The organism is Gordonia hydrophobica NBRC 16057, assembly GCF_001592365.1.
Lineage (GTDB): Bacteria > Actinomycetota > Actinomycetes > Mycobacteriales > Mycobacteriaceae > Gordonia > Gordonia hydrophobica.
The window spans coordinates 455090-570432 of sequence record NZ_BCWU01000001.1 but is presented as its reverse complement, the minus strand read 5'-3'; the positions used below and the strand labels follow the sequence as shown (position 1 = coordinate 570432).

Below are 115343 nucleotides of genomic sequence, written 5' to 3'. Positions count from 1 at the left end.
TGGGTCGTCGTCGTGATCGGTGTCGTGTTCGGAGTGCTGTTCGCCTACCCGTGGATCGAGAAGGCGCTGACCGGCGACCGCGCTCACCACAACCTGCTGCAGCGCCCGCGCGATACCCCGGTTCGCACCGCTGTCGGCGCCATGGCCTTGACGTTCTACATCATCCTCACGGTGAGCTGTATGAACGACATCATCGCGCTGAAGTTCCACATCTCGCTGAATGCGACGACGTGGATGGGACGCATCGGCCTGCTGGTTCTGCCCCCGCTGGTGTACTTCATCACCTACCGCTGGGCGCTCTCGCTGCAGCGCAGTGACCGCGCGGTCCTGGAGCACGGCATCGAGACCGGCATCATCCGTCGCGAGCCGCTCGGCGAGTACGTCGAGATCCACCAGCCGCTCGGCCCGGTGGACGATCACGGCCACCCGATCCCGCTCCCCTACCAGGGCGCGGCGCTCCCGAAGCGGATGAACAAGCTCGGCTCTGCAGGTGCCCCCGGCACCGGCACCCTGACCCCGGACTCCCCGGAGGAGCAGGCGCTGAACGAGCGGATCGCTCACGAGCAGCATCTCGAAGAGAAGCAGGCTCTGATGGCGCTTCAGGAGAAGGGCGGAAACCCGCTCGACTGACGCTCGTCGGTTCGACCAACGATCGAGGCCGTCTCGCACTTGTGCGAGGCGGCCTCGATCGTTGTCTGCACTCTCACTCCCCTCCCCCATCTCCGCGCACCGAGCTGCCGCTCCCACGCTGATCGAGTGCCGCCCGCGAGCGCGGCGAGGTGCCGCTTCCACGCTGATCGAGTGCCGCCAGCAAGCGCGGCGAGGTGCCGCTTCCACGCTGATCGAGTGCCGCCAGCAAGCGCGGCGAGCTGCCCCTCCCACGCTGATCGAGTGCCGCCCGCGAGCGCAGCGAGCCGGCGGCGTATCGAGATCACCGCAACTAACGCTGATACCCACTCACCCGATTCAGCATCGTGCCGCACCACTTCGCGTCGAACCGCACCACTTGCGCTTGCCGCACTCAGTCGCGACCAAGTGCGGGAACCGAAAGTGGTGCGGCTCGACACGAACTGGTGCGCCAGCGCCTCCCTGGCCCCGTTGACCCTCGCCACGGAGACGCCTGCGACGTGCGGAGCCGTCGCAGACCTCCTGAAATCACCGCACGATCCCAGCGCGAAGCCTCGCGGTACCAGCCAAATCCCGCGACAGTCTCGATACACTGCGTGCTCGCTCCGCTCGCAGGCAGCACTCGACCAACGTGGAGAGTCGACGACGCGCGAATACTGACCCCGACAGGAGAAGGGCCGAAACCCGCTCGACTGACCCTCGTCAGTTCGGCCAACAATCGAGGTGCCGCTCCCACGGTGATCGAGTGCCGCCCGCGAGGGCAGCGAGGTGCCGCTTCCACGCTGATCGAGTGCCGCCCGCCAGCGCAGCGAGCCGGCGGCGTATCGAGAATCACCGCAACTAACGCTGGTACCCCACCCGATTCCGCCTCGTGCCGCACCACTTCGCGTCGAGCCGCACCACTTTCGCTTGCCGCACTCAGTCGCGACCAAGTGCGGGAACCGAAAGTGGTGCGGCTCGACACAAACTGGTGCGTCAGCGCCTCCCTGGCCCCGTTGACGGCGCCACCGTACGATCGCCGGCGCCAAGCCTCGCGGTACCAGCCAAATCCCGCGACAGTCTCGATACGCTGCTTGCTCGCTCCGCTCGCAGGCAGCACTCGACCACCGTAGGGGAGACGGCCGAGTCCGCTGGTGTCCCGCACTGGGAATTGCTTTCGTCACCGCGGGCGGGTCGGTGGCGGTCTCCGTCAGAACTGTCCCAGCGTGGTTCGTACAACGCCTCCCTGGCCCCGTTGACGGCGCCACCGCACGATCGCAGCGCGAAGCCTCGTGGTAGCGGCGGAACTCGCGACGGTCTCGCTTCGCTCGCAGACGGCACTCGACCAACGTAGTGGCATCACAATTTCGCCGTACGTACGACAAAGCCGCACCCGGAAATCCGGGTGCGGCCTCGTCGGAGCTGTTTGGGATCAGTGCTTCTCAGGTCCCACGTGGTACTCGAAGACCAAGCCTGCGGCGCAGGCGATGATCACCGGGATGACGCCGATGGCGAACCACCAGTTCGAGGTCGCGAAACCGATCGCGAACAGCGACGCGGCGCCTGCGATCATGATCGGCCAGTAGCTGTGCGGCGAGAAGAAACCGAGCTCGCCGGCTCCGTCCTCGATCTCAGCTTCTTCGAAGTCCTCGGGGCGGATCTCGACGCGTCGTGCAACGAACCGGAAGTAGGTGCCTGCGATCAGAGCCAGGCCACCGGAGAAGAACATCGCGGTGGCGCCTGCCCACTCCACACCGGTGCGGTAGTAGAACGTGGCGACGGCGTAGATGATTCCGACCACGAAGAAGAAGACAGCGATTGCCTCAAAGATCCGTGCTTCGACCTTCATAGCTGCTTAGACCTCCGGCTTGCAGTTGGGGATCGTGGTGTTGCTGGCGTCGCCGAGGTCCTTCGGCGTCGTTCCGTTCGAGACACGACGGGTGTCGAACGGGACGGTCGTCACCGACTGAGGTGTCTGGCAGACGGCCTGCAGCGCCTGGGCGTTGGTGGCGTCCGGGTTGCCCTGGCGGAACTTGATGTAGTTCGCGAAGGTCTCCGGGCTGACCGCACGGATCTCGAAGTTCATCATGGCGTGGAACGTGCCGCACATCTCCGCGCAGCGGCCGACGAAGGCGCCTTCACGGTCGATCTTCGAGACCTGGAAGGACGGGTCCTGATGGTTCTCCTTGGGGAACGGCATGACGTCGCGCTTGAACAGGAACTCCGGAACCCAGAACGAGTGGATGACGTCCGCAGCAGCCAGATCGAACTGGATGCGGGTGTCGGTCGGCAGCACCAGGATCGGAATCTCCGACGACGTGCCGAGCGTCTCGATCTTGTCGTACGAGAGGTAGTCGCGGATATCAGCCGAACGACCGCCGGCAGCGCCCAGGATGCGCTCCTGCTCGCCGTCTTCCTCGCGGTACTTCGGAATCTGCTCCTCGAAGGGCTCACCCTTCTTCGAGTCGGTCTTCGGGTTCACCAGCTGGTCGCCGTTGATCGTGACCGAGTTGTAGCCGAACTTCCAGTTCCACTGGAAGGCGGTGACGTCCACGACGACCGCCGGGTTGTCTTCCTTCGCCTCGACCTTGTTCTGGACCACAACGGTGAAGTAGAACATCACGGCGATCAGCACGAACGGGATCGCAGTGTAGGCGAGCTCCAGCGGGACGTTGTAGCCAGTCTGGCGCGGAATCTCGTCCTCGGGCGCAGTGTTCGGCCGACGACGATGGAACGTGATGGTCCAGAAGATCAGGCCCCACACGATGACGCCCATGGCCAAGGCAGCGATGACCGCCCAGGTCCAGAACGTACGCATATCCTGGCCCTCGGGTGTGATGCCTTCAGGCCAACCGAAACGCAACGCCTCTTCGGCACTGCAGCCCGACGTCATCAGCACACCGACGCCCAGGACCACGAGGCCGCTCAGTCTCTTGATCATGCGCGACGACGATCCCCTTCGTCGCGCAGACGGCCGTACACCGTTCGTCAATTTCACGCCTTCCTGCTGGCAGGGAGCTGTTCTTCAAGGCCTGCGTCGGGAGACCACACACTCTCGACGCAATTCTTGCACCTAGTACTACGCAGCGTAGACCAACCCGACGAACTGTTCGTGATTGGGGCCCGCTGTTACCCGGATCATTTTCCATGACCTGCGCAAAGGCGTCCAGAGCAACACGGCAGAGCGCCCTGTCCGGCGCGGCGCGGTCGCGGAATCGCAGGCATCTGCGGCATAGTGGAACGGCTTGTGCGTGCAGCTCCGCGCGCATCGGCCGCAGTTTCTCGACCCTGTCTACCCGACCCAGCGAAATGAGGCCCTGTCACCGTGTGCGGCTTGCTCGGAATGCTGACCAGCGACGGCACCGCGTCGTCGGCGACCCAACTCGTCGCATCGGCGGCCACGTGCATGCGGCACCGCGGCCCCGACGACCTCGGCACCTGGAACGACGACGACCTGATCTTCGGTTTCAACCGACTGTCGATCATCGACATCGAGCACTCGCACCAGCCGCTGCGCTGGGGCCCGCCCGAGGACCCGGAACGCTACGCACTGGTCTTCAACGGCGAGATCTACAACTACTTGGAGATCCGCGACGAACTGTCGCGCGAGTTCGACGCCGCGTTCCGGACCGAGGGCGACGGCGAGTCGATCGTCGCCGGGTACCACTACTGGGGCGCCGACGTCCTCACCAAGCTGCGCGGCATGTTCGGCTTCGCGATCTGGGACACGCAGCAGAAGGAATTGTTCCTCGCCCGCGACCAGTTCGGCATCAAACCGCTGTTCCTGGCGACCAGCGCCCGCGGCACCGCGTTCGGCAGCGAGAAGAAGAGCGTCCTGGAACTGCTCGATCGTCTCGGCCTCGACCGTGAACTCGACGACCGCGCGATCGAGCACTACACCGTGCTGCAGTACGTGCCTGAGCCCGAGACACTGCACAAGAACATCACGCGCCTGGAGTCCGGTTGCTACGCGACTCTCCGCCCCGGCGTCGCACCCGCGGTGACGCGCTACTTCAAGCCGCGTTTTCCGGTGCGCCCGTTCGCACCGAACGGCGAGCAGAAGCGGTACGACGAAATCGCCGACGTGTTGCGCGACTCGGTGGCCAAGCACATGCGGGCCGACGTCACCGTCGGCTCGTTCCTCTCCGGCGGCATCGACTCCACGGCGATCGCGGCGCTCGCCATCCAACACAATCCCGACCTGATCACCTTCACCACCGGGTTCGAGCGGGACGGATACTCCGAGGTCGACGTCGCCGCCGAGTCGGCCGAGGCGATCGGCGCACGCCACATCGTGAAGGTCGTGTCGCCACGCGAGTTCGTCGATGCCCTCCCCCAGATCATCTGGTACCTCGACGACCCGGTCGCCGACCCCGCGCTGGTCCCGCTCTACTTCGTGGCGGCCGAGGCCCGCAAGCACGTCAAGGTGGTCCTGTCCGGCGAAGGCGCGGACGAACTCTTCGGCGGTTACACGATCTACAAGGAGCCGCTGTCCCTCGCGACCTTCGACAAGCTGCCCGGCGGTGTGCGCCGACTGGCAGGCAAGATCTCCGACCGCATTCCCGAGGGCACGCGGGGCAAGAGTCTGCTGCACCGCGGTTCGCTGACCCTTGAGGATCGCTACTACGGGAATGCACGCAGCTTCGACGACGCCCGGCTGCGCACCGTCCTACGGACCTTCCGTGAGGACTGGATGCATCAGGACGTGACCGCGCCGATCTACCGGATGAGCGAGGGCATGGACCCGGTGACGCGCATGCAGCACCTGGATCTGTTCACCTGGCTGCGCGGCGACATCCTGGTGAAGGCCGACAAGATCAACATGGCGCACTCACTGGAGTTGCGCGTGCCGTTCCTCGACAAGGAAGTCTTCGCGGTGGCGGAGCAGTTGCCGTTCGAGGAGAAGATCAGCCACGGCACCACCAAGTACGCGCTCCGCAAGGCGCTCGAGCAGATCGTGCCGCCGCATGTGCTGCACCGCCGCAAGCTCGGATTCCCGGTGCCGTTGCGCCACTGGTTGGCCGGCACCGAGATGTACGACTGGGCGCGGGAACTCATCGCAACGTCCGACACTGATCACATCTTCAACAAGCAGTTCGTGATGCAGATGCTCGAGGAGCACCGGCGCGGCGAGGTCGACAACAGCCGTCGCATCTGGACCGTCATCTGCTTCATGCTCTGGTACGGCATCTTCGTCGACGGCACCGTCGTCCCCAAGATCGAGGACCGCGACTACCCGGTCCGGCTGTAGCCGGCCTCCGGCCCCCTACGCGACGGCGGGCGGGACGAAGAGATCTCTTCGTCCCGCCCGCCGTCGTCGTTGTTACAGGACCGACTTGATCTCTGCTGCGGCGTCGGCGCCGTACGCCGTCGTCAGGCGCTGCACGGCGGTCTCCACATCCCACGACCAGCCCTGCGTCGATTCCGACTCCAGGACCAGGGCGGCGACCAGGGAGCCGAGCTGCGCGGCCCGCTCGTACCCGAGCCCGCGGGAGAGTGCGGTGAGGAATCCCGCGCGGAAACCGTCGCCGACTCCAGTCGGATCCACCTGGGTCTCGACGGGCACCACGTCGACGTGGGTGACGGTGCCGTCGCGCTCGATCACATCGGCGCCGCCTGCACCGAGTGTCGTGACCCGGGTCCCGACCATCGCAGCGACCTGTTCGGCGTCCAACCCCGTCTTCTGCTGCAGCAGGCCCCACTCGTACTCGTTGGTGAACAGGTAGGTGGCGCCGTCGATGAGGTCGCGGGCGGCGTCGCCGTCGAGCCGCGCCAGCTGCTGTGACGGATCTGCGGCGAACGGAATGTCCTGCTCGCGGCAGAAACGGGTGTGCCGGACCATCGCGTCGGGGTCGTCGGCGCCGATCAAGACCAGGTCGGGGCGCCCGGTGTCGGCGAACAAGGCGGCGAGATCGAGGTCGCGCGCTTCGCTCATCGCGCCCGCGTAGAAGCTGGCGAGCTGCGCCATGGTCTCATCGGTGGTGCACATGAAGCGTGCGGTGTGCTGGGTGGTGGACCGGGACACGCCGCGGCAGTCGACGCCGTTGCCTGCGAGCCACCGCTCGTAGTCATCGAAGTCGGAGCCCGCGGCGCCGATCAGCAAGGGTTTCTCACCGAGGACACCGATCGCGTAGGCGATGTTTCCGCCGACACCGCCCCGGTGCACGACGAGGTCTTCCACGAGGAAGCTCAACGAGATGTGTTCCAACTGGTCGGCGACCAGCTGCTCGGAGAACTTGCCAGAGAACTTCATCAGATGATCGGTCGCGAGGGACCCGCACACGGCGATAAACATCTGTCCAACGGTACTGACCCGGAAAACCACGACGGCCGCGACCCCGTGCACCGACTCAGGGTCGGGCGGGATCGCGGCCGTCGAAGCAGTGGTCGACTGGCGCGCCAGGACTCAGTTGAACGAGTCGCCGCAGGCGCAGCTGCCGGTCGCGTTCGGGTTGTCGATCGTGAAGCCCTGCTTCTCGATGCTGTCGACGAAGTCGATGGTGGCGCCCTGCACGTAGGGTGCGCTCATCCGGTCGACGGCGAGCTTGACGCCGCCGAAGTCCGACATCACATCGCCGTCGAGGCTCCGGTCGTCAAAGAACAGCTGGTAGCGCAGACCAGCGCAGCCACCCGGCTGGACTGCGATGCGCAGGGCCAGGTCGTCGCGACCCTCCTGGTCGAGCAGCGCCTTCGCCTTGGAGGCGGCGGCGTCAGTCAGCAGGACACCGGTGTCGGTTTCGTTCTGAACGGTCATGAGCACTCCTCGTGTCGCCGGCCGCTTCGCTTTCCGGGCGACCAGATACGTTGTCGATGGCGCGCAGACCGGACTCGAGTTCCGTTTCTGGCGACCAACAGGCTCAACGGTACTCGCAAGGCCCCTATTCCCGCATCCCGCCCTCGACTTTGCCGCGTGTCGAATCCCACTCGCGCGCGACGGACTCCGCCACTTGTGTCAGCACGGACCGCGGTCGCTTCATCGCCTGCTGCACCGACCCCGCATAGGCAGTCATCGAGTGCACCGCGACCACTCCGGGGATATCAGCGTCGTCGGTGACCTGACCTGCAATGACCAGTACGTCGACACCGGCTGTCGCAGCATCGGCGGCGACCGCCGCGGCCACCTTGCCGAAGGCTGTCTGCGCGTCGTATCGGCCTTCGCCGGTCACCACCACATCCGCGGCCGCGATCTGCTCCGCGCGCCGGGTCGCCTCCGCGACGACGGCCGCACCGGCACGACGTCGACCGCCGAGCGCAAGAAGGAAAGCGCCGAGTCCGCCCGCCGCGCCCGCGCCCGCTTCATGAACGATCGGTGGGCCGTCGTGCGCCATTGTGGCGGCCCACGCTGCGAGTCGTTCCTCCAGACGGCGGACGGTCTGCGGATCCGCGCCCTTCTGCGGCCCGAAGACCGCAGCCGCCCCGGTTGGTCCGAGCAGCGGATTCGTCACGTCGGTCGCGGCGACCAGGTCGACGCCGCGCAGACGTTCGCGGGTTCGATCCCATCCGCCGAGCGCCTCGCACGCCCCACGACCGCCGTCGGTGGTCGCGCTGCCGCCCAGTCCGACGACGATCCGCCGCGCTCCGGCGGCGACCGCCGCGTCCAACGCCATGCCGAGCCCATCTGTGCTCGCCTCCCACGCGGTACGCGAGTCTGGTCCGGGCGCTGCGATGAGGTGCAGGCCGCAGAACTGAGCAGACTCCAGGTAGACGGTGTCCTCGTCGAGGAGCAGGTTCCCCGCCACTGGACCGCCGAGCGGGCCCACCGCGGCGACGGGAACCAGACGCCCGATCCCCGCAGCCGCCAGCACGTCGACGAATCCGGGCCCGCCGTCGGACTGCGGCAGCAGCCTCACCTCGGCGTCGGGACAGGCGCGCAGCCACCCGTCGGCGATCGCCTGAGCGGCCTCCGGCGCCGTCAGTGTTCCGCCGAACTCGTCCGGGGCGATCACTACCCGCTGTGCCACCTGTCTCACCACCGTTTGCATCATCAATGTCGAGGGTATCGGCGGGCCGTTGCCCGGTGCCGGGTCGCGCGGACAGATCGAATAGTCTTGAGGTGTGAAGTTGCCTTGGAAATCCGACGCCGACAAGAACGCTGACGACGCGCCGGAGGAGACGACTGCGGCCGAGACGACGGCCGCGGAGACTGCTGACAAGTCCCCGGGATCCGGAGCCACAACGCCCGGCAAGGGTCGTCCCACGCCGAAGCGGCGCGACGCCGAGCGCAAGCGCGCGCCGATGACCGCGCCGCCCGCCACCCGGGCAGAGGCACGGGCACGGAAGAAGTCGCTGCGTGCGTCGATGACCAAGGCCGAGCGCAAGGAGGTGTCGGCCGAGCGCAAGCGCGTCCGGCTCGACCAGCGCGAGAAGATGATGTCGGGCGACGAGAAGTACATGGTCGCCCGCGACCGCGGCCCGGTCCGTAAGATGGCGCGCGACATCGTCGACTCCCGCCGCAACTTCGCCGGCCTGTTCCTGCCGTTCGCGATCTTCCTGCTCGTGGTGCTGATGGTGCCGAACCTTGCAGTGATCGGAAACTTGGTCCTGTTGGTCTTCGTGCTGTTCGTCATCATCGACTCGCTCTACCTCGGGCGAATGGTGAACCGTCGGGTCCGCGAGCGTTACCCGGAGACCTCCGACACCGGGTTCCGCCTCGGCTGGTACTCCTTCACGCGTGCCATGCAGCTGCGCATGATGCGTGCGCCGCGGCCGCAGTACAAGCCCGGCGACAAGGTCTAGCGGGTGCGCGCACTGGTCCTCGGCGGGATCCGCTCAGGCAAGTCGGCGCACGCCGAAGGCCTCCTCGCCGCATCGACCGCGGTCCGCTACATCGCGACCGGTGACGCCGACGGCGACCCGTCGTGGAGGCGACGGATCGACGCCCATCGTGATCGGCGGGACGCGCGGTATCGCACCGTCGAGTCCCGTGATCTCGTCGGACAGCTGCGCGATGCGCCCGCCGCCGCGACGCTGATCGACGATCTCGGCATGTGGCTGACCGCCCGACTCGACGCTACCGGCGCCTGGAACGACGACACCGTCGATCTCGGCGATGAGATCGACGCCGTGTGCGCGGCGATCGCCGACTTCCGCGGCGACCTGGCGATCGTCAGTCCCGAGGTGGGTCTCACCGTGGTCCCGGAGACCGCGGCGGGTCGTCGGTTCGCCGATGAACTCGGGCGACTCAACACCGCGGTCGCGGCCGTCTGCGACACGGTGACCCTGGTGGTCGCCGGACGAGCACTGGACCTGCCCGCCGCCACGACCTCCGGCCCCGCAGCGCGGCCGACCCTCGAGACGCCCGCGCCTGCCGTCCACGCGCCCGTGGTCCCGGCGCCGGTGATCACCCCGTCGGTGACCACTCCGCCCGGGCCTCCGGCATCCGAGGTCCCTGCGTCGGCCGCCGCAGTCGATATTGCCGCCGCCGAACTTCCCGCCGTCGAACTGTCGGCCGTCGACGCCGAGGTGTTCCCCACGGTCGAACTCCCCGATCACCGGATCGTCGAGGAGGCCCGGCTCAGGCAGACACAGCTGACCAAGCCGCCCTTGTCGCTCGGACGGCTCGAGGACCTCGGCGTGTGGATGAGCTCGTGCCAGGGCGTGTGCCCTCCTCGCCGACTGACGGCGCCGGCCGTCGTCGTCTTCGCCGGTGACCACGCGGTCGCGACCGACGGGGTGTCCGCCTATCCGCCCGAGGTGACCGCGCAGATGGTCGCGAACATCGCCGCCGGCGGCGCAGCGATCAACGTCCTCGCACGCCGCGCAGGCGCCGCGGTGCACGTCCTCGACATGGCGGTCGCCGCCGACACCGACCCCCACGTATCGCGGTACAAGGTCCGCTCGGGCAGCGGTGACCTGCGTCGGGGCGAATCGTTGACCATCGCCGAGGCGCGCCAGGCGGTCGCCGCGGGCCGCGCGATGGCCGATCAACTCGTCGATACCGGCGCCGACCTGCTCATCGCCGGAGACATGGGCATCGGGAACACGACTCCCGCCTCGGTCCTCATCGGCACTCTCACCGATCGCGAACCGGTGGTCGTGGTGGGCCGCGGAACCGGGATCGACGACGCCCGATGGATCCGCAAGACCGCCGCCATCCGCGACGGCATGCGGCACGCCCGCCGCTACCGCAATGAGCCGCTCGCGCTGCTCGCTGCCGTCGCGGGCGCCGACATCGCAGCGATGGCCGGGTTCCTCGCCCAATCCGCGGTGCGCAAGACCCCCGCATTGATCGACGGCGTCATCACCGCGTCGGCCGCGCTCATCGCCCATCGAATGGCGCCGGGTGCGTCGTCGTGGTGGCAGGCCGGACATCTCTCGACCGAACCCGCGCACCGCTTCGCGCTCGACGACCTCGGCCTCACCCCGATTCTCGACCTGTCGATGAGGCTCGGCGAAGGCACCGGGGCCGCGGCTGCGCTGCCCCTGGTGGCGTCGTCGATCGACATCCTCACCGAGATGGCGACCTTCGGCGAAGCCGGCGTCAGCGACGGCCAGTAGTCGGCATGCGGGCGCTGCGCGGTCTGCACGACGCCTTCACCTGGCTGACGGTCGCGCCACTCCCCCAGCCTCGCGGCGAGTTCGACCGACGGCGGGCCGCCACTGTCGTCGCGGCGGTCCCGGTGGTCGGTCTGGTCCTCGGCGCACTGGCGGCGGCGGCCGCTGTCGGGCTCGCCCGCACCGGGCTGCCCACCGCACTCGACGGCGTCGTGGTGGTGGCATTGCTCGCTCTGGCGACACGGGGCATGCACGTGGACGGACTCGCCGACACCGTCGACGGACTGGGCAGTTACGGCGATCCGGATCGGGTCCGCGCGATCATGCGCAGCGGCGACGTCGGCCCCTTCGGCGCGGCGACGCTGGTACTGGTGCTTGTCGGGCAGGCACTCGCCATCGGCGCGTTGATCGGCGACGCCCGCTGGACCGCGATCGCGCTCGTCGTCTTCGTCAGCCGTGCCACCGTGCCGATCGTCTGTCGGCACGGACTGTCCGCGGCCAATGCGAACGGATTCGGGGCGCTCGTCGCCGGGACGCAGCAGTGGTCGATCGCGGTGTGGTCGACCGTCGCCGTGGGCGCAGCCGCGGCGCTGGGCCTCGTCGACTCCCCGGCCGCCGCGATCCGAGCGGCCGTCACCGTCGTCGTCGTGCTGGCGTTCGCGTGGGGGTTCAGTCGCCACTGCGCCCGCCGGACGGGCGGTGTGACCGGCGACGTGATCGGCGCGACGATCGAGCTGTCCGCGGTGCTCACCGCCCTCGGACTGCTGGTGTAGGGCACTGTCTTGCGCCGCGCACCAGAAGGAAGGCCGAGTTGGACCGCTCGGAGCGGCTCAACTCAGCCATTTCTGGCCTTCACGGCACGGAGCTACCGATATCGATCCCTAGGACGCGAGACGATGCCGCCCCGGCTTTCGGCTACGGCGCCGGGTACAGCGTGGTCATCCAACCGTGCTTGTCTTCGACCGTGCCGCGCTGCAGTCCGGTGAGGGTGTCACGAAGCGCCTGGGTCACCGGCCCGGTCTTCTCATCGTTCACCGTGTAGTCGTGCGTGTCGCTCTGGACGCGACCGACCGGGGTGATCACCGCGGCGGTACCGCACGCGAACACCTCGGTGACGTCGCCGTTCTCGACACCCTGTCGGAGTTCGTCGACCGAGATCCGACGCTCATCGGTCTTGTAACCCGCATCAGCGGCGAGGGTGAGCAGCGAGTCGCGGGTGATTCCGGGCAGCAGCGAACCGGTCAGTTCCGGCGTGACCAACAGTGCGTCGTCGCCCGACCCGAAGACGAAGAACAGGTTCATCCCGCCCATCTCCTCGATGTAGCGGTGCTCCAAGGCGTCGAGCCAGACCACCTGGTCGCAGCCCTTCTCCGCCGCCTGCGCCTGCGCGAGGAGCGATGCGGCGTAGTTGCCGCCGAACTTGGCATCGCCGGTCCCGCCGGGCGTCGCGCGCACGTACTCGGTGCACAGGTACACGCTGACGGGCTTGAGACCGCCCTTGAAGTACGCACCGGCGGGCGAGGCGATCAACGAGTACAGATACGTGTCCGACGGCCGGACGCCGAGGCTCGCCTCCGAGGCGAACATGAAGGGACGCAGGTAGAGCGACTCCTCGCCGCCCGCTGCGGGCACCCATTCGTTGTCAGCCTCCAGGAGGGCCCGCAATGAGCCCAGGAAGTCCTCTTCGGGGATCTCCGGCATCGCCAGTCGGCGTGCGGAGTTGTTGAAGCGCGCGGCGTTGGCCTCGGGGCGGAACGCGGCGATGGAGCCGTCCGGCTGACGGTAGGCCTTGAGCCCCTCGAAGATCTCCTGCGCGTAGTGCAGAACCATGGCCGCCGGGTCGAGCGCGATCGGACCGTACGGCGTCACACGGGGCCGGTGCCATCCGCGCTCACGGTCGAAATCTACCGACACCATGTAATCGGTGAAGTAGTTGCCGAAGCCCGGCGCGGCGAGGATCTCGGCGCGACGGTTCTCCGACACCGGATGCGGATGCTCGGTACGGGTGAACTCCAAGGTCATGCGAGTATGTTACCGCCGGAGCACAACCGGGTTTCCCGCCCCGGCGCCGAGTCGGAAATTACACGTTGGTCTTCACGAACGGCGGCAGCACGACAGTGCAGGTCAGCGCGCGCCCGCGGACGTCGACGATCACCTCGTCGCCCTTCTTGACGCCGGACGCAGCGTCGATGAACGCCAGCGCCACGCCCTGCTTCAGCGTCGGCGAGAACGTTCCCGAGGTGCAGACGCCGATGGCCGGTCCGTCGGCTTCGGCATGCACCGTGCAGTCGGCGCGCGGCACGCCACGGCCGGTCGCCGAGAGCCCGTACAGGCGCCGCGCCGGACCCGCCTCGCGCTCGGCGACGAGCGCGTCGCGGCCGAAGAACGCCGGCTTGTCCCAGCCGACGGCCCACGACGTCCGCGCCTGTACCGGCGTGATGTCGACGCTCAACTCGTGGCCGTGCAGCGCGTACCCCATCTCGGTGCGCAGCGTGTCGCGGGCGCCGAGTCCGGCAGGCTGGCCACCGCGTGCGGTGACCTCGGCCAGCAGGGCGTCGAAGACCGCGCCCGCGTCGTTCCATGCGGGCAGCACCTCGTAGCCGTGCTCACCGGTGTAACCGGTCCGGCAGACCCGCAGCTCGACGTCGGCGCCGCCGACGGTGATGGTCGCGTCGGCGAACGCCATGTACTCCATCTCGGTCGGCAGCCCGAGCGCGGTGAGGACCTCGGTCGACTTCGGTCCCTGTACCGCGAAGACCGCGTACTCGCGGTGCAGGTCGGTGATGGTGATGTCGTCCGGCGCCACGGCCTGCAGCGCCGCGATCACTGCGGGGGTGTTGGCCGCGTTCGGGATCAGGAACACCTCGTCGTCGCTGACCAGATAGGTGATCAGATCGTCGATGACGCCGCCGGTCTCGTTGCAGCACAGCGTGTACTGCGCTTTCCCCGGCGTGATCTTTCGGATGTCGTTGGTGAGGGTTCGGTTGACGAAGTCGGCGGCGCCCGGCCCCGTGACCAGGGCCTTGCCGAGATGGCTGACGTCGAAGAGTCCGACGGCCGCGCGGACCGCATTGTGCTCGGCGACGGTCCCCGCGTACGAGACGGGCATGTTCCATCCGCCGAACTCGGCGAAGGAGGCGCCCAGGGCGGCGTGACGGTCGGCGATCGGTCCGGCGAGCAGTTCAGTCATGCCCGATACGGTATCGCCCCTACGCCTCGAGTTCCCAGACCGCCCCAACCCCTCCTGTGGCAGAGTTGAAAGGCGTGAGTGCCAACGACTTCTCCGACCGCGTCCGCGGTCCCCGCATCGACCTGACCACCGGACTCTCCAGCGACGACGACGCCTTGGTCGTCGGACTGATCGCCGCCGACGGTGACGGCGACGATGCTCCGTCCCTCCTGCTGGTGAACGACTTCCTCGACGACGACGCCGCCGAGCAGATCTCCACGAACCTGAGTGCGCTCGGTGCGCGGGGTTCGGCGGGCGAGATCACGAAGATCCCGGCGCCCGCCGCACTGCCGGTTCAGATCGTCCTGGCCGTCGGCCTCGGCGAGGCGTCGAACCTCGACGACGCGGAGAAGGTCCGGCAGGCCGCCGGGTCCGCGATCCGAGCGCTCGAGGGTTCGGCCAGGGTGGTCACCACGCTGTCCGAGGCCGACCTCGGCGCCGCTGCCGAAGGCGCCTACCTCGGCGCCTACCGCTACGACGAGGTCCGCAGCGGCAAGTCGCGCCCGCAGAAGCTGCCGCCGACCACCGTGCTCCTCGCCGTCGACGCCAAGACCAAGCAGGCGAAGGCCGACCTCGACCACGCGCTGATCGTCGCCGACTCGGTCGCCATCGCTCGCGACTTCGTGAACACTCCGCCGAACATCCTGTTCCCCGCCGAGTTCGCCGACCGTGCGCGCGTCCTCGCCAGCAAGGCCGGGCTGCGCGTGGAGATCCTCGACGACGTGGAACTCGCGAAGGCGGGCTACGGCGGCATCGTGGGCGTCGGTCAGGGCTCGTCGCGCAAACCGCGCCTGGTCCGACTGACGCACGAGGTGAAGAACGCCGAGCGGACCGTCGCACTCGTCGGCAAGGGCATCACCTTCGACACCGGTGGCATCTCGATCAAGCCCGCCGCAGGCATGGACCACATGACCTCCGACATGGGCGGCGCCGCCGCGGTGATCGCCTCGACGATCGCGGCCGCCCGGCTCGATGTCCCTGTCACCGTCATCGCGACCGTTCCGATGGCCGAGAACATGCCGTCGGACACCGCACAGCGTCCGGGCGACGTCCTCACCCAGTACGGCGGCACCACCGTCGAGGTTCTCAACACCGACGCCGAAGGCCGCCTCATCCTCGCCGACGCGATCGTCCGCGCCTGCGAGGACGAGCCCGATTTCCTGATCGACACGGCCACCCTCACCGGCGCGCAGATGGTGGCCCTCGGCACCCGGACCCCCGGCGTCCTCGGCACCGACGACTTCCGCGACCGCGTCGCCGCGATCTCCCAGTCGGTCGGCGAGAACGGCTGGCCGATGCCGCTGCCCGCCGAACTCCGTAGCGATCTCGACTCCCGTGTCGCCGACCTTGCCAACGTCACCAATCATCGGTGGGGCGGCATGCTCTCGGCGGCGATGTTCCTCCGCGAGTTCGTGACCGAAGGCCTCGACTGGGCGCACATCGACGTGGCGGGCCCGGCGTTCAACACCGGCGGCCCGTGGGGCTACACCGGCAAGGGCGGAACCGGCGTCCCGGTCCGCACCATCGTCGCCGTCATCGAAGACATCGCCGGACAGAGCGAATGACCAGTGCTGCCGGGCACTTTATTCCGCTTGCTCACAGTGACCTTCACCGCATTCCAAGGTTCACCGGACTGCCACAGACGCCGCGGAGTTTGGGAGTAGGCTAACTCACGAGCGTCGGCTCACCCGGCCGAAATCACGGGCGCCGGCACACGCACGCCGGGGCACGACCACACACCGCACCGACCGATCGACCGAACAGCACAGTTCACGAATTTGTTAGGGAGTCACACACAAAATGGCCTTCTCTGTCGAGATGCCCGCATTGGGCGAGAGCGTCACCGAGGGAACCGTCACCCAATGGCTGAAGCAGGAAGGCGACACCGTTGCTGTCGACGAACCCCTGCTCGAGGTCTCCACAGACAAGGTCGACACGGAGATTCCGTCGCCCGTCGCGGGTGTGCTGGTCAAGATTGTCGCCGTCGAGGACGACGTCGTCGAGGTCGGCGGTCAGCTCGCTCTGATCGGCGAGGCGGGCGAAGCCGCACCTGCCGCAGATGAGCCCGCTACCGCTCCCGAGCCCGCAGCCGCACCCGAGCCCGCCGCTCCGGCACCGGCCGCCGCGGCCCCTGAGCCGGCAGCGCCTGCTGCTCCCGCACCGGCCGCCGCGGCCCCCGCCGCCAGCGGCGTCGACGTCGTGATGCCTGCGCTCGGCGAGTCCGTCACCGAAGGCACGGTGACCAACTGGCTCAAGGAGATCGGCGACACCGTCGCCGTCGACGAGCCGCTCGTCGAAGTCTCCACCGACAAGGTCGACACCGAGATCCCGTCACCCACCGCCGGTGTGCTTCTCGAGATCCTGGCCGCCACAGACGACGTCGTCGAGGTCGGCGGCCGTCTGGCCGTGATCGGCGACCCGAGCACCGCCGCCGCGGCCCCGGCAGCGCCCGCGACTCCCGAGCCCGCCGCTCCGGCACCCGCTCCCGAGCCGACTCCCGCACCCGCCGCCGCGGCGCCCGCACCGGCTCCGACGCCCGCACCCGCAGCACCGGCACCCGCCGCTCCTGCACCGGCCGCTCCCGCAGCCGACGCCGGTGAGCTTCAGTCGACCCCGTACGTGACCCCGCTCGTTCGCAAGCTCGCCGCCGAGAACGGCATCGATCTCGCGACCGTCAAGGGCACCGGCGTCGGCGGCCGCATCCGCAAGCAGGACGTGCTCGCCGCGGCCGAGGCCAAGTCCGCTCCGGCGGCTGCCGCACCGGCTCCCTCCGCACCGGCGCCTGCCGCGGCACCGGCGGCACCCGCCGCTGCCAGCCCGGAGCTGGACGCACTGCGCGGCACCACGCAGAAGATCAACCGCATCCGCCAGATCACCGCGGCCAAGACTCGCGAGTCGCTGCAGACGAGCGCTCAGCTCACGCAGGTCCACGAGGTCGACATGACCCGGATCGCGCAGCTCCGCACCGCGGCCAAGGCTTCGTTCCGCGCGGCCGAGGGCGTCAACCTGACGTTCCTTCCGTTCTTCGCCAAGGCCGTCGTCGAGGCGCTGAAGGTTCACCCGAACGTGAACGCGTCGATCAACGAGGAAGCCAAGGAGATCACCTACCACGCGGACGTGCACCTCGGCATCGCCGTCGACACCCCGCAGGGCCTCCTCTCGCCGGTGATCCACAATGCCGACAACCTGTCGCTGGCCGGTCTGGCCCGCGCCATCGCCGACATCGCCGACCGCGCTCGCTCCGGCAACCTCAAGCCCGACGAGCTCGCCGGCGGCACGTTCACCATCACGAACATCGGCAGCAACGGCGCCCTGTTCGACACCCCGATCCTGGTTCCGCCGCAGGCGGCCATGCTCGGCACGGGTGCGATCGTCAAGCGTCCGGTGGTTCTGACCGGCGACGACGGCACCGAATCGATCGCCGCGCGCTCGATGGCGTTCCTGCCGCTGACCTACGACCACCGACTCATCGACGGCGCCGACGCGGGCCGTTTCATGACCACGGTCCGTCATCGCCTGGAGAACGCCGAGTTCGCCGCCGACCTGGGGCTGTAAAGCACCGGACATGCGAATAGCGGTTGCGGGCAGCCACGGGCTGATCGGTTCGGCCCTGGTTCCCGCACTCACGGAGGCGGGGCACGACGTCCACACACTGGTGCGTCGTGCCCCGACCACCGGGCGCGAAATCGCCTGGTCACCCGCGGAGTCCGGCCTCGACCCCCGATCGCTCGACGGCTTCGACGCCGTGATCGCCCTCGGTGGCGAGAACATCGGGGCGCACCGCTGGAGCGGCCAGATGAAGCAGCGCCTGCGCAACTCCCGGATCATCCCGACCACTATCCTGGCCGACGCGGCCGCCGCGGCACGTGTCGGCACGTTCATCTCGGCCAGCGCCACCGGCTTCTACGGCGACACCGGCGAGACCGCCGTCGACGAGTCCGCACCGCACGGGAGCGGGTTCCTCGCCGACCTGGTCGTCGACTGGGAGGCCGCGACGGCGCCCGCGGGCAAGGAAGCCCGCGTCGTCACCCTCCGCACCGCGCCGGTTCTCTCCCGCAGCGGCGGGCTCCTGGCGCGGTTGCGTCCGCTCTATCGACTCGGACTGGGCGCCCGCTTAGGCAATGGCCGGCAGTGGTTCTCATGGATCAGCCTGCCCGACGAGATCCGCGCCATCACGCACGTGCTCACCGACACGACCGTCTCCGGCCCGGTGAACCTCACCGCGCCCGAACCCGTCCGATTCACCGAGTTCTCTGACACGCTGGCACGCGCCGTTCATCGGCCCGCGCTCATGCGGGTGCCCGCCGCGGTGGCCCGGAAGGTCGGCGGCGAGATGGTCGACGAGATGATCCTCGCGTCCTCCCGCGTGGTGCCCACCCGACTCGTTGAGCACGGATTCACCCACCTTCACCCGAATCTCTCATCTGCACTGGAGTACAGCTGTGCGTAACGCATCGTCGCGCGCCGACGGCGCACCGATCGAAGTCCGTCGACTGGGAACAGTCGACTACCTCGAGGCCTACGAGTTGCAGCATCGCCTGGCCGAAGAACGCGCGACCGGCGCGTTGGACCACGACGTGATGCTGCTGCTCGAGCACCCGTCCACCTACACCGCGGGCAAACGCACCGAGGACTCCGACCGCCCCGTCAACGGCGCCCCGGTCATCGACGTCGACCGCGGCGGACGGATCACCTGGCACGGGCCCGGCCAACTCGTCGGCTACCCGATCGTCAAACTCGCCGAACCGCTCGACGTCGTCGATTACGTTCGCCGCCTGGAAGAGGCCCTCATCCGTGTCTGCGCGCGCAAGGGCGTCGCCACCGGTCGCATCGACGGCCGGTCCGGCGTCTGGCTGCGCGACGCTGCAGGCGAACGGAAGCTCGGCCAGATCGGCATCCGTGTGGCCAAGGGCGTGACCCTCCACGGCTTCGCCCTCAACGTCGATCCCGACATGACCGTCTTCGACGCGATCGTGCCGTGCGGCATCGCAGACGCCGGCGTCACGTCCATCGCGAAGGAGTCCGCCGCCCCGATCGCCGTCGTCGACGTGATCGACGACGTGATCGAACTCGTTCAAACCTGCCTCGACGACGTCGCCGGCCCCGCGTCGCATTCCGCAGACGCTCTGACCTCGACCGATGAGGCCATCGAAACAACCAACGTAGGATCTGTGCAGTGACCACCACGCCCGCCCAACCCGCTCCCTCCAGCCCCGCCGACGCGCCGACAGGCCGCAAACTCCTCCGGCTCGAAGTCCGGAATGCGCAGACGCCGATCGAGCGCAAGCCGAAGTGGATCAAGACGCGCGCCACCATGGGCCCGGAGTACACCGAACTCAAGGGGCTCGTCCGCAGCGAAGGCCTGCACACGGTGTGCGAGGAAGCCGGCTGCCCCAATATCTATGAGTGCTGGGAAGACCGCGAGGCGACGTTCCTGATCGGCGGCGGACAGTGCACCCGCCGCTGCGACTTCTGCCAGATCGACACCGGTAAGCCCGATCCCCTGGATCGCGACGAGCCGCGTCGCGTCGCCGAGTCGGTGCAGTCCATGGGACTGCGCTATTCCACCATCACCGGCGTGGCCCGCGACGATCTCCCCGACGAGGGCGCGTGGCTGTACGCCGAGACGGTCCGGAAGATCCACGAGCTCAATCCCGGCACCGGCGTCGAGAACTTGATCCCCGACTTCCATGCGAAGCCCGACCTGCTCGACGAGGTCTTCGAGTCCCGTCCGGAAGTGCTGGCGCACAATCTCGAGACGGTGCCGCGGATCTTCAAGAGCATCCGTCCCGCGTTCCGCTACGAGCGGTCGCTGGAGGTCCTGACCCGGGCCCGCGACTTCGGTCTCGTCACCAAGTCGAACCTCATCCTCGGCATGGGCGAGACGCCCGAGGAGATCCGCTCGGCGTTGCGCGATCTGCACGACGCCGGCTGCGACATCGTCACCATCACCCAGTACCTGCGGCCGTCGGTCCGTCACCATCCGGTCGATCGTTGGGTGAAGCCGGAGGAGTTCGTCGAGCACTCGCAGTACGCCGAGGAGATCGGCTTCGCCGGCGTCATGGCCGGTCCGCTGGTGCGGTCGTCGTACCGCGCCGGTCGCCTCTACGCGCAGGCGATGGCACGTCACGGCCGCGAACTGGCGCCCGAGCTCGCGCACCTGGCGCAGGCAGGCACCGCCTCCCAGGAGGCCTCGTCCGTGCTCGCACGGATGGCCCGCTGACCGCACTACGCCACCTCGCGAACCGCCGTCGATCCGCTCGGATCGACGGCGGTTCGTCGTTCGGGTGAACGGTGCCGTTCCACCGCGGTGCACACCGCGCTGACGCCGTCCGCGAGCACCGTAGACTGGCACCCATGGCGAAGGCGCAAGACAAGTCGAGCAAAGAGGCGAAGGCCGCAGCGAAGGTGGCCCGCAAGGCAGCGAGCAAAGAACGCAGGCAACAGATCTGGCAGGCGTTCCAGATGCAGCGGAAGGAGGACAAGCTCCTCATTCCGCTGATGGTCGGCACCATCGTGGTTTCGACGCTCGTCTTCGCGCTGATCGGCATGGCCCTCGGGAGCATCTGGTTGATGATCCCGCTCGGCGTGGTCCTCGGTGTGCTGTTGTCGTTCGTCCTGTTCGGTCGCCGCGTGCAGAAGAGCGTGTTCAAGAAGGCTGAAGGGCAGCCGGGCGCCGCAGGCTGGGCCCTGAGCAACATTCGCGGCCAGTGGCGCGTCCAACAGGCCGTCACCGGCACCTCGCATCTCGACGCCGTGCACCGCGTCATCGGCAAGCCCGGCGTGATCCTCGTCGGCGAGGGCTCCCCGAGCCGGGTCAAGCCCCTCGTCGCGCAGGAGAAGAAGAAGGCGGCGCGTGTCGTCGGCGACACCCCCATCTACGAGATCATCGTCGGCGACGACGAGGGCCAGATCCCGCTCGCGAAGTTGGAGCGGCACATCCGCAAACTGCCGAGCAACATCGACCGCAAGCGCATGGACGCGCTGGAAGGCCGCCTGGCCGCGTTGAAGGCTCGCGGAGGCTCCGGACCGGCGATGCCGAAGGGCCCCATGCCGCAGGGTGCGAAGATGCGCAACGTCGGCCGGACCACGCGCCGTCGCGGGGCCTGACCGTCCGGCCGTCTACTCCCGACAGCGGGGCACGGTGCGCCCGGGTGACACGCGATCAGCGCCGCCTGCGCACCGTGCCCAGTGCGTTCGACGTGTTCAGCGAGTTCGAACGATCGCGGTTCCGGTGGCGCGGTCGTGCATGGCACGACCGTTGTAGTCGTTGATCAGCGCAGGGACCACGAACAGCAGGATCACCTGCCGCCCGAGCGCCCGCACCGGGCCCACCGCGGCGGCCTGTTCGCGGCCCTGCGCTTCTGCGGTGACGCGTTCGGCGCCCAGATCCACGCGGGCGACCCGCGTGCCTGCGATGAACTGACCCGGCGTGAACCCGAACAGGGCGACGGCGACGACCCCGATCGCCCACCACACGATCAGTTGCGGCGTTCCCGCCGCGCGCACCGTCATCTCCAGGCTCGACGCCATCTCATGGGCGGGCTGCACGCCGACGATGGCGATCGCGACACCACCGGCGATGAGCCAGTCCAGCAGCAGTCCTAATACTCGGTGCCAGCCACCGGCGAGGGCGCCCGGACCCGACTCCGGCAAGCCCAGATCCTGTCCGCGGTACTCGTTGTTCGCAGCCCCCGGGAACTGGGGACCCGACAGCCATGTACCCGTCGCGCGCGCCACTATCTGCCTCCTCGGGGAACAGTCATGCAGCCAATCCTAACGAGCCTCGACGCGGACCCCAATTGGTGACTGGCACCACATGCCAGGTGGGCGGACGTCGTCTTTCGTTACCTGGCAGGGTTCTCTGTAACAAAGGAGAAACATCGGATCAACGCATGAGCAACGTCATCTCCGTAATCTATTCAACGAACTCCGCACGACCAGCCGAGTCGTCGCGGCGTAGGGCCAGACACACTTCTGGCCCTATCTTCAGCAAGAAGGAGTCAGGCGAACCGTGTACAACACGAACGAGGAACTGCTCGAGGGAATCAAGGCCGAGGGCGTCAAGTACGTAGACATCCGCTTCTGTGACCTGCCGGGAACGATGCAGCACTTCTCCATTCCCGCAGAAGCATTCACCGAAGACGTCTTCGAAGACGGCCTGGCATTCGACGGTTCGTCGGTTCGTGGCTTCCAGTCGATCGACGAGTCGGACATGATGCTCCTGCCCGACCCGGCCACCGCGCGCATCGACCCGTTCCGCAAGGCCAAGACGATGAACGTCAGCTTCTTCGTCCACGACCCGTTCACCCGCGAGGCGTACAGCCGCGACCCGCGCAACGTCGCCCGCAAGGCTCAGGATTACCTGGCGTCGACCGGTATCGCCGACACCTGCTTCTTCGGCGCCGAGGCCGAGTTCTACATCTTCGACTCCGTCTCCTTCAGCTCGGACATCAACGGCACGCACTACGAGGTCGAGTCTGAGTCCGGCTGGTGGAACGCCGGTTCGCCGACCAACCCCGACGGCAGCCCCAACAAGGGCTACAAGGTCCGCAAGAAGGGCGGCTACTTCCCGGTCGCCCCGTACGACCACTACGTCGACCTGCGCGACGAGATGTCGAACAACCTCACCGATTCCGGATTCACCCTGGAGCGCGGTCACCACGAGGTCGGCACCGGCGGTCAGACCGAGATCAACTACAAGTTCAACACGCTGCTGCACGCCGCCGACGACGTCCAGCTGTTCAAGTACATCATCAAGAACACAGCGTGGCAGAACGACAAGAGCGTCACCTTCATGCCGAAGCCGCTCTTCGGTGACAACGGGTCGGGCATGCATGCCCACCAGTCGCTGTGGAAGGACGGCAAGCCGCTGTTCCACGACGAGTCCGGTTACGCGGGTCTCTCTGACGTTGCCCGCTACTACATCGGCGGCATCCTGCACCACGCGCCGTCGCTGTTGGCGTTCACCAACCCGACCATCAACTCGTACAAGCGGCTGGTTCCGGGCTACGAGGCGCCGATCAACCTGGTCTACAGCCAGCGCAACCGCAGCGCCTGTGTGCGTATCCCGATCACGGGCAACAACCCGAAGGCCAAGCGCATCGAGTTCCGCTGCCCCGACAGCTCGGGCAACCCGTACCTGGCGTTCGCGGCGATGATGATGGCCGGTCTGGACGGCATCAAGAACCGGATCGAGCCGCACGAGCCCGTCGACAAGGACCTCTACGAGCTCCCGCCGGAGGAAGCCAAGAGCATCCCCCAGGCCCCGACGCAGCTGGCCGAGGTCATCGACAACCTCGAGCGCGACCACGACTACCTGACGCAGGGCGGCGTGTTCACCGAGGATCTCATCGCGACCTGGATCGCGCTCAAGCGGGAGAACGAGATCGAGCCGATCCAGATCCGTCCGCACCCGTACGAGTTCGACCTCTACTACGACTGCTGATCTGAGGGATTTCACCCACGGACAGTTGTCGCCAAAAATGGCCTCCGACCTGCACAGACGACTTTCATCGTCGGTCAGCGTCGGGGGCCGTTTTTGGTTGTTCTTCGCCCCACCGCGGCCCGTACGACTGTCCAAGGCACTCGGGTGCACACCGTCAGCACGCCTGAGGAGCCGCTCAGCCTGGGCTGCTAACCTCGCGCCATGCTTCGCAAGTCCTCGATACTGTTGTCCGTCGCCGCCGCATCGGTGCTCCTGGTGACCGGATGTTCGTCAGACACAGGCACGGACGACGCGACGCCGAGCAGTCTCGAGATCACGCGCCCGTCGCCGACGATGGACGGCGGCGTGTGTCCCGACAACGATCCGCCCGCGGGCACGCAGCCGCAATGGCAGATCGACGGCGCCACCGGCAGTCTCGCCGTCGCAGGCTCCACCGCCACCGCCGGCCCGATGATCAAGGTCACGGCGCCGTTGACGGTCGACGAGACCACCGTGAAGACGCTCGCCCCGGGCACCGGTCAGGAGATCACCGACGATTCGGCGGTCAACGTCTGCTACGAAGGCGTCAACGGTCGCGACGGACAGGCGTTCGACAGCTCGTATCAGCGGGGCAAGCCGGTCCGACTCCGTCCCGACTCGGTGGTGCCCGGCTTCCGCAAGGCGCTCCTGGGGCAACGCGTCGGCGCGAGCGTCGCCGTCGTCATGACCCCGGCCGACGGCTATCCGCAGGGCACGCCGGACGGTTCCATCAAATCCGGCGACTCGATCGTCTTCGTCTTGAAGATCATGGCCGCGGAACGCGACGCCAGCGACGCCAGCTAGGCTGACCCACCATGAAGCTCAAGGCATTCGCCCTCGTTCCGCTCGCCGCAGGTGCACTCGTGTTGACCGGGTGCTCGTCGAACGACGACGCCCCGACGCTCGACACCAAGTCGTGCGCGGCCAGCCCCAAGGTCGCCGGAGACGAGAAGCCCGCATGGACCGTCAAGGGCGTGGAGGGCGAGGCCTCCTTCACCGTCACCGACGACGCGGGCAACGCCGCACCGCGCATCACACTGACCACCCCGTTCAAAGTCGATAAGACCGAGGTCAAGACCCTGATCCAGGGCGACGGCGAGCGCGTGACCGACAAGTCCACCGTGACCGTGTGCTACGAGGGCGTCAACGGCACCACCGGCAATGTCTTCGACAGCGCCTACCAGCGCGGCGAGGCCGCCCAGTTCCCGGCCAACGGCGTGGTTGCAGGCTTCAAGCAGGCGCTCGTCGGCCAGCAGGTGGGCTCCACCGTCGCCGTCGTGATCCCGTCTGCAGACGGCTACCCGACCGGCACGCCCGACGGCGGCATCAAGGCCGGCGACACGATCGTCTTCGGCTTGAAGATCCTGGCGATCTGACCGGACGCACCCTACAGCCGCGACGGGGTCAACGACTTGATGAACTCCGGCGCACCACCGGTGCGTCGGAGTATCGGCGAGCCGAAGAACGGCGCGACCACCTGGCACGGCACCACCCGGACGTCCTCACCCTCCAGGGCGTTGAGCACCATCGCGGCGGCGCGGGGCGATCCGCAGATTCCGAGGTGATCGGAGAAGTCCCGCGGGCAGCCGTCCTGCAGCACGATGTTGGTGACGTCGTCCCCTTCTCGGCCCGGCACCTGGCCCGACGTGTACGGCCGCACCAGCTCGTCGTGCACCGTCGAGATGTTGGTGTAGGCGATGCCCGGCACGTACGGGCTGCCACCGGAGTTCAACTCCTCGATGAAATGCGATCCCGCCATCATCTGCGGCAGCGCCTGGCACGGGATGACGGCACCGACGTCGATCCCGAATCGCTCTTGCAACTCCGCGGCCACCGGTTGGGCGCTGCGCAGGGCCGCGGTCCCCTCCCACAGCGGCGCGAGCGACACGTACCGGCGGATCATGCCCTCTCCCCCGAGGAACTTCGCCCAGTAGTTCGGCACGATGGTGCCTTGCGAGTGACCGACCACGTCGACCTGGTCGGCGCCGGTCGACGCCATCACCCGGTGCGCGAACTCACCGAACTCGGCGGCACTGTCCTCGATCCGCGCCATGCCGCCGAGCGCGGAGATCGGCCATTTGGCATCGGGCAGGGCGCCGTAGGTCATCGTGAAGACCGAGAATCCCGCACCCACCAGCAGCGGCACGTATGTGCCCCAGTTGGTCTGTGCGCCGCCCGCGGTGCCGTGCATCAGGATCACCGGCACCGGATGGTCGGGGTCGCACGGTTCGTCCCAGCGATTGGCCCCCGGCAGCGAGCCGCCCGGATCGGCCAGTTCCGGCCCGATTCCCGAGAAGAAGTCGTACACGACGCGATTGGACGCCTGCTGATCCTCGCCGCCGATCTCGACCAGGCGCTCCACGGGCAACAGCCTCGCGAGCGTCCGTCCAGCCTTGAGTGCAGGCGCCGTGATGCTCTGGCCTGCCCGGATGGCCGCGGTGATCGCATCCGAGACCGGACGGCCCCACCGCCGGTGAAGGATGTTCATGCCGTGCAGCGTACGTGAACCGACACGGCGCTCCCCGCAGGGGCTCTCAGCCGTCGAACACCTCACTGACGACCGCTTTCGCGCGACGCGTCACCCGCATGTAGTGCTCCAGGAACTCCTGCGCCTCCGCCTGCGGCCAGCCCGCCGCGTACGCCACCGAACGGAGCGCGCGTCCGGGACCGGGCAGTTGGTCGACCGGCTTGCCCCGCACCAGGACCAGCGCGTTGCGCGCCTTGGTGGCCGTCAGCCACGCGTCGCTGAGCTTCTCCACCTGGTCCTCGGTCAACAGTTCCAACTCGCGAATCGCGTCGAGTGTCTCCAGCGTCGACGTGTTGTGCAGCTCCTGGTGCTCGTGCGCATAACGCAACTGCGTCAACTGCACCGTCCACTCGACGTCCGCGAGACCACCGCGACCGAGCTTGGTGTGGGTGGCCGGGTCGGCGCCGCGCGGCAGTCGTTCGGAGTCGATCCGCGCCTTGATCCGGCGGATCTCGCGCACCGCCTCGGGCGAGACACCGCCCTCCGGATACCGCGTCACATCGATCATGTGGAGGAACTCCAGCCCGAGGTCCGGGTCGCCCGCGACGGTGTTGGCCCGCAGCAGCGCCTGCACCTCCCACGCCTGCGCCCACTGCCGGTAGTACGCCTCGTACGAGGCGAGCGTCCGGACGATGGGACCGTTCTTCCCTTCCGGCCGCAGGCCGACGTCCACTTCGAGCGGCGGGTCGGCACTCGGCGTGCCGAGCAGTCGCCGCACCTGGTCGGCCACCGTCTGCGCCCATTTCAGCGCTTCGGACTCGTCGACGCCCGGCCGCGGATCGCAGACGAACAAGACGTCGGCGTCGGATCCGTAACCGAGTTCGCTGCCGCCGAGCCGCCCCATGCCGATCACGGCCATCCGCGCCGGAGCGTCGCGACCGTCGGGCAGGCTCCACTCGATCACCTTGTCGAGCGCGGCTCCGAGCACCGCGGCCCACACCGTCGACAGCGCACGACACACCTCCTGCACCGTCATCAGGCCCAGGAGGTCGGCCGAGGCGATCCGTGCCAGTTCGGCGCGTCGATGCGAGCGGGCGACGGCGATCGCCCGGTCCAGATCAGCGGCCCGCATCGTCGATGCGACGAGACCCTTCACCACGTCGACGGAGTCGACTTCGATCAGTTTGGGACCGGTGGCGCCCGACGAGTACAGCTGGATCACATCCGGCGACCGCATCAGCAGGTCGGCGATGTACTCGCTCGTACCCAGCACATGCATCAGCCGTTCGGCGACGACCGCGTCGTCGCGCAGCAGGCGTAGGAACCACGGCACGCCGACCACCTCGTCGCACAGGCGGCGGTAGTTCAGCAGACCGGCGTCCGGGTCGGGTGTGTCGCTGATGTGCTCCAACAGACTCGGCAGGATCAGCATCTGAATCTGGCCGCTGCGGCCCGGCTCGGAGCCGAGGACGCGAATGTGCGCCAGGGCTCGATCCGGGAACGCCCAGCCGAGGACGCCGAGCTGCTTTTTGGCCGATTCGTCCGACAACCGCAGCGCACCCTTGTCCAGGCGCGCCGCCGACTCCAGCAGCGGCCGGTAGAACAGCTTCTCGTGCAGTTGCCGAACTCGGGTCCGTTGTTTGCGGAGCTCCCAGATCAGCACACCGGCGGCGTCCCGGTCCCGTTCGGGACGCACATGCGCGGCGCGCGCCAACCATCGCACGGCAGGCAGATTCGCCATGTCCGGCAGCAGGTGAGTGCGCTGCAGTCGCTGCAACTGGAGTCGGTGCTCCAGCAGGCGCAGGAACTGGTACGACGCCGACAGGTTGGCGCCGTCGTCGCGACCGATGTAGCCGCCGTCGGTCAGGGCGGCGAGTGCGTCGACCGTCGACTGAACGTGCAGCGCGGCATCCACCCGACCGTGCACCATCTGCAGCAGTTGGACGGCGAATTCGACGTCGCGCAGTCCGCCTCGCCCGAGTTTGATGTTGCGGGCCTTCTCCTCCTGCGGCACCAGCTCTTCCACCCGGCGACGCATCGCCTGCACCTCGACCACGAAGTCGTCACGCTCGGAGGCGTCCCACACCATCGACGACGTCGCCTCGATGTAGGCGGCGCCGAGTTTCATCGAGCCGGTCATGGCGCGGGCCTTCAGCAGCGCCTGGAACTCCCAGGTCTTGGCCCAGCGGCGGTAGTACGCGACATGCGACTCCAACGTCCGCGTCAGCGCGCCCCGCTTTCCTTCCGGACGCAGGGCGGCGTCGACGTCGAAGAAGGCGATCGAGCCGACACGCATCATCTCTCCCGCGATTCGCGCCGACGCCGAATCTGCGGGTTCGGCGACGAATACCACGTCCACATCGCTGACGTAATTCAGTTCGCGGGCACCGCATTTGCCCATCGCGATGACCGCGAGATCGAGCTCCAACGGTGTCGCCGCGTCGTCGCCCACCGGACCGAGGACGGTGGCGATGCCGACCGCGAGCGCAGCGGTGAGTGCGGCGTCGGCCAGGTCCGACAGCCTGCCGCCGACCTCCGGCAGGTACAGGACGCGTTCGTCTTCGACGGTCGAGGCGAGGTCGTGCGCCGCGAGGATCAGGACTTGATCGCGGTAGGCGCGCTGCAGGGCCACCACCGCATCCGGGCCGACGAGCTTCGATCGATACAGCAGGTCGCCGCGTTCGGAGCTTCCCGGCTCGGGCGTCGCTTCGACGGCGGCGAGGAGGGCATCACGCACCGCGACCGCATCGGGGATCTCGTCGGGAAGCAGCAGCCGCCATCGGTCGGGCTGCGCGATCAGATGGTCGCCGAGCGCGTCTGAGCCGCCGAGTACCGACAGCAGTCGTCCGCGAAACGGCTTGTCGGAACGCAACAGCCGGTCGAGTTCGGCCCACCCGTCCGGGTCGGCATCGTGCAGGCGGATCAATGCGCCGAGCGCCAGATCGGCGTCCGGAGCCCGCGAGAGCGCCCACAGCACGTCGATGCTGTCGGTGCCCGTCCAGGCGAGTGACATGAGTCGCTCACGCGCCTCCGGCTGCAGGAGGCCGAGCCTGCCGGGGCTGGGTACCGCGGAACGACCGCGTGAAACCGTCACGGCAGCCGCCTACAGCGGGAGGTAGTTCTCGAGCTCGTACGGTGTCACGCGACCTCGATACGCAGCCCACTCCGCCCGCTTGTTCCGCAGGAAGTAGTCGAAGACGTGCTCGCCCAGCGTCTCGGCGACGAGCTCGGACTTCTCCATCTCGACCAGCGCCTCCGACAGCGAACCGGGCAACTCGAGGTACCCCATCGCACGCCGCTCCGCCTCGGTCAGCGCCCAGACGTTGTCCTCGGCCTCGTCCGGGAGCTCGTACTCGTTCTCGATCCCCTTGAGGCCCGCCGCCAGCAGCACCGCGAACGTCAGGTACGGATTGCAAGCAGAGTCCGGAGTACGGATCTCCACGCGTCGCGACGACGCCTTGTTCGGCGTGTACAGCGGCAGCCGGATCATCGCCGAACGGTTGGCGCCGCCCCACGTCGCCGCGGTCGGCGCCTCGTCGCCGTAGATCAGCCGCTTGTAACTGTTCACCCACTGGTTGGTGACCGCGCTGATCTCGTTGGCGTGCCGCAAGATTCCGGCGATGAAGCGCTTACCGGTCATCGACAGCTGCATCGGATCGTCGGGGTTGTGGAAGGCGTTGGTATCGCCTTCGAACAGGCTCATGTGCGTGTGCATCGCCGAACCGGGGTACTCACTGAAGGGCTTCGGCATGAATGTCGCACGCACCCCGTCGCTGAACGCGACCTGCTTCACCAGGTAGCGGAAGGTCATCACGTTGTCGGCCATCGACAGCGCATCCGCGTAGCGCAGGTCGATCTCCTGCTGTCCCGGAGCGCCCTCGTGGTGGGAGAACTCGACAGAGATGCCCATCGCCTCGAGGGCGTCGATCGCATGCCTGCGGAAGTTCGGCGCGAGCGCATGGAACGCCTGATCGAAGTAGCCGCCGCGGTCGGCCGGCACCGGGACCGACCCGTCGATCGGCCGATCCTCCAGCAGGAAGAACTCGATCTCCGGATGCACGTAACAGGTGAAGCCGAGGTCGGCGGCCTTGTTCAGCTGGCGGCGTAGGACGTTGCGCGGGTCGGCCCACGACGGCGACCCGTCGGGCATGGTGATGTCGCAGAAGATGCGGGCCGAGTACAGCTCGCTCTCATCGCGCCACGGCAGGATTTGGAAGGTGGAGGGGTCGGGCTTGGCGACCATGTCGGCTTCGGAGACGCGGGAGAAGCCCTCGATCGCCGAGCCGTCGAAACCGATTCCCTCCGCGAACGCCCCTTCGAGCTCGGCGGGAGCGATGGCCACCGACTTCAGATATCCGAGGATGTCGGTGAACCACAGTCGGACGAAGCGGATGTCCCGCTCTTCGAGGGTGCGCAGCACGAATTCCTGTTGGCGGTCCATACCCGAACCTTAGAGTGCCGCGGTTACACGCGTGTTAACCCCGACACCGCGCGCCTGCAGTCGTCGCCATCGACTCGTCGGCACGACTGCTGGACGGCGCCCGGACCGCCGGGTCCCCGTCGTGCACATCCTGCACGACGCCGGGGTCGGCACTCCGTACGACGTGACGGCGAAGATCGGGCAGATCGTCGACCACGTCGCACCGATCGACGGCGAGGACGCCATCGGCGACTGATTCAGCGGCCACCGGGCCGGACTGTGAGCAATCCCACCGACATGCGGGTTCTCACCCTCTCGGCCCGGTGGAACAATCGACACTGTCCACACCAACCCGGGTACCCGCACAGGCGGGACTCGAGGCAGAAATGAGGCAGACATGTCGGATGCATCCGTCTACGGTTCCACCACGCCGACCAGCACGCAGGCGCCGCGCCGCGTGACTCGCGTTCACCATCTCGCGCAGTGGAAGTCCGAAGGCCACAAATGGCCGATGCTCACCGCGTACGACTTCTCCACCGCCCGCATCTTCGACGAGGCGGAGATCCCCGTCCTGCTCGTCGGCGACTCCGCCGCGAACGTCGTCTACGGGTACGACACCACCATCCCGGTCACGAACGACGAGTTGATCCCGCTGGTCCGCGCCGTGGTGCGGGGCGCACCGCACGCGCTCGTCGTCGCGGACCTGCCGTTCGGCACCTACGAGGCCGGCCCTCAGCAGGCCTTGGAGACCGCCGTCCGCTACTTCAAGGAGGGCGGCGCCCACGCCGTCAAGATCGAGGGCGGCGAGCGCGTGGCGCCGCAGATCGCCGCGCTGACCGCCGCGGGCATCCCGGTCATGGGCCACGTCGGATTCACCCCGCAGAGCGTCAACGGCCTCGGCGGGTTCCGCGTCCAGGGCCGCGGCGACGCCGCCGACCAGCTGGTCGCCGATTCGATCGCCGTTCAGGAGGCGGGCGCCTTCGCCGTGGTGATGGAGATGGTCCCCGCCGACATCGCCGGACAGATCGCCCGCAAACTCACCATCCCCACCGTCGGCATCGGTGCGGGCAACGAGACCGACGCGCAGGTGCTGGTCTGGCAGGACATGGCGGGCTACACCCACGGCAAGACCGCCAAGTTCGTCAAGCGCTACGCCGCGGTCGGCGACGAACTCCGCGACGCGGCTCGCACCTATCGCGAGGAGGTCGCGCGAGCGTCGTTCCCCGGCCCCGAACACTCCTACTGATGTGACGGCTCTCGCGAGAGTCCACCCACTCTCATCAGCGGCCCGCTCGGCTCCCGAGCGGGCCGCTGTTCGCTCCTCGCCGACCGGATCCCACGCAAGGGACGTGCCCGACACACCCTAGGCTGGACGGTATGCGCACCCTGTACCCGCCGATCGAGGCCCACGACTCCGGACACCTGAACGTCGGCGACGGACAGGAGATCTACTGGGAGACGTCGGGCAACCCGGACGGCAAGCCGGTCGTCTTCGTCCACGGCGGGCCCGGCGGCGGCACCGCGCCCAAACAACGTCAGTTCTTCGATCCTGCTCGCTACCGCATCGTCCTCTTCGATCAGCGCGGGTGCGGCCGGTCCCGTCCGCATATCGCCGACGGCGCCGACCTCTCGGTCAACACCACCGCGCACCTGATCGCCGACATGGAATCGCTTCGCGCGCATCTCGGCATCGACGCGTGGCAGGTGTTCGGCGGCTCGTGGGGCTCCACGCTCGGCCTCGCCTACGCCCAGACCCATCCCGACCGTGTCACCGAACTGGTGCTGCGCGGAATCTTCCTGCTGCGGCGCAGCGAGGTCGACTGGTACTACAACGGCGGCGCCGCCAACATCTACCCGGATCTGTGGGAGGGCTATCTCGACCCGATTCCCGAGGCCGAGCGCGACGGCGACCTGGTCGCCGCCTATCACCGGATCCTGACCGGGGACGACGCCGACCTCGCCCGTCGCGCCGCGGTCGCCTGGACCACCTGGGAGCGAAAGACCAGCTACCTGCTGCCGCACGACGAGCCGGACGATGGCGACCGATTCGCGGTCGCGTTCGCGACCATCGAGAACCATTACTTCGTGAATCACGGGTTCCTCGACGACGGCCAACTCCTGGCGAACATCGAGACCATCGCACACATTCCGGCGGTGATCGTGCAGGGCCGATATGATGTGGTCTGCCCGATGCGCAGTGCCTGGGATCTCCACCGCGCCTGGCCGTCCGCGCATCTGAACGTCGTCGACGACGCCGGTCACGCCTCGTTCGAGGCCGGCATCGTCCACCATCTCGTCGAAGCGACCGACCGCTTCGCCGCCACGAGGAGCGCGTAGAACATGAGTCCGTCCCATTCCATCGAGATCGAGTTGAAGTTCGACGTCGACGCCGGTCTGCCCGCACCGGACCTGACCGGGCTGCTCGACGGCACCACCGTCAGCGAACCCGCGACCTACCTGTTGGAGGCGACCTACTTCGACACTCCCGACACGCTGCTGGCCAAGAACCGGATGACATTGCGTCGCCGCACCGGCGGCACCGACGCTGGGTGGCACCTCAAGCGTCCGTCGTCGGTGCCGGGAGGCCGCAAGGAGACGACCGTTGAGTTCGACGACGCCGACTCCGGATCCACCGAGGCGACGACGGCGCAGGTTCCCGCCGAACTCCGCAGCCAGATTCTGACGGTCATCCGCTCGGCCGCCCTGATCCCGGTCGCGACGATCACCACCGATCGCACCGTCACCAACGTTCTCGACGCCGACGGCGTCGGGCTCGCCGAGTTCTGCGAGGACGTCGTTTCCGCCGAGTCCCTGCTGCCCGGCGGCGGCGTGAACCGGTGGGCCGAGTGGGAGTTCGAACTCACCGGCGGTGACACCAAGCTCCTCAAGAGCGCCAAGAGCGTCCTCCGCGCGGCCGGTGCTCGCGATGCGTCGAGCGTCTCGAAACTGGCGCGCGCCATCGGCAGCCAGCCGCACGACGATCTGATCCGGGCCCTCCCGAAGAAGGCCACGGCCCTCGGGCTGGTCCAGTACGACCTCGCGTCGCACCGCGACGCTCTGCACGCGTGGGACCCGCTGGCCCGCGAGGACGCGTACGACGCCGTGCACCAGATGCGCGTCGCCGCCCGCAAGATCCGCTCCATCCTGACCTCCTACCCCGGCGTCATCGCCCCGGAGATGGCGGGCCCCGTCGCCGACGAGCTCCGCCTGCTCGGCGAGGTCCTGGGCGACGCCCGCGATCGCGAGGTGCGCCTCGAGTCGAACCAATTGCTCCTCGCCCGCGAGGACGCACCGGACGATCTCGTCAAGGCGCTCATCGACGACGAGAAGGCGGCCCACCAACAGACCCTGAAGTCCCTGCGCTATGCGCTCTCGACGGCACGCTACATCCAGCTGCTCGACGACCTCGACGCCTTGATCAGCGCCCCCATTCCCGGCCCGATCGCCCACCGACCGGCCCGCGACATCGTCTCCGATGCGGTCGGCGGCGCCTACGACCGGATGACGAAGGCCGAGAAGAAGCTGCGCCGATACAGCCCGTGGTCGCCGGACTGGGTTGAGCAGTTGCACACCATCCGTAAGCGCGCCAAAGCGCTCCGCTACACAGCGGAGTCGGCGGCTCCCCTGCACCGCAAGGCGCTCGACCGGGCCGGCGCGGAGGCCAAGCGAGTGCAGACGCATCTCGGCGACTTCAACGACACCGTCGTCAACCGTGAGCACCTGGCCGCCGTCGCTGCGAACGAGTCCCTCTCCAGCGAAGCGGTCTTCGTGCTGGGACGCATGGACGCACACGAGGAGTCGCGAGGCCGTCGCGCAGTGAAGAAGTACCGCCGCACGCGCCAGAGTTAGTGTCCGGCGGCGTCACACCGCGCGGAAGGCGACCTCCGGAACACCCGGATCGGCCGTCACCACTTCGACGACGCACCGGGTCCCGGGTGCGGGCGCGTCTTCGCACGGCGCGACGATGGCCGGCTCGGCGATGAACACCTCGGCGTCGCGTTTTCCGTTGGGGCCCTTCAGGACCACGGCGTCGAACCGCGCGCCGATCTGGTCGGACAACACCACCGCTTCGGTCAGCGACACGCTGTCGCGCTCAGCCGTCGACGCGGCAGAGTCCGAGCTGCGCATGATCTTCGGCAGCGTCGGCAGCGCCTCGGTGACCCAGTCGGGCACCGGGCGGTCCGCTGTCACTGCCAGGGCGACCTCGGTTGCATAGCGATCGGACAGTCGCCGCAACGGTGCCGTGACGTGCGCGTACAGGCCGCCGACACCTGCGTGCTCCAATTTCTCGAGCGGCAGTCGTGCCGACTCCTCGTCCAGCGACAGGTATCCCGCCCCGCGCATCAACCGGGCGCCGACGCTCATCAGCGCCAGCGTTGTCGGGGCCTCGGGCTCCAGCCGTGCGAGGAACTCCCCCGGCGTGGCGCCGTCGGGCCATGGGACGTCGAGGTGCCTGGCGGCCCGATGCAGGTCGTCGACGGACTCGGCAGGCGCGGGCGGAAGCGTCCGCAGCAGCCCGACGCCCGCGTCACGCTGAATGGTCCCGGCGCTCATCCCGGTCAGCAACGACACCTGGGCGTTCCATTGATCGGCGGGGGTCCGCGGAGCCAGCCGCAGGGTCCAGGCGCGGCCGGGGCTGTGCGGGACGATCTCCTGGTCGGGCAGATCCAGTTGGACGGCGCCGCGTCGCAGCGCCCACGACAACCGGGTCCGGCCGAATCCGGGAAGGCCCGCGACCGCCGGGTGCAGGCGTTCGGCGTGCAGATCCGCCATGACGCCCGCGTAGTCGAGCCGTGCGCGCGATCGAACGGTCACCCGCTGCAGTTCCGCCGCCGTGCAGTCGCCGTCGGCGGACACCCGCATGGTCCAGAGCACGGCCGGCCGAACCTCGTCGGGCAGCAGCGACCCCAGCCCCTCCGACATCGCCCGCGGGTGCAGCGGCACGTTCCCGTCGGGGAAGTACATGGTCTGCCCGCGCTGGTGGCTCTCGACGTCGATCGGGCTTCCGGGCTCCACCAGCGCCGCGACGTCGGCGATCGCGTAGTGCACCAGGAAGCCCTCGTCGTCGGCCACCACCCGCACCGCCTGATCGAGGTCCTTGGATCCGGGTGGATCGATCGTCACCAGTTCCAGATCGGTGCGGTCCACGCGATCCGTCGCGAACCGATCGACGACGGACGCGGCCTGCCGTTCGGCCTCGGGCGAGAAGTCCGCCTTGATCCCCATCTCGCTCCGCAGACGCGCGAAGTCGATCGCGGGCGCGCTCATTCTCGGCTGCATACCAGCGACCCTATGCCCTGTCGGGCCCGTCTGTCCGGACGCGGCGCCCGTCGTGCGCCACGGCGTCGCCCGGCGTCGGAGGAGAGGCGAACGAGTCGGCGTGTAAGCCGGATCCTGTCCCGGACCGAAGTCCGGGGGCGACCATCCATCTGGACACACCGTCACCGGGTGCCTCAAGCGGCCGACCCGCGAGCTCGGACGAGCAGTCCTCGAACACTCGCGCACACGCACACGCCTTGCGACGGTGCGCGCTTCGGCCTTGCTCCGGGTGGGGTTTACCGAGCCGATGCGGTCACCCGCATCGCTGGTGCGCTCTTACCGCACCGTTTCACCCTTACCCGGACGTCTTCACGTCCGGGCGGTCTGTTCTCTGTGGCACTGTCCCGCGGGTCACCCCGGGTTGCCGTTAGCAACCACCCTGCTTCTGTGGAGTCCGGACTTTCCTCGACTCGGGCCCGTGCGATGCCTCGCCAGTTCCTCCGCCGCGGCCGCCCGGCCGACTCGTTCGCGACGTTCAGGATAGCCCTATCCGGACGCGCGGACCGAATGCCTACTGCAGATGAGCGGTGTCGTTCGCCAGGCGCACCACCGACCCGCCGTCGGGGAAGTATTCGACGACGCAGATCGACGCCAGATCCAGATGCAGGCGGAACAGGAGTTCCGGCCCCACCGACAGCGCGTCGCGCAGCAGCGTCTTGATCGGTGTCACGTGCGAGACCGCGAGCACGGTGCGGCCCGCGTAGTCGGCGACGAGGTCGGCGCGCGCCGCCGCGATCCGCTCGGCGACCTGCGCGAAGCTCTCCCCGCCCGGCGGTGCGATGTCCACGTCGCTGAGCCAGTTCCGATGCAATTCCCCATCGCGGTCGGCGGCCTCCCGAAAGGTCAGCCCCTCCCAGTCACCGAAGTCCGTCTCGATGAGTCCGTCGAACTCCTGCACCGGCAGCCCCAGCGCGTCGGCGGCGGCGTGCGCGGTCGCCATCGTGCGCGCCAGCGGCGACGACACGACCGCGTCGATGGTTCCGAGCGCGCCCGACGCGATCCGCCGTCCGGCGGCGGCGGCCTGCTGCTGCCCCAATTCGGTCAGCTCGGGGTTGCCTCGGCCCGAGTACCGGCGCTCCACCGACAATGCGGTCTGACCGTGCCGCAGCAGCACGATCCGGGTGGGGGCGGCCGTCTGGCCCTGCCAATTCGGCGTCGTGCCGGTCTCGCCGGCACCCGATGAGTTCACGTCCGCCCCACTCATTCGGCCGCAGCGGGCTTCGGCAGACCGGACTGGTCGGTGCGCACCATCACGGCGCCGCACTCGTCGCAGAACAGCACCTCGTCGTCGTCGGCGGCAGCGATCCGCGACAGGGTCCGCGGATCCATCTCCATCCGGCACGCGCCGCAGCGCCGCTGCCGGACCAGCCCCGCCCCCACCCGGCCCTGCCCGCGCAGCCGCTCGTACACGGCGGTCAGCGCCTCGTCCACATCGTCGACGGCCGCCGTGCGCTTACTGCTCAGATCCGTGATGCGTTCTTCGATCGCGACGACGGCCGCATCCCGCTTGGCCGTCCACTCCAGATCCTGTTCGGTGGCGTGCAGCAGCGCCGCCTCGGTGCGTTCCACCTCGGCGTCCGTCGCCTCCTGCTGCTCCATCACCTCCAGCAGCTCGGTCTCCAGGACCTCCGAGCGACGCTGCAGACCGGTGGCCTCGTGCTGCAGTTCGGTCAGCACCTTGTGACTGACCAGGCCGGCGTCGATCGCCTCCTGGTCGCTGCGCAACTGTTTGGTCGTCCCGGTCAACTCGGTGTCGACTCGGTCGTACTCGGCTTGCAGATTGTCAACTGCGACCTGGGCCTTCGCCCGGTCGTCGCGCAGCGTCTCCAACTGTTCGGCCAGCTTCGCCAACTCGGCGTCCTCGGGCAGATTCCGTCGCTCGTGGTTGGCCTTCGCGATCTCGGCGTCCAAGTCGGCGAGGTCGAGCAGTCGTCGCTGCTGCGCGTTCGGAACCTTCATTCGTGCTGCTCCTTGGGTCCGGCGACCACGGTGAACGGGTCGGTCGGGTGGTGGAAAATAGTTGCTCGGCAACCGATCTCAGTCAGGATATCGGCGACCGTCACACACCACGGAAACTCTGTGCCCCAGTGTCCCGCATCAACGAGGGCGGGAGCACCGTCGCGGAGGGCTTCGTCGACGACGTGGTGGCGCAGATCGCCGGTCACATACGCGTCGGCGCCGGATGCAGCGGCTGCACCGATCATGGAGTCGCCAGCACCGCCGCACACCGCGACCGTCTCGATCGAGCTCGCGGGATCGCCTGCCGCACGGACCGGCCACGACGCCTGCGGCAGAACGCGACCGGCGTGATCGACGAAGTCGGCGAGGCTCATCGGTGCCGGCAGACGACCCACGCGACCGAGTCCGACGTCGCCGTGCACCGCTGCCTGCTCGAAGACGTCGAACGCCGGCTCCTCATACGGGTGCGCCGCCCGGAGTGCGGCCAGGACCGGTTCGCGGATTCGACGAGGCGCGACCATCTCCACGCGCTGTTCGTCGACGCGGGTCAGGTCGCCCAGCACCCCGATCGCCGGCTGCGCGCCGTCGACCGGCAGGAACTGCCCGGTGCCGACGACACTCCATTGGCAGTCGCGGTAGTCGCCGAGGCTGCCCGCCCCCGCCTGGAACATCGCTTCGCTGACCTGGTCGGCGTTGCCCTCCGGGACCATGACCACCCATTTGTCGAGGGCGTCGACCGGTTCGGGCGCCAACGGCACCGTGTCGAGCAGGCCGAGGGCGTCGGCCAGGGCGTCGGAGACTCCGCGGCGGGCCTTGTCGGCGTTGGTGTGCGCGGCGAACAGGCCGCACTGTCCGCGGATCAGTCGATGCAGGATCCGGCCCTTGGGCGTGTTCGCGGCCACGGTGGTCGCACCGCGCATCAGGAGCGGGTGGTGCGCGACGATCAACTGCACGCCGTCGGCGAGGGCGGCGTCGACCACCGCATCGGTCACGTCGACGCAGACCAGCACCTTCTCTGCGGGTTCGTCCGGATCGCCGCACACCAGACCGACCGCGTCCCACGACTCGGCCAGACGCGGCGGGTAGATCGATTCCAGGTGATCGATCACTTCGCGCAAGCGCGGACTCATCGGACCTCACTCTCCTTGTCTAGCTGTCGGGCCCCCGTCATCACATCTTGCATCGCTTCGACGAGGGCGTCGGTGAGATCGGCCGAGCGCACCGCGATCCGCAGGTGATCGGCGCCCAAGCCGACGAAGTTCGCGCAACTCCGCACCCCGAAGCCTGCGTCGCGCAAGCGCGCCTTCGCTCCCAGCCCGTCCGGCACGTGCACCAGGACGAACGAGGCGTCGGGCTCCACCGCGGGCGCGACGCCGATGTCGGCGAGTCGGCGCAGCAGATGGTCCCGATCAGCGGCGACCTCGCGAGCCTGCTGTTCCGCATACGCCTGCCCCTCGTCGCTCAGACACACCGTCAGTGCGGCCAATGCCAGCGTCCCCAGCGGCCAGTGCCGTCGCCCCCGCGCCAGCCGATCGATCACGCCCGGATCGGCGAGCAGGTAGCCCACGCGCAGACCGGCGAGCGCGAAGGTCTTGGTCACCGACCGGACCACGATCACGTCGGCGGCACGCACGCCCGCCATCGACTGCGGCTCGTCCACCTCGCGTGGCGGGTCGAGCGTCATGTCGGCGAACGCCTCGTCGATCACGATCAGCCGCCCGGGCCGACGCAGCCGTTCGATCTGTGCACGCGTGTGCAGGACCGACGTCGGGTTGGTGGGATTTCCCACGACCACCAGGTCCGCGTCGTCGGGGATCTCGGCGTCGTCGAGCCGCCACGGATACGTCAGCACCACCTGCGAGATGCGCGCGCCGGTCGCGCGCAGCACGCGTTCGGGCTCGGTGAACGACGGCTGAATGAGTGCGACGTGCCGGGCGCCCAGCTTCGCCAGCAGCTCGAATCCCTCGGCGGCACCGTCGAGAAGGAGCACTTCGTCCAGGTCACGGTCGTGCCGCCGGGCGACGGCCGAGGTCGCGGCGGCGGCGTCGGCGGTGCTCGGGTACGCCGCCAGATCGCCGATGCGCGCGTGCAGGGCGCGTATCACGAAGTCGGGCGGTCCCGGGCGGACGTTCACCGCGAAATCGCGAAGTCCGAGCTCGGCATCCTCGTCGCCGTGCCGATCGGGATCGAAGAAGTCGCCAGAACTCGACGGTAGCTGCACAGTGCCCGATTTCATGGTCTTCCAGATTACGTGCACGATGAACACCGTGAGCCTTGCCCTCGACCCCGCCACCGTGCTGCTGTTCGACCTCGACGGCACCATCACCGACAGCTACGACGGCATCACGCGGTCGTACCTGCATGCGTTCGCCCAGATCGGCGCCGAACGGCCGTCCACGGATGCCCTGCGCGGCGTGGTCGGACCGCCGCTGCGCGAGTCGATGGGCCGGTTCGGGCTCAGCGAAGCGCAGGTCACCGCGGCGATCACCGCCTACCGGGAGCGCTACCTGACGGTGGGCTGGCTGGAGAACCGGGTCTTCGACGGTATGGCCGATCTCCTCTCCGACCTGGCGACGGCAGGACGGACCATGGCGATCGCGACGAGCAAGGATCAGGCCACGGCCCGCCGCATCGTCAACCACTTCGGCCTGACGGAGCACTTCGCCGTCATCGCCGGGGCGGGCGACGACGGTACACGCCCGACCAAAGCGGACGTCATCGCGCACGCCCTCGGCGTACTACAGTCGACAGGGAGGCCATCACAAGCCGTCATGATCGGCGATCGCTCGCACGACGTCGAGGGCGCCGCACTGCACGGCATTCCGACGATCGGCGTGCGATGGGGTTACGCTCGTCCCGGCGAGATCGAGGGTGCGCAGGCGCACGCGTGGCCGTCGACTGCGGCTCGCCCCGCGATGGTCGCAACACAAACCACGTGGATCGTCGACTCGGTCCAGCAACTGCGTGAGGAGCTCGGTGTCTGACAACTCGCCCCGCACCCTGCACATCTGCTTCGTCTGCTCGGGCAACATCTGCCGATCCCCGATGGCGGAGTCCATCTTCACCTCGGCGATCGAGCAGGCAAGCCTGTCCGAACGCGTGCGCATCACCAGCGCCGGAACCGGTGGCTGGCACATCGGAGAGCCCGCCGACAATCGCGCGCGGACCGAACTCCTCGCGCACGGGTACTCCGACCAGCACGTCGCCGCCCAGCTGACGCCCGACCACCTGTCGGCCGATCTCCTCGTGGTCGCGGACGCCGGTCACGTCGCCGATCTGGAGCGGAAGAGGCTCGGCGACCGGGTCCGACTGCTCCGCAGTTTCGACCCCGACGCCGACGGCGCCGACGTCCCCGACCCGTTCTTCGGCGGTCCCGCCGATTTCACCGTCGTCCGCGAACAGATCGAAGCCGCAGTTCCCGGGCTGCTGGCGTGGGTGCACGCCGCCCTCGCCGCCGACGCCTGACCGGCTGCCTTGCCGCGGTCAGTAACCTGGACGTGTGCGTGTGCTCAAGACCTTCCTGCGCCCGGGCTGGCTGCTGCTCGGCGTGTTCGTGGTCGCCTTCGCCGCAGCCTGCTTCGTCGTCCTCGCGCCATGGCAGCTCGGCAAGAACACCGACACCGAGCACCGCAACGACCTGATCCGCAACGCGGAGACCACCGCCGCCGTCCCGATCGACGAGTTCGCTCCCGCCGGTCAGGTCTTCAACACGGACGACGAGTGGCGCGAAGTGACGATCACCGGCCGGTTCCTCGACGACCAGCAGGTCCTGATCCGCCTGCGCAGCGCGGGTGAACGACCGTCGGTCGAAGTGGTGACCCCGTTCCAGGCTGCGGGATCCGACCGTGTCGTGTTCGTCAACCGCGGCTATGTCCGTCCCGGCGACGGCAACAAGGTCGACGTGGCGCCCTCGCCGACCGGCGACGTCACGATCACCGGTCGGCTCCGCAAGACGGAGTCGACGAGCCCGGGTAAGGGACCGCGCGTCGAGAGCGGCGTCCAGACCGCGTACACCATCGACACGCGAACCCTCGGCCCGGCGACGGGGCATCCCAGTGAGGGGTTCTACCTGCAACTGTCGCCGAACCAGCCCGCGTCGTTGGGCGAGATCGCCCTCCCACAACTCGATTCCGGCCCATACCTCTCGTATGGGCTCCAGTGGCTCGCGTTCGGTGTGATGGCCCCGCTCGGCGCCGTCTACTTCATCTACTCCGAGGTCAAGGCTCGGCGGCGGGACAAGAAGATCGCCGAGGAGAACGGCGTGGACGACACTCCGCCGCCGCCATCGGTCTCCGACCGCGACCGGATCCGCAGCCGCCTGCGCGGCGCGGGCATCGCCTCCGGCAACGACGTCCAGGCCAAGGAGACCGCGGAGATCGGCGGCGGTGGCGGTGCCGGCACCGGCGACGTCAAGGAGAAGCTCGCGCAGCGTTACGGCCGCTGACGCCCGCGCGCCCGCAGCAGCACGGCCGCGACAGCGACCACGACCTGCACCTTTCGCGACAGTGCAGCCGCGGCGCGCAGGTCCGCTGCCGTCGGCGCTCGTCCATCCCCCAGGCGGGGCCGATCTTCCACACCGTGCGGGTACACCGTTCGCCCGCCGAGTTCGATTCCCAGGGCCCCGGCGAACGCCGCTTCCACCACCCCGGAGTTGGGGCTGGGGTGCGCGCCCGCGTCGCGACGCACCGCCTGCCACACCGCCCCGGGCCGGTCGGCCAGACCGGCCACCACCACCGCAGTCAGCCGCGCGGGAAGCAGGTTCGCGGCGTCGTCGATCCGGGCAGCCGCCCACCCGAAATTCCGATAGCGATCCGAGCGATAGCCGATCATCGCGTCGAGGGTGTTCACAGCCCGGTAGCCGAGCAGCCCGGCCGGTCCGGCGACCGCGCCGAACACCAGCGGGGCGATCGCCGCGTCCGAGGTGTTCTCGGCGAGTGACTCCACGGCGGCCCGGCAGATCCCCGACTCGTCGAGCAGATTCGGGTCCCGCCCCACCAGGCCGGAGACCAGCCGACGTGCCTCCTCGACGTCGCCGGCGTCGAGCGCGTCGGCGATGCGGTCCGCGATCCGGCACAGCGATGTCCCGCCGAGCGAGGTGAAGGCCGCGGCGGCCGACCCCACCGCTCCTGCGCGTCCTGCGAGCGCGCCGACCGCCGTCGCCGCGCCGATCCATCCCACCGCGAACACCGTCCCGACTCCCCGACTGTCCGCATACAACCGCCGCTCGGAACGGGCCACCGCTGCTCCGAACATGGCCACCGGGTGCCCGCGCTGCGGGTCGGCGAAGACCCCGTCGGCGGCCGCTCCTGCCGCGAGTCCTACTGCGTGTGACCACCTCGTGCGCATCCGCCGATCGTATCGGCGAGCCTGCCCCCGGCTAAGATCGGCTCGATGGCCACCCCGCGTCCCGAGCCCTCCGCAGGCTCGTTCCCGATCTCCACCGGCACCGCCGAACTCGCAGCCGATCGCGAGGGCGGCTGGCTGCTGTCGGTGAACGGCGTTCAGAGCAGCCACATCGCGCCCGATCGGCCCGATCTCCTCGACTTCGAGTACATGCGCCAGGCCGTCGCCGCGATCGAGGATCAGCATCCCGACCGGGCCGCACCGCTGCGCGTGCTGCATCTCGGCGCCGCCGCTTGCGCGCTGCCCCGTTATCTGGCCAACGCCTACCCGGCGTCGCGCCACGTTGCAGTCGAGATCGACGCCGAACTCGCCCGCCTCGCGCGTGAATGGTTCGATCTTCCCCGCGCGCCTCGCCTGCGCATCCGCGTCGGCGACGCCCGCGCGGTCGTCGAAGCGCTGACTCCCGAGACCCGCGACGTGGTGATCCGCGACGCGTTCGCCGAGAGCCTCACCCCCGCCCATCTGATGACCGCAGAGTTCACCGAGTCGGTGCGCCGCGTCCTGGCTCCCGGCGGTCTCTACATCGCGAACTGCGGAGACCGGCGCGACCTGAAGTCGGTCCGCAGCGAGGTCGCGACCGTCGCCTCCGTGTTCGCGAACATCGAGTTGATCGCCGATCCGTCGATGTTCAAGGGCCGCCGCTCCGGCAACATCGTCGTCGTCGCCTCGGACGGCCCGCTCCCCGACTCCGCTGACCTGGAACGACGACTGCGCTCAGACCCCGAACCCGCACGTCTGATGGGCGACGCCGCCGCCCGCGCCTTCGGTTCCGGACCGATCCTGAGCGACGCGAATTGAAGTCAGCCTGACGGCAACCCTGGTGCCCCTCCCGCGGTGACGGCACAGTAGTGGTCCTGCGGGTGTGGCTGAGTGGCGAGGCAGCGGTCTGCAAAACCGTCCGACGCGGGTTCGAATCCTGCCATCCGCTCTCTGTTTTCGCTGGTCGTGGTGGTTCACGCTGCGGCTTGCGGCGTTCTGGAGCTTCACCCCGGTCCTACCCCGGCGACCGCCCCGGCTCACCGAAGCGAGTAGACCCTGACCAGGAGATATGGTCGGTTGCTCCGCCGCAGCTCGCATCTAACAGCATTGCTCCCTGTATCGAATCGTTGCCGTGCTGAGTGATCCGCTCGACGAAATAGAGTCAAAGCTCTACTATGATTATAGAGACAACGCTCTAATAAGGAGGTCCGTCGATGATCGTCGACGTTTGGATGCAACACCCCACTGAACGGTTCAGTCAGCACAGCATGTTCGCCTCACTGCGTAGGTGGACGAACGCAGATGAATCAGCAGCAGTTCCCGGCATCGACGCGACAATCGCTGCCATGGATGCCGGCAGCGTCGACGTCGGCTTGCTCTCGGCATGGTCCCAGCCGAACAACGCTCCACTCATCAGCAACGACGAGGTCGCAGAATGGATCGCAGCGCACCCCGACCGATTCGCCGGACTCGCTTGCGTCGATCTCGACAAGCCGATGCAGGCTGTCCGCGAACTCCGCAGGACGGTCACCGAACTGGGGTTCAAGGGATTACGCGTCGTGCCATGGCTGTGGCAGGCACCGCCCACCGATCGTCGTTACTACCCGCTCTACGCAGCCTGCGTCGATCTCGGCGTCCCCTTCTTCACCCAGGTCGGCCACACCGGACCGTTACGCCCGTCCGAGACCGGACGCCCCATCCCCTACATCGACCAGGTCGCACTCGACTTCCCTGAACTGTCGATCGTCTGCGGTCACATCGGCTATCCGTGGACTGAGGAGATGATCGCAGTGGCCCGCAAGCACGAAAACGTCTACATCGACACCTCGGCCTACACGACCAGGCGCCTACCGAGCGAGATCGTGGACTTCATGCGCACCGGGACCGGCAATTCCAAGGTGCTGTTCGGCACAAACTACCCGATGATCCAACCCGCCCATGCGCTGGACGGCCTCGACCAGCTCGATCTCAGCCCCGAGCAGCAGGCCGCCTACCTCGGCGGCAACGCCTGCCGCCTCCTGGATTTGCAAGCGAATTGACGAAGCCACGGCACCCGCGACGTTCCTTGCGGGTGCCGTCGAGGCCTCTCAGGTCCGCGAGACAGAACACCGTACGTCCCGCTGTCATGCAGAGCGCCGGATGGCTGGGTTTGTCGAACGAGCGTTCCAGAAGCGATCATCGTGTACACGCGCCCGCGCCGATCAGCGGGATGCCACGGGTGCGTGCAGATGGGGCGATATGGACTGTCGCCGACTTCGGTCATAGATCCTCCGATCGATGGGCGCTACCGAGAAGCGGCGCGGAATGTCTGAATACGGCGGTACGATCCGCGCATGAGGACCAAGTGGCTCGCAGTAATCGCCGCGGCAGGACTACTCGGCGCAACCGCGTGCGGATCATCCGATGATCCGACTCCTCCGTCATCCTCCGAGCGGCCCACGGAGTTCACGGATCTACGCGAAGTCGGCACCTACGGACTCCAGGCACTCGACGAGTGCTCCAACGAATCCGACGCAGCCATGTACGCCTGCGACCACTACAAGTTCATTCAGATCACTGAGATGATGGCGGCAATCCCCGAAGAGTCCAGGGACATCCGCAACGTGATGGGCACGTTTCAAACCAGTTACACGAAATACTGGGCACCCCGCATGTGCGGTACTAGCGAATCCACAGACACGACCGGCCTGATGTGCAACCGAAGCTCGCTAGAGATGGTGCTCACTCAAGCGCGTGACGGCTTTCAGCGTATGGCCGACACCGGTTCCCTTTAGCCCACACGGGCACGCGCCGCGGCGATGCCTTTGCGGTAGTCGTCGCGCCGTATTCGCGCGAGGAACTGGCGCCCGGCATACGGGCTGGGCGTCTCTCCGACACGGTCGAGCCCGTACGCGTACCCGGCGGCCATCGCCTGCCGGCACTCCTCGCGCGACGCCTCACGCTGTCTCCGCGAGGTCCGCCACGGCGTTCAGGACGTCGGCGAGGCGGCGAGCCGCGGCCGGGGTAAGCGACACACAGGGCGAGACCACGTGCCGTCGATCACGCGCGCGAGCGTCTGCCCGCGGCCACGACGTCACCAGGCAGGCCGAGAGTGCGGTTCGGCGCTCACGTTGAGCGTGTACGCCCATCCGTATGAGTCTGAGATGCAGACCGCGGCTGAGACGTAGTTCGGTGACGCGGTGCGGTGATCGTCGGCCCACTGTCCCGCCCGTTGGGACATTCTCGGGCCACTGGCGGGGTTTCCCGGCCGCCAACGGAACCGAAAGGCTCTGACCTGAGAGTTTCCCAGTGCGCGCAAAGGGATTTGAACCCCTGACCGCTGGTGTGTAAGACCAGAGCTCTACCGCTGAGCTATACGCGCTCGGCCGAACGTGGTTCGGCCCACACCAAGATATCGGGTCGGGCGCGTCGACCCAAACCGGGATCTGATTCCGACCGCCCGACTAGCGTTGGCGTCGACACCCGCGCTCGAAAGGAACCCCCGTGACGACGCTCGTTCCCCAGGAACCGCTGATCGATGCGCTCGACGCCCAATGGCGAACTATCGCCGACCTCGCGTCGGCGCTGACCGACGAGCAATGGACTGCACCGTCCGGCCTCCCCGGCTGGGAGCTTCGCGACATCGTCGCCCATGTCATCGGCACCGAGTCAATGCTCGCCGGGCGAGTTCCAGACTCCTCGATCGACACGAGCACGATCGACCACGTGCAGAACCCGATCGGCGAACTCAACGAACGGTGGATCGACCACTACCGTCAGCGCTCACGCGACGAACTCATGGCCGACTACGCAACCGTGACCGCCGAACGCAATACGGCGATGTGGGGCATGACCGAGGGGCAATGGGACGCCGAGACCGCCACTCCAGTTGGCCCGGACTCGTACGGACGATTCATGCGCGTGCGCGTCTTCGACTGCTGGATGCACGAAATCGACCTACGCGACGCCGCGGGCCTGGGCGATCCGACCGAGCCGGCTCCTGCGTCGTGGGCCCTCCAGGAGATCGCGGCGACGCTGCCGTTCATCGTCGGGAAACGGGCGGGCGCCGCCAAGGGCAGCACCGTCGCGTTCCACCTCACCGGAGCGTCGCCGCAGACAGTCTGCATCGCCGTCGACGACCGCGCCGCCATAGTCCCGACCCTTGACCGCGACGCCGACGCCACCCTCACACTCACCGGCCCCGATCTCGCTCGACTGGCGGGCGGGCGTCCCGGCGCAGACCCGGCGCGAGTGACGCTCGCCGGCGACTCCGCACTGGGATCAACCATCGTCGCGAAGCTGCACTACACCATCTGACCTGCACAGATTTCAGTGTGACCCGATAGATACGCCTGAGCGTTGCCGACCGCCCGGGATTCAGGTCCAATGAATCATTGTGACTACTGATACTCGTGTGACTCAGACCACCCGTCCGCGTCGCCGTCGCCGACTCGTTGCGGCGCTCGGCGTGGTCGTGGCGACGACACTGGGCGTGCTGGTATCGCCGCCGACCGCGACCGCGAAGACGAATGTCGCGGGAGCGCTGGACGCCGTCTCACGCACCATTGTGCAGAACCTGACTCAGCGCGGCGTGTCCGACACCTACTTCGATTTGCCGTCGTATCTCTGGGTGCTGACCCACCCGCACGGCTCCGGCACCCAGAACCTCCCGGCCGCGAACAAGAAGACGCTGTGTCGCACCGTGGTTCAGATCGGCGACTCGACGTCCGTCGGTCTCGACAATTCACTCCGCGTCGGAAGCCCCACCGACCGCACCACTGAGCAGTACCAGCGAATCGGCGTGCAGAACGTCTACCTCGACGCGACCAACGGCCGCTCGGTCGTCGAGAAGATCGGCAATAACCTGAGTGGACTCGAGGCGATCCGCGCCAACCGCGATCTCGGCCGCGACGGCTGCTGGATCATCGCTCTCGGCGCCAACGACGCCGCTCTGATCAGCAGGGGAAGCACCGTCTCTGCTCGCCAACGCATCGATCTCGTTATGAGAGAGTTGGTCGGCCGTCCCGTTCTGTGGCCCACCGTGATGACCGACGCCACCGGCTTGTACGACACCAGGCACATGCGTGCGTTCAACGCGGAGCTCAAACGCGCCACCGCGCGCTACCCGAACCTGCGCGTGTTCGACTTCGCTCGTTACACGGAACCGTCGTGGTACGTCGATGGAGTCCACTACACCGAAGGTGCGATGATCCAGCGCAACCGGCTGCTCGCCAGCGGCTTGGCCAACAGCTTCCCGCAGCGACCGTAATCGAAGCGGTTACCGGGTTACGCCGAGGGCGATCGATTCGCCCTCGGCGGAGCTGACGGGGACGCGAGTCCTAGGGCATCGCCGCGAGCGCGGCGTCCCAGGTGTCATCGCCCCGCTTCTCGCCGGGGCCGACCATCGCCGAGAACGTCACCGTGCCGTCCCGTCCGACGAGGAAAGTGCCGCGGTTCGCATATCCGCGCTCCTCGTCGAAGACGCCGTAGTCCTGAGCCACGGCGCCGTGCGGCCAGAAGTCCGACAGAATTGGGAACAGGAACCCTTGCGCCGATGACCACACCTTGTGCGTGGGCGGCGGACCGATGGACACCGCGACGAGGGTGAGATCGTCGTTGTCGAAGCGCGGGAGATTGTCGCGGAAGAAACCGAGTTCGCCCTCGCAGGTGCCGGTGAAAGCGAGCGGGAAGAAGACGACCAACACATTGCGATCGGTGAGCCCCGACAGGCTGACGAGCTGATTGTTTTGGTCGCGAAGTTCGAAATCCGGTGCGCGAGCGCCGACTTCGATCGGACCCGCGACGGACTGCGCGGGCATCAGCGCTTCCCTGCGCGAGCCTTCGGAGTCACCAGCCGTGAACCTGACCAGTCACCGAGAGCGACGACCGAAGTCTGCGTCAGGCCCGTTGTCGGAGCGGCCTCGGCGATCTCACTGGGGTCGACGTAACCGGTTCGACCGGTCTTCGGAGACAGGACCCAGATGAATCCACCCTCCGCGAGCGGTCCGATCGCATCCATGAGCGCGTCCACCAGATCACCGTCGTCGTCGCGCCACCACAGCACTACGGCGTCCATGACGTCGACCGCGTCCTCGTCGAGCATTTCGGCGTCGATCGCGTCTTCGATCTCGATGCGAAGCGAGTCGTCGGTGTCCTCGTCCCACCCGATCTCCTGAACCACCATGCCGTTGGTGAAACCGAGCTTGAGTGCCCTGCCTTCTGGGGCGGTTACCACCGCTTACGTCCTCCCGTTCGAGTCATTCGGCTGCGCCCTGATGCACAGGCCGTGCCGCGTCGAAAGACGCGACATAGAGACAGCGTAAAGGCAAAGCACCGTTGCGCACAGGGACTAACGGCGACAAGTCGCGATTCACGGTCAGTTCCCACCCGCCGGCAGGTACTCGGAACAGGTGTCGAGCAGCGTAGTTCGGTCTTTACTCCAGTCGCCGGAAACCCGATTCAATGCGGCGCGTCGTTTTCTCTGGATCTGTTCGGCGAGCCGTTCGGTGCTGGTGATGAACGCCTCCACCTGGGCGTCCACGTCGGCGGGCACGTCCGGGGCGACGACCTTGCGGACCACCTCGGCACCGGTGTTGAGCGTCTCGACGGCCCACTGGTCCTCCGAGCCGATGTCCGCGTAGTCCTGGACGGCGTTGAGCCGTTTGATGAAGGCGTTGTAGTCGCGCACCATGACGCCCGCCGAGGTGATCACCTGTTTGCACAGTCGGATGACGGCGACTTTCTCCGCCTCGGAGGCCCCCGCACGGGCCACCGTCTGCGTGACGACCGCGGTGGACGATGCGTGCGGCGGGACGTCGTCGCCCCCGCACGCCGAGACGAGCAGGAGGCTCACAGCGAGGGTCGCGAACCAGGCAACCCGGGCCGGACGGACCACCCCCGCCTCCCTCAGTCGGATCGTTGAAAATGCTACGCAGCAGGCTACCGCAGAGTAGAGGGATGTGACTCGACACATCTATCACCAAAACGCGTGAATTACGGCACGATAGAGGCAAGGCCGCAAACCATCGTTCGCGGCACTATTTCGGCCGCCCCACCCCGGCGGCCCCGATATGTGAGTCCGGCGGCCGCCCATCGCGCCGTCGACTGCAAGATAGGTGGCAGACAGTGACTGATCAGATCGTCGGCTCCGACACGGTCAGCGGACCGTCCACATCCAGCGGCAGCCGCGTTCAGGTCATCCGAGACGGCGTCGCGTCGTACCTCGTCGACAACGACCCGACCGAGACCGACGAGTGGCTGGAATCGTTCGACGCCATGCTCGCCGATGCGGGCCCGGAGCGTGCGCGGTACCTGATGCTCCGCATCCTGGAGCGCGCCGAGGACAAGCGCGTCGGGATTCCGGCTCTCACCAATACCGACTACGTGAACACGATCCCCACCGAGTTGGAACCCGCCTTCCCCGGTGATGAGGACCTGGAGCGTCGCTACCGCGCGATGATCCGATGGAACGCCGCGATCATGGTGCATCGCGCGCAGCGCCCCGGCATCGGCGTCGGCGGCCACATCTCCACGTATGCCTCGTCCGCGTCGCTCTACGAGGTCGGCTTCAACTACTTCTTCCGCGGCCAGGATCACCCCGGCGGCGGCGATCAGATCTTCATCCAGGGCCACGCCTCCCCCGGCATCTACGCGCGCGCCTTCCTCGAGGGCCGAATCGACGAGAGCCGCCTCGACGGCTTCCGCCAGGAACAGAGCCACGCAGGCCTCGGCGGCGGACTGCCGTCGTACCCGCACCCCCGCCTGATGCCGGAGTTCTGGCAGTTCCCGACCGTGTCGATGGGTCTGGGCCCGATGAATGCGATCTACCAGGCCCGCTTCAACAAGTACCTCGGCCACAACGGCATTAAGGACACCTCCGACCAACACGTTTGGGCGTTCCTGGGCGATGGCGAGATGGACGAGCCGGAATCGCGCGGCCTCGCACACGTCGCGGCGATCGACGGCCTCGACAACCTCACCTTCGTCATCAACTGCAACCTGCAGCGCCTCGACGGACCGGTCCGCGGCAACGGCAAGATCATCCAGGAGCTGGAATCGTTCTTCCGCGGCGCAGGCTGGAACGTCATCAAGGTGGTCTGGGGTCGCGAGTGGGACGACCTCCTGCACGCCGACAAGGAGGGCGCCCTCGTCAACCTGATGAACAAGACCACCGACGGCGACTACCAGACCTACCGCGCCAACGACGGCGCCTTCATCCGCGACCACTTCTTCGGCCGCGACGCCCGCACCAAGGAGCTGGTCAACAACATCTCGGACGAGGGCATCTGGAACCTCAAGCGCGGCGGCCACGACTACCGCAAGATCTACGCCGCGTACGCTGCGGCGATGGCACACAAGGGCCAGCCGACGGTCATCCTGGCGAAGACCATCAAGGGCTACACGCTCGGCAAGCACTTCGAGGGCCGCAATGCGACGCACCAGATGAAGAAGATGACGCTCGCGGACCTCAAGGCCTTCCGCGACACGTCACATCTGCCGATCACCGACGCGACCCTTGAAGAGAACCCGTATCTGCCGCCGTACTACCACCCGGGGATGGACTCGCCGGAGATCACGTACATGCTGGAGCGCCGCTCCGAGCTCGGCGGTTTCCTACCGAGCCGCAAGATCACCCCGAAGCCGCTCGTCGCCGACCCGGCGCCCGCGCTGAAGGCCGTCTCCGCAGGCTCGGGCAACCAGCAGGTCGCGACCACCATGGCGCTGGTCCGCATCTTCAAGGAATTGCTCCGCGACAAGGAGGTCGGCAAGCGCATCGTGCCGATCATCCCCGACGAGGCCCGCACCTTCGGTATGGACTCATGGTTCCCGACGCTGAAGATCTACAACCCGCACGGCCAGAACTACACCTCGGTCGACGCCGAGCTGATGCTGGCGTACAAGGAGGCCGAGAACGGCCGCATCCTGCACGAGGGCATCAACGAAGCTGGCTCGACGGCCTGTTTCACCGCCGTCGGCACGTCGTACGCCACGCACAACGAGCCGATGATCCCGCTGTACATCTTCTATTCGATGTTCGGCTTCCAGCGGACCGGCGACGGTCTGTGGGCCGCCGCCGATCAGATGGCGCGCGGCTTCGTCATCGGTGCGACGGCCGGTCGCACCACGCTGACCGGCGAGGGGCTGCAGCACGCAGACGGACACTCGCCGCTGTTGGCTGCGACCAACCCCGGCGTCGTCTCGTACGACCCGGCGTTCGCCTACGAGCTCTCGCACATCGTGATCGACGGGCTCGAGCGGATGTACGGCCCGGACGCGGAGAACGTCTACTACTACATCACCGTGTACAACGAGCCGATCTCGCAGCCGAAGGAGCCCGCAGACCTCGACGTCGCTGGACTGCTCAAGGGCATCTACCTGTGCGAGAAGGCGTCGGCCCCGAAGGCACACTTCGCGAACATCCTGGTCTCGGGCGTCACCATGGGCGACGCCCTGCGCGCCCAGCAGCTGCTCGCCGACGAGTGGGATGTGGCCGCCGACGTGTACTCGGTGACCTCGTGGTCCGAACTGGCCCGCGACGGCATCGAGCACGACCGCGCTGAGCTCCGTAACCCCGGTACCTCCGCTCGGCCGTACCTGACCGAGGTGCTGCAGTACGCGCAGGGACCGTTCGTCGGCGTCTCGGATTACATGCGCGGCGTCCAGGAGCAGATCCGGGCCTACGTCCCCGGCACGTACCTGACGCTGGGTGCGGACGGCTTCGGCTTCTCCGACACCCGTCCGGCCGCACGACGGTTCTTCAACATCGACGCCGAATCCATCGCCGTTGGAGTCCTGGTGGCACTCGCCCGCGAAGGGAAGATCGATCGGACGGTCGCCGCCGACGCGGCCAAGAAGTACCAGATCGACGACGTCACCGCGGCTCCCGAGCAGACCAGCGACCCCGGCGTCGCCTGACACTCGCGAGTAGACAATGCAGGCGCGAGCGCCGGCGACACGCGTCGTCGGCGCTCGCGCCGTTCCTGGGCACTCTCCGCCGACGGGCGGTCTACATTGAACTCGTGCCCGACCAAGAACCCGATCCGCGCCTCACGACGACCCGTGCCACCGACGTGTTCGGTGCCCGCGGTGCGCATGTGCCCGCACCGGCCACGGTGCACGACGCCCTGCCGGAGACCCTGCTCCGCCGGGTGAAGCAGTACAGCGGCCGCCTGGCGACCGAAGCCATCCACTCCATGTCCGAGCAACTGCCATACTTCAGCGATCTGGACGCCGCTCAACGCGCCAGCGTGCAGTTGGTGGTGCAGACCGCCGTCGTGAACTTCGTCGAGTGGATCCAAGATCCCGAAGGCAACGTGAAGTTCACGGTGCAGGCCTTCCAGGTGGTCCCGCAAGACCTCGCTCGACGGATCTCCCTGCTGCAGACCGTCGAGATGGTCCGCGTGGCCATGGAGTTCTTCGAGAAGTGGCTGCCGCTGCTGGCCCGTAACGACGCGCAACTGCGGGCCCTGACCGAGTCCGTCCTCCGCTACGGACGCGAGATCGGGTTCGCCGCCGCGGCCATCTACGCCTCCGCCGCCGAATCACGCGGCGCATGGGACTCGCGCATGGAGGCCCTCGTGGTCGACGCCGTGGTTCGCGGCGACGACGGTCCGCAACTGCTGTCCCGGGCTGCGGCTTTGAACTGGACGACGGACGCCGCAGCGACTGTCATCGTCGGGTCCCCACCGCCAGAGCAGAACGTCTCGGTGGCCCTCACCATTCACAACACGGCCAAGCAGTACGACCGCGCCGCTCTCTCGGTGGTGCAAGGCAGCACGCTCGTCGCCATCGTGGAGGGCCCGCTGCGCCCGACCGACAAGTTCTTGACCGACCTGCTGGAGCAGTTCGCCGACGCGCCGGTCGTCATCGGTCCCACCGTCCCGAATTTGAGCGCCGCGCACACGAGCGCCGTGGAGGCGATGGCGGGCATGCGCGCCGTCGCCGGCTGGCCGAACGCACCGCGTCCCACGTACAGCTGGGACCTGCTTCCCGAGCGCGCATTGAACGGCGACACCTCGGCCATCGTCACGATGGCCGAGACGATCACCGATCCGTTGAGCAAGTCCGAGACGCTCGTCAATACCGTCGAGGCCTATCTCGACAGCGGCGGTCAGGTCGAGACATGCGCCCGCGAACTGTACATCCATCCAAATACTGTGCGGTATCGCCTAAAAAAGGTGACTGACATCACCGGGCGTGACGCATCTAACCCTCGTGATGCGTTCGTTTTACGTGTCGCGCTGACCATCAGCCATTTGCCACAGAACCATCAAGTTGCGACTCCCCCTGCCACTTGAGTCACAAAAACCACTACCGTTGATCACTATCCGCCCAGCTAGGCGAAACTTCGCATCGTTTTGGTAACGAATCTCGGCCCGGTGACGATGAGAACACTAGCGACATCACTTTTGTAGGAACCCTACAAAGATCGTCGCAAAGGTTAGTACCCGACAACACCCCTACGAGCCGCTGAAAAGGTGTTCTCTAGTCACGTGCTTTCGTTGCTTGCGCCCGGTCAGGGCTCTCAGAAGCCCGGCATGCTCACCGAATGGTTGGAGCAGCCTGGGGCCCGCGATCATCTCGCGGCATGGTCCGACATCACCGGACTGGAACTCGAACGTCTCGGAACCACGGCGACCGCCGAAGAGATCACCGACACCGCCGTCACCCAGCCGCTCGTCGTCGCCGGCGCACTCCTGTCGTTCGACGCGCTGCGCCGCCGCCACGGCGAGCTGCCCGCCGACGCCATCATCGCCGGCCACTCGATCGGTGAGGTCGCCGCTGCCGCGATCGCAGGCGTCCTCACGTTCGACGAGGCCATGATGCTCGCCGGCGTCCGCGGTGCCGAGATGGCGAAGGCGTGCGCGCTCGAGGAGACCACGATGGCCGCCGTCCTCGGTGGCGACGAGGACGAGGTGCTCGCGTACCTCAGCGAGATCGACCTGGTTCCGGCCAACCGGAACGCCACGGGTCAGATCGTCGCAGCCGGGTCGGTCGCGGCCGTCGAACGACTGCTGGCGACGCCGCCCGCAAAGGCGCGCGTCCGTCAACTCGCCGTCGCAGGCGCATTCCATACCCATTACATGGCGCCGGCGCAGGACGCGTTCGCGGAGGCGGCCGCCCAGATCGATCCGGCCGATCCGAACCGGACGCTGCTCTCGAACGCCGACGGCAAGACCGTCATCTCCGGCGTCGAGACACTCAAGCGGCTCGTCATGCAGGTCACCAGCCCCGTACGGTGGGACCTGTGCTCCGCGACGCTGCGTGAGGCTCAGACCTCCGCGATCGTCGAGCTCACCCCTGCAGGCACGCTGGTCGGCATCGCCAAGCGCGAGCTCAAGGGTGTGCCCGCGCGCGCCGTCAAGGTCCCCGCTGATCTGGAGGACCTCCCAGAACTTGGATAGCGGTCGGCAGCACCCGACCCCCGGAAGGCCTTGCGGTCCGTCCACTCAGCTCACGCTGATCCGGAATACACAAGCAGTACACAGAACAACACGAAGGGAGCCACAACGTGGCCGCCACTCAGGAACAGCTCGTTGCAGGTATCGCCGAGATCGTCGAAGAGGTGACCGGTATCGAGCCGTCAGAGGTGACGCTGGAGAAGTCGTTCATCGACGACCTGGACATCGACTCGCTGTCGATGGTCGAGATCGCAGTCCAGACCGAAGACAAGTACGGCGTCAAGATCCCCGATGAGGACCTGGCCGCGCTGCGCACCGTGGGCGACGCCGTCGCTTACATCCAGAAGCTCGAGTCCGAGAACCCCGAGGCTGCCGCTGCAATCGCGGCCCAGGTCGAGGGCGACAAGGCCTAGGCATGGCGGAACTGCGCGACTTTTCCACTCGCGGTGGGGACTTCCCCAGCGTGGTGGTGACCTCCATGGTCGCCACCACGTCTCTGGGTGCGGATCTCGACTCGACCTGGGAGAATCTCGTGGCCGGCCAGTCCGGAATCCGCGAGCTCACCGACGACTACGTCGAGAAGTACAACCTTCCCGTCCGCATCGGCGGCAAGCTCGTTGAGGATCCCACCACCGAGGTCACTCGCGTCGAAGCACGTCGGATGGCCTACGTCGAGCGCGTCTCACACGTCATGAGCAAGCGCCTCTGGGCGCAGGCCGGTGAGCCGGAGGTCGACCCCGAGCGTCTCGCGGTCGTCTTGGGCACCGGCATGGGCGGCGCGGACGCCATGATCGACGCGGACCACGCCATCACCAGCACCGGCAACTACCGCAAGGTGTCGCCGTTGGCCGTGTCGATGACAATGCCGAACGGACCGGCCGCCGTCGCCGGGCTGAACATCGGCGCCCGCGCCGGCGTCATCACGCCCGTCTCGGCGTGCTCGTCCGGCGCCGAGGCCATCGCACACGCGTGGCGGCACATCGTCTTCGGTGACGCCGACATGGTGGTCTGCGGTGGCGTCGAGGGACACATCGACGCCGTGCCGATCGCCGCGTTCTCGATGATGCGTGCGATGAGCACCCGCAACGACGATCCCGCGGCGGCGTCGCGTCCGTTCGACACGGACCGTGACGGCTTCGTGTTCGGTGAAGCGGCTGCGATGCTCATCCTGGAGCGCGAGGACCACGCCAAGGCGCGCGGCGCTCACATCCACGCGCGTCTTCTCGGTGCGGGCATCACCTCGGACGGCTTCCACCTGGTGGCGCCGGACCCCTCGGGTCAGGGCAATGCACGGGCGATGACCCGGGCGCTGCAGACTGCTGGTCTCTCCAAGTCCGACATCACGCACGTCAACGCACACGCGACGGCGACTCCGATCGGCGACACCGCTGAGTCGGAGGGCATTCAGGCGGCCGTGGGCACCCACGCCGCGATCTACGCGCCCAAGTCGGCGCTGGGCCACTCCATCGGCGCCGTCGGCGCTCTGGAGGCGGTCCTCACCTGCAAGTCGGTGGAGGAATCAGTCATTCCGCCGACGCTGAATCTCGACAATCTCGACCCGGCCTGTGGCGACATCGACGTCGTCCACGGCGAGGCTCGACGCGGCCAGATCGATTACGCGCTGAGCAACTCGTTCGGATTCGGCGGGCACAACGTGGCCTTGGCATTCGGCCGATACTGATCCCCCTCACCCCCACCGCATAGGAGAAACCCGATGACCACACTGGCACCCATCCCCGGCCATGAGGAAGCAACCGATCCTCGCGATCCGTTGCTGCGGTTGGCTACCTTCTTCGACGACGGAACCGTCGAACTGCTGCACCCCCGCGACAAGTCGGGCGTGCTGGCAGCGATCGGCGAAGTCAACGGTGTTCGCACCGTCTCCTATTGCACCGACGGCACCGTGATGGGCGGTGCCATGGGGATCGTCGGTTGTGCTCACATCGTGAACGCGATCGACACCGCCATCGCCGAGCAGGCACCGATCGTCGCCATTTGGCACTCCGGTGGCGCGCGCCTGGCCGAGGGCGTCGAAGCCCTGCACGCTGTGGGGGGCGTGTTCGAGGCCATGGTGCGCGCATCGGGTTACGTTCCGCAGATCTCGGTGGTCGTCGGGTTCGCCGCAGGCGGTGCCGCCTACGGTCCGGCGCTCACCGACGTCGTGATCATGGCTCCGGAGGGTCGCGTCTTCGTGACCGGTCCGGACGTGGTCAGGAGTGTCACCGGCGAGCAGGTCGACATGGAGTCGCTCGGCGGCCCGCTCACCCACGGCAAGCGCTCCGGCGTCAGCCACATCACCGCCGATTCGGAGAGCGACGCCTACTGGCGTGCTCGCCGCCTCGTCGGCACGTTCTCCCAGCAGGGACATTTCAGCCGTGAGAAGGCCGAGGCCGGCGACGTCGACCTCCGCGCCCTCATGCCGGAGTCGAACCGTCGTGCCTACGACGTTCACCCGATCATCGAGGCGATGCTCGACACCCAGCTCGCCGCCGACGGCACCACCGAGATCTCGACGTTCGAAGAGCTCCAGGCCAAGTGGGCGCCGAACATCGCGGTCGGCTTCGGTCGGCTGTCCGGCCGCAGCGTCGGCGTCATCGCCAACAACCCGCTCCGCATGGGCGGTTGCCTGAACTCCGAGGCCGCGGAGAAGGCGTCGCGCTTCGTCCGTCTCTGCGACGCGTTCGGCGTTCCGCTGATCGTCATCACCGACGTCCCCGGCTACCTGCCCGGCGTCGGCCAGGAGTGGAACGGCGTCGTGCGTCGCGGAGCCAAGCTGCTCCACGCGTTCGCCGAGTGCTCGGTCCCCCGTGTCACCCTGGTGACCCGCAAGATCTACGGCGGCGCCTACATCGCCATGAACGCCCGCTCCCTCGGCGCCACCGCCGTCTTCGCGTGGCCGGGCTCCGAGGTCGCTGTCATGGGCGCCAAGGCCGCCGTCGGCATCCTGCACAAGAAGACTCTCGCGGCCGCTCCCGAGGAGGAGCGCGAGGCGCTGCACGAGCGTCTCGCCGTGGAGCACGAGCAGATCGCGGGCGGCGTCGGCCGCGCCCAGGCCATCGGCGTCGTCGACGAGATCATCGATCCCGCCAAGACCCGCAGCACCATCGCCGAGGCCCTCGCCTCCGCCCCGGCCCGCCGCGGCCGCCACAAGAACATCCCCCTGTGACGTTCTGATCGCAGCAGACCACCAAGACTCCCGGCCACCACCTGGCCGGGAGTTTTGCTATGGCTGGGTCTTCATCCGTCACCGGTCCTCCAGTCGCTGGGTCCAACAACTCAAAGAAAGCAAGTTGTTCGGTGTAACGGAACCACCGCGAAGCGGGTGCCGGTGCGGGTTGGCGGCGAATTCGATCGCCGAGCTCTCCGCAGAGACGAGGCGTTAGCCGAGGAGCGAGGACTGCCGAGGCGACGAATTCGCCGCCAACCCGCACCGGCACCACCAACCCAGACGAGTCCCAGAAACACCAGACACAGAAACAACTAGCGCAACACGCTTCGCACAGTGCACAATGGAAGCAGCAATGTGATATCCGGATTTCGACGCAGGTGCGCTTGGGGAAGACGTTCCTTGTCGAACCGGAGGTGAAAAGGTGCGCACACTGAATCAGTTTGCGGACTCCACGAGCGGCGTGGTGTACATCCACGCCTCTCCTGTCGCGCTGTGCCCGCATGTCGAGTGGGCACTGTCGTCGACGCTGAACTCTCGGGCGTCGCTGCTGTGGTCTGCACAGGAGACCGAGCCCGGGCGTATGCGGGCGACCGTCGACTGGGCAGGCCCGGTCGGGACGGGCGCTCGTTTGACGACGGCTCTGCGTGAATGGTCGGGGTTGGTCTTCGAGGTCACGGAGAATCCCAGCGACGGGGTCGACGGCGAGCGCTTCTGCCAGGTTCCCGGGTTGGGGCTGTGGCACGGTTCGACCGGCGCGAACGGCGATGTGATCGTTGGTGAGCTGCAGTTGCGCGCTTTGATGGACGCGCAGCCGGACAGTGCCGGTCTGGCGGGCGAGTTGGACGCCATTCTCGGCACGGCTTGGGATGAGGCGCTCGAGAGCTACCGCATGGGTAGTTTCGGCACCGAGGTCACCTGGCTCAAGCAGCGCGTCGGCTGACCCCGTACCCCACCTCCAGACGTCGACGACGCAGGGACCGCCCGGCACGGCCGGGCGGTCCCTGGTTGTCGTTCGAGCACGGTCTACGTGGTGAGCGGATAGCGCAGGCGCACTGCTGCCGTGCCGTTCCACAGCGACGACGTGATCTCGCCCGAGCGGACCGGGATCACCCGTCCGCCGGTCTGCAGCACCCACACGGCGATGCGCGACAACAGGTCGTAGCCGTCGTCGGCGTAGGTCAGCTCGCCGGTCTCGTTGTCGAGTCGGCCCAGGACGTCGACGGTGAACTCGTAGACCATCGTGTCGACGTTGCCGCTGACGGCCGCGCGTGCGATGTCGACGAGGTCCGTCGCGACGATGCCTTGGGCGATGCCGTCGCCGATCTTCTCGACTCGTCTGTTGGCGCGATGCGCATTGATGCCGCTGAGTCCCTCGCGCATGGTCGCGTCGATCTGGTGCGCGGTGAGCGCGTCGGGGTTGCCGCGCACCGGGACCATCTCGCGCACGCCGCGATCGATGTTGCGGTACATGTCGAGGAGCGTTTCGGCGGCGAAGACGAACAGCGGTGTGGTCGCCGACGGATCCTGGGCGTCGATGGTCTTCACGACGGCGTCGTGCACTCGTTTGACATAGGTCTCCTGCAGGAGTTTTGTTCCGCTGTCTCCGTGGAGCCGTCGGGCATGCATGCGTCCGCGGACGGTGGCGCGGTTGGTGGCGTCGGCGACGTCGGCGATGCCCTCGTCGTCGACGTCCATCTCGGTCGCGAGGTCAGCTGCGGTCGCTCGCCAGAGGTTCCAACCGTCGGCCGACAGGGTGAGTGCGTAGGCGTCTTGGGGCGTCGCGATGGCACGGACCAGTTGGCCGACGTCAAAGTAGGCGCCGACCTGCATCTGGTTCTCGAGGTGGTTCGGCAGTACGAACATCTCGGAGGCGTCGGGCGTCACGAAGATCGCCACCGAACGCGAGAGGTGCCGCCAACTCTCGTCGGCGAGGATCTTGGCGAGTTGATCCTGCAGCGCCGTCTCCAGACCGTGGCTGGCGCCGTTCTCGCGGAGCGTGCGGACGGCACGGTCCATGGCGCTCTTCACAGTGGTCTTGGCGAGGTCGATCTGCGCGGCGGTCGCCTGCGCGTAGATCGTCACCGCGTGCTCGCGCGGAGTCCCCAGTTCGAGAAGTTCACTGGTAGACGGGTAATCATGACGTGCCACTGACGTTCCTCCTATTGCGTTCTCGACTGTGAACGCGGCCCGTCCCGGACCCGGATGATCCCGTCTCAGGCGGGACCGCGTCCTACTGTCGACCGTACCCACATCAGGCGGTCACGCGAGGATGAAATGGTGCCGTCGTCGGCGACGGCACCCGTCAGGCGTCGAGGTCGTCGAGCAGGGTTTGGTTGAAATCGCTCCACAGCGGTTTCGCCCACGCGCCGAACGGTCGATCCGTCAGCACCACCGCGGAGGCTCGGCGGTCGGGGTCCACCCAGAGGAAGGTGCCGGCTTGACCGAAGTGACCGTACGTTCGCGCTGAATGGCCCGGGGCGGTCCAGTGCGGAGTCTTCTGTCCGCGGATCTCGAATCCGAGGCCCCAGTCGTTGGGCCGGTGTTTGCCGTATCCCGGAACAAAGCCGTCGAGGCCCGGGAACTGGACAGTCGACGCGGCGGCTGCGAGGTCGGGCGAGATCAGGGCGGGCGCCAACTGGTCTGCCGCGAAGGCCGTCAGATCGGCGACGCTCGATCGCGCGCCGTGCCCGGCCGGACCCACCAGCTCGGTCGACGTCATGCCCAGTGGCACGCAGACGGCTTCCCGGAGGTAGTCGCCGAATGCGATGCCCGACTCGGCTTCGACGAGTTCGGCGAGGACCTCGAAGCCTGCGCTCGAATAGATGCGCTGCTCGGCGATTCCGGCGGCGCTCTCGCGACTGTCGAAGGCCAGCCCTGACGCATGCGCAAGGAGATGTGCGACGGTGGCTCCCGGCGGTCCGGCGGCCGTGTCCAGTTCGACGGCGCCCTCCTCGACCGCGACGAGCACGGCTTGCGCCACGATCAGTTTCGTCACCGACGCGAGGTCGTAGACGCGCGCGGTGTCACCGTACGTGTCGACCACGCCGTCGGTCGTCACCACCGCGGCCGCGACGGTGTCGACGGGCCAGTTCGAGAGTTCACGCAGAGCCTTCACAGCTGTCGACTCTAGTGTCCCACCTCGGAGCCGACGACCACCGAGCCGTCGTCCCCGGTGGTGAACTGGTCGTCGTCGAGCGTCGTGGTCACGTCGTCCACATCGCCGAGCACCTGGTCGACCCTCTGGACCGAGATCCCGCAGTTGTTGATCGCTTCGGAGACCCATTTCTTCGTCAGTCGGTCCTTGTTCTGCTGATGCGCCTCTTCCACGGTGCCGCTCAGAACCTGCTTGGAGCGCTTGAGGTCCGACGCCTCGGCGCACACGTGGAAGACCGATCCGCTCTTGGTGAAGTAGACCTTGTTCTCGCCGGTCAGCTCCTGCACCACGTTGGTCTCAACGCTGTACTGTTCCACCGACGGCGGGTTCCAGTCGGCGCTCGCGAGGCCGACGAGAATGGCGATCACCGCGGCGATGCCGCCCGCGATCCCCTTCTGCTTTCCGTCCATGTCTTTGTTCAGGAAGATCATGACGATCAGCGGAAGGAACGCGATGATCGTGATGATCACGCCCAACTGGTTCTGAACGAAGAAGCGGACGGTGTCCTTCTTCGACGCCGGGTCGTACCGGTTCGCCTTCTTCCACAGCAACGACCCGCCGAGCGCGAACGCACCGATGACGACGATCATCACGATCAGCAGCCACAGGACGATCGGGTCCTGCTTCAGCACCCAGAAGATGGCGAACAGTTCGCCTGCGATGGCGATGAGCCACAGGACTGCGGCGACGATCCGCAGCGTGAGTGCCGTCGACTTCGCTTCGGGTGACGCCTGGAACGCTCCTCCGCGAACGGTCTCGCGCTCGGCCATCTCGGCGCCACGCTGTGCCCGTGACCGCTTCTTCTCAGCCATGTCTCCCCTCCGTGAACAGTGGCCTGACCAGCGGTCGGCCTAGCCTGCTAAGAGTAGGACACCGGGGCTCGCCGGTCTGGGCTGGGACGCGAAAACCCGCCGACGCCGCGGCGTCGACGGGTCCTCGTGGCGCTCGGTCTATCGGTCGGCGTCGGTGTAGCGGATGACGCCGCGAATGTTCCTGCCCTCCAACATGTCCTGGTATCCCTCGTTGATCTGGTCGAGGCGGTACTGGCGGGTGATCATCTCTTCGATCTTCAGCTTGCCCATCTTGTACATGGACAGCAGATTCGGGATGTCGAGCTTCGGGTTGGCGCCGCCGAAGATGCTCCCCTGCAGGTTCTTCTGCAGCAGGGTCAGCATCGACAGGTTCAGCGTCACCTGGTTCTCCATCATGTTGCCCATTCCGGTGAGCACACAGGTGCCGTTCTTGGCGGTGATGCTCAGCCAGGTGTCGACGTCCTTGCCGAACACCTCGCCGACCGTGACGACGACCTTCTGGCACATGCCCCACTCGGTGGCGTTGCCGATCTCGTTCATCGCTTCCTCGACGGTGGCGAACGCTTGGGTGGCCCCGAACTTGAGGGCCTGCTCGCGCTTCCATTCGACGGGGTCGATCGCGAAGACGTTTCGGGCGCCGGCGATCACCGCACCCTGCAGCGCGGCGGTGCCGACGCCGCCGACACCGATGATCGCCACGTCCTCGCCGGGACGGACGTCGCCGCTGCGGGTCGACGAGCCGTACCCGGTCGGGATGCCGCAGCCGCACAGGGCCGCGACCTCGAACGGGATCTCCTTGTCGATCTTCACCGCCGAGGCCTCGTGGACCACCATGTACGGGCTGAAGGTGCCCAGCAGCGTCATCGGGTACACCGGTTCGCCTGCGGCGGTGTGGATCCGGAACGTGTGGTCGGAGACCGCCTCGCCCTGCAGCAGCATGGCGCCGAAATCGCACAGATTCGCCACGCCCGCCTTGCAGGATTTGCACTTGCCGCACGACGGGATGAATGACAACACGACGTGGTCGCCGACCTCGAAGTCGGTGACGCCGTCGCCGACCTGCTCGACGACGCCCGCCCCCTCGTGACCACCGAGGATCGGGAAGCCGCCCATCGGGATGCCGCCGGTCATCAGGTGATGATCCGAATGGCACATGCCCGCCGCTTCCATGCGGATCTTGATCTCGTGGGCTTTCGGGTCACCGATCTCGATCTCTTCGATCTGCCACGGCGTGTTGAGCTCCCGGAGGATGGCGCCCTTGGTCTTCACAGTCTGTACCCCTCTTCGAATCCCATTGCGGCCGGACGTGATCCGGCAAGTGATCGACGGCTCGCGCCGCTTCCGATAGCAAGCGTAGTCACTTTTCAGCAAAAATGGAACACGTTTCAGTTCTCAGCTCTTGAGTCCGGCGTCCTTGCTGCCGTACGCCTCCCGGAGTTGCGGTTTGACCACCTTTCCACCCGCGTTGCGAGGCAGTTCGTCGACGATCACGAGTTCCTTCGGATGCTTGAAGCGCGCGAGGTTCTCGTTGAGGTACGGCTCCATCTCCGCGAGGGTGAGGTCGTCGACGCCGTCGGCCAGGACGACGACGGCCACCGGGACTTCGCCCCATTTCTCGTGCGCCCGGCCGATGATCGCCGCTTCGGCGATCTTGGCGTGCCCGAACAGCGCATTCTCCACCTCGGCGCAGTAGATGTTCTCGCCGCCGGAGATGATCATGTCCTTCGCACGGTCCACCACGTAGAGGAAGCCCTCCTCGTCCTGCCGCACCAGGTCGCCGGAGTGGAACCAGCCGCCGGCGAAGGCGTCGGCGGTGCCCTGCGGGTTCTGCCAGTAGCCGGCCATCAGGTTGGGCCCGCGATAGACGATCTCGCCGACCTCGCCCTGGGGAACGTCGTTCATCGCGGCGTCGACCACACGAGCAGTCACGCACGGAACCACCTTGCCGATGGAGCCGAGCTTGCGCAGCGCATCCTTGCCCTCAAGCGCACAGGTCACCGGCGACATCTCCGTCTGACCGAACACCGCGATGTTCAGCGCGTCCGGGAAGGTCTCGCCCATCGCACGCAGCACGGTGTCCGACGCCGGCGCGGCGCCCCAGCTGATGACCCGCAACTTCAGATCGCGCGGGCGTGCCTGCTGCGCGGCGCACACCGCCTGCCACTGCGCCGGAACCAGGAAGATCGACGTGGTGCCCTCGGCCTCCAGGACGTCGAGCATCTGCTCGGGATCAAAGTTCCCGAGCGGGTGGATGACGGTGGTCGCGCCCATGTAGAAGGTGGGCGTCATCGCCCCGAGCGCTGCGATGTGGAACATCGGCGCCACACAGGAGGCGACGTCGTCGGACGAGGTCTGCAATGCCTGGATGCACGTCACCGCCTGCGCCTGCAGGTTCTGGTGCGTGAGCATAGAGCCCTTGGGCTTTCCGGTGGTGCCCGAGGTGTACATGATCAGCGCGACGGTCTCTTCGGGGATGTCGATCTCCGGCAGCGGCTCGCCCTCCTCCGCCACCAGGTCCTCGTAGCCCAGGTGTGCGTCGTTGGCGCGGTCGCCGACCGTGATGATCGACTCGACCGCCCCGGTGAGCTGGGCGACGGCGTCTGCCAGCGGCGCGAGCATCGTCTCGGTGACGACGACCTTCGCCCCCGAGTCCGACAGCAGGAAGGCGATCTCGGCGGGCGCCATCCGAATGTTGACCGGCACCGGAATCGCACCGATCAGGTTGGCCGCGAGCGTCAGTTCCACGTACTCGCTCCGATTGAGCATCAACACCAGGATGCGATCGCCGAACGCCACCCCACGACGGAGCAGCGAGGCTGCGAGCGCATGCGTGCGGTCGTCGAGCTGGCGCCAGGTGGTGCTGTGGCCGAGGAAGCGCAGCGCGACGCCGTCCGGGTTCGCGGCGGCATGACGCCGGACTTGATTGTTCCAGTGGTTTCGACGGGAGCGCAGCGGCTCGTCGGTGAGGGCGAAGCCCAGGGTGTCGGTCATGTCATCTCCTGTGTGCGGTGAGTGCGTGGACGAGTGGCGGGTATGAGGATCGGTGGGGACGTGGCGTCATCGGCCGGCGAAAGCCTGCAGGGCGGTGTGGAATTGGGGAGACTGCAGCAGTTGCGTCTGCCCGGCGATCTCGCGCTCGATGGCGGCGTCGAATCCGTGCAGCGTGTGCTCGTCGAGTGCCTTCTTGGTGAGCGCCAGCGCCTGCGACGGGGTCCGGGCGAGCTTGGCGGTTGCGCGCGCGACCGCGGCGTCGAGCGCCTCGGCATCGTCGACGACCGCGTTGATCAGCCCGGCGTCGTAGGCGTCCGTCGCGGAGAGCTTCTCCCCCAGCATGGCCATCGCGTTGGCGCGGGCTCGCCCGACGGCCGCCGCGAAGAGTGCGGTCGCGCCGCCGTCGGGCATCAGTCCGATGTTGACGAAGGCGAGCAGGAAGTAGGAGCGACTGGTGGCGTAGACGAGGTCTGCGGCGACCGCCATCGAGGCGCCGATGCCGACCGCGGGACCGTCCAGGGCCGCGACCACCGGCATCGGCAGTCGGCGAATCGCCCCGACGAGGCGTGATCCGTTCTCGATGATGGCGCGCGACGCGGAGGCGTCGAATCCGCCCGATTGCGCGGCGTCGGAGGCCATGCCGGCAACGTCGGCGCCCGCGCTGAAGGCGCCACCGCGACCGGAGAGGACGACCACCCGCACGTCGTCGCGGGCGGCCCATTCGTCGCACAGTGCCATCACCTGCGCCGAGGCGCCTCCGTCGAGGGCGTTCATCTGCTTGGGGCGGTCCATCTCCAGGCGTGCGACACCGTCGTCGTCGACACTCCCCCACACTCCGGCAACGCAGGCGGCCTCGCTGATCATCGCACTCCTTGTTCGGTGAGTTGTCGCAATTGCCACCCACGGTAGCATCAATAGTGACTCAAGTCATGCGAATCTTGATTAACTTATTGGACTAGAAAATATGTCCTACCTGCATTGATTACAAGTTGAGCGAAACACTTACTGCGGTTCTGTGGTTCGCTACCCTTGATCGTCATGACCTCTCCGATCCGCGATTCGGCAACCATGCGGGCCCGCAAGCGGCCCGCAGATCGTCGTGACGTCATCCTGGCGACCGCTGCCCGCAGCTTCGCCCGAGACGGATTCCACGCGACGCACCTGAGCCAGATCGCCGATGAGGCGGGCATCTCCGCTCCGGCCCTCTATCGACATTTCGCAGGCAAGTACGAGCTCTTCGCCGCGGCGCTGCTGCGGCAGGCCCAAGAACTGGCCGACACCATCGCCGCCGTCCCACCCGGCGACGACCCGCGCACCGAGGCTCGAGCGATCCTGCACGCGGCAGCAGCGGGCGCCTTGGACCGACGGGACACCGGCAACATCTACCGGCGTGAACCGCGAATGCTCCAGGGTGACGACCTCCGGCACCTGGCCGAGCTGAGCAGTCGTGGACGCACCCGCCTCGTCGACCTCCTCAGGCGCTTCCGCCCGACCCTCTCCGAGCGCTCCGCACAGATTCTGGTGACGGCCACGCTGTCGATCATCGCCAGTCCGGTCACCCACCGGGTGACGCTGGCCCGCAAGTCCGTACTCGCGGTCCTGCTCGACGCCTGCGACGCCGTCCTCGACCTCGAGCTGCCGAGTGCGACTGAGCCGTCAGAATCGTCCGGACTCACCCCGCTCGGCAAGCGCGAAGCCGTGCTGACCGAGTCCATCCGACTGTTCGCCCGCCACGGCTTCCACGAGGTGACGATGGAACAGATCGGAGCGGCCGTCGACCTCCCGCCCTCCGGCGTCTATCGCCACTTCGCGTCGAAGACCGCCATCCTCGTCGCGGCCTTGTGGCGCGGATCCGAGCGGACCACCGCGGCGATCACCGATGGACTGTCGCGAGCCACCTCACCCGCCGAGGCCATCGACGCCTTGGCTCAGCAGTATGCGGGACTGTGCGTCTCCGACCCGGACATCATGACGGTCTATCTCCGCGATATGGGCGCGCTCGATGCGACCGAACGTCGTGCGCTCCGTCGCCAGCAGCGCGTGAACGTCGACGAGTGGGCCACCTGGCTCCGCCGCGCTCGGCCCGATCTGACTGCGGCCGAGGCTCGGTTCCTCGTGCACGCGGCCTTGAACACGGCGACCGACGTCACCGTGGCGCACCGCGATGTCGACGCCCCCACCGTCGGCGCCGTCGTCACCGCAGTCCTGAGGAGCGAAGACGGCGTGGTTCAGCAGTGATGGTTGCCCCACGGTCGTCGAGTGCTTCCCCACGCTGATCGCCCCACGCTGGCTGAGTGCTTCCCCACGCTGGTCGCCCCACGCTGGCTGAGTGCTTCCCCACGCTGGTCGCCCCACGCTGGCTGAGTGCTTCCCCACGCTGGTCGCCCCCAACGCTCGTCGAGTGCTTCCCCAAGCTGGTCGAGTTCTGCGTGCGAGCGGAGCGAGCACGCAGTTATCGAGACCGTCGTGCGCTGGAATCAGGGAGCCTTCCGCTGCCATCGTGTGGTGATGTCAGCCCTGCTCGAACGGATCGTGAGCCGCAGCCGCCTCCATGTCGGGACACGGTGGTCGTCGGCGAGGCTCCGCCCGACCGATCCCAGCTGAGAACTGCTCGCTCACACCCTTCCGGCGGAACATTGCCGCCGGAGGGTGCTGATCAGGCAGTTTTCAGCACGATGTGAGTAGGCGGAGCGCAGCAAGCATGTGTCTTATCGAGATTCGCGTCCCCGTCAGCACGCGCCAAGGGCGAATCGCCCTCGGCGACACCGCACGGGGACGCGAACCTCGCACAGGCCAACCCGCGAGTGACCGCAACCAGACTCGCGGTCACGCACCACCTGCCGTCGAGTCGCACCACGTGTGGTTCTCGCACTTCGTCGCGACCACGTGCGGGAACCACAAGTGGTGCGACTGGCCGCGAAATGGTGCGGTCACGAGAGCGGAAGAAAAAACGAACTGGCGCAGCACTTCCCGCCACGGCTGCGGCTCACGATCCGTCGGAGCAGTGCCGAGATCACCGACGATGGCAGCGGAAGGCCAACGATTCCAGCGCACGGCGGTCTCGATAACTGCGTGCTCGCTCCGCTCGCAGGCAGCACTCGACCAGCGTGGGGACCCGGCCACCGGGAATCAATCGTCGTCACACCACCGACAGATCCGACATCTTCCATTCGTCGCCGTCGCGGACCAGCGTGATCTGCAGACGCGACTGATACTTCATGCCGTCAGGTTCCGCCGACGGCACCAGCGGTGTCGTGACGGTCTGATCGACGGCGACCAAGACCACGGCGGTGGAGTCAGAGATCGAGATGAGACCGGCGGACTTCGCCTCAGCGACCCCCTTGGCCTTCGCCTCGTCGTTGCCCGTGCGAGCCTGCTGGGAAGATTTGATGTAGCGATCGGCGAACTCGGATGTCGAGATCGAACGGATCCGCTTGTCGAGATCGGCGTAGTCGCCCGCCGAATAGGTCAGCACGGTGACCGCGTAGTTCTTCGCGTCGGCGATCGCCTGATCGTCCACTCCGGAGCCGTCGTCGGAGTCGGCCGTCGCGAGGAGATACCCGAGCACGCCGACTGCGACCGCGAGCACGACCACCACTGCGGCGAGGGCCGCCACCACACCCCGCGACCCGAACCGGGACCCCGTGGCGGCAGCAGACGCAGCCTCCTCATCGGTCACGTCGGTGCTTGTCTCGCCGGTGTCGACCGCAGCCGAATCGCGCTTGCCCTCGGCCTTCCCTGCTTCGTCGGCGCGGATCTGGGCCCGGCGCGCACGGTTCTCCGCAAGCATCGCCTCGCGGTCGTGTTCTTCCGAGCTGTTCGCCATGAGGCCCCACTCTAGCGCCACCGCTTCTCGCGACATCGACGGATAATGTGATGCACGACACTAATATAGTCGTGAGATATATGTGATACGAATATTGCTAATCGTTCCATCCACGCCCAAACAAGGAGCACACCATGGTCGAATTCACCCCCGAACAGCAGGCTTTCGCCCAAGCGATCACCGACTTCTGCGAACGCGAGGTCGGCACCCGGGCCAAGCGCGACGCCCTCACCAACAACGGCGCCGACGCACACTCCGACACGCTGTATCGCAAGATGGCCGAGTTGGGCTGGGCAGGCATCAACGTCGCCGAGGAGTTCGGCGGAGCGGGCGCGGGCAACGTCGAGATGTGCATCTTCCTCGAGGAGGCGGTCCGGAATCAGGCGCCGATCGGTGCCGTCGGACCCACCCTCATCACCGCGGCCGCGTACGCCAAGTTTGCGAACGACAACCTGCGTCGCGACGTTCTCGCCGGCGTGGTCGCCGGAGATTCCCTCTCCATCTCCATGTCCGAACCCGAGGCCGGATCGGACGTCGGCGCCCTCACCTGTCGTGCCGAGAAGGTCGACGGCGGGTGGAAGATCAACGGACAGAAGACATGGTGCTCCAACGCCCACTTCTCGAAATCGATCCTGCTGATCGCCCGCACCGACAGGTCCGGCGGCAAACACGAGGGCCTCACCGAGTTCCACATCCCCGCCGACACTCCCGGCCTGACCATCAGCGGCATCGACACCCTCGGCGGCCGCGAGGTCAACGACCTCTACTTCACCGACTGCTTCGTCCCCGATTCGGCAGTCGTCGGCACGGTGGGCGACGGCTGGAAGCAGCTGATGTCGGGGCTGAACACCGAGCGCCTCATTCTCGCTGCCATGCAGCTCGGATTGGCGCGCCGCTCGTTCGACGACACGCTCGCGTTCATCACCGACCGCAAACAGTTCGGCCGACCCATCGGTTCGTTCCAGGCACTTCGGCACCGAATGGCCGACCACGCGACTGAGATCGCCTGCACCCGCGAGTTGGTCTACAGCGTGGCCCGGGCGGCCGACGCGCATCCGGAGCGGATGATGCCGCGCGAGGCATCGATGGTGAAGCTCAAGGCCACCGAGACCAGTAAGGCCATGACCATCGACGGGATGCAGATGATGGGCGGCTACGGTTACGCGAAAGAGTTCGACGCCGAGCGGCTGATGCGCGGCGCAATCATCTCGACCGTCTTCGGCGGTACCAACGAGATCCAGCGCGACATCATCGGAAAGACCTATGGCCTCTGACTCCCCCGCCTCGTCGCAGCTGCGGAACCGCCCGCAGCTGTCCGACGAGGTCGCGTCGATCCTCCGGCACCGGATCATGACGGCCGAGCTGCTCCCCCGCGATCGGATCCGCATCGACGAGACCGCTGCCGCGCTCGGTATCAGCGTGACGCCCGTGCGGGAAGCGCTGCTCACGCTGCGAGGCGAGGGCATGGTCCTCCTCGCCCCGCACCGCGGGTACGAGGTCGCTCGACTCACTCGGACCGACGTCGACGACATCTTCTGGTTGCAGGGCGAGATCGCCGCGCGCATCGCCCGGCGCACCGCCGCCGCCATCACCGTGGCGCAGATCGACGAGCTCGCGTGGGCCAACGCGCAGTTCCGGAGTGCGGCGCGCTCGGGCGACCGTGCCACGCTCACACGCGCCGAGCACGAATTCCATCGTGCCCACAACCAGTTCTCGGACAGCTCCAAGCTCTCGTGGATGCTGTTGCACACGACGCGCTACACGCCGCACGAGATGTATGCGTCGGATCCCGAGTGGAGTGCGGTGACCGCCGACCGGCACGACGAGCTCGTCGCCGCGTACCGCGCCGGCGATGCCGACGCCGCCGCCGACTGCATTCGCCGAGAATTCACCGACGGCGCCGAGCGACTCATCGCTCATCTGTCCCAGACCGACATCTGGCGCGACGCCGAACCAGGCTCCACCACCTGAACAGGCGTTTTGCACTCGCCCAGATTCATGGGATAGAGTCTGATCTCGTTCGAAGGCGAGCAATCCCCCATAGCTCAACGGCAGAGCACTCGACTGTTAATCGAGCGGTTATTGGTTCGAATCCAATTGGGGGAGCAATAGAAACCACCTGTTCACAGGTGGTTTTCTTGCGTTAGGCCCCCTTCAGCCGTGCCCACGCACCACCGTGAAGCGGGTGCACGTGCTCGTCGATCCTGCGAGAGTGATTGGGTGACTTATCTTCTCGCAGTCGATTCCTCCATCTCCGGACCCGACTCGGTGTCGCGTCCGCTCGTCGCCGAGTTCGCCGACATATGGCGGGCGGCCGGTCCGGACCGAGACGTCGTTCACCGCGATCTCGCGGCCGCCCCCGTCCCGCATCTGACGACGGCGGGCCTGCACTACCCCGAGGCCATGCGCCGCCCGCACGAGAACGTCGATCCGGCTGCCGCCGCACTGCAGAACGAACTGATCGAGGAGGTCGCACAGGCGGCCGCTGTCGTGATCGGTGCACCGATGTACAACTGGTCGCTCCCGTCCACCCTCAAGGCGTGGCTCGACCATCTGCACGTCCTCGGCATCACGACGTCCAGCGACGACGCCCCGGGCCGACTGCACGGGATTCCCGTCGTCGTGGTGTCGCCGCGCGGCCTGGCGTACGACAACGACGATCCCGATCGCGCCGGCGACTACACGGTGCCGACGATCGAGAAGATTCTCGCCGGGTCGATGGGCATGGACGTGACGAGCGTGCCCGTCGACTTCACGCTCGCCGACCGACTGCCCGCGGTCGCCGAGCACGCCGCCGCTGCGGCCGACTCGCTGGCGGCTGCCTCGGAGCGCTTACGGGAGTACGCACTGCGCCTGTGAGCTGCCCGGTACCTCGACGCGATCGACAGTTTCCCACCACCGCCCCTCCTCGGTGCGCGATGCTGGCCTCATCGACCGATGAGAGGGAGAGTCCATGCCGTCACCGTTGTCCGCCGTCGCGAACAAGACCCTCGGCGCCGTCCTCGCCGACCGTGCCGCGAGCGCACCGGACGCACCGTTCATTCACTTCGGCGGCGAGACCGTCACCTACGGTCAGATGCGTCAGCGCGCGCTGCGCGCGGCGACAGGTCTGCGCGCCGCAGGCATCGGGCGCGGTGACCGCGTCGCGATCGCCGCGACGAACAGCCCCGAATGGCTGGTCGCCTACTTCGCGACCGCGCAGATCGGCGCGATCCTGGTGACGCTCAACGTCATCTACCGCGAGCACGAGTTCGCCTACATGCTCGGTCAGTCCGAGGCCACGCTCCTTCTCTGCGACGAGACAGCCGGCGATTTCGAGTTCCGTCCGTTCCTCGCGGAGCTCGCTCCGCGCATCCCGAGCGTGCAGCGCACGGTGTTCTTCGGCGCCGACGGCGACGACGGTTGGGCGCGGATGGAAGCGAGCGAGCCCGACGCCGAACCCGAGGCCGCGACACCCGACGACCCCGCCGTCATTCTCTATACGTCCGGCACCACCGGCGAGCCGAAGGGCGCCACCCTCACGCATGCGAGCCTGCTCGCCTCCGCGGCCATGCAGGCGCAGCGATTCGGTCAGCGCGCCGACGACGTCCTTCTCGGTGCGCTGCCGTTCAATCACGTCGGTGGGCTCACCTGCGCCGTCGGTTCCAGCCTCGTGGTCGGCGGGGCCGTCGCCCTGCTCGCCCGCTTTCATCCCGATCTCGTCGTCGACGCCGCACAACGCGGATTGACCGTCTTCTGCGGCGTCCCCACCATGTATCGCATGCTGTTGGCGTCCGAGGCGTTCGCCGCCTGCGACCTGTCGACGGTACGACTGTGCGTGGTCGGCGGATCGAATCTCGAGCCGTCACTCGCCGAGCAGGTGACCGCCCGTTTCGGCGGCCCCCGACTGGCGAACCTGTACGGGTTGTCCGAGACCTCGGGCGCCTGCGTCATCTCTCCGGAGGGTGACTCGCTGGCGACGGTCGCCACCACCATCGGCACTCCGCTCGACGGCGTCGAAGGACGCGTCGTCTCTGACGACGGCGCACCGCTGCCGCCCGGTGAGCCCGGCGAACTGCAGGTCCGCGGCGCGTGCGTCGCCGCCGGATACTGGGAGAAGCCGACCGAGACGGCGGCGACGTTCGCCGACGACGGCTGGTTGTCGACCGGCGACGTCGCGACGATGAACGACGACGGCCACGTCAGCATCATCGCCCGCAAGAAGGAGATGTACGTGCGCGGCGGCTACAACGTCTACCCCGCCGAGGTGGAGAACGTCCTCGCCACCGACCCGACCGTCGCGATGTGTGCGGTGATCGGCATTCCGCACCGCACCTACGGCGAGACCGGTTACGCCTTCGTCGTGCCGGCGCCGCACGCGACCGTCAACGTCGAATCGCTTCTCGAAAAGTGCCGACGCTCGCTCGCCGCGTACAAGGTGCCCGACGCCGTCGAGATCGTCGATGCGCTCCCGATGACGCCGGCGGGCAAGATCCGAAAGGTGCTACTGACGCCTGCGCCTCAGAACTAGGACGTCAAACGCACCGAACCCGCACCGCCCGGCTTCGTGAGAAGCCGAGCCGTGCGGGTTCGGTCGATAGCGCGGGTCGAGATGAGCGGGGCTCAGACCGTCGCGTGCTCGGCGCCGACGGACTTGAGTTTCGAGCGCAGCGCGAACGCGTTGACGACCTCGACCACGCCCACGACCACCAGCATGATGCCGGAGACGACGGTCAGCGTCGCGATCGACGAGATGGGCCAGATGATGAGGATTCCGCCGCCGATGACCGTGACGATGCCGGTGAAGATGCCCCAACCGCGGCCAGGCAGTCCGCTGGTGGCGTCCATGAACACCGACAGTTCTGCGACGCCGCGGAAGATCCAGCCGATGCCCACCCAGATGGCCAGCAGGATCACTGCGGTCCCGAGGTTTCGGAAGGCGACGAAGGCCAGCATGATCGAGATGGCGCCGGAGACGAACGTCAGCAGTCGCCACCAGCCATGCGAGTGCTGTACCCCGAACGTCGACGCGATCTGGAAGATGCCGGAGAGCAGCAGGTAGACGCCGAACAGGATCGCGATGGTGAAGAGCGCGGCCCCCGGCATCAGCAGAACGATGATCCCGAGAATCACCGACGCGATACCGATGCCCAGCAAGCTCTGCCACGTGCGATGAGCGATCTCCTGCACCGCTTCCGGTGCACCGCTGAGCGGGTTGTTCACAGCCATGATCTGATCTGACCTTTCGTGACGGAGAGAGCGATCGGCCGGAACTCCAACGTTCTTGAAGCGGACGAATCGTTCAGGTAGGGGAAGAGTACCGCCCGCCGAGGCGGATCGCTGGGCAACGGAGCCCGAAACCCGGTGGCGGCCAACCGTAACCGAGCACACGCCGGGCTCACGCGGCGAAATCGGTTCGCGACGCGGTGCGGACGTGCGCTACCGTGGAGTCATCATGACCTCACGAATGCAGGAGACGCCGGGCGCTCACCGCGCCGTCGGCAGATGACCGCGCCCCGCAGCCGATCCCCACGGATCGGCTGCTCGTCGTCGCTCACGGCACGCTGCGCACACCGCGTACGGCCGCTCCCCTCTTGCGCAGAACTGTCTGCGCCCATTCGAGATTGGTCTTTGTCATGAACTCCCACACCCAACAGCAGATCCTCAATGCCTTCCGCGGCGCCACGCGCAGCGAGATCAAGAAGGTCACGTTCCCCCTCGACTTCGACGACGTCGACTTCGACCGTCGCGAGTTCTACGCGTGGCGCGACCGCAAGATGCCTCGCCGCGCCTACCTCGTGGTGGAGCACGACGGCGAGTTGGTGTCCCTCATCCTCAATCGCGCGGAGGCCAAGCCGTCTCGCCGGGCGATGTGCGCCTGGTGCCGCGACGTCGAACTCACCGAGGAGGCCGTGCTGTACACGGTGCGCCGCGGTGGCTCGAACGGTCGTCGTGGTGACACGCTTGGCGTCCTGATCTGCGCAGACTTGAACTGCTCAGCGAACGTCCGGAAACGACCGCCGGCCTTCCACAAGGGCACCGATCTCGCCGCGATTCGCCAGGAGCAGATCGCCGGCCTGAGTCAGCGCGTCAATACCTTCGTCGCCGAGGTCCTCTCCACCGAAGACTAGGTGCCCCACACGTTGGTCGACCGCCACCTCACACGTTGGTCAAGCACCCGCCCACGAACGGCGGCGCTCACCACACACGCTCGTCAAGCACCCGCCCACGAACGGCGGCGCTCGCCCCCATACGTTGGTCGAGTGCCGCCGGCGAGCGGAGCGAGTCGGCGGTGTATCGAGACCGCCGCGAGTGACCAGACCGCTCTGACGCGCACCCACCACCCGGAGTTCAGGCGCCAGCGTACGCCGACAACCGACACACGACGCGAGGGCCGGGTTCTGCGGCGCCGATCTCGGCGACGAGGTCGGTCCGCCGCGCCCGGACCCGGGCCTGATTGACGTAACCCTTGTCGGTCAGCTCGCCCGCGTCGAGCTGGGCCGGCTCGGTGAGGATCAGCAGTCGTTCCACCCGTTGCGACGACCCCGCGCCGACGGCGAGGGAGCCGAGCGCCTGCACCAGGTCGGCACGCAGGTCGTCGTCCGGGACGCCGTCGTGCTGTCGTGCCGCGTGGTCGGGGTGGAGCCAGATCAACGCCGTGACGGCGTCGGAATCGTGTCCACAGATCACCGCGTCACTCACCATCCCGCCGCACGCGGACAGGAGTTGCGGGCGCAGTGTCCCGACACTGACGAAGGTGCCGGTCGCCAGCTTGAAGTCCTCGGCGATGCGACCGTCGAAGCAGAGCCCGCGCCGCGGATCGTCGTCGTCGATCAACCGGCAGGCATCGCCGGTGCGCAAAAATCCGTCCTCGTCCAGTTTCTCGGCGAGCAGTTCCGGACGGCCGTAGAACCCCGGCGTGATGTTCGGGCCGCGGACCCGTAGTTCGAGCTTCTCGCCGACGGGCGCCAGCTTCGCGTCGACCCCGGGCAGCGGTACGCCTATGCTGCTGGCGCTCGACGTCGGAAAGTGGGTGGTGGTCGCCGCCGGGGCGGTCTCCGTCATCCCCCACGACGTCGTCATCTGCGCCCGGCCGCCGTACTGGTCGGCCAACGCCGCCAGCGCATCCCAGATCCCTTGCGGCAGCGCCGCTGCCGCATAGAACGCCAGCCGCAGGTCGGCGAAGAACCCCTTGGCCGCGTCGGGGTCGCGCTCCAGGATCGGCACCAGCGCCGCATACCCGGCAGGCACGTTGAAGTAGACGGTCGGCGAGACGTCGCGCAGGTTCGTGACGGTTCGGCCGATCATCGTCGGCGCGGGACGTCCGTCGTCGATCCAGAGGCTCCCACCGTTGGTCAGCACCATGTTCATGTTGTGGTTGCCGCCGAAGGTGTGACTCCACGGCAGCCAGTCGAGCAGAATCGGCGGCTCCTCATTCAGGAACGGCCACACCTGCCGCATCTGCTGCTGGTTCACCGCCATCATGCGGTGGGTGTTGAGGACGCCTTTGGGATTCCCTGTGGAGCCGGAGGTGAACATGATCTTGCCGACCGAATCCAGGGTCGGACGGGGCGGCAGCGGACCGTCCGCAACGCTGAAGGACTCGATCGTCGTCGCGCCGTCGAGGGCGATGGGCGTCGCCGACAGCACGGTGCGGCCTGCGGCCACCGCCTCGAGAGCTGCTCGATAATCCTCTGACTCCGCGAAGACCACACCGGGGTCCGCCTGCGCGACCAGCGATGTCAACTTCGCGTGATCATCGCTCTGGAGTGAGTACGCCACGCTGACCGGCACCACCGGCATCCCCACGGCGTACGCCGCCAGGGTGACGGTCATGTGCGCGATGCTGTTGTGCGACAGGACCATGATCGGCGCATCGGCTGCGCGACCGTCAGCAGCCCTCGCGCGGACCAGACCTCGTGCCAACGCCTCCACGCGCACCAGCATCGCGCCCCACGTGACGCGGTTCCAGTCGCCGTCGGCCGACTTCTCGGCGACCAGCACGCGGTCGGCGTGCGCCGCGGCGCCGGCACAGAAGTCGTCGTACACCGTGCGGGAACACTCCTCCAACGGTTCGACGGAGCGCACGACGATGGAGCCGTCGGGACTCACGGTCTTCTCGATCCGCGGGGCCGCGAAAGTGACTGTCATGGTTTCTCCCGATTGAGTGTGGTGCTCGACACACTCAATAGTTCTACACCAATATCTCGTCGATACATATCGATGTAGATAGTTGATCGTGGAGAAATGCGCTACAGCCCTACCTGGTCGGCACCGTGCGTGGCACCCGACGAGGTCTCACCCCATGGGCAGTCGGTCGGCCGCCGAACGCAGGTCCATCGTCGCAGCGGCGGCCGCCCGCGCCGCACGACGTCCCGCCCGCGTGGCGCCGAGCGTCGACGCGCTGCGCCCGTAACCGACCAGGAACAGGCCGGGCACGCGAACCACGCTCACGTCGTCGTCGGCCATCAAGACGCCGCCGGTCGGCTCCCGCACGCCGAGTCCGGTCAGGTGCCCGATCGACGCCCGGAACCCCGTCGCCCAGATGATCACGTCCACGGATTCGGTACTGCCGTCAGCGAATTCGACGCCGTCGCCGACAAGTCGGGCGATCGGTCCGCGTGAGGTCAGCAGGCCGCTGGCGATCGCGGGCAGGAGTTTCGGCGACCGCGGCAGCCCGGTCGCGGCGACAACACTCAGCGGTCGCAGACCGGCGCGCGTGCGCTGAGCGACGCTGTTCTCCACGGCCAGCCCCCACTCGGTGTCGAACGGGACGTCTCGCCACCGCGGCGGCGTCCTGGTGGACCAGATCGGCGTGGCGCCGGCGGCGTCGAGCAAGACGACGAACTCGACGGCCGAGATGCCGCCGCCGACCACCAGGACGCGCTGACCCGCGAAGTCGCCCGGCTCGGGGAAGTCGCGGGTGTGCAACTGCCTGCCGTCGAAGTGCCCCGGATACCAGGGCACGTAGGGACGATCCCAGGTGCCGGTCCCGCTGACGACGGCACCGGCGAGGTAGGTGCGGACCGCGCCGCTCGGGTGCTGGGCGCGCACGACGAAGCGGTCGTCGCCGTCACGCTCGACGGACATCACGCGCCACGGCCGACTCACCCGCAGGTCGCGGTCGCGTTCGTACTCCCCGTAGTAGCGCTTGACCACGTCGCGAGCAGGTTCGGCCGGATCGGCATCGACGAGGCGTGACCCCGGAAGGTTGTAGACGCCGTTCACCCAGTCGAAGGTCAGCGCGTCCCACCGATGACTCCACGCGCCGCCCGGGGTGGGATTGGCGTCGAGCACCTCGAAGTCCTCCCCCGCAACCAACCCCTCGTGTTGCAGGTAGTACGCGGTCGACAATCCTGCCTGACCGGCGCCGATGACGACGACTCGCCGCTCGATCACCGAGGTCTCGTCGTCTCGCGCCATCCCAAACGTGTCCATGCCTCGACCAACCAACCAGCGCTCGCCGTTGTTCCTGCAGTGTCTGGTGCGACACACTTGCGTGCATGCAACCTTGCACTCGTGCAATACTGCACTAGTGCAAACAAAGGAATTGGGTCTTCGAGAACGCCAGCGACTCCAGACGCTGCGGACGCTGCGCGCCGCAGCCGTCGACCTCGTCCGCGAACAGGGATTGACCGAGACGACGATCGCCGAGATCGCCGATCGCGCAGGCGTCTCCCGACGCACCTTCTTCAACTACTACGCATGCAAAGAAGACGCCGTGCTCGGCGCGGGCGCACCGACGGTGCCCGCCGGGCCGCTCGACGAATTCCTCCAGACCCCGACGGGTCCGGAGCGTCTCGATCGCGCGATCGCCCTCCTGCTCGCCGTCGCCGCAAGCATCCGGCAGGCCGGAGCGCGGCACGTCGACCATGCACGGCTCGTCGAGGAGTATCCGCAGCTCACTGACCGGATGCGCCAGCACGGGCTGGCCGCCCAAGAGAGTCTCGATCACGCGCTCACCGAGCAGCTCGCCGACGCACCGCCCGACGATCTGGACACCGCTCGCGCACAGATTCAGATGGCGGGTGCGGTCCTGCACTTCGCCTACAAGTCGGACCCCGACGTCTTCGACAACCCCGCTTCACCAGCCCTGGCCAAGGCCCTCGAGGTCTTCCGCCGAACCATCAAGGAACTCGCATGACCACAACCACCGCCGAGCCCTCCGGCGATACCGCGCAAGGCACCGATCGCCGATCAGTGACCCTGCTGTTCATCGGTCTGATGATCACGATGCTGCTCGCGTCGCTGAATCAGACCGTCCTGTCCACCGCGCTGCCGACCATCGTCGGTGAACTCCACGGCGTCGACCAGATGACCTGGGTCATCACCGCCTACATCTTGGCGAGCACCATCGTGATGCCCGTCTACGGCAAGATCAGCGACCTGCTGGGACGCAAGCCCGTCCTGCTGTCGGCGATCGCCATCTTCCTCGCAGGCTCCGTGGTCGGCGCCCTCGCAGGCAACATCTCCTGGCTGATCTTCGGCCGGGTGCTCCAGGGCCTGGGCGGCGGCGGACTGATGATCCTCTCGCAGGCGGCCATCGCCGATGTGGTCCCCGCCCGCGAACGCGGTCGCTACATGGGCTTCATGGGCGCAGTCTTCGCCGTCTCGTCAGTCGCCGGACCGCTGCTCGGCGGCTGGCTCACCGAAGGTCCCGGCTGGCGCTGGGCGTTCTGGGGCAATCTGCCGCTGGGTGCGCTCGCCATCGCTGCGACCATCGCCTTCCTCAAGCTCCCGAAGGTGGAGCAGACGATCAAGCCGCGGATGGACTACCTCGGCATGGCGCTGATCGCCGGCGCGACCACCGCACTGGTCCTGGTCTGCACCTGGGGCGGACACACCTACCCGTGGCTCAGCTCGCAGATCATCACACTCGGCGTCGCCGCCGTCGTGCTGGCCATCGCATTCGTCGCCGTCGAGAAGCGCGCCGAGAACCCGATCATGCCGATGGGCTTGTTCGCCGACCGCAACTTCAACCTCACCACCGTCGCCAACCTGATGATCGGTGTCGCGATGTTCGGCGCCCTCGGCTACATGCCGACCTACATCCAGATGGTCACCGGCGTCAGCGCGACGGTCGCAGGCCTGCTGATGATCCCGATGATGGGTGGTCTGCTCATCACCTCGATCGTGTCCGGCCAAGCCGTGTCGCGGACCGGCCGGTACAAGATCTTCCCGATCGTCGGATCGTTCGTCATGGGTCTGGGTCTGGTCTTCATCGCGACGATGCACATCACCACGCCCACCTGGCTCATGTGCGTGTACCTCGCGGTGTTCGGCGTCGGCATCGGTCTGTCGATGCAGATCCTCACGCTGATCGTGCAGAACTCGTTCCCGACCAGCATGGTCGGCACCGCGACCGCCGCGAACAACTACTTCCGCCAGGTCGGCGCGACGCTGGGCTCCGCGATCGTCGGATCGATCTTCGCCTCGCGTCTGGCGACGCTGCTGACCGAACGCTTGGGCGGCTCCGGTGCGGGTGATGCCAGCGGTCGTAACGGGCTCACCCCGGCCGCAGTGAACGCACTGCCCGACGCCATCCGGATCCCGGTCATCGAGTCGTACAACGAAGCACTGCTGCCGATCTTCCTGTTCTTCGTTCCCCTCGCCGCGATCGCCCTCGTCGTGCTGCTGTTCGTCAAGGAGAAGCCGCTCGCGACGACCGTCGACACACCGCCCGTCGCGGCCGCCGAGGCAGTCGCGCTGCCGACCGCGGAGGTCGCACTCGACGAGCCGGCGACCTCGACCCCGGACCGTCGTGAACCGGTGGGTGCAGGCGGTACCCGCACCCGCTGACCCACAAGAGACGCGCACTGTCCTCGGGAGATCCCGGGGACAGTGCGCGTTTTCGCGTGTCAGACGACGGCGAGTGCGTCGACCGGCGCCACCGACACTGCGCGACGGCTCGGCGGCAACGACGCGACGGCGACCAGTGCGACGGTGCCTGCGACGATCGCGGCGAGCGCACCGAGCGGCAGACCGATCGGGAACCCCGGGGTCAGCGCGCCGATCAGGGACTGACTGCCGACGGCGCCGAACACCATGCCGAGCGCCAGGCCTGCGAGCATCGCCGTGCCCGACAACGCGATCGACTCGAGCGTGATGGTCTGTCGAACCTGCTTGGCCGTGAAGCCCATCGCCCGCAGCATCCCGATCTCTCGCGTCCGCCCGATCACCGTCAGTGACATCGTCGAGACGAAGCCGACGGCGGCGATGATCACCGAGATCACGATCAGCCCCACCAGCACCCAGGTCATCATCGTCATGGTCTCCCGGTTCCGATCGAGTTCTTCTGCGGTCATGTCCCAGCGCTCGATCGACTCCCGCAGCGAGGTCATGCCTGCGATGACGGTGACGATGAGAGTGACGCCGATGAACAGCCCGATGGTCGACCGAGTGGTGCGCGCCTTGTCGGCCACCGCGTTCTTGCGGGCCAGGATGGCTGCCGGGCTGCTGCCGAGCAATCGTCCCAGGCCGGCGACCAGAGCCGGAACCACGGTCTGCGCGCCGAGCAGCAGACCCACCGACGTGATCGCGGTGCCGAAGAAGGCGACGAAGAAGCCGTCCGTCTTGCCGTGCTCGCCGAGGTAGACCGCGCCGGCCAGGAGTACTGCGCCGAAGCCGACGAGTCCGACCGCGACGAGGTTCCTCAGCCACCGGTACCCGTTGGTGGAACGCCCCACCGCGGTGCCCGCCAGCGTGCGCCGCGAGCCGATCACCGTCGCCACGACTGCCACGCCGATGACCGTTCCGGCAGCGAACAAGGTGGTCGGCGGAAGGTAGCTGTACCGGATGTCCGGCAGCAGTCCGCGTCGCACCATCACCAGCCGTGCGAGGTCGGCGACGGCGACGCCGCCGACCAGACCCACCAGTGCACCGAGCGCCGCGACCTTGGCGACGCCTTGCGTCAGGCTGGACCGCAGCTGCTTGGCGCTCGCCCCGATCAGCCGCAGCAGTTCCAACTGACGCTGGCGGCCGGCGATCACCGTGTCGACGCCGTTGCTGATGACCAGTGCGGCCACGAACAGGGCGATCATGATGAAGACCGACGACACGATGTCCAACAGCACGCCGATGCCGCCGTCGGACTGCTCGCCGGCACGGCCGAGGAAGTCGCTCGCGGTCAGGATGATGCCCGCGTACCCCGCGGACAGTCCGCAGACCACGCCCACCGTCGACAGCTCACGCAGCGATCCGGCGGTCAGCCGGTAGTCGTTGGCCCTCATGCCGCCACCCCCTGCAGGTTGATGAGGAGGTCGGAGATCTGGCGCGGATCCAGTCCGCGGTACTCCCCGACGATCCGTCCGTCGGCCAGCACTAGGATGCGGTCGGCGTACGACGCGGCGACCGGGTCGTGCGTGACCATCGCGATGCCCTGTCCGTACTCGCGGGCCGCGGTGGTGAGCAGTGCCAGGACCTCGCGGCTGGTGCGGGTGTCGAGCGCGCCGGTCGGCTCGTCGGCCAGGATGATGGTCGGCTTGCCCGCGAGGGCACGGACGATGGCGACGCGCTGCTGCTGGCCGCCGGAGAGTTGCGCGGGCAGGTGGTCGAGCCGGTCGCGCAGGCCGAGCGAACCGACCAGATGCGCGATCCACGCTTGTTGCGCGGCGTCGGGTTCGCGTCCGGCGAGGACGAATGGCAGGCGGATGTTCTCGTCGGCGGTCAGCGTCGGGATGAGGTTGAAGGACTGGAAGACGAACCCGATGCTGGTGCGTCGGAGAATGGTCCGCGCGGTGTCGTTGAGGCCGACGATCGGGTTGTTGCCGAGCCAGATCTGGCCCGAGCTGGCTTCGTCGAGGCCGGCCATGACGTTCATCAGGGTCGACTTGCCGGAGCCCGACGGTCCCATGATGGCGGTGAACTCGCGGCGTCGGATGTCGACCGACACGTCGCGCAGCGCGTGGACCGGATTGGCGGGGTCGCCGTACGTCCGTGAGACGTGGCGCATGACGACGGCGGGTCTGGTGGTGGGATCAGTTGCGTTCATGGCATTAACGATATGGCTCTGACCTGGCCTTTCGCGTCCACCCGGAGGCGGAAAACCGGTACATCGAGCGGAGGGTCTCGGCGTCATCCTCGGGATGTACGCGGGGGTGGTTCACACCAGTCCGTGCTCGTACGCGTAGACCACCAGCTGCACGCGGTCGCGCAGTGAGAGCTTCGCGAGGATCCGCGAGATGTGTGTCTTCACCGTGGCTTCCGAGAGGAATTCGGTATCCGCGATCTCCGCGTTCGAGAGTCCCGTCGCGGCGCGCAGCAGGATCTCGCGTTCGCGCGCGGTCAACGTCTGGAACTCGGGGCCCGGGTCGGTGCCGCGGGAGCCGTGGCGCTCGAACAACTGCCGGGTCGCCGACGCCGCGACCACCTGGCTGCCGTCGGCGACGGCCCGCACCGAAGCCAGCAGGAAGTCGGGCTGGGCGTCTTTGAGCACGAAGCCGCTGGCACCCGCTTCGATGGCGCGCGCCGCCGCCTCGTCGACGTCGAAGGTGGTCAACACCAACACTTTCGGTGCGGAGGCACCGAACTCGGCGAGCAGCTGACCGGTCGCGGTGATCCCGTCGATCCCGGGCATCCGCACGTCCATGAGGATCAGATCGGGCGCGGCGTCGCGCACCATCTGTGCCAGGCTCAAGGCCGACGACTCCTGGGCCACCACGTCGATGTCGGGCTGGCTCGACAAGATCATCGCGATCCCGCCTCGGAAGAGCGGCTGATCGTCGACCAGGGCAACGCGAATCATGACAGTCCTTTCGGGCGGGCCGGGATCACCAGCTCGACGAGCCACCCGCCGTCCGTCGCCGCGCTGGTCAGCGTACCGCCGGCCAGTTCGGCGCGTTCGACCATGCCGCGGATGCCGTGACCGGCTCCGCCCGGCGCCAGCGGCGCGTCGGACAGCGCATTGCCGATCGTCAGGCGACAGCCGTCGGTCCACTCCTGCCGCACGTTCACCGGCTGCTCCAGATCGCCGTACTTCAACGCATTCGTCAGGGACTCGGTGAGGATGGCGAACGCGACGCGGACGCTCAGCGGCGACGCCGCGTCCTCGTCGCCGATCTCGCTGGACTGCAGCATCATGCCCGCTGCACGCATCCGCGCGAACAACTGCTCGCGGTCGGTTCGCGCATGATCCGCGGTCGACTCCGCGCTTCGCAGCTCCTCCAGCACGCCGCGGACGTCGGCGAGGGCCTGCCGCGCGGTGTCGGCGATGACGCCGAGCGCGTCCTTGGCGGCGTCCGGGCTGGTGTCGAGAACAAACCGGGCGCCTTCCGCCTGGGCCACGACCACGGCGAGCGAATGTGCCACCACGTCGTGCATGTCGCGCGCGAGAGCCGAACGTTCGGCCTGCTCGTCGTACAGATCCAGCAGACGACGGCGTTCCAATTGCGCGATCTGCTCGGCGACGCGCGCCCGTTCCACGCTCCGCCGCTGGTAGCGGACGTATCCGAACGTCCAACTGCCGATCAGCAGGACGACGATCCCGACGAAGGTGACGACGTATGCCGACAGCGTCGACTCGTCGGTTCCGCCCAGCCCCGGAGCGCGGGGATAGACCCACGCCGCGACGCCCGACCCGACGGTGCCGACCGCCAGCGACGCCATCCGCACCCGCGCCGACGGATGATGCCCCGCTGTGTAGTAGAGGACCGAGTACAGCAGGCAGGCGGCGGGCGCGATGTCATACGTGACGACCTGGATCACTGCCGAGCCGAGTGCCAGCGCCATCATCAGCGACGGCGCCGAGCGTCGGATCATCAGCGCGACGCCGACCATCACGCTCACGATCGCGGCGGTGAGACCCGTCCCCGACGCGATCGCGACGAGCATCACGGTCAGCACCAGACCGACCGCGGCGTCGCCGATCGCCGACCGTCGCGTCAGGGACGGGAAGGCGAGCGGATCCCGAAGTCGGTGCCCGGCGATCATGACCATTCCTCTACCGTCCCATGGATTTCCCGCACTGTGAGCAGCGCGTCATTACGGTCCCGACCCTTCTGAACGCACCATCACACGTTGTACCGTCCTTGCTGTGACATCGCTAGCAGATCGGGGCCGCCGCGGCGTGGCCGAAGTGGCTCACCAGTCCTCAGCCCTGGTGAGCCGGGCGACCGGGGCCGCCGTCGACGTCATCGCAGCACCCGGTGCCCGCGTCCTCGCCGTCACGCGCGATCTCAGGAATCCGGTGCAGGCGCACGCCGCACCCGTCCCGGTCGACGGCGTCGAGGCCGCGAACCGACTGCTCCGCCAACTCGGCATCACCACATTCACCCCCACCGTCGGTCTCTCGACCGACCTCACGTTCCCGGTCGCCGTCGGCGGCGCCGTCGCAGGCCCGTACACGCCGGGCATCGGAAATCTGACGATAGCGAACGTCAGCGTCAATGCGGTCCGCGGTGGCGAAATCCTCTACGGCTTCCTGCCCGTCGGAGTGTTCGCCGATTTCGGCGACAAGTCCGGCGTCCACGTCGCGTGGTTCAACGCGACCACGCTCCAGGGCGGGCTCGGCGCTCCTCTGGCCGGTCTCACCGACACCGTGATCGAGGCGGTGTCACGCCGAGTGCAGGCTGCGCCCATCCCCACCTCGATGTACTCGGTGGCGGTCACGCGCCTCAAACGCGCCCTGCGGGTGGTCCCGTCGAACGGCATCCGCGGCGGACTCGTCGACACCGGCGGCGGCGTCGTGTTCTGCGCAGTGTACGGAACGGTCAAGCGCGGCAAGACGAACTACTACTTCCTCCCGTCGATCGGCGTGACGCGAGCCTGACCCGCACGTCCGGTCACCGGATCCCCTGCGAGCGGCCGCGATCCCGACAGGTAAAGTCGTTCTTCGGACCGACGCCGGTTCGCGGGGCGATAGCTCAGTCGGTTAGAGCCGCTGACTCATAATCAGCTGGTCGCGGGTTCGAGCCCCGCTCGCCCCACCGCATCTTCCACCGCCGATTGTGACCCGCTCCGGGTAACGATCGGCGGTGGAAGCGTTTTGGCACCGCTGCTGTCACGCAAACCCGCCGTGACAGTCCGGGCCGCACGGTGTCGTCGTGCCGGGCCACCCGTGATTGTTGAGTTCCCGACCGACCTTGCCCGCGGTTCGGCAGGCGCGCTCGACCGTCTGTCCCCACCCCTGCCGCAGGGTTCGCTTGGACGCGAACACGGCGGCGTCGAGGTCGCGTTCCATGTCGGCGTCTTGCGCGGCCGGCCCGTCGTGATAGAGCCGCCCGTCCAGTTCGACGATCACATCCCACTTCGGGTCCTCCACATCACGAAATCCGTGGCGCCCGACCGCGGTGCCCGACTGCCGGATCGACGTGGGCAGCCCAGGCGATTCTGTCGCCGACCGCCACGCGATGGCAGCCGTTTCGGCCACCTGTGAACGACGCGAGAATTCATCCACCGCCGTGCGTTACCCGTTGCGGGTAACGCACGGCGGTGGTACGTCCCTGGCTCTACTTCTTCAGTTCGACGCCGGGGCTCTTCTCCGCGGCGAAAGACTTCACGTAGCGGTAGAGGCCGGTCACGAAGATGACGAACACGACGACGCCGATGAGCTGCATCCAGTTCCCGAGGCCGTCGCCGACGATCGCGAGCGGCGAATCACTGCCGCTTGCGCCGACGATGCCCGCGTACACCACGCCCCAGAGGCTCTCGCCGACGATCAAGCCGGTGGCGAGCAGGACGCCGAGACGTTTCTTGCGTTCGCCGTCGACCGGGTCCTGGGCCGCCCACTTGTCGTAGGCCAGGCCGAGGAGGGCGCCGATCGGAATGATCAGCGTCAACGACATCGGCAGATACATGCCCATGCCGACCGCGAGCGGCGGCAGTTTCAACGACGACGTCGTCCGCTTCAGCACCTCGTCGACGACGATCACCCCGGCGCCGATGGCGGCGCCGAGTCCGACGAGCGCCCAGTCGAGATCGCCGCCGAACACGCCTTCCGCGAGGGTCGAGAGCAGCGCGGCCTGCGGTGCGGCGAGCGGGTTGTCCGACGCGCCCGGCGCCCCGGCGAAGCCGAAGGCATTCTGCATCAGATCGAGGATCGGCGGAATCACAACCGAGCCGAAGAGCACACCGATCACCAGCGCGACCTGCTGCTTCCACGGGGTGGCACCGACCAGCTGGCCGGTCTTCAGGTCCTGCAGGTTGTCGTTCGAGATGGTGGCGACGCCGAAGACGACCGCGGCCGTGAACAGCGTGTACGCGATCAACGCGTCGGTCTGATCCGGGGTGTCGCCCGAGCCGTGGGTGACCTTGATGAGCAGCGCCGCGAACAGCACCACCAGCACGCCGACGCCGGAGATCGGGCTGTTCGACGACCCGATCAGACCGGCCATGTACCCGCACACCGCGGCGACGACCAGACCGATCACGAACACGAAGACCACGCTGAGGATCAGGATGCCGGTGGCACTGTCGACGAGCGCGGTGCCGTTGAGGAAGTCCCACAGCAGCCAGGCGACGGGGATCATCGCCACGACAATCGTCAGACCGACGTACTGGATCGGGATGTCACGTTCGGTGAGATCCACCTCCTGACCGGATTTGCGTGCCCGCGCGCTGACGGCGGCTTGCATGATGCCCCGCAGGATCGGGCCGATCACGGTCAGCAGCGTCCAGACCGCGGCGACGGCGATCGCGCCCGCGCCGACCATGCGCACGTCGGCGGAGAAGACGCTCTGCACCGCGTCGAGCAGATCGTGCGACAGGTCCGTGCCCGCAGACCGGACCGGCAGGATGATGAAGAACGAGATCACCAGGCCGACGATCATCGCGATGCCGACACCGATCCCGACCAGGTGGCCCACGCCGATCAACGCCAGCGACAGGCTGGCGCCCATCATGGTGGCGCCCGGTCCCACCCGGAATGCGACGGCGACCTCGGTGGAGACAAGCTTCAACGATCCGAGGATGGCGAACAGCGCCGAACCGATCGAACCGACGACGATGGCGCGCATGCCGCCGCGGTTCGCGTCCGCAGCGCCCGGCTCCTGACCCGATGTGTCGCCGACCTTGAGGACCTCGGCCGCCGCAACGCCTTCGGGATACGGGAGGTCGGACCCGGTGACCAGGGCGCGGCGCAACGGAATCGAGTACATGACGCCGAGGATGCCGCCGACGGCGCACACCGCGACCGTCTCCCAATACGGGAAGCCGGTCCACCAGCCGATCATGATGAGGCCGGGCAGCACGAAGATGATCGCCGAGAGGGTGCCCGCCGCCGACGCGATGGTCTGGACGATGTTGTTCTCCACGATCGAGTGATCACGGAAGTAGCGCAGCACCGACATCGAGATGACGGCGGCCGGGATCGCCGTCGCGAACGTCAGACCGACTTTGAGACCGAGGTATACGTTGGCCGCCGTGAAGACCAATGTGATGAGTCCGCCGAGGATCACGCTGCGGAGCGTCAACTCCCTGATCGGGTTCTTCACCGATTCGGACATGTGGTTCCTCCCGAGCATCCGTCACATCGACCAGCAGAACGTCACCTTACGACGCGCTCGCCGGGCCCCGTCGGTCAACCCGCGCCAATGCCCGTTTCGATTCGGTGACAAAGAGTCTCGCCCCGACGCCGACCACGCTCAGACGGCGTCGAAGGCCTGTTCCAGCAGGCTGCGTCGGTACGCTTCGAGCGCAACCAGATCGCCGAACAGCGCGTTGTACCCGTCGGGGTCGTTGCCCGGCGACATGCGCCGCAGCCGGGACTTGATGTCGGCGATCTGCGAACCGACCCAGATCTCCTGCGACCGCGCCAGCACGCTGGAGATGTACTGCGGAATACGATCGTCCTCCACCGGAATCGGCTCGACGGCCAACTCGGTGACGAGAGGCGCGACCGTCGGATCGTCGATCAGCGCATGATGCACCGCGTCCACCCACGACGCACCGCCGAGACCACTCGCCGCTCCCCCGGCTTCGGCGATCGCCGAACGGATCTTGAGGTACGACGGGTCGGTGAAGCACTCGCCGGGCAGCGAGTCGAAGACGGTGCCTGCGATCGCCGGATACTGCAGCGCCGCCTTGAGCGCCTCGCGTTGCGGCCACAGGCGCGGATCGTTCGGCAGCGGCCGCGCGGTCGGCGGCGGCGACATCGCCTCGGGCCGTGTCCGCGAGTCCTGCTGCCGCGACGATCCGCCGCGACGACGTCCACCGTGACGTTTGGCGTCACCGCGGACTCGGGACAGGACCTGCGCGACGTCGTCCCAGCCCACCCAGCCGGCCAGCTGTCGTGCGTACTCGTCGCGCAGCGCGACGTCGCGGATCCGCGCGACCACCGGAACCGTGTCGCGCAGCGCCGCGACCCGGCCCTCCGCAGTGTCCAGGTCGTGCCCGCCGATGAGCGTTTTGATCGCGAACTGGAACATCGGGATCCGGCGGGCGATGAGATCGCGCACTGCGGGGTCGCCCGACTTCTGCCGCAGTTCGCAGGGATCCATGCCGTCGGGCGCCACGGAGACGAAGGTCTGCCCGGCGATCGACTGCTCGCCGTCGAACGCCTTCATCGCCGCGGCCTGACCGGCGGCGTCGCCGTCGAAGGTGTAGATCACCTCGCCGCGGAAGTACGAGTCGTCCATCATCAGCCGGCGGATCAGCGCCAGGTGGTCCTCACCGAACGCCGTGCCACACGAGGCGACGGCGGTGGTCACCCCGGCCAGATGCATCGCCATCACGTCGGTGTAGCCCTCGACGATCACCACCTGGTGGCCCTTGGCGATGTTGCGTTTGGCCAGGTCCAGCCCGAATAGCACCTGCGACTTCTTGTAGAGCATCGTCTCGGGCGTGTTCATGTACTTGCCGAGGTTGTCGTCGTCGAAGAGCTTGCGCGCACCGAAGCCGATGACGTCGCCCGCCAGGTTGCGGATGGGCCAGAGGAGGCGACGGTGGAACCGGTCGATCGGGCCGCGCTGTCCCTGCTTCGACAGCCCGGCGGCCTCGAGCTCGGAGAACTGGAAGCCCTGCTTCAGCAGCGCCTTGGTCATCGTGTCCCAGCCGGCGGGCGCATATCCGCAGCCGAAGTGGGCGGCGGCATTGCCGTCGAAGCCGCGTTCGGTGAGGAAATCGCGCGCCACCTGCGCCTCGGGCGACTGCAGGCGTTCGGCGTAGAACTGCTGGGCGGCCGCATTGGCGGCGACCAGACGCGCGCGAGTGCCGCGGTCGCGTTTGATCGCGGTGCCGCCGCCCTCGTAATTGATCGTATAGCCGATCGCGTCGGCGAGCTGCTCGACGGCCTCGACGAAGCTGATGTGCTCCTGCTTCTGCAGGAAGGTGTAGACGTCGCCGCCCTCCCCGCACCCGAAGCAGTGGAAGTGGCCGTGATGCGGGCGGACGTGGAACGACGGGGTCTTCTCGTCGTGGAACGGACACAGGCCCGTCAAGCGGTCGGCTCCGGCCCGACGCAGCGTGACATAGTCGCCGACGATGTCTTCGATGCGCGTCTGCTCGCGGATGGCAGCGATGTCGCGATCGGGGATTCGGCCTGGCACGCAGCCAGTCTAGTGGTCCTGACAAATCGGCGTCGTCGACCATCCACAGCCCGGGCGGCCGCGTGTCGCCGACACCGAACTGTCGGAGCCCCGACGTACAGTGATCTCACCAATCGAACATACGAGCGAATCGCTACCGCACCCGGTCGGCGAGACGGTCGGAAGACGTTGAGGAGGAGTCATGTGCGAGTTCGATCCCGAGTGCGACGGCGCCGACGATCTGATCGGCGACGCGCTCGCCCAGATCACCGACGGCCGGTGGGCGGTCACCGGCGTGCTGGGCGACGCGGCGCATCCGCCGATCGCGTACACCAGTGGGCTCACCGAGCACGGCCGACCGGAGTTGGTGATGACCGGCCTGCCGCCGCGCCTGGCGGGCCTCCTGCTGGACTACGCCGCCCAGGCGGTGGTCGGCGATCCGACGTTCGGCGCCGGTTCCAGCGTTCCGGCGCGTCTACGACGTCCGGTGTCGCTGCACGCGATCGACGTGATCGATGCCGATCCCCTGCGCCTCACCAGGGTTCTGTACGGTCTCCGATTCAATGCCGTGCAGTTGGTGTGGCCGGACGATGAGGGCCGCTACCCGTGGGAACCGCGGTACGCCATCCCCGCACAGGTGCAGCCTCTGCTCGGCGTCCCTGCTGTGGAGGCTGCTTAGGCGATTGATTTCCGATGACGGTCGTCCCCACGCTGGTCGAGTGCTGCCCGCGAGCGGAGCGAGCACGCAGTTATCGAGACTGGCGTGCGCTGGAATCACCGGGCCTTCCGCCGCCATCGTGTGGTGATCTCGGCACCGCTCCGACGAGTTGAGCCGCAGCCGCCTCCATGTTGGGAAGCGGTTGTCGTCGGCGAGAACGCACTGCGAACCACACCACTCTCAGGCCAACCCGGGAGTGACCGCAACCAGGCTCGCCGTCACGCACCACTTCCCATCGAGCCGCACCACTTGTGGTTCTCGCACTTCGTCGCGACCAAGTGCGGGAACCACAAGTGGTGCGACTGGCCGCGAAGTGGTGCGGTCACGAGAGCGTCAGAGAAAACGAACTGACGCAGAGTCACGCGAGGCTTGTGTTCGATCTGATATCGCCGCCGCGCGCCGCCTACTGTCACATGGTGCTGAGAACTGCTTGCTCAGCCCCCTCCGGCGGCAATGTTCCGTCGGAAACTCCTGAGCGGGCAGATCTCAGGTGGGATCAGTCGGACGCGGCCTCGCCGACGACCCACCGCCTCCCGCCTCCCGCCTCAGAGACAGCGACTCACGATCCGTCGGAGCACGGCCGAGATCACCACCTGATGGCAGCGGAAGGCCCGCAATTCCAGCGGAACTCACGACGGTCTCGATAACTGCGTGCTCGCTCCGCTCGCAGGCAGCACTCGACCAACGTGGGGCGGCGGGCTACGCGGTGCCCTCGGCGGCGTCGAGGCGGTCGGCGACGTCCTGAGGGAAGCCGCCGGTCGCGATCGGCCCCCAGCGGGTCGGGGTGATGCGGATCAACGACTTGTTCTGCAGGCGCATCGCGGCGCGGTACTCCTCCCAGTCGGAGTGCTCACCGGCGATGCTGCGGAAATAGTCGACGAGTCCGTCCTCGGCATCGGGCATGTCGAGGACCTCGGCGTCGCCGTCGACCTGCACCCAGGCGCCGCCGAAGCTCTCCGACAGCACGCAGACGCTGACGCTCGGCCGCCGTCGGGCGTTCACGGCCTTCGCACGGTCGGGGTACGTGGCGATGACGATGCGTCCCTGCTCGTCGACGCCCGCCGTGGCAGGCGACATCTGCGGTGAGCCGTCGCCGCGCGTGGTCAGCAGGATGAGTTGATGACGTGTACGGACGAAGTCGAGGAGTTCGTCGCGGTCGACACGGGCAGAAGTAGCAACGGTGCGAGCCATGCTTCTGACGGTACCGCCTGACCGCCGTCGACGAGTGGTGACGAGCCGCTTCGACCGACGCCGACAGTCGATGTAAGAGCGTGCAAGGGCCACGACAGACGCCGCGCGCACAGTTGCCGACATGACAACGACACTCGCGGCCCACGACGCCGCCATCGGTACAAGCACCGATCTCGCGATCGACGCGCGCGGTCTGGTGAAGCACTTCGGTGAGACGAAGGCCGTCAACGGCATCGATCTCGCGGTTCCCGCAGGCACCGTCTACGGGGTCCTCGGCCCCAACGGAGCAGGCAAGACCACCACCGTCAGCATGCTCGCGACACTGCTGCGGCCCGACGCCGGATCGGCCCGGGTCTTCGGCTACGACGTGGTCGACGACGCCGTCGCCGTCCGGTCGCTGATCGGCGTCACCGGGCAGTACGCCTCGGTCGACGAGGATCTGACGGCGACGCAGAACCTGGTGCTGTTCGGCCGACTGCTCGGCAAGTCCCGCACGCAGGCCAAGGCTCGCGCCGAGGAACTCCTCGCCGACTTCGCCCTGGAAGAGGCCGCCTCCCGTCCGCTCAGTGAGTTCTCCGGCGGCATGCGCCGACGACTCGACCTCGCCGCATCACTGATCGACACGCCGCCGCTGCTCTTCCTCGACGAACCGACCACCGGCCTCGACCCGCGGACTCGCGCCCAGATGTGGGAGACCATCCGCAAACTGGTGGCCCAGGGCGCGACCGTCCTCCTCACCACGCAGTATCTCGACGAGGCCGATCAGCTCGCCGATCGGATCGCCGTGATCGACCGCGGTCTGGTGATCGCCGACGGCACCGCCGACGAGTTGAAGCAGTCGGTCGGCACCAGCACGCTGATCCTGACGCCTGCGGACCGCGCCGACGCCGCGAGTGCCGCTCAGATCGCCGAGAACGTGCTCGGCGACCCCGCCGCGTTCAGCCCGGAGGCCGGTCGCGTGACGGTCACTCTCCATCACCCCGACCGCGTGCCCGACGTCCTGATCGCGCTGCGCGACGCCGACATCGCAATCGACGAGATCACCGTGTCCAAACCCACCCTCGACGAGGTCTTCCTGACCATCACCGGCAACGACGACTCCGCACCCACCGCCCAGGAGGCCCACTCATGACCACCACCCTCGACTCCCCGATCCAGCGCGCACCGATCAACATCGAAGCGACCCGCACCCAGGCCCGCCGATCCATCACGCTGGTCGAGACCGTCGCACAGTCGTTCTCGCTCGCCTACCGCAGCGTCGTCAAGATGATGCGCAACCCCGAACAGTTCTTCGACGTCGTCCTGCAGCCGATCATCTTCACGCTGATGTTCACCTACATCTTCGGTGGCGCGATCAGCGGCGACACCGCGAGCTATCTGCCCGTCATCATCCCCGGCATCCTCGTCCAGACCGTCATCGTCACCTCGATCGTCACCGGCACCCAACTCCGCGAGGATATGAACAAGGGCGTCTTCGACCGCTTCCGCTCGCTGCCGATCGCGCGGATCAGCCCGCTCGCCGGCGCACTGCTGGCCGACGTCATCCGCTACCTGCTCGCCACCGTGATCACCTTCGGCGTCGGCATCGCGATGGGCTGGCGGCCCGATCCGCTCGGCGTCCTCGGCTCCACCCTCCTGGTGCTGGTGTGCAGCTTCGCCGTCAGCTGGATCTTCGCGCTCATGGGCTGCCTGATGAAGAAGGCGTCCGCCGTTCAGGGCATCTCCATGCTCATCATGTTCCCGCTCACGTTCATGTCCAACGCCTTCGTGCCGGTCGAGACCATGCCCGGCTGGCTGCAGAGCTTTGTGAACGTGAATCCGGTAAGCCACTTGGTGACCGCCGTCCGCGAACTGTGCAACGACGGAACCGTCGGCATCCACGTGGTGTGGAGTCTGATCGGAGCGGCCGTCATCGTGGCGATCTTCGCGCCGCTCGCCGTCCGCGCGTACATCCGGACCGCCAAGTAACCCCCTGAATCAGTGCTGGGCGATCAGTGCTGGGCGATCAGTGCTGAGCGACCGGTGCCGCGGAGTAGTCGCGGGCCGGTCACACCAGCGGCGTGCGCTCGTCGAAGATCCGCTGGGTCTCGGCGAGCGCTCGCCGTCGCGGCAGGTGCCCGTAGGCGTCGACAGCCGCCGCCCACCCCGCGTCGTCGGCGCCGGACAGCTCCCGACGCCGACCGATCAACTCGTGCATCGCCGGATAGTCGTGCCGCACCCGCAGCCGCTGGGCCAGAATCAGCAGCGCGACCCCGTCCGGATCGCCCGGCGACAGGCGGCACACGGCCGCACCGGTCACCAGAGCCAGATTTCCCGTCTGCGGAATGTCCACCCATCCGGTCATCATCAGATCACCGCTCTGAGCCAGCACCGCACCGGCGAACTCGGCCGCCGACTCTGCCTCATCCAGACAGAGCAGGCCCGCGGCCGCGGCGGCGATCGTCATCACCGCGCCGGGATCGCGCGCCGCCATCGGATGCCCCGCCAGCAGGGTCTGGCCGGCCTGACGATAGATCCCCGCGACGTCGACGGCATCGCCGCCGAGGTCATCCGTGTCTGCCGAGGGCGGCGCCGTCCGGAGGTACTCGGCCGTCACCAGCATCATCACTGCCGCGGTCTCCGGGTTGCCCTGCGGCGCAGGGTCTCCGGGCAGCCACCCGCACCGCACCGCGTCGAGGTCGGCGCGCGCCCGCCGGTAGTCACCGAGTTGTAGTCGGTTCGCGACGATGTATCCGCGGACCTGCTGCAGATCGTCGACGGCGTCGAGTTCGACGAAGCGCCGCTCGCTGGATTCGTACAGTCGCAGCGCCGTCCGCCAGTGCCCCTGTTGACTGTGCACGCTCGCGGTGGCGATGTCGGCGACCGCCGAGACGAACACGTTCAGCCCACCCTCCACCTCGGCGAGCTGCTCGCTGTCGCGGCCGGCGCCGACCAGATTGCCGAAGTTCTCCTTCATGTTGAGCCGAACGGCCAGACCGAGCCCGCGGATCGCCGGTGGTCGGAATTCCGCGCACGCCTCCACCACCAGGCGATAGAACCCGTACACGGTGCGGCACAGCATCATCGCCGCCAACAGCTCGAACGGATCGGTGAAGATCGCGCCGCGGTTCGCGAGTCGCCGCAGCAGCATTCGGCCTTTGGCGATCGAGCGCATCTCCCCGATCGGCATCATGTGCATCACCGCGATGACCACGCTCGCCTGCCAGGCGCGGCGAGCGTCGTCGTCGAGGCGGGGCGGCGGCACGGTCAGGGCGTCGAGGACGCGCCGTCCCCAGATCTGGATCTCGGGATGCAGTCCCCGCGTCGCCCAGTACACGCCGACCACGGGGAACACCTGCACCACCGTCTCGAGGGCCGCGGGGTCGGTCGCTGCCAGTCCGCTGCGCAGCGCCCAGATCAGGTTGTCGGCCTCGCGTCGGGTGTCGACGACCAGTTCGCCGTCGGACGATGCCTCGACGCGCGTCCGCAGGTCACGGGCGAAATCCGTGGCCCACAGCCGCATCGCCGCGGCGACGGCCGCCTCGTCGGCGGTCTCCCGCAACTGTTGTTCGCCGAACTCCCGCACCATCTCCAGCATGCGGAACCGGGTCTCACCGCCGTCGTCGTACACCTGCAGCAGCGACTGGTCGGCGAGTGCCGCGAGCGCGTCGTCGAGCACCACGCCGGCGAGTCCGCTCAGGCGCTCGGCCGCCGCCCGCGAGAAGCCTCCCGGGAACAGTGACAGCCGGGCGAGCACGGTGCGCGGCGCGTCGTCGAGCAGATCCCAACTCCATTCGATCACCGCGGACAGCGTGCGGTGCCGATCAGGCACCGTCCGGTCCGCAGACCGCAACAGCTGGAACCGTTCGCCGAGGCGTTGGCTGATCTCCTCGACCCGCATCGTCCGAACGCGGGCGGCGGCGAGCTCGATCGCCAGCGGCAGACCGTCCAGCCGGGCGCAGAGGTCGGCGACGGCTGCCATGTCCATCACGGCGTCGGGGCGCACCGCGCGGGCCCGCCGACAGAACAGTTCCACGGCCGACGGATGCCTGCCCGCCACACTCAGCACCGGGAGTTGGTAGACCTGTTCGGCCGGAATCAGCAACGGCGAGCGGCTGGTGGTCAGAATCCGCAAGCCGGGGCCGGCGGCCAGGATCGAATCGACCAGGACCGCGCACGCGTCGATCACCTGCTCGCAGTTGTCCAGGATCAGCACCGCCGACGATCCGCGCAGCGCATCCTGCAATCGTTCCGACAACCCCGCACTGACCTTCCGCGGACCGGCGTTGCTGAGTTCGGATTCGCCGACGCCGAGCGCCCCGGCCACCGCGGCCAGCAGGTCGTCGCCGTTGCGCACCGAGGCGAGCGGGACGAAGTAGACGGCGCGGCCGTCCTGCGCCAGCCGTCGTCCGATCTCGGTCGCGATCCGCGTCTTGCCGACCCCGCCCGGTCCCTGCACGGTCACCACCCGGTGGGTCTCGAGGTCGGCGGTGATCGTCGTCAGGTCGGCGGCGCGGCCGATGAGTTCGGTTCCGGTGTCGCGCAGTCCCGCGCCGGGCGACGGCAGACGACGCGGCGGCGCCGGAACGCGCGTCTGGGACGCTGCCAGCAGCCGCGCATTGAGTACGGTCGCCTCGGGTCCGGGGTCGGCGCCGAGCTGTTCGACGAGCGTCCGCCGCAAGCGGGAGAAGACGGTGAGTGCTTCATTGGTGCGACCGAGTTCGGCCAGCGCCGTCATCAGCAGCACCGCCGCCGACTCGTCGAGCGGGTCGGTGCGCAGGCGTTCGCGTGCGCATTCGGCCGCGACGTCGAAGGCTCCGCGGGCCAGCGCGTCCCGCGCCAGGGCTTCGTCGACGCGCAGCCGCAGTCGGCGAGCGCGGTCGGCGAGATGATCGGCCACCGGAGCGGCGCCGAGGTCGTCGCCCGGCGCACCGCGCCACAGCGCTGCGGCGCCCGCCGGGTCGTCCGCCGCGAGCCGGTCGGCGACGAGATCCATGTCGGTGGTGGCTCCGGTCAAGCGATACCGACCGTCGGAGCCGTCGATGTGCGCGGGTGCCGAGACCGTCCGCAGCCGAGAGATCTGGGTGTGCAGCGCGGACGCAGGCGATTTCGGCGGGTCGTCGCCCCAGACGTCGTCGATGAGCCGCTCCGCCGACAGCGACTGTCCCGCGGCCAAGGCCAGTGCCACCAGCAGGCGCTTGGCGCGGGCGCCGGTGATCTCACGACCGTCGAGCGTCACCGGTCCCAGCACGCCGATCACCACGCGCGGCGATGCGACAGCGGACTCGGCCATGCATTCAGCGTACCGAGGGCCGCACACCGTTATTTCGCCGTCTCACGCACCAGCAGCCACACCAGATACAGCCCGCCGAGGGTCACCGTCACCACCCCGACCGGTGGCCGTGCCTCGCCCAGGAGGTGGACCGCGATCACGTCGGCGGCGGCGAGCAGCGTCGCGCCGACGAGCGCCGAACCGACCAGCGAGAGCGCAGGTGATCGGGTCATCCGCTTCGCGATCTGCGGCGCGGCGAGCGCGATGAACGCGATCGGCCCGGCGACGGCGGTGACGATGGCTGTGAACACGACGCCGACCAGCACCATCACCAGTTTGGTGCGTTCCACGTCGACCCCCAGCGCCGCCGCGGTGTCGTCGCCGAGATCGAGCTGCCGGACCCGGTACGAGAGCGCAGGCAACAGCAGGGCCAGGAGTGCGGCGACGAGGGTCGTGACGGCGAGGGGCTCCCAGGTCATGTCGGCGAGCGTGCCCGCTCCCCAGATCGCCGCCTCCCGCGCCTCGTCGAGATCGGCTTGCACGCTGAACCAGTGATTGAACGAGGTCAGGACCGCACTGACGGCGATGCCGACGACGATCAGCCGGAAGCCCGCCATTCCGTGCTTGTAGGCGAGGAAGAAGATCGCGAGCGCGGCCACGGTGCACCCGGCGACGGCGCCGAGCGCCAGCTGGGCGAAACCACTGCCGCCGACCATCAGCACCACGATCACCCCGGTGTACGCGCCGGAGTTGAGTCCGATCACGTCGGGACTGCCGAGCGCGTTGCGGGTGAGCGCTTGAAACAGCGCGCCGCTGACGCCGAGACAGGCGCCGAAGACGATCGCGGCGAGGGCACGGGGAGCACGCCAGGAGAAGATCAACTGCTGGCGCGACGTCGCGTCGCCGGTCGCGAGCGCGGCCATATCGCTCAGGCTGAGCCCGCTGCGCCCCAGTCCCAGCGCCAGCAGGACCGTCGCCACGAGCATCGCCGCCAGCAGGGAGTTCACCACCACTGCGCGCCAGGTGAAGCGCATCGCCGCCGGCCCCAGCGCAACAGTCCGCGTCGTCGCCGTCACAGCGCCTTCGCCCGTCGTACCAGCCAGATCAGGATCGGCGCACCGATCAGCGGCGTCACGATCCCGACTTGCAGCTCCTCGGGCCGCACCACCACGCGCCCGACGAGATCGGCCACCAGCAGCAGCACCGGTCCCACGAGCGCGGAGTAGGCGATCACCCAGCGTTGGTCCGCACCGACGAGCATCCGGACCGCATGCGGAACCATCAGGCCGACGAAGGCGATCGGGCCCGCGGCGGCCGTCGCCGCCCCGCACAGCAACACCAGCGCCACCACGGATCCGAAGCGAGTGAGACCCACGCGGGCGCCCACCGCGCGCGCCATGTCGTCGCCGAGCGCGACGGCGTTCAACGACCGTCCCGCAGCAACTGCGAGAACCAGGCCGAGCACGATGATCGGCGCGACGAACTCGACGGTCCCCGGGGGTCGGTCGGCGATGCTGCCGACACCCCAGAAGCGCATCCGCTCGAATCGGCTGGGATTGACCAGCGAGAGACTCATGCTCAGCCCGTTGAAGACGGCGGTGAGCGCCACTCCGACGAGCGTGATGCGCAGCGGCGTGGGACCGGCGGCGCCGCGCGCGGCGATCACCATGACCAGAATCGCGGCGAGCACCGCCCCGATCATGCCGAGCCACACGAACTCCGAGATCGTGGTCAGCCCCAGGTAGGCGACGCCGACGGCGACGGCCAGCCCGGCGCCCGCGTTGACACCGAGCAGCCCCGGGTCGGCGAGCGGGTTGCGTCCGATGGCCTGCATCAGCGCGCCGGCCACACCCAGCGCGGCCCCGATCAGGACGGCGAGCACCGTGCGCGGAAGCCGGGTGTCGACGATGGTGATGTGGTCGATGTCGGCGCCGTCGTACGCGGTCAGCGCCTGCCACACCGTCGAGATCGGCAGCGGCGCCGATCCGACCGCGAGACTGGCCAGGCACAGCAGTGCGAGGACCGCCAGCACGCCGAGGAGGGCAGTCAGTCGACCGGCCCGCCGCGACGGCGCCCGGCCGCCGGTCGACGGCGACGCGTCGAGCGCGATCACCGCATCACCGGTCCCCGGCCCGCGGACCCGGCTCGATCATGACCGCTCGCAGACCACGGCCGTCACACCCCACCCGAGGGCGGTCTGCGCCGTCGGCGCCCAGCCCGCGTCGGCGGCGAGGTCGGCCAGTTCCGCGGCGTCGCGCGGCCCCCGACCGACGGCGGCGGACGACACCACCGCCGCCTCGAGGTAGCGGGGATCGAGCGCGTCGCCCGCCACCGGCTCCACCATCACCAGGCGGCGTGCGTACCGACGGGCCTCGGCGAGGACGGTGCGGGCTTCGACGTCGTCGCGATAGCCGAGGGCGTAGACGAGCACCACGGTGTCGTGGTCGGTCCACGCCTCACGGAAGGTCAGTCCGTCCAGCGGTGACGACGTGTCGCGCACGCCGTCGGGTTCGCCCGCGGTCACGATGGTCGCACGGCCGCTCAGGACACCGGCACGGCTCAGCCCCTCGGCGACCACCGCGGCGCCGGGTCCGGCGAACGCGACCCCCGGATCGGCGAGTCCGGGGAGCTCGCCGATGCCGGGAACCAGAAACGCCAGGCGCTCGGCCTGCTCCACCAGCTCGGCGTAGGCGTCCGGATCGTCGTGCACCCCGGTGGCGTGACTGCGGCCGAACCGCCGCTGCGGCACCGACTCGCCCGCACGGAGAGCATCGGCGAGATCGCCGACGAGCAGCGCGGCGTCGGCGTCGGCGCCGTCGAAGCGTTCGCGGCAGTGCTCGTCGGTGAGGAGATCGTCGCCCACCTCGCCGAGCGTCACCGAACCGTCGACGGTCGCCAGCACGCGGCACGCGAGAAGAAGGTCCAGCAGCGGATCCAGACGATGCGGGTCCACTCCGATCGCTGCCGCGACTCCCCCGCGATCGAGTGTGGCGGCATCGACCGCCTCCAGCAGCCCCAGCTGGAGTGCGGCGCGGACCGCGAACCACGACACCGGGGAGTCCACCACGGCCGACCCGGCGCCATCGTCCCCCGCGGCGGCCGGCTCCGCCTGCGCCGTCTCCGCCGCACGCCGGTGCCAGTAGCCGGTGATGTCGGTGTTGCTCTTGTCGGCGTCCAGTTCCCGCTTCACGAACTTGCGGATCGGCAGCAGCGCACGACTCTCCGCCGCCGCCCACACGTACGGTCGGCCCGGCGGTCGCGGCAGTGCGGTGACCGCGTCGATCAACGCCCGGGGATCGCCCGGCTCGGCGATCACCCAGGTCACGTGGTCGTCGTCGCGCTCGCCGAGCGGCTGCCGGGCCGCCTCCGCCGGCACCGCGACGACGGCGCGCACCGGACCGGCGACGGGACGTTCGGTGAAGAATCGACGCAGCGCGGGCAGCGCGGTCTCGTCGCCGATCAGCAGGGCCCAGTCCACGTCCGTCGGCACCACCGTCGACGATTTCGGTCCCACCAGCCACACGTCGTCGCCCGGACGTGCCGCGCTCGCCCAAGCCTCGGCGGGGCCCCGCTCGGCCGCGCTCCCCGAGGAGTGGATGACGAAATCGAACGCGATCGTCTCCTCGTCCACGACGATCGGCGTGTAGTCGCGGGTCTCACGGACCTCGGACGGCAGCCAGTCGATGCTCCGGGCACGCTGCACCGGCAGCGCGTCCGCGAGGTCGCCGCCGGGCGCGAAGATCAGCTTCACGTGATCGTCGAACGCAGGCGAGGCGAAGGCGGGCAGATCGAGTCCGTCGCGGCGGAACGCGCCGAGTTCCGGTCCGCCGACGACCACGCGACGCATGTGCGGCGTCAGCGACTCGGCCCGGACGACGACGAGCTTGCGCAGGATGATCGGCGCCGGGGTGAAGCGCGGCTGGGTGAGCCGAACGGAGGCCATCACTCGTCCCTACTTGGTATCGGTGAACTTCTGCTCGACGATGTCGAGCATGCGCATCGCCTCGTCGTAGTCACTGCGCTGCACCCAGAACGGCAGGTCGTAGGCCTGGTTCTTTCCGAATGCAGGCAACGCCGCGTAGATCGGCTGCTTGCGCAGCTCGTTCACCGATGTGACGTCCGCATTGAAGCCGAGCACGAAGACGGTGTCCTGGGTGATGACCTGTCCCACCTGCTCGGTCGACAGCGCGAAGCTGTCGCCGCCCTCGGTGTAGGGCTCGAACTTCCCGGTCGCGAACAGCGGCGCCGGCCGGAAGCCGAGGCTCGCGAACTCCTTCGGGAGGCCGCGGTTCTCGATCGAGACGAAAGCCCGGCCGTCGGCAGTGAACGTCAGGAACGCCGATTCACCCGCGGGCACGGTGATCTTGTCGCGGACCTCGGCGGCGCGACGGTCGTACGCCTCGACGGCCTCGGTGTACTTCTCCGGCTGACCGAACACGTCGTCGGCCAGGAACTTGTACTGGTCGCGCCACTCGGTGAGGTCGCCGCTGACGATGACGGTGGGCGCGATCTCGGAGAGTCGGTCGTACGCCGTCGTCGCGTGCTTCAGCGGGAAGCCGATGCCGCCGGCGATGATCAGGTCCGGGTCGGCGTCGAGGATCGTCTCCATGTCGAAGCCGTCGTTGCTCCACGGGAGGAACTGGGTGTCGTTCTTCTTCGCGTCGTCGGCCCACGCGTCGTCGTACTCGTGCTCGCCGTCGGTCACCGCGGGGGTCATCGCGACGACCGGGACGTCGAGGTCGAACAGGTATCCGGCGAGGGCGTAGTTGAGCAGCACCACGCGCTTGGGCGCGGCGGGGATCGTGACGTCGCCCTGGTCGGTCTTCACGACGCGCTCGCCTCCGGCGTCGTCGTCGCCGCTCGACGAGCAGCCGGCGACGAGCAGCGTCAACACAGTGAACAGCGCGACGAGCACCGCAGGCAGGGTGCGGGAAGTACGCATCGAGACCACCATTCTTCGTATCCGGTGCCGTCGCGACGACGGTTCACCACTATAGTTAGGTGAGACTAAGCTAAACGACGTTCTCGAGGAAATCGTCCGAAGGCGACCCGAATCGATTCCCAACCGGACATCGGATCACCGGAACCCGCCGACGGCGGCGCCGCACCCGTCGACGAGGACGCACAGAACCGCAGGGGGCCCGATGCCTGACCACGTACCCGGCCGACTGGCCATGCTCGCGCCCGACACCGCGTACCGCTTCCTCGGCCACCCTCGGCACAGCCATTCCACGCCGCACCTGATCTACGTCGTCACCGGGTCGGCCACCATCGACGTCGGCGGCGAGCACGTGGCGTTGGGTGCGCAAGAAGCAGTCTGGCTGGCACCGAACATCCCTCATGCAGCGCGGTACTCGCCCGGCAGCCTGGTCCTGGGGCCGATGCTGTCACCGTCCACGCTGCCGCCGGAGCCGGTCCACCGACTGGGCTCCATCCCCGCACTGACCGCCGTGATGACCGCCCTCGTCGGCGTGGCGCCGTCGACCACCGAGCAGATCGCTGTGTTCCGGAGCGCCATCGACGACGTCCTCGGCCGGGTCAGCGGCCCCTACTTCGCGCTGCCGACGCCGCGCCACCCGATCGCCGCCGCCGTCGCCGAGCAAGCACCGATCTCGACCGAATCGCTGGATCTGCTGGCCGCACGCCACGGAGCCAGCGCGCGCCACATCCAACGTCTCTTCGTCGCCGAGACCGGAATCGGATTCCGCCAGTGGCGCGTGCGGGCCCGCCTCAACATCGCCATCAACCGACTGCGTGCCGGAGCATCGGTACGACGCGCCGCCCACGCCGCCGGATACGAGACGGCGTCCGGACTGAAGAAGGCGCTGCATCGGGAGGGCGGGCTCCACATCGAGGATGTGCAGAACCCGCGGTGACCGGAACGCGGCGCGCTACTCCGCGTTTCTGCTCCGGTCGAGCGCGTCGGCGCGGACGACCACCGCGTTGGCGATCAGCAGGTCGGCGGCCACCATCGCCGGGCAGTAGTCGGCGAGCTTGGCCCACAGGGCGCGGCCTCGGGCGTCCAGGACCGGCTGCTTGAGCCGACCGTAAGCCTGCAGCCGACCGATGGCGGCGAACGCCATCGACTGCATCGACAGCAGCATCCAGGGATGCGTGATGGTGTCGACGCCGTCGAGCGCCTCATTGCGCGCCACGATCAAGTCGTACAGCTGGGGCGACGCGCGACGCACGTCGCGGAGCATCTTGTTCACGTATCGGGGCGCCACCTGACTCACCGGGTCGGCCATCCACTCCTCACGCAGGTGGAACGCCTCGATGGTCGCCGCAGTCCGCATGTCGAGATCCACCAGCGGGCCGGGCACGATCCGGAACCGCTCGAACAGCGCATCCACCTGATCGCGGCCCATCGCCCCGACGGCCAGCACGTTGGCGTCGAAGACACCTGTGCGCGGGTCGCCCATCCGGCCGCTGGCGATCAGCCGGAGAAGGTCGTCACCACCGCGGGTCGAGAGGTACGACTGCACGTCGTCCCGCCCCGGCGCCGACGGATCGACAATCACGGCCGTGGCGAGGGTGCAGCCGATGTACGGGTTCGGGTGGGCGCGACCGTAGTCGGCCGGAATCTCGAAGACGCGCTCGGCGAGGCCCGACCGGATCATCAGCGCCGGAATGCGCGACGGCGCCACCGGGCTGTCTCCGAGCGCCAGCAGCGAGGCCGTCGGATCGGCGACGAGGAGTTGCTCCACCGCATCCTCCTCGTCGGCATCGTCCTCGGCAGCACCGTCCTCGTCGGCACCGCGCGCGTCGTCCTGGTCCGCGGTGCTCGACTCCGCGGCAGCGCCGGCCGCGGTCTCCGCCGCAGGTTCGGCCTGGCCTGCTTCGTCGTCCGGCAGGACGATCTCCGCGACCGGACGCTCGTCGAGCAGCAGCCACGCGGCGGTGAGCTCATCGCCGGTGTGGTCGACGGCGTTCGGCTCCACGGCGGTCGCCGTCCGGACGACGGTCGCGACCTCCGCCTCGTCGGACTCGCCGTGCTCGTCGTCGATCAACGCGACCAGGCTGCCGCGCACCATGCGTTTGGCGGCGTCGGCGACAGCCCGCGTCCCGATGGCGAACTCGGTACCGGAATGCGACTCGGCGTCCCACTCCCGAACAATGTCGCCGTCGGCGTCGAGCAGCGCGAACGAGACGTCGACCGCGCCGGGGATCCGGGCCGTGAGCCTGGCCGACGCCGCGTCCTCGATCGCGATCTGGGGCAGTTCGGTGCGCCAGACCGCCGGGCGGCCCGGGTGCTCGAAGCGGATCTGGGCGTGCGGCGGTCGGATGGACAGTTCCACCTCCACCTCGCCGGCGCCTGCCGTCGCGACGCGCGCGATGTCGTCGGGGCCGAAGGCCAGTTCCGTCTCGGACACCTCGAGGTCGGTGGAGACCGCCAGTTCGGTCGTCGAGGTGGTGAGGCCGTCCGCCTGCGGCAACCGGACCGCCGGATCGTGGACCGCCTCGAGACCTTCGGCCAGGACGACGGTCAGGCGCAGGTCCAACCCGTACCCGTCGCCCGCGGCGATCTCGTAGCGCCCGATCAGCGGCTCGTCGAGGCCGTCGAACGGATCCGCCGACGTCACGTAGTCGGCCGCCGCCCACGGGTAGTCGACCAGCCAGTCGCGCTGCCCGGCGCGGCGGACCCGGACCCGCCACTCCTTGGCGTCGACGCCCTCATGCGCGGGCAGATCCACCAGCGGCCGCTCGCCGTAGACGCGCTCGCCGCCCCGAGTGGTGACGCCGGAGAGGGGTTCGGGCAGCGCGTACAGCGGGGTCTCGACGGGCAGGACGCGACGCGTGCGCCCCATCTTGCCGTCACGTTTGGTGCGCAGGTCTCGATGCCCCGCGAGATCGACGGTGCGCATCTCCCAACCGTCCCACGGCGCGGGTCGGCGATCGGTGACGACCACCTTCGCGCGGCTGCCCGCGACGAGGTCCACATCGCGCGGGACCAGGACCGTCAGTTCGGTGGCGGGCAGCGACTCGAACCGCGAGAGTGCCCGACCGTCGGCGCCGAACACCACGATGGGATCGGACGGATGGAAGATCGGCACCACGCGGCGGATACCGGAGTCGAGGTCCACCAGCACGCTCTCGCGCACCGCTACCCCGATCGGCGCGGCGGCCGACTCCCCTGCCGGGACCGACACCTGTTCGGGCGCCTCACCGTTCCAGAGTCGCCACAGCGCATCGATCTCGCCGCCCGGGATCAGGACCTGGATCTCGCCGTCCGCGGCATGGCACCGCAGACGCGGGAAGCCGACCGTGCAGAGTCGCTGGGCGGCGTCGCCGTCCAGGAACGGCTTCTCCTCCAGCCGTGCGATCACCGCCGTCAGCACAGCGGGCGGCAGGTCGGCCGTGGTCGGGGTGATCGCCTCGAGCGCCCACTCCTCCGGGTGTGCGACGGTGGCGACCAGCAGGTCGGTGATGCGGCTGAGGATGTTGACGGCGATCGCCGGGGCGTGCTGCAGCAGCATCCAGTACGCATCGGGGAGCTCGGCGCGACGATGTGCGAATCCGGGCTCGGTGACTCGGTCGAGGAGTGCGGTCCCGCTCGGCTCGTGGCCCGCGGCCACATGCTGCTCCACCGCGGCCACCAGACCGACGACGGTCTCGCGATCCAATCCGGCGTGCAGGTCCAGCAACGGCAGCACCGACGTCTCGCGCAGGCCCTCCACGTCGCGCAGGCCGAACTGTCCGAGCATGTCGCCGAGCAGTTGGTCCACCACCTGCTCGAATCCCTTGTCACGCGCCCGGCCGATCGCCGTCCAGAACCCGTCCCAGAATCCGGCGCCCGGCTCGGTGGAGCGCAGTGCCGCGTGCCCGACGAGTCCGGCGATCGTCAACGCCGGGAACCGCATCAGGAGGGCGATGTGCGCGCCCGGCGGAACCTCGTCCATCAGCGCGCCGACCTGCGACCGCGCGCAGCGGTATTGCTCAGGGCTCAAGTTCAACTCGAGAACGAGGTCTGCGGCGGTATACGCCTTCCCCAGTTCAGTCTCGAATCCATTGGCACGATCAATCACCGAAGCGGTCATTCGAGCTGTCTCACACACCTTTTCGCACTCGTCACAGCACCCGGAGCCAGGACCGAAGAGTATCGGGAGGCGGTCAGTCCGACGACCACCGGGACAGAGGAAAGATACCCGGTCTGACCGGGTTCTCCCGCACCGGCGTCAACGCGCTGTGGTCATGTTCACCCACGCTTGACGAAACCGGCATCAGTCGACCTATGTCGGATCGATCGTGGCGTCGACGGCGGCGGCGGGTTCAGTCTGATGAGCGGCCGAGCAACGCTCGACGCTTGCGCAGCGGCGGCATCCCGAACCACCGGCGACAGCTCCGCGTCAACGTGCTCTGCTCGGAGTATCCGATCTGCCGGGCGACCGCCGACAACGAGACGCCGGGATTCGCCAGCAGTGTTGTCGCGATGTCGCGGCGCGCGTCGTCGACCAGCCGATCGAACGTCGTACCGCTCTCGGCGAGTGCCCGCTGCACCGACCGCGGATGCATCATGAGCAGTTCCGCGACGGTGTCCAGGGTCGACGCGCCGGCGGGCAGCGACCGGACGATGAGCGCCGACACCGCGTCGGTGAACGAATGCGCACGCTCGTGACCGGCCATGGCGCGGATGGCGACGTCGTAGGTGAGCGGGTCCGCGCGCGGCAGTCGGCGGCGCAGGGTCTCGCGCGGAAACGTCAGCGCGATCGCGGGCGCATCGAACTCGACCGGGCACCGGAAGTATTCGAGGTACACGCTCCGGTCGGCGATCGGCTGGTGGTCGAATGCGACTCGCGTCGGTCGGAAGTCGGGCCCGGTGAACATCCGACATGCCGAGAGAGTGACCCCCATCGCGAGCTCCACCACGTGGGATCGGTACGGCAGGCGCTGCGGCAGGGTCTCCAGCACATAGCTCACCTCATCGCCGTGTTCGCGCAGCTCGGTCGCGAGGGCCGGGCTGTACACATGCGTGTATCGGGTCACTTCGCGGAGGCCGTCGCCCATCGTCTCCGCGTGCCGTGCTGCGATGGCCAGCGGCCCCAGGATGTCGGGATCTTGGCGCGCGGCCAGACGCAGGCCGAAGTCCGGAACGCCGAACTCCGCCGCACACACACCGACCAGGGTCGACAATGCCGTGAACGGAATGAAGCGGTCGTACGCGCCGACCACCGACGGGTCGATCCCGACTCGTGCGAGAACCGCATCCGCGTCCCCGCCGCAGTCGGCGATCAACTCGGGCGCACGACTCAGCGATGACGCGCAGATCAAGTCCGACATGGTTTCAACTGTCAAATAGTTGTCGTGAGATGTCAAGAAATGCCTGCCGCCCACTGTGATGATGGGCATAGCGAAGCCGCCAGTCGATCCCACGACACACCTGCCGAGGAGTTGCCATGACCACCGACCTCACACGGAATCACCTGTTCATCAACGGAGCCTGGCAGACGCCCGGGAGCACCGCGACGATCCCGGTGATCTCGCCGTTCACCGAGGAAGTCATCGGCACGGTTCCCGAGGCGACGGCCGAGGATCTCGACGCCGCGGTGGCGGCGGCGCGGACCGCCTACCGGTCGGGGTGGCGGGACCTGTCGCACGCGGAGCGCGCCGCCCATCTACGACGCTTCGCCGACGAACTGGAGGCGCGCGCCGAGGACCGTGCCCGCACCGTCACCACCGAGAACGGCATGCCGATCGCCCTCGCACGATTCGCCGAGGGTGCGGCACCCGTGCAACTGCTCCGCTACTACGCCGACCTGATCGAGGTCACTCCCGCCGAGGAGCAGCGGGCCAGCACCCCAATGGCAGGCACCACGATCGTGCGCCGCGAACCAGTCGGCGTCGTCGCGGCCATCGCACCGTGGAACTTCCCCGCCGTCCTGTCGATGTTCAAGATCGCCCCGGCGCTCGCCGCCGGGTGCACGGTTGTCCTGAAGCCGTCGCCCGAGACCAGCCTGGACTCGTACGTCCTCGCCGACGCCGCGGTCGCGGCCGGTCTCCCGGCAGGCGTGCTCAACATCGTCAACGGCGGCACCGACCTGGGCCGACGTCTGGTCTCGCGCCCGCACGTCGACAAGGTCGCCTTCACCGGATCCACCGCGGCGGGGCGCGAGATCGGTCGCGTCTGCGGCGAGCTCATCCGCCCGGTGACCCTGGAACTCGGCGGCAAATCGGCGGCGCTCGTCCTCGACGACGCCGACCTGGAGCAGACCGTGGCCGGACTGGCGACCGCCTCACTGCTCAACACCGGCCAGACCTGTTACATGTCGACCCGCATCCTGGTGCCCGCACACCGCTACGACAGCTACGTGGACGCGGTCACGGCCATGTCGTCGTCGTTGCCGATCGGCGACCCCATGGACGAGGACGTCGCGGTGGGCCCGCTCGCCAGCGAACGGCATCGGGACCGCGTGCTGTCGCTGATCGCGCGCGGCCGTGACGAAGGCGGAACCGTCACGACCGGCGGCGGCCGCCCCGACGGCGTCGATCGCGGATTCTTCGTCGCGCCGACCGTGTTCACCGGTGTCGACAATTCGGCTGCCATCGCACGCGAAGAAGTGTTCGGCCCCGTCCTGACGGTTCTGAAGTACGACGGGATCGACGAAGCGATCTCGCTCGCGAACGATTCGTCCTACGGCTTGGGCGGCACGGTCTGGACCACCGATCCGGACCGCGGGGTCGACGTCGCGCGCCGCATCGAGACCGGCTCGTTCGGCGTCAATTACTACAACCTCGACTGGGGCTCCCCGTTCGGCGGCGTCAAGGACAGCGGCGTCGGCCGCGAGCTGGGCCCCGAGGGACTGGCCGCCTATCAGAGCCTGAAGTCCATCTTCCTGCCCGGCTGACCGGCCGTTCCCGCACTTCGATCACAGGAGACCATCGACATGTCCGAACACGGAGTCCGCGCCGCACAGGCGCTGGTGGACGACACACTCGCCCTTCTCGCTGCCCTCGACGACGGCGACTGGTCCGCCGACAGCGCCTGCCACGGATGGCGAGTCCACGACGTCGTCACCCACATGGGGTTCTTCTTCAATTTCATCGCCGACCCCGATCTGGTCCTCCCCGACAACCCCAGCGGCACGTCCGAGCGCTTGAACGACGCCGCGGTCCGCGAACGTGCCGACTGGAGCAGCGCCGACGCGATCGCGTACTACCGGGAGCAGTCGACGGCGGGACTGGCCACCCTCTCCGCGCTTCAAGGCGAGGAGTTGCGCGACGCGCCGCTCGCGATGCTCGATCTCGGGACGTACCGCATGAGCGAGCTCAGCAACGCGGTGGCGTTCGACCATCTGGTCCATCTGACGTGCGACCTGATGGAACCGTTCGGTCCGGTGGCGCGGACCGAGGTGTCGGTCGGCGAGGCGATCGACCCCGCCGTCGACTGGATGATGGCCGGGCTTCCCCAGATGAACGGCGCCGCGCTGCACCCGGTCCTGAGCACGCCGCTCGGCCTGCGGCTGACCGGCGCGACCGAGCGGACCTTCGTCATCGAACGAGCCGACGACGGCGTCGCGGTGCGCGAGACCGACGACCTCCCCTCGGACGTCGCGACGTCGGAGGCCACCGATTTCCTGCGTTGGGGCACCGCCCGCAGCGCGTGGCGGTCGGCGGTCACCCGCGACGGCGACCACGCGCACATCGCCGCGGTGCTCGACGCGATCGACATCGTCTGAGCACACGCACCCGTCCCGAACACCCCACCCCACGTACAAGGAGTCTCACCATGTCCGAGCATCTGGCCGGAAAGGTCATCATCGTCACCGGCGCCGCCAGCGGCTTCGGCCGCCTGATCGCGGAGAAGACTGCGGCGGCCGGCGCGCACGTCGTCGGCATCGATGTGGACGTCGACAGTCTGAACACCGTGGTCGGCGGCATCGTCGAGCGCGGAGGCGCTGCCATCGCACAGGTCGCCGACGTCACGGACATGACCCAGATGGCGGCCGCGGCCACGGCCGCCGTCGACCGCTTCGGCGCCATCGACGTGCTGGTCAACAACGCCGGCGTGATGCCGCTCGCCTACTTCGCCGATCACGCACGGGCGTGGCAGAAGTGGCACGCGGCGATCGACATCAACATCAAGGGTGTCGTGAACGGCATCTCCGCCGTCTACGACCAGATGATCGAGCAAGGCCGAGGCCAGGTGGTCAACATCTCGTCGATCTACGGCAACGCGGGAATCGCGGGATCCGGCGTGTACTCGGCGACGAAGGCGGCCGTCACCACCATCTCCGACTCCCTACGCATCGAGGCGAAGGGCAAGATCAAGGTCACCACGGTGAAACCGACCGGTGTCACGGGAACCAACCTCGCCAGCTGGATCGTCAACGACGACGCGATCATGGGCCTGGTCGGCCAGCGCGCCGCCGAATACGGCGAGCACGTGACCGCGCTGATGAACGGGGAACTGCCCGACGACCTCACCGATGTGGACTCGATCAAGTACTGGCTGATCACCCCGGACGACCTCGCGAACGCCGTCGTCCACGTGATCGATCAGCCGTGGGGAATCAGTCTGTCCGACGTCACCGTCCGTGCCAGCGGCGAAGACTACCTGTACTGAGTCCGAGCCCACTCGTCCCACTGCCCTCCATCCGACCGGGAGACATCGATGTACCCAGGAGCCCATCTCGCCACGCGCGGCCACGATCCCGCGATCATCATGGCGGACACGGGTGAGACCGTCACCTTCCAGCAACTCGAAGACCACTCGATCCAGGTCGCGCACGCACTGCGCGCCGCCGGTGTCGCGCCCGGCGACCATGTGGCGGTCCTCGCCACGAACACCGCGCGCGTCTTCGACGTCTACTGGGCGGCGATGCGGTCGGGCGTCTACCTGACGATGGTGAACTGGCACCTCACTGCCGCCGAGGCCGCCTACATCGTGTCGGACTGCGGGGCGCAGACTCTCATCGTCGACGCCGCACTGGGCGATCTCGCCGGTGAGCTGCTCGCCCTCACCGACGGCGTCCGCACGCGCTTCTCGTACGGGGGCCTCCTCCCCGGGCATGAGGACTTGGACGCGCACGCCGCCTCGGCGTCGACCCTCGCGCCGTCGGACCAGCCCCGCGGAGCGGACATGCTGTACTCGTCCGGCACCACGGGACGTCCGAAGGGCATCAAACCGGCCCTGCCGGGACGCCGGATCGACGAGCCCGGCGACACGATGATCGCGATGAACGCCGACGTCTGGGGCGTCGACGCGGACACCGTGTACCTCTCGCCTGCACCGCTGTATCACGCAGCGCCCCTGCGGACCTGCGCATCGGTGCAGGCGCTGGGCGGCACGGTGGTGGTCATGGAGCGGTTCGACGCGCAGCACGCGCTGGCGCTGATCGAACGTTATCGGGTCACCTACAGCCAGTGGGTGCCCACCATGTTCGTCCGGATGCTGCGTCTGCCGCGCGACGTCCGCGAACAGTACGACCTGTCGAGTCTGCGGACCGCGGTGCACGCGGCTGCACCGTGTCCGGTCGACGTGAAGCGGCAGATGATCGAGTGGTGGGGTCCGATCCTGTCCGAGTACTACTCCTCGACCGAGTTGAACGGACTCACCATCGTCGACACCGACGACTGGCTGCGCCACCCCGGAACGGTGGGCCGCGCCGCACTGGGGACCGTCCACATCTGCGACGACGACGGCGCCGACGTCCCGGCGGGCACCACCGGCACGATCTACTTCGCCCGCGACGAGCTGCCGTTCGAGTACCACAACGCGCCCGAGAAGACCCGTGCCGCACAGCATCCCGACCATCCGACGTGGACCACGACGGGCGATCTCGGTTACCTCGACGACGCCGGCTACCTGTTCCTGACCGATCGGGACTCGTTCCTGATCATCTCCGGCGGCGTGAACATCTATCCGCAGGAGGTGGAAGACGCGATCATCTCGCATCCGTCGGTGCTCGATGCCGCGGTGATCGGGCTTCCCGACCCGGATCTCGGCGAGCGCGTCGTCGCCGTCGTGCAGCCCGCCGCCGGGCACGGATCGACGACCGACCTCGAGACCGCGCTGATCGAGTACCTGCGTCCCCGGATCGCGCGGTTCAAGATGCCGCGCGAGATCGTGTTCCGCGACTCGCTGGCGCGGACGCCGACCGGGAAGCTCGTCAAGAGACGCCTCGTCGAGGAGTTGGCTACCCCAGCATCACTCCCGGATTCAGCAGCCCCTGCGGGTCCAGCGCCTGCTTGATCGTCGCCATCAGATCCATCACGTCGTCGCCGACCTGATCGCGCAGCCAGCCCTTCTTCAGCCGACCGACGCCGTGCTCGCCGGTGATGGTGCCGCCGAGCGAGACGGCCAGGTCCATGATCTGACCGAAGGCGCGGTTGGCGCGCGCCACCTCGTCGGGGTCGGTCGGGTCGTGCACGATCAGCGGATGGGTGTTGCCGTCGCCGGCGTGGGCGATCACCGAGATCAGCACGTCGTTCTCGTCGGCGATCGCCTTCACCGCGTCGATCAGGTCCGGCAGCGCGGGCAACGGCACGCCGACGTCTTCCAGCAACAGCGCGCCGAGCTTCTCCACCGCGGGGATCGCCATCCGACGGGCGACGGTGAACGCCTCCGACTCGGCCGGATCCGACGTCGAGAACACGTCCTCGCCGCCGCACCCGCGGAACGCCTCCTCGATCAGCGCGACCTCGGCCTCTCCGGCGGGGCCGGGCGCGTCGGACTGCGCGACCAGCAGGGCGCCGGCCTCACGATTCAGCCCCGTCTTGAGCATGTCCTCGACGGCGTTGATGGAGACACCGTCCATGAACTCGAGCATCGCCGGACGCAGTTTGGCGGTGACCGCCAGAACGGCTTCGCTGGCCGCCCGCACCGTCGGGAAGGCGCCGACCACCGTGCATGCGGGCGCCTGCGGCGGCAGCAGCCGCAGGGTCACCTCGGTGATGATGCCGAGCAGCCCCTCGCTGCCGACGAACATCTTGGTCAGCGGCAGGCCCGCGGAGTCCTTCAGTTGTTTGCCGCCGATGCGCAGGGCGCGACCGTCGGCCAGCACCACCTGCAGACCGAGGACGTAGTCGACGGTGACCCCGTACTTCACGCAGCACAGTCCACCCGCATTCGTCGCGACGTTGCCGCCGATGCTGCAGATCTCGAACGACGACGGGTCCGGCGGATACCAGAGCCCCTTGTCGGCCGCAGCCTGCTTCACCTCGGCGTTGAGCATGCCCGGCTGGCTGACCGCCGTGCGCGTCGCGGTGTCGATCGTCAACTGGCGCATCTTCTCGGTGGAGAGCATCACGGCGCCGTCGACCGCCGTCGATCCACCGGAGAGGCTGGTGCCCGTGCCGCGGGTGACGAGTGGGATCCCCGCCTCGGCGCACCACCGCACGGTGGTCTGCACGTGCTCGGTGGTCATGGTCCGCACCAGGGCGAGCGGTGTGCCCGCGTCGGGATCGTTGGCGCGGTCGTAGCGATACGCGGCCAGGATGTCCGGGTCGACGATCACCATCCCCGGCGGAAGCGACGCGGTCAAACTGGACAGGTCCGGAGCGGTCATGGTCTCCACGATAGGCATGGCCGTCCCGTCGTCGTGCGGCAATCGACCCTTGACCGGGGCACGGTCTCGGCATAGCGTTCCGGACACGGAACTTTTCCGTGACTCGCGGTCACATTTACCGATGCGGGTCCGACGATCAGGAGTCCCAATGAAGAGTTTTTCACGTGCCGGACTGACGTTCGACGTCGTCGACGCGGGCACCGCGACCAACGGCACCGTGGTGCTGCTCCACGGGTTCCCCCAGACCTCTCACTCGTGGCGCGCCGTGACACAGATCCTGGTTGAACGCGGCTACCGGACCATCGCGCCGGATCAACGCGGCTACTCCCCGCAGGCCCGGCCGCGCGGACGGTACGCCTATCGGATCGGCGAGCTGGTCTCCGACATCGAGTCGCTGATCATCCAGTCCGACGCAGGACGGGTTCATCTGGTCGGACACGACTGGGGCGCACAGGTCGCCTGGATGCTGGCCGCCGCCCGACCCGATCTCATCAGCACGCTGACCACCGTCTCCGTCCCGCATCCCGCGGCCTTCGTCGCGTCGATGACGCAGAGCGATCAGCTCCG

The 115343-nt window shown here is 68.0% G+C and carries 97 protein-coding genes, 4 tRNA genes and 1 other RNA gene (2 of these 102 running past the window's edge); 54 read left to right on the top strand and 48 right to left on the bottom strand.

What is annotated here, in order from left to right; translation table 11 throughout:
* A protein-coding gene (gene qcrB / locus GH2_RS02665) for a cytochrome bc1 complex cytochrome b subunit (RefSeq protein ID WP_066162727.1) crosses the window boundary here: on the top strand, positions 1-630 show its 3' portion. 987 nt of this gene lie to the left of the window's left edge; 630 of the gene's 1617 nt are visible here — the last part of the coding sequence; the start codon falls outside the window, past its left edge; the stop codon is at positions 628-630.
* Positions 631-2038: 1408 nt separating this feature from the next.
* Here qcrB and GH2_RS02660 read toward each other — a convergent pair.
* A complete protein-coding gene (locus GH2_RS02660; RefSeq protein WP_066162723.1) occupies positions 2039-2455 on the bottom strand; it encodes a cytochrome c oxidase subunit 4 in 417 nt (138 codons plus the stop codon).
* 6 nt (positions 2456-2461) lie between these two features.
* The gene (gene ctaC, locus GH2_RS02655) at positions 2462-3547 is read right to left on the bottom strand and encodes an aa3-type cytochrome oxidase subunit II (RefSeq protein WP_157085971.1); all 1086 of its coding nucleotides are present in this window, start codon (positions 3545-3547) and stop codon (positions 2462-2464) included.
* Positions 3548-3931: 384 nt separating this feature from the next.
* Here ctaC and asnB point away from each other — a divergent pair, with 384 nt between their 5' ends.
* The gene (gene asnB, locus GH2_RS02650) at positions 3932-5857 is read left to right on the top strand and encodes an asparagine synthase (glutamine-hydrolyzing) (protein WP_066162717.1); all 1926 of its coding nucleotides are present in this window, start codon (positions 3932-3934) and stop codon (positions 5855-5857) included.
* A 72-nt stretch (positions 5858-5929) separates the two neighbouring features.
* On the opposite strand, the gene GH2_RS02645 is transcribed toward asnB, so the two are convergent.
* The 3 genes from GH2_RS02645 to GH2_RS02635 form a co-directional block, all read right to left on the bottom strand.
* On the bottom strand, positions 5930-6901 hold the full coding sequence (locus tag GH2_RS02645) for a carbohydrate kinase family protein (RefSeq protein ID WP_066162714.1): 972 nt from the start codon (positions 6899-6901) through the stop codon (positions 5930-5932).
* Positions 6902-7012: 111 nt separating this feature from the next.
* Positions 7013-7360, bottom strand: coding sequence for a HesB/IscA family protein (locus tag GH2_RS02640; RefSeq protein WP_066162710.1), 348 nt, complete (start codon positions 7358-7360; stop codon positions 7013-7015).
* A 124-nt stretch (positions 7361-7484) separates the two neighbouring features.
* A complete protein-coding gene (locus GH2_RS02635; RefSeq protein WP_066163288.1) occupies positions 7485-8588 on the bottom strand; it encodes a glycerate kinase family protein in 1104 nt (367 codons plus the stop codon).
* A gap of 73 nt (positions 8589-8661) precedes the next feature.
* On the opposite strand from GH2_RS02635, the gene GH2_RS02630 reads away from it, so the two are divergent.
* Genes GH2_RS02630 through GH2_RS02620 form a run of 3 tightly spaced genes read left to right on the top strand, consistent with a single transcriptional unit; the run spans position 8662 to position 11873 of the window.
* Positions 8662-9342, top strand: a complete 681-nt coding sequence (locus GH2_RS02630) for a DUF3043 domain-containing protein (RefSeq protein ID WP_066162706.1) — start codon at positions 8662-8664, stop codon at positions 9340-9342.
* A 3-nt stretch (positions 9343-9345) separates the two neighbouring features.
* The gene (gene cobT / locus GH2_RS02625; RefSeq protein WP_066162704.1) at positions 9346-11103 is read left to right on the top strand and encodes a nicotinate-nucleotide--dimethylbenzimidazole phosphoribosyltransferase; all 1758 of its coding nucleotides are present in this window, start codon (positions 9346-9348) and stop codon (positions 11101-11103) included.
* Positions 11104-11108: 5 nt separating this feature from the next.
* The gene (locus GH2_RS02620) at positions 11109-11873 is read left to right on the top strand and encodes an adenosylcobinamide-GDP ribazoletransferase (protein ID WP_066162701.1); all 765 of its coding nucleotides are present in this window, start codon (positions 11109-11111) and stop codon (positions 11871-11873) included.
* A 142-nt stretch (positions 11874-12015) separates the two neighbouring features.
* Here GH2_RS02620 and GH2_RS02615 read toward each other — a convergent pair whose 3' ends face one another.
* Complete coding sequence (locus GH2_RS02615) at positions 12016-13122, bottom strand: branched-chain amino acid aminotransferase (RefSeq protein ID WP_066162697.1); 1107 nt, start codon at positions 13120-13122, stop codon at positions 12016-12018.
* 58 nt (positions 13123-13180) lie between these two features.
* Positions 13181-14290 carry a glycine cleavage system aminomethyltransferase GcvT gene (gene gcvT, locus GH2_RS02610; protein WP_066162694.1) on the bottom strand — a complete coding sequence of 370 codons (1110 nt, stop codon included), beginning with the start codon at positions 14288-14290 and terminating at the stop codon, positions 13181-13183.
* A 74-nt stretch (positions 14291-14364) separates the two neighbouring features.
* Between gcvT and GH2_RS02605 the strand changes: the two genes are divergently transcribed.
* The 6 genes from GH2_RS02605 (at position 14365) to GH2_RS02580 (ending at position 21439) form a co-directional block, all read left to right on the top strand.
* A complete protein-coding gene (locus GH2_RS02605) occupies positions 14365-15894 on the top strand; it encodes a leucyl aminopeptidase (protein ID WP_066162692.1) in 1530 nt (509 codons plus the stop codon).
* A gap of 235 nt (positions 15895-16129) precedes the next feature.
* A complete protein-coding gene (gene sucB / locus GH2_RS02600) occupies positions 16130-17884 on the top strand; it encodes a 2-oxoglutarate dehydrogenase, E2 component, dihydrolipoamide succinyltransferase (RefSeq protein WP_066162689.1) in 1755 nt (584 codons plus the stop codon).
* Between the two features lie 10 nt (positions 17885-17894).
* Positions 17895-18779, top strand: coding sequence for a TIGR01777 family oxidoreductase (locus GH2_RS02595; RefSeq protein ID WP_066162686.1), 885 nt, complete (start codon positions 17895-17897; stop codon positions 18777-18779).
* On the top strand, positions 18772-19509 hold the full coding sequence (gene lipB / locus GH2_RS02590) for a lipoyl(octanoyl) transferase LipB (protein WP_066162684.1): 738 nt from the start codon (positions 18772-18774) through the stop codon (positions 19507-19509). Before GH2_RS02595 ends, lipB begins: the two co-directional genes overlap by 8 nt.
* Positions 19506-20552 carry a lipoyl synthase gene (gene lipA, locus GH2_RS02585; RefSeq protein ID WP_066162681.1) on the top strand — a complete coding sequence of 349 codons (1047 nt, stop codon included), beginning with the start codon at positions 19506-19508 and terminating at the stop codon, positions 20550-20552. The genes lipB and lipA overlap by 4 nt, the downstream gene beginning before the upstream one ends.
* A 134-nt stretch (positions 20553-20686) precedes the next feature.
* On the top strand, positions 20687-21439 hold the full coding sequence (locus tag GH2_RS02580) for a DUF4191 domain-containing protein (RefSeq protein ID WP_066162678.1): 753 nt from the start codon (positions 20687-20689) through the stop codon (positions 21437-21439).
* Positions 21440-21535: 96 nt separating this feature from the next.
* On the opposite strand, the gene GH2_RS02575 is transcribed toward GH2_RS02580, so the two are convergent.
* Entirely contained in the window at positions 21536-22069 is a 534-nt protein-coding gene (locus tag GH2_RS02575; RefSeq protein WP_066162675.1) for an RDD family protein, read from the bottom strand.
* 274 nt (positions 22070-22343) lie between these two features.
* Here GH2_RS02575 and glnA (GH2_RS02570) point away from each other — a divergent pair, with 274 nt between their 5' ends.
* The 3 genes from glnA (GH2_RS02570) to GH2_RS02560 all read left to right on the top strand — a co-directional run bounded on the left by glnA (GH2_RS02570) (position 22344) and on the right by GH2_RS02560 (position 25171).
* Positions 22344-23777, top strand: coding sequence for a type I glutamate--ammonia ligase (gene glnA / locus GH2_RS02570; RefSeq protein WP_066162670.1), 1434 nt, complete (start codon positions 22344-22346; stop codon positions 23775-23777).
* 201 nt (positions 23778-23978) lie between these two features.
* Positions 23979-24599 carry an FKBP-type peptidyl-prolyl cis-trans isomerase gene (locus GH2_RS02565; RefSeq protein ID WP_169802411.1) on the top strand — a complete coding sequence of 207 codons (621 nt, stop codon included), beginning with the start codon at positions 23979-23981 and terminating at the stop codon, positions 24597-24599.
* A gap of 11 nt (positions 24600-24610) precedes the next feature.
* Complete coding sequence (locus tag GH2_RS02560) at positions 24611-25171, top strand: FKBP-type peptidyl-prolyl cis-trans isomerase (protein ID WP_066162667.1); 561 nt, start codon at positions 24611-24613, stop codon at positions 25169-25171.
* A gap of 11 nt (positions 25172-25182) precedes the next feature.
* Here GH2_RS02560 and GH2_RS02555 read toward each other — a convergent pair whose 3' ends face one another.
* The 3 genes from GH2_RS02555 to glnA (GH2_RS02545) are packed head-to-tail and all read right to left on the bottom strand — an operon-like array spanning position 25183 to position 30703.
* Entirely contained in the window at positions 25183-26283 is a 1101-nt protein-coding gene (locus tag GH2_RS02555; protein WP_066162664.1) for an esterase/lipase family protein, read from the bottom strand.
* Between the two features lie 46 nt (positions 26284-26329).
* Complete coding sequence (locus GH2_RS02550) at positions 26330-29356, bottom strand: bifunctional [glutamine synthetase] adenylyltransferase/[glutamine synthetase]-adenylyl-L-tyrosine phosphorylase (protein WP_084247252.1); 3027 nt, start codon at positions 29354-29356, stop codon at positions 26330-26332.
* A 9-nt stretch (positions 29357-29365) separates the two neighbouring features.
* Positions 29366-30703 (bottom strand): type I glutamate--ammonia ligase, encoded by a 1338-nt coding sequence (gene glnA, locus GH2_RS02545; protein ID WP_066162659.1) that lies wholly within the window; start codon positions 30701-30703, stop codon positions 29366-29368.
* A gap of 31 nt (positions 30704-30734) precedes the next feature.
* Between glnA (GH2_RS02545) and GH2_RS21875 the strand changes: the two genes are divergently transcribed.
* From GH2_RS21875 to GH2_RS02530, 4 genes are all read left to right on the top strand, one after another.
* The gene (locus GH2_RS21875) at positions 30735-30938 is read left to right on the top strand and encodes a hypothetical protein (RefSeq protein ID WP_084247251.1); all 204 of its coding nucleotides are present in this window, start codon (positions 30735-30737) and stop codon (positions 30936-30938) included.
* Between the two features lie 141 nt (positions 30939-31079).
* A complete protein-coding gene (panB, locus tag GH2_RS02540) occupies positions 31080-31928 on the top strand; it encodes a 3-methyl-2-oxobutanoate hydroxymethyltransferase (RefSeq protein ID WP_066162654.1) in 849 nt (282 codons plus the stop codon).
* Positions 31929-32059: 131 nt separating this feature from the next.
* A complete protein-coding gene (pip, locus tag GH2_RS02535) occupies positions 32060-33019 on the top strand; it encodes a prolyl aminopeptidase (RefSeq protein ID WP_066162651.1) in 960 nt (319 codons plus the stop codon).
* Positions 33020-33022: 3 nt separating this feature from the next.
* Positions 33023-34531, top strand: coding sequence for a CYTH and CHAD domain-containing protein (locus GH2_RS02530; protein WP_066162648.1), 1509 nt, complete (start codon positions 33023-33025; stop codon positions 34529-34531).
* A gap of 12 nt (positions 34532-34543) precedes the next feature.
* On the opposite strand, the gene GH2_RS02525 is transcribed toward GH2_RS02530, so the two are convergent.
* From GH2_RS02525 to cobC, 6 genes are all read right to left on the bottom strand, one after another.
* Entirely contained in the window at positions 34544-35962 is a 1419-nt protein-coding gene (locus GH2_RS02525; RefSeq protein ID WP_066162645.1) for an RNB domain-containing ribonuclease, read from the bottom strand.
* 87 nt (positions 35963-36049) lie between these two features.
* Positions 36050-36466: RNase P RNA component class A (gene rnpB, locus GH2_RS02520), an RNA gene on the bottom strand.
* A 46-nt stretch (positions 36467-36512) separates the two neighbouring features.
* The gene (locus GH2_RS02515) at positions 36513-37190 is read right to left on the bottom strand and encodes a histidine phosphatase family protein (protein ID WP_244885293.1); all 678 of its coding nucleotides are present in this window, start codon (positions 37188-37190) and stop codon (positions 36513-36515) included.
* 11 nt (positions 37191-37201) lie between these two features.
* Complete coding sequence (locus GH2_RS02510) at positions 37202-37960, bottom strand: zinc ribbon domain-containing protein (protein WP_066162639.1); 759 nt, start codon at positions 37958-37960, stop codon at positions 37202-37204.
* Positions 37957-39090, bottom strand: a complete 1134-nt coding sequence (locus GH2_RS02505) for a Nif3-like dinuclear metal center hexameric protein (protein ID WP_066162636.1) — start codon at positions 39088-39090, stop codon at positions 37957-37959. Before GH2_RS02505 ends, GH2_RS02510 begins: the two co-directional genes overlap by 4 nt.
* On the bottom strand, positions 39087-40196 hold the full coding sequence (cobC, locus tag GH2_RS02500) for an Rv2231c family histidinol phosphate aminotransferase CobC (protein WP_066162634.1): 1110 nt from the start codon (positions 40194-40196) through the stop codon (positions 39087-39089). Before cobC ends, GH2_RS02505 begins: the two co-directional genes overlap by 4 nt.
* A 22-nt stretch (positions 40197-40218) precedes the next feature.
* Here cobC and GH2_RS02495 point away from each other — a divergent pair, with 22 nt between their 5' ends.
* Genes GH2_RS02495 through GH2_RS02485 form a run of 3 tightly spaced genes read left to right on the top strand, consistent with a single transcriptional unit; the run spans position 40219 to position 42404 of the window.
* Positions 40219-40944 carry an HAD hydrolase-like protein gene (locus tag GH2_RS02495; protein ID WP_066163282.1) on the top strand — a complete coding sequence of 242 codons (726 nt, stop codon included), beginning with the start codon at positions 40219-40221 and terminating at the stop codon, positions 40942-40944.
* Entirely contained in the window at positions 40937-41425 is a 489-nt protein-coding gene (locus GH2_RS02490; protein WP_084247250.1) for a low molecular weight protein-tyrosine-phosphatase, read from the top strand. Before GH2_RS02495 ends, GH2_RS02490 begins: the two co-directional genes overlap by 8 nt.
* 34 nt (positions 41426-41459) lie before the next feature.
* Positions 41460-42404, top strand: a complete 945-nt coding sequence (locus GH2_RS02485; protein WP_066162631.1) for an SURF1 family cytochrome oxidase biogenesis protein — start codon at positions 41460-41462, stop codon at positions 42402-42404.
* Here GH2_RS02485 and cbiB read toward each other — a convergent pair.
* Entirely contained in the window at positions 42392-43306 is a 915-nt protein-coding gene (gene cbiB / locus GH2_RS02480; protein ID WP_066162628.1) for an adenosylcobinamide-phosphate synthase CbiB, read from the bottom strand. The two genes, GH2_RS02485 and cbiB, sit on opposite strands and share 13 nt — an antisense overlap.
* Positions 43307-43351: 45 nt before the next feature.
* Between cbiB and GH2_RS02475 the strand changes: the two genes are divergently transcribed.
* From GH2_RS02475 to GH2_RS21535, 4 genes are all read left to right on the top strand, one after another.
* Positions 43352-44161: a spermidine synthase gene (locus GH2_RS02475; protein WP_066162625.1), complete on the top strand. Its 810-nt coding sequence runs from the start codon at positions 43352-43354 to the stop codon at positions 44159-44161.
* 58 nt (positions 44162-44219) lie between these two features.
* A tRNA-Cys gene (locus GH2_RS02470) sits at positions 44220-44291 on the top strand.
* Between the two features lie 265 nt (positions 44292-44556).
* Positions 44557-45381, top strand: coding sequence for an amidohydrolase family protein (locus GH2_RS02465; protein ID WP_066162622.1), 825 nt, complete (start codon positions 44557-44559; stop codon positions 45379-45381).
* A gap of 294 nt (positions 45382-45675) precedes the next feature.
* A complete protein-coding gene (locus GH2_RS21535) occupies positions 45676-46116 on the top strand; it encodes a hypothetical protein (RefSeq protein ID WP_157085970.1) in 441 nt (146 codons plus the stop codon).
* 515 nt (positions 46117-46631) lie between these two features.
* Here the strand turns inward: GH2_RS21535 and GH2_RS02455 are convergent.
* Positions 46632-46703: transfer RNA gene (locus GH2_RS02455), tRNA-Val, on the bottom strand.
* 122 nt (positions 46704-46825) lie between these two features.
* On the opposite strand from GH2_RS02455, the gene GH2_RS02450 reads away from it, so the two are divergent.
* On the top strand, positions 46826-47638 hold the full coding sequence (locus GH2_RS02450) for a maleylpyruvate isomerase family mycothiol-dependent enzyme (RefSeq protein ID WP_066162612.1): 813 nt from the start codon (positions 46826-46828) through the stop codon (positions 47636-47638).
* A gap of 97 nt (positions 47639-47735) precedes the next feature.
* A complete protein-coding gene (locus GH2_RS02445; RefSeq protein WP_244885292.1) occupies positions 47736-48590 on the top strand; it encodes an SGNH/GDSL hydrolase family protein in 855 nt (284 codons plus the stop codon).
* 70 nt (positions 48591-48660) lie between these two features.
* On the opposite strand, the gene GH2_RS02440 is transcribed toward GH2_RS02445, so the two are convergent.
* The 3 genes from GH2_RS02440 to GH2_RS02430 form a co-directional block, all read right to left on the bottom strand.
* Positions 48661-49140 (bottom strand): peroxiredoxin, encoded by a 480-nt coding sequence (locus tag GH2_RS02440; RefSeq protein WP_066162605.1) that lies wholly within the window; start codon positions 49138-49140, stop codon positions 48661-48663.
* On the bottom strand, positions 49140-49556 hold the full coding sequence (locus GH2_RS02435) for a DUF3052 domain-containing protein (RefSeq protein ID WP_066162602.1): 417 nt from the start codon (positions 49554-49556) through the stop codon (positions 49140-49142). The genes GH2_RS02440 and GH2_RS02435 overlap by 1 nt, the downstream gene beginning before the upstream one ends.
* 141 nt (positions 49557-49697) lie before the next feature.
* A complete protein-coding gene (locus GH2_RS02430) occupies positions 49698-50216 on the bottom strand; it encodes an Rv2240c family protein (RefSeq protein ID WP_066162600.1) in 519 nt (172 codons plus the stop codon).
* Between the two features lie 230 nt (positions 50217-50446).
* On the opposite strand from GH2_RS02430, the gene aceE reads away from it, so the two are divergent.
* The 7 genes from aceE (at position 50447) to GH2_RS02395 (ending at position 59831) form a co-directional block, all read left to right on the top strand.
* Positions 50447-53236: a pyruvate dehydrogenase (acetyl-transferring), homodimeric type gene (gene aceE, locus GH2_RS02425; RefSeq protein ID WP_066162597.1), complete on the top strand. Its 2790-nt coding sequence runs from the start codon at positions 50447-50449 to the stop codon at positions 53234-53236.
* A 104-nt stretch (positions 53237-53340) separates the two neighbouring features.
* A complete protein-coding gene (locus tag GH2_RS02420; protein ID WP_066162594.1) occupies positions 53341-54618 on the top strand; it encodes a PucR family transcriptional regulator in 1278 nt (425 codons plus the stop codon).
* A gap of 195 nt (positions 54619-54813) precedes the next feature.
* Positions 54814-55725, top strand: coding sequence for an ACP S-malonyltransferase (locus GH2_RS02415; RefSeq protein ID WP_066162591.1), 912 nt, complete (start codon positions 54814-54816; stop codon positions 55723-55725).
* 107 nt (positions 55726-55832) lie between these two features.
* A complete protein-coding gene (gene acpM, locus GH2_RS02410) occupies positions 55833-56135 on the top strand; it encodes a meromycolate extension acyl carrier protein AcpM (protein ID WP_062393302.1) in 303 nt (100 codons plus the stop codon).
* Positions 56136-56137: 2 nt separating this feature from the next.
* On the top strand, positions 56138-57403 hold the full coding sequence (locus GH2_RS02405; RefSeq protein WP_066162589.1) for a KasA/KasB family beta-ketoacyl-ACP synthase: 1266 nt from the start codon (positions 56138-56140) through the stop codon (positions 57401-57403).
* 33 nt (positions 57404-57436) lie between these two features.
* Positions 57437-58888, top strand: a complete 1452-nt coding sequence (locus tag GH2_RS02400; protein WP_066162587.1) for an acyl-CoA carboxylase subunit beta — start codon at positions 57437-57439, stop codon at positions 58886-58888.
* A gap of 424 nt (positions 58889-59312) precedes the next feature.
* Entirely contained in the window at positions 59313-59831 is a 519-nt protein-coding gene (locus tag GH2_RS02395) for a DUF3145 domain-containing protein (protein WP_066162584.1), read from the top strand.
* An 83-nt stretch (positions 59832-59914) separates the two neighbouring features.
* On the opposite strand, the gene GH2_RS02390 is transcribed toward GH2_RS02395, so the two are convergent.
* The 6 genes from GH2_RS02390 to GH2_RS02365 form a co-directional block, all read right to left on the bottom strand.
* Complete coding sequence (locus tag GH2_RS02390; RefSeq protein ID WP_066162581.1) at positions 59915-61039, bottom strand: baeRF8 domain-containing protein; 1125 nt, start codon at positions 61037-61039, stop codon at positions 59915-59917.
* A gap of 154 nt (positions 61040-61193) precedes the next feature.
* Positions 61194-62006, bottom strand: a complete 813-nt coding sequence (locus GH2_RS02385) for a serine hydrolase domain-containing protein (protein ID WP_066162578.1) — start codon at positions 62004-62006, stop codon at positions 61194-61196.
* A gap of 11 nt (positions 62007-62017) precedes the next feature.
* Positions 62018-62857: a hypothetical protein gene (locus GH2_RS21955; protein ID WP_066162575.1), complete on the bottom strand. Its 840-nt coding sequence runs from the start codon at positions 62855-62857 to the stop codon at positions 62018-62020.
* A gap of 138 nt (positions 62858-62995) precedes the next feature.
* Positions 62996-64126 carry an NDMA-dependent alcohol dehydrogenase gene (locus tag GH2_RS02375; RefSeq protein ID WP_066162569.1) on the bottom strand — a complete coding sequence of 377 codons (1131 nt, stop codon included), beginning with the start codon at positions 64124-64126 and terminating at the stop codon, positions 62996-62998.
* Positions 64127-64249: 123 nt separating this feature from the next.
* The gene (gene fadD5, locus GH2_RS02370; protein WP_066162565.1) at positions 64250-65848 is read right to left on the bottom strand and encodes a fatty-acid--CoA ligase FadD5; all 1599 of its coding nucleotides are present in this window, start codon (positions 65846-65848) and stop codon (positions 64250-64252) included.
* A 66-nt stretch (positions 65849-65914) separates the two neighbouring features.
* A complete protein-coding gene (locus GH2_RS02365; protein WP_066162560.1) occupies positions 65915-66712 on the bottom strand; it encodes an enoyl-CoA hydratase/isomerase family protein in 798 nt (265 codons plus the stop codon).
* Positions 66713-66886: 174 nt separating this feature from the next.
* Between GH2_RS02365 and GH2_RS02360 the strand changes: the two genes are divergently transcribed.
* The gene (locus GH2_RS02360) at positions 66887-68086 is read left to right on the top strand and encodes a TetR/AcrR family transcriptional regulator (protein WP_239588663.1); all 1200 of its coding nucleotides are present in this window, start codon (positions 66887-66889) and stop codon (positions 68084-68086) included.
* Positions 68087-68987: 901 nt separating this feature from the next.
* Here GH2_RS02360 and GH2_RS02355 read toward each other — a convergent pair.
* Positions 68988-69674: an Rv1363c family protein gene (locus GH2_RS02355; protein WP_066162557.1), complete on the bottom strand. Its 687-nt coding sequence runs from the start codon at positions 69672-69674 to the stop codon at positions 68988-68990.
* A 134-nt stretch (positions 69675-69808) separates the two neighbouring features.
* Between GH2_RS02355 and GH2_RS02350 the strand changes: the two genes are divergently transcribed.
* The 5 genes from GH2_RS02350 to GH2_RS02330 all read left to right on the top strand — a co-directional run bounded on the left by GH2_RS02350 (position 69809) and on the right by GH2_RS02330 (position 74184).
* On the top strand, positions 69809-70948 hold the full coding sequence (locus GH2_RS02350; RefSeq protein WP_066162552.1) for an acyl-CoA dehydrogenase family protein: 1140 nt from the start codon (positions 69809-69811) through the stop codon (positions 70946-70948).
* Entirely contained in the window at positions 70938-71645 is a 708-nt protein-coding gene (locus tag GH2_RS02345; protein WP_066162550.1) for a GntR family transcriptional regulator, read from the top strand. The genes GH2_RS02350 and GH2_RS02345 overlap by 11 nt, the downstream gene beginning before the upstream one ends.
* A 63-nt stretch (positions 71646-71708) precedes the next feature.
* Positions 71709-71780, top strand: a tRNA-Asn gene (locus tag GH2_RS02340).
* A 114-nt stretch (positions 71781-71894) separates the two neighbouring features.
* Positions 71895-72533: an FMN-dependent NADH-azoreductase gene (locus tag GH2_RS02335; protein WP_066162547.1), complete on the top strand. Its 639-nt coding sequence runs from the start codon at positions 71895-71897 to the stop codon at positions 72531-72533.
* Positions 72534-72627: 94 nt separating this feature from the next.
* The gene (locus GH2_RS02330; protein WP_066162544.1) at positions 72628-74184 is read left to right on the top strand and encodes a class I adenylate-forming enzyme family protein; all 1557 of its coding nucleotides are present in this window, start codon (positions 72628-72630) and stop codon (positions 74182-74184) included.
* 92 nt (positions 74185-74276) lie between these two features.
* Here GH2_RS02330 and GH2_RS02325 read toward each other — a convergent pair whose 3' ends face one another.
* Positions 74277-74882 (bottom strand): HdeD family acid-resistance protein, encoded by a 606-nt coding sequence (locus GH2_RS02325; RefSeq protein ID WP_066162541.1) that lies wholly within the window; start codon positions 74880-74882, stop codon positions 74277-74279.
* Positions 74883-75289: 407 nt separating this feature from the next.
* Between GH2_RS02325 and GH2_RS02320 the strand changes: the two genes are divergently transcribed.
* Complete coding sequence (locus tag GH2_RS02320) at positions 75290-75784, top strand: FBP domain-containing protein (protein ID WP_066162538.1); 495 nt, start codon at positions 75290-75292, stop codon at positions 75782-75784.
* A gap of 220 nt (positions 75785-76004) precedes the next feature.
* Here GH2_RS02320 and GH2_RS02315 read toward each other — a convergent pair whose 3' ends face one another.
* Entirely contained in the window at positions 76005-77804 is a 1800-nt protein-coding gene (locus GH2_RS02315; RefSeq protein WP_066162535.1) for an AMP-binding protein, read from the bottom strand.
* 147 nt (positions 77805-77951) lie between these two features.
* Positions 77952-79091: an FAD-dependent oxidoreductase gene (locus GH2_RS02310; RefSeq protein WP_239588662.1), complete on the bottom strand. Its 1140-nt coding sequence runs from the start codon at positions 79089-79091 to the stop codon at positions 77952-77954.
* A 112-nt stretch (positions 79092-79203) separates the two neighbouring features.
* Here GH2_RS02310 and GH2_RS02305 point away from each other — a divergent pair, with 112 nt between their 5' ends.
* Both GH2_RS02305 and GH2_RS02300 read left to right on the top strand, forming a co-directional pair.
* Complete coding sequence (locus GH2_RS02305; protein ID WP_239588661.1) at positions 79204-79797, top strand: TetR/AcrR family transcriptional regulator; 594 nt, start codon at positions 79204-79206, stop codon at positions 79795-79797.
* Positions 79794-81452, top strand: a complete 1659-nt coding sequence (locus GH2_RS02300; protein ID WP_084247246.1) for an MDR family MFS transporter — start codon at positions 79794-79796, stop codon at positions 81450-81452. Before GH2_RS02305 ends, GH2_RS02300 begins: the two co-directional genes overlap by 4 nt.
* 59 nt (positions 81453-81511) lie before the next feature.
* Here GH2_RS02300 and GH2_RS02295 read toward each other — a convergent pair whose 3' ends face one another.
* The 4 genes from GH2_RS02295 to GH2_RS02280 form a co-directional block, all read right to left on the bottom strand.
* Positions 81512-82882 carry an ABC transporter permease gene (locus GH2_RS02295; RefSeq protein WP_066162526.1) on the bottom strand — a complete coding sequence of 457 codons (1371 nt, stop codon included), beginning with the start codon at positions 82880-82882 and terminating at the stop codon, positions 81512-81514.
* Positions 82879-83643: an ABC transporter ATP-binding protein gene (locus GH2_RS02290; protein ID WP_066162523.1), complete on the bottom strand. Its 765-nt coding sequence runs from the start codon at positions 83641-83643 to the stop codon at positions 82879-82881. The genes GH2_RS02295 and GH2_RS02290 overlap by 4 nt, the downstream gene beginning before the upstream one ends.
* A 111-nt stretch (positions 83644-83754) precedes the next feature.
* Positions 83755-84396, bottom strand: a complete 642-nt coding sequence (locus GH2_RS02285; protein ID WP_066162521.1) for a response regulator transcription factor — start codon at positions 84394-84396, stop codon at positions 83755-83757.
* A complete protein-coding gene (locus GH2_RS02280; protein WP_066162518.1) occupies positions 84393-85586 on the bottom strand; it encodes a sensor histidine kinase in 1194 nt (397 codons plus the stop codon). Before GH2_RS02280 ends, GH2_RS02285 begins: the two co-directional genes overlap by 4 nt.
* A gap of 97 nt (positions 85587-85683) precedes the next feature.
* On the opposite strand from GH2_RS02280, the gene GH2_RS02275 reads away from it, so the two are divergent.
* Positions 85684-86418 (top strand): hypothetical protein, encoded by a 735-nt coding sequence (locus GH2_RS02275; RefSeq protein WP_244885291.1) that lies wholly within the window; start codon positions 85684-85686, stop codon positions 86416-86418.
* Positions 86419-86501: 83 nt separating this feature from the next.
* Positions 86502-86575, top strand: a tRNA-Ile gene (locus GH2_RS02270).
* A 74-nt stretch (positions 86576-86649) separates the two neighbouring features.
* Here the strand turns inward: GH2_RS02270 and GH2_RS02265 are convergent.
* The 3 genes from GH2_RS02265 to dnaG form a co-directional block, all read right to left on the bottom strand.
* Positions 86650-87018 carry a putative endonuclease domain-containing protein gene (locus GH2_RS02265; RefSeq protein WP_066162514.1) on the bottom strand — a complete coding sequence of 123 codons (369 nt, stop codon included), beginning with the start codon at positions 87016-87018 and terminating at the stop codon, positions 86650-86652.
* A gap of 79 nt (positions 87019-87097) precedes the next feature.
* Positions 87098-89092, bottom strand: a complete 1995-nt coding sequence (locus GH2_RS02260) for an OPT family oligopeptide transporter (protein WP_066162510.1) — start codon at positions 89090-89092, stop codon at positions 87098-87100.
* Positions 89093-89230: 138 nt separating this feature from the next.
* Complete coding sequence (gene dnaG / locus GH2_RS02255; protein WP_066162508.1) at positions 89231-91132, bottom strand: DNA primase; 1902 nt, start codon at positions 91130-91132, stop codon at positions 89231-89233.
* A 181-nt stretch (positions 91133-91313) separates the two neighbouring features.
* Here dnaG and GH2_RS02250 point away from each other — a divergent pair, with 181 nt between their 5' ends.
* The gene (locus tag GH2_RS02250; protein ID WP_066162504.1) at positions 91314-91790 is read left to right on the top strand and encodes a DUF4262 domain-containing protein; all 477 of its coding nucleotides are present in this window, start codon (positions 91314-91316) and stop codon (positions 91788-91790) included.
* 738 nt (positions 91791-92528) lie between these two features.
* Here GH2_RS02250 and GH2_RS02245 read toward each other — a convergent pair.
* On the bottom strand, positions 92529-93020 hold the full coding sequence (locus GH2_RS02245) for a PPOX class F420-dependent oxidoreductase (RefSeq protein ID WP_066162502.1): 492 nt from the start codon (positions 93018-93020) through the stop codon (positions 92529-92531).
* Between the two features lie 121 nt (positions 93021-93141).
* Between GH2_RS02245 and GH2_RS02240 the strand changes: the two genes are divergently transcribed.
* Together GH2_RS02240 and GH2_RS02235 are read left to right on the top strand one after the other, a co-directional pair.
* The gene (locus GH2_RS02240; RefSeq protein WP_066162499.1) at positions 93142-94152 is read left to right on the top strand and encodes an ATP-binding cassette domain-containing protein; all 1011 of its coding nucleotides are present in this window, start codon (positions 93142-93144) and stop codon (positions 94150-94152) included.
* On the top strand, positions 94149-94988 hold the full coding sequence (locus tag GH2_RS02235; RefSeq protein ID WP_066162496.1) for an ABC transporter permease: 840 nt from the start codon (positions 94149-94151) through the stop codon (positions 94986-94988). Before GH2_RS02240 ends, GH2_RS02235 begins: the two co-directional genes overlap by 4 nt.
* A 79-nt stretch (positions 94989-95067) precedes the next feature.
* Here the strand turns inward: GH2_RS02235 and GH2_RS02230 are convergent, their stop codons facing one another.
* The 5 genes from GH2_RS02230 to GH2_RS02210 are packed head-to-tail and all read right to left on the bottom strand — an operon-like array spanning position 95068 to position 103213.
* Entirely contained in the window at positions 95068-98292 is a 3225-nt protein-coding gene (locus GH2_RS02230) for an ATP-binding protein (protein WP_066162493.1), read from the bottom strand.
* Positions 98293-98321: 29 nt separating this feature from the next.
* Positions 98322-99347, bottom strand: a complete 1026-nt coding sequence (locus GH2_RS02225) for a FecCD family ABC transporter permease (protein WP_244885290.1) — start codon at positions 99345-99347, stop codon at positions 98322-98324.
* On the bottom strand, positions 99344-100384 hold the full coding sequence (locus GH2_RS02220; RefSeq protein WP_157085969.1) for a FecCD family ABC transporter permease: 1041 nt from the start codon (positions 100382-100384) through the stop codon (positions 99344-99346). The genes GH2_RS02225 and GH2_RS02220 overlap by 4 nt, the downstream gene beginning before the upstream one ends.
* Positions 100385-100420: 36 nt before the next feature.
* Positions 100421-102214, bottom strand: coding sequence for a siderophore-interacting protein (locus tag GH2_RS02215; protein ID WP_066162484.1), 1794 nt, complete (start codon positions 102212-102214; stop codon positions 100421-100423).
* A gap of 9 nt (positions 102215-102223) precedes the next feature.
* On the bottom strand, positions 102224-103213 hold the full coding sequence (locus tag GH2_RS02210) for an ABC transporter substrate-binding protein (protein WP_066163276.1): 990 nt from the start codon (positions 103211-103213) through the stop codon (positions 102224-102226).
* A gap of 202 nt (positions 103214-103415) precedes the next feature.
* On the opposite strand from GH2_RS02210, the gene GH2_RS02205 reads away from it, so the two are divergent.
* Complete coding sequence (locus tag GH2_RS02205; RefSeq protein ID WP_066162481.1) at positions 103416-104147, top strand: AraC family transcriptional regulator; 732 nt, start codon at positions 103416-103418, stop codon at positions 104145-104147.
* Positions 104148-104162: 15 nt separating this feature from the next.
* Here the strand turns inward: GH2_RS02205 and GH2_RS02200 are convergent, their stop codons facing one another.
* Positions 104163-107219, bottom strand: coding sequence for a hypothetical protein (locus tag GH2_RS02200; RefSeq protein ID WP_239588660.1), 3057 nt, complete (start codon positions 107217-107219; stop codon positions 104163-104165).
* Positions 107220-107541: 322 nt separating this feature from the next.
* Positions 107542-108549 (bottom strand): AraC family transcriptional regulator, encoded by a 1008-nt coding sequence (locus GH2_RS02195; protein ID WP_066162476.1) that lies wholly within the window; start codon positions 108547-108549, stop codon positions 107542-107544.
* A 116-nt stretch (positions 108550-108665) separates the two neighbouring features.
* On the opposite strand from GH2_RS02195, the gene GH2_RS02190 reads away from it, so the two are divergent.
* The 4 genes from GH2_RS02190 to GH2_RS02175 are packed head-to-tail and all read left to right on the top strand — an operon-like array spanning position 108666 to position 113461.
* Positions 108666-110114, top strand: a complete 1449-nt coding sequence (locus GH2_RS02190) for an aldehyde dehydrogenase (protein ID WP_066162472.1) — start codon at positions 108666-108668, stop codon at positions 110112-110114.
* Positions 110115-110153: 39 nt separating this feature from the next.
* Positions 110154-110945 carry a maleylpyruvate isomerase family mycothiol-dependent enzyme gene (locus tag GH2_RS02185; RefSeq protein WP_066162469.1) on the top strand — a complete coding sequence of 264 codons (792 nt, stop codon included), beginning with the start codon at positions 110154-110156 and terminating at the stop codon, positions 110943-110945.
* Positions 110946-110995: 50 nt separating this feature from the next.
* Positions 110996-111832 (top strand): SDR family oxidoreductase, encoded by an 837-nt coding sequence (locus GH2_RS02180; RefSeq protein WP_066162465.1) that lies wholly within the window; start codon positions 110996-110998, stop codon positions 111830-111832.
* Positions 111833-111880: 48 nt separating this feature from the next.
* The gene (locus tag GH2_RS02175) at positions 111881-113461 is read left to right on the top strand and encodes an acyl-CoA synthetase (RefSeq protein ID WP_066162462.1); all 1581 of its coding nucleotides are present in this window, start codon (positions 111881-111883) and stop codon (positions 113459-113461) included.
* Here the strand turns inward: GH2_RS02175 and GH2_RS02170 are convergent.
* Positions 113406-114776 (bottom strand): FAD-binding oxidoreductase, encoded by a 1371-nt coding sequence (locus tag GH2_RS02170; RefSeq protein WP_157085968.1) that lies wholly within the window; start codon positions 114774-114776, stop codon positions 113406-113408. The genes GH2_RS02175 and GH2_RS02170 overlap by 56 nt on opposite strands.
* Before the next feature lie 148 nt (positions 114777-114924).
* On the opposite strand from GH2_RS02170, the gene GH2_RS02165 reads away from it, so the two are divergent.
* A protein-coding gene (locus GH2_RS02165) for an alpha/beta fold hydrolase (protein ID WP_066162454.1) crosses the window boundary here: on the top strand, positions 114925-115343 show its 5' portion. It continues 409 nt past the right edge of the window; only the first 419 of its 828 coding nucleotides appear in the window; it begins with the start codon at positions 114925-114927; its stop codon lies beyond the right edge, outside the window.

Coding starts and splice junctions, on each gene's coding strand:
- GH2_RS02465 (WP_066162622.1), top strand. CDS start 44,557: ATGATCGTCGACGTTTGGATGCAACACCCCACTGAACGGTTCAGTCAG.
- glnA (WP_066162659.1), bottom strand. CDS start 30,703: ATGGACCGCCAACAGGAATTCGTGCTGCGCACCCTCGAAGAGCGGGAC.
- GH2_RS02345 (WP_066162550.1), top strand. CDS start 70,938: ATGGCCTCTGACTCCCCCGCCTCGTCGCAGCTGCGGAACCGCCCGCAG.
- GH2_RS02620 (WP_066162701.1), top strand. CDS start 11,109: ATGCGGGCGCTGCGCGGTCTGCACGACGCCTTCACCTGGCTGACGGTC.
- GH2_RS02300 (WP_084247246.1), top strand. CDS start 79,794: ATGACCACAACCACCGCCGAGCCCTCCGGCGATACCGCGCAAGGCACC.
- GH2_RS02190 (WP_066162472.1), top strand. CDS start 108,666: ATGACCACCGACCTCACACGGAATCACCTGTTCATCAACGGAGCCTGG.
- GH2_RS02405 (WP_066162589.1), top strand. CDS start 56,138: ATGGCGGAACTGCGCGACTTTTCCACTCGCGGTGGGGACTTCCCCAGC.
- fadD5 (WP_066162565.1), bottom strand. CDS start 65,848: ATGACCGACACCCTGGGCTTCGCCCTCACCGACGAGCCGCTGCGCTCC.
- panB (WP_066162654.1), top strand. CDS start 31,080: ATGTCGGATGCATCCGTCTACGGTTCCACCACGCCGACCAGCACGCAG.
- GH2_RS02580 (WP_066162678.1), top strand. CDS start 20,687: ATGGCGAAGGCGCAAGACAAGTCGAGCAAAGAGGCGAAGGCCGCAGCG.
- GH2_RS02240 (WP_066162499.1), top strand. CDS start 93,142: ATGACAACGACACTCGCGGCCCACGACGCCGCCATCGGTACAAGCACC.
- GH2_RS02320 (WP_066162538.1), top strand. CDS start 75,290: ATGAACTCCCACACCCAACAGCAGATCCTCAATGCCTTCCGCGGCGCC.
- GH2_RS02400 (WP_066162587.1), top strand. CDS start 57,437: ATGACCACACTGGCACCCATCCCCGGCCATGAGGAAGCAACCGATCCT.
- GH2_RS02210 (WP_066163276.1), bottom strand. CDS start 103,213: ATGCGTACTTCCCGCACCCTGCCTGCGGTGCTCGTCGCGCTGTTCACT.
- gcvT (WP_066162694.1), bottom strand. CDS start 14,290: ATGACTGAACTGCTCGCCGGACCGATCGCCGACCGTCACGCCGCCCTG.
- GH2_RS02330 (WP_066162544.1), top strand. CDS start 72,628: ATGCCGTCACCGTTGTCCGCCGTCGCGAACAAGACCCTCGGCGCCGTC.
- cobC (WP_066162634.1), bottom strand. CDS start 40,196: ATGAAATCGGGCACTGTGCAGCTACCGTCGAGTTCTGGCGACTTCTTC.
- GH2_RS02560 (WP_066162667.1), top strand. CDS start 24,611: ATGAAGCTCAAGGCATTCGCCCTCGTTCCGCTCGCCGCAGGTGCACTC.
- GH2_RS02315 (WP_066162535.1), bottom strand. CDS start 77,804: ATGACAGTCACTTTCGCGGCCCCGCGGATCGAGAAGACCGTGAGTCCC.
- cbiB (WP_066162628.1), bottom strand. CDS start 43,306: ATGCGCACGAGGTGGTCACACGCAGTAGGACTCGCGGCAGGAGCGGCC.
- GH2_RS02355 (WP_066162557.1), bottom strand. CDS start 69,674: ATGGCGAACAGCTCGGAAGAACACGACCGCGAGGCGATGCTTGCGGAG.
- GH2_RS02180 (WP_066162465.1), top strand. CDS start 110,996: ATGTCCGAGCATCTGGCCGGAAAGGTCATCATCGTCACCGGCGCCGCC.
- GH2_RS02215 (WP_066162484.1), bottom strand. CDS start 102,214: ATGGCCTCCGTTCGGCTCACCCAGCCGCGCTTCACCCCGGCGCCGATC.
- GH2_RS02505 (WP_066162636.1), bottom strand. CDS start 39,090: ATGAGTCCGCGCTTGCGCGAAGTGATCGATCACCTGGAATCGATCTAC.
- GH2_RS02260 (WP_066162510.1), bottom strand. CDS start 89,092: ATGTCCGAATCGGTGAAGAACCCGATCAGGGAGTTGACGCTCCGCAGC.
- GH2_RS02325 (WP_066162541.1), bottom strand. CDS start 74,882: ATGGCTGTGAACAACCCGCTCAGCGGTGCACCGGAAGCGGTGCAGGAG.
- GH2_RS21955 (WP_066162575.1), bottom strand. CDS start 62,857: ATGGCTGAGAAGAAGCGGTCACGGGCACAGCGTGGCGCCGAGATGGCC.
- GH2_RS02290 (WP_066162523.1), bottom strand. CDS start 83,643: ATGAACGCAACTGATCCCACCACCAGACCCGCCGTCGTCATGCGCCAC.
- GH2_RS02350 (WP_066162552.1), top strand. CDS start 69,809: ATGGTCGAATTCACCCCCGAACAGCAGGCTTTCGCCCAAGCGATCACC.
- GH2_RS02310 (WP_239588662.1), bottom strand. CDS start 79,091: ATGGACACGTTTGGGATGGCGCGAGACGACGAGACCTCGGTGATCGAG.
- GH2_RS02205 (WP_066162481.1), top strand. CDS start 103,416: ATGCCTGACCACGTACCCGGCCGACTGGCCATGCTCGCGCCCGACACC.
- GH2_RS02640 (WP_066162710.1), bottom strand. CDS start 7,360: ATGACCGTTCAGAACGAAACCGACACCGGTGTCCTGCTGACTGACGCC.
- GH2_RS02365 (WP_066162560.1), bottom strand. CDS start 66,712: ATGATCAGCGAGGCCGCCTGCGTTGCCGGAGTGTGGGGGAGTGTCGAC.
- GH2_RS02595 (WP_066162686.1), top strand. CDS start 17,895: ATGCGAATAGCGGTTGCGGGCAGCCACGGGCTGATCGGTTCGGCCCTG.
- GH2_RS02295 (WP_066162526.1), bottom strand. CDS start 82,882: ATGAGGGCCAACGACTACCGGCTGACCGCCGGATCGCTGCGTGAGCTG.
- sucB (WP_066162689.1), top strand. CDS start 16,130: ATGGCCTTCTCTGTCGAGATGCCCGCATTGGGCGAGAGCGTCACCGAG.
- GH2_RS21535 (WP_157085970.1), top strand. CDS start 45,676: ATGAGGACCAAGTGGCTCGCAGTAATCGCCGCGGCAGGACTACTCGGC.
- GH2_RS02175 (WP_066162462.1), top strand. CDS start 111,881: ATGTACCCAGGAGCCCATCTCGCCACGCGCGGCCACGATCCCGCGATC.
- GH2_RS02235 (WP_066162496.1), top strand. CDS start 94,149: ATGACCACCACCCTCGACTCCCCGATCCAGCGCGCACCGATCAACATC.
- GH2_RS02440 (WP_066162605.1), bottom strand. CDS start 49,140: ATGCCCGCGCAGTCCGTCGCGGGTCCGATCGAAGTCGGCGCTCGCGCA.
- GH2_RS02245 (WP_066162502.1), bottom strand. CDS start 93,020: ATGGCTCGCACCGTTGCTACTTCTGCCCGTGTCGACCGCGACGAACTC.
- GH2_RS02565 (WP_169802411.1), top strand. CDS start 23,979: ATGCTTCGCAAGTCCTCGATACTGTTGTCCGTCGCCGCCGCATCGGTG.
- GH2_RS02495 (WP_066163282.1), top strand. CDS start 40,219: ATGAACACCGTGAGCCTTGCCCTCGACCCCGCCACCGTGCTGCTGTTC.
- GH2_RS02660 (WP_066162723.1), bottom strand. CDS start 2,455: ATGAAGGTCGAAGCACGGATCTTTGAGGCAATCGCTGTCTTCTTCTTC.
- GH2_RS02530 (WP_066162648.1), top strand. CDS start 33,023: ATGAGTCCGTCCCATTCCATCGAGATCGAGTTGAAGTTCGACGTCGAC.
- GH2_RS02360 (WP_239588663.1), top strand. CDS start 66,887: ATGACCTCTCCGATCCGCGATTCGGCAACCATGCGGGCCCGCAAGCGG.
- ctaC (WP_157085971.1), bottom strand. CDS start 3,547: ATGATCAAGAGACTGAGCGGCCTCGTGGTCCTGGGCGTCGGTGTGCTG.
- GH2_RS02170 (WP_157085968.1), bottom strand. CDS start 114,776: ATGACCGCTCCGGACCTGTCCAGTTTGACCGCGTCGCTTCCGCCGGGG.
- GH2_RS02555 (WP_066162664.1), bottom strand. CDS start 26,283: ATGAACATCCTTCACCGGCGGTGGGGCCGTCCGGTCTCGGATGCGATC.
- GH2_RS02475 (WP_066162625.1), top strand. CDS start 43,352: ATGGCCACCCCGCGTCCCGAGCCCTCCGCAGGCTCGTTCCCGATCTCC.
- GH2_RS02185 (WP_066162469.1), top strand. CDS start 110,154: ATGTCCGAACACGGAGTCCGCGCCGCACAGGCGCTGGTGGACGACACA.
- GH2_RS02195 (WP_066162476.1), bottom strand. CDS start 108,549: ATGTCGGACTTGATCTGCGCGTCATCGCTGAGTCGTGCGCCCGAGTTG.
- GH2_RS02645 (WP_066162714.1), bottom strand. CDS start 6,901: ATGTTTATCGCCGTGTGCGGGTCCCTCGCGACCGATCATCTGATGAAG.
- GH2_RS02230 (WP_066162493.1), bottom strand. CDS start 98,292: ATGGCCGAGTCCGCTGTCGCATCGCCGCGCGTGGTGATCGGCGTGCTG.
- GH2_RS02250 (WP_066162504.1), top strand. CDS start 91,314: ATGTGCGAGTTCGATCCCGAGTGCGACGGCGCCGACGATCTGATCGGC.
- GH2_RS02285 (WP_066162521.1), bottom strand. CDS start 84,396: ATGATTCGCGTTGCCCTGGTCGACGATCAGCCGCTCTTCCGAGGCGGG.
- pip (WP_066162651.1), top strand. CDS start 32,060: ATGCGCACCCTGTACCCGCCGATCGAGGCCCACGACTCCGGACACCTG.
- GH2_RS02525 (WP_066162645.1), bottom strand. CDS start 35,962: ATGCAGCCGAGAATGAGCGCGCCCGCGATCGACTTCGCGCGTCTGCGG.
- GH2_RS02635 (WP_066163288.1), bottom strand. CDS start 8,588: ATGCAAACGGTGGTGAGACAGGTGGCACAGCGGGTAGTGATCGCCCCG.
- GH2_RS02510 (WP_066162639.1), bottom strand. CDS start 37,960: ATGAAGGTTCCGAACGCGCAGCAGCGACGACTGCTCGACCTCGCCGAC.
- GH2_RS02615 (WP_066162697.1), bottom strand. CDS start 13,122: ATGACCTTGGAGTTCACCCGTACCGAGCATCCGCATCCGGTGTCGGAG.
- GH2_RS02280 (WP_066162518.1), bottom strand. CDS start 85,586: ATGGTCATGATCGCCGGGCACCGACTTCGGGATCCGCTCGCCTTCCCG.